This is a genomic window from Pseudomonas sp. C2.3V, from assembly GCF_058536325.1.
On the sequence record NZ_JBZUBN010000001.1, the window covers coordinates 224,241 to 336,057 of the forward strand.

A 111,817-nucleotide genomic window follows, 5' to 3' on the forward strand; every position below is an offset into this window, starting at 1 on the left:
GCTGCAGGCCAAGCTGGTACCGACCAAGGATGCGCTGTTCATCGAAAGCGCCGAGTCGCCCTACGCCAACTACCTGTACATCCGTGCGGAAAAAGCCAACGATCCAGCCATCCAGAAGCTGGCCAAGGCCCTGACCACGCCTGAAGTGAAGAAATTCATTCAGGAGAAATATCAGGGTGGCGTTGTTCCCGCGTTCTGATCGTAATGACCTGATCGGGTATGAGGAGAGGGGTTGAGGGGTAGACCTTGAACCCCCATCTCCTGGACTGATCCGCGTGTCGTTGACATGCTTTTGAATCTGCCGAGGAGTTTGACCATGAAGAAACTGATTGCCGCTGCTGCCCTGCTGGCTGCCGCCGTCACTGCCCATGCGGCAGAAAAGCTGAGCGTGGCGGCAACGCCTGTTCCGCATGCCGAGATTCTGGAATTCGTAAAGCCCCAGCTGGCGAAGGAAGGCGTGAACCTGGACGTCAAGATTTTCACTGACTACGTTCAGCCCAACCTGCAGGTGGCCCAGAAGCGTCTGGATGCCAACTTCTATCAGCACAAGCCTTACCTGGACGAATTCAACAAGAGCCGCGGAACCGATCTGGTGCCGGTCGCTCAAGTGCATGTGGAGCCGTTCGGTATCTACTCCCAGAAGGTCAAAAGCCTGGATGAGGTCAAGGAAGGCGCAACCGTTGCCATTCCCAGCGACGCCACCAATGGCGGCCGTGCCTTGCTGCTCCTGGAAAAAGCCGGTCTGATCACGCTCAAGGATAACTCCAATATCCTGGCGACCCCGCGTGACATCGCCACCAATCCCAAGAAGCTCAAGTTCAAGGAGCTTGAGGCCGCTACGCTGCCGCGTGTGCTGAACCAGGTGGACCTGGCGCTGATCAACACCAACTATGCGCTGGAAGCCAAGCTGAACCCGACCAAGGATGCGCTGCTGCTGGAAGGCAAGGAATCGCCTTATGCCAACCTGCTGGTTGCCCGCCCGGACAACAAGGACAGCGATGCCATGCAAAAGCTGGCCAAGGCCCTGACCAGCCCGGAAACCAAGAAATTCATCGAAGACAAGTACAACGGTGCGGTTGCTCCGGCGTTCTGATCGCTTCGATAACAAAAAGCCCGCCCTGAACCGGCGGGCTTTTTATGGGTACGATCCGGATTAGCCGGGCTGCATCAGCTCAACCACAACCCGATCGGGCCCGTGGATCGTCACGACTTGCCAGCCCTCACGGGGACCCTGGGTAATGATACGGGGCGCTGGTACCTCATACCCCGCCTTGCGAATGTGCACCAGTCGCGCCTCAAGGTCATGGACCTGAAACAGGAGGGGAATGACCGCAGGGATTTCAGGCTCCGGTAGCTGATGCACAGGAATAGGCTGCTCGATCAGCAGCACACGGTAATCATGAGCTTCCAGCTCGGCAACAGCGGTCGCCTGGAGGCTCGAAAGCGCTTCATCAGCAGCTGATTCGCTTCGGCGAGTGAGCGTGAAGCCAAGGGCAACCGCCCAGAAATTCAGCGACTCAGCCAGTGACGGAACAACAAGTCTGAGGTAATCGGAACGGCGTAAGACGGTAATAGGCTCGCTTGAAAACATCAAAAATATCCATGACTAGTCACCTAAGGGTATCTCGTTGAGCCTGCTAGGCTGAGGCCAGGTAGGTAAAGATTGAGTAAAGCCTGTCTCATTTTGAACCTTCGAAGGACTCAGCTTCGGTCACCGGTAAAGCGCCGCGAATCTGCACGATAATGATCATGACCAGCGCCCCCGCAGCCAGCAGCAAAGGCATGGCGTGGCCGGTCAGCCATTGGCTGGCGGCTCCGGTGGTTAAGGGGCCGAGCAGGCAGCCGAAGCCCCAGAGCTGGGCGATATGGGCATTGGCTTGGACCAGCTCGGCGTCCCGGTAACGCTCGCCAATCAGGATCAGGGCGAGGGTGAAAATACCACCGGCGCTGGCACCAAAGATCACCAGTAACGGCCAGATGTAGGTGGTGTGCAGCAGGAGCGGCATGGCGAGGCTGGTCAGCAGCAGTGTGACACCACATGCCTTGAACAGACCGGTGCGCGAAACACGGTCAGCCAGTGCGCCCAGCGGCAGTTGTAGCAGGGCGTCTCCGGTCACGACCGTGCTGGCCATGAGCAGGGCGGTACGCTGGTCAAAGCCTTGGTTCAATGCGTACACCGGCAGCAGTGTCAGCATCATGGCCTCGAAGGCGGCAAATAGCACAACTGCCCAGGCGATGGCGGGGAGTTGCCGGCAAAAGCGCAAAAGGCCGCGGCCAATGGAGCCATGATCGCTGGCTTTGGGCGCACCGCTGCGGCCTACAAGCGCAAGGGAGCCCATGATGAGCAGGGCGGTACTGATCCAGAAACCGCCGTTGCCTTCAGTGCCAATCAGGGTCAGAACCAGGGGGCCGGTCAGCTGGCTTAGCGCATAGGCGCTGCCATACAACGCCACCAGTTTGCCGCGCCACTGTTCAACGATGATCTGGTTGATCCAGCTTTCACCGAGCACGAAGATCATGGTCAGAATAACGCCCAGCAGTAACCGGAGCAGTACCCAGACGCTGTAATAGGGCAGGAGGGACAGCAGCAGTACGGACAGCGCACCCGCCAGAAGGCAGAGCTGCATCAGCCGCGGCGTACCGATACGAGCGGCCAGGCGTCCGGTTATACCGGCCCCCACGATGATGCCGATGGCCGGCGTGGCCGCCATGAACCCAATGGCGAACGGGCCGTAGCCCCAGTTTTCCAGCCTCAGTGATACCAGCGGCATGGTGATGCCCAATGCCAGACCCACACTGATGATGGCGCCCAGCACGGCAAAATAGGTCCCCCAGCGCATGAGCGCTCCTTGTGGTGCAGAGGGTAATAGGACAGCACGTGCCGGCGAGAGTTACGCCTTGTTCAGCTTGCCGAAATGTTCGCAGGCGGCATCGCAGAAACGCTCCAGCCGGTCGACGATATCCGGTGTCAGGCTGACCCAGCGCACCCGGCGGTCAACATCGCCATTGGTTTCAATCAGATAGCCCCGGTCGATCAGATGCTGGACATATTTGACGGCGGTGCGCCGGCTGATGCTAGGCATGAACGCATAGAGATCGGTTTTGCGCAGAGATTGATCCTGCCGCTGCCACATGTTGATGAACAGGTCGGAGTAGCTGAGATCGCTTAGCCCCAAATCGCCGAAATGAGCAATCCAGCTGTTGTCCATGGCCAGAATGGCGTGTGCAACAGCGCGGCGTTTGGTTTGACTGAAGCGACGGGTCATGTTCGTTACCGGTAAGTGCAGACAGGCAGGGCCTGTTTGTTGGCTTTCTTGTCTCGGTGGCTAGCGCTTGGCACCCACCGTTTACAGGGCAACACAGGTTAAGCGGCTCGCGGCAGCTGACGAGCATGCGCAGTGTAATGGCTGGACGATATCCGCCGGTAGCGTTTGTATACAGGCGCGCGCCTGTTGTGCACTAGTGGTCATGCGTGACACGCAGGACAGATGAACTAGAGGAGAAAATACGTTTCCGATAGGCTGAGAAGAACCGGTGACATGTGTGATGCCCAGAGCCTCACCGGATCACCAGCCCTGATGAGTTTTTAAGGACACGATAACGATGCGTAAGTGGCAATGTATTGTCTGCGGTTACATTTATGACGAAGCGGCAGGCTGGCCGGATGATGGTATTGCGCCTGGGACCCGTTGGGAGGATGTTCCGGAAGACTGGATGTGTCCGGATTGCGGCGTCGGCAAATCCGATTTTGAAATGATCGAGATCGCCTGATCCGCTCCTTCCCAAGCGGCCGACCGGTTGCTGTCTTCGTCCCGGGTCTGCGTTGATGACAGGCCCGGTGACACATTCAATAATGCGTGAACCTATCTGAGCGGGGCGCCCGGTGACGCCACGCCTGAACCAACGCAGAGAGAACGTTATGAGCGAAATTTTACCCCTGGTCATCATCGGCACAGGGTTGGCGGGCTACAACCTGGCCAAGGAATGGCGCAAGCTCGATAGCCAGACGCCTCTACTCATGATTACGGCCGATGACGGGCGTTCCTATTCCAAGCCCATGCTGTCCAACGGCTACGCCAAGAACAAGCAGCCGGATGAGCTAGTCATGGCGGAGCCGGGGGCAATGGCTGATCAGTTCAATGCCCGAATCTTTACCAATACCCGCGTCACGGCTATCGACCCTGGCCACAAGCGAATCTGGCTAGGTGAGGAAGAGGTTCGCTACGAAAACCTTGTCCTGGCCTGGGGCGCAGAACCTATTCAGGTGCCCGTTGCAGGAGGGTGCGAGGACGCTTTCTTCCCAATCAACGACCTGCAGGACTACGCCCGTTTTCGTCAGGCAGCTGAAGGCAAGCAGCGCGTGCTGATTCTGGGGGCCGGGTTGATTGGCTGTGAGTTTGCCAATGACCTGCGAAGCGGCGGCTATGACGTGGATGTGGTCGCACCGTGTGAGCAGGTCATGCCCAATCTTGTTCCTGCCCAGGTGGCAGCAGCCGTTCAGAGCGGGTTGGAAAGCATTGGCGCGCGGTTTCACCTGGGGCAGACGGTGACACGGCTGGAGCGCGAAGGGGATGGGTATCTGGCGCACCTTTCCGATGGTGCGACTCTACCCTGCGACGTAGTGGTGTCGGCTGTAGGTCTCAAACCACGGGTTGATCTGGCGCAGGCGGCAGGCCTTGAGGTCGAGCGCGGCATTGTGGTCAATCGCGAGCTGCGTACCTCCCATGAAAACATCTATGCCCTGGGAGACTGCGCCGAAGTGGAAGGGCAAAGCCTGATGTATGTGATGCCGCTGATGGCCTGTGCCCGTGCTCTGGCCCAGACGCTGGCTGGAAAGCCCACGGCAGTTACCTATGGTCCGATGCCAGTAACGGTAAAAACGCCAGCCTGCCCGCTGGTTGTCGCATTGGTCAACAAAGGGGCCAAGGGTGAATGGCGGGTTGAAGGAAGTGGAGCGGATATCAAGGCGTTGTGCGTTGATAGTGAAGGTAAATTGCTGGGTTATGCCTTGAGCGGAGCAGCCGTCAGCGAAAAATTGGCGTTAAACAAGCAATTACCACCCGTTCTGGCGTAATGACTGAAATACAACGTTACACTCAAGACGCGTCAGTCGTATGGAAAAAGCGCTGAATGCGACTGGCGCGCGGGTTTGGGCCGTGCCATGCTCAGAGTGCCTGCTTAAACGCGGCTGCTCCGTTCCAGACAAGGGGTGGAGAGTACGGATACAACAACAATAAACACCTACAAGAGGCATCTTTATGCGCAAACCGGAACTCGCCAGCGCCATCGCTGAAAAAGTCGGTCTTTCCAAGGAACAGGCCAATACCGTTCTCAATGCCGTGCTTGATGAAATTGCCAATGCATTGCACCGCAAGGATAACGTCACGTTGGTAGGCTTCGGTACTTTCCTTCCCCGCCATCGCGGAGCCCGTACAGGCAAGAACCCGCAAACCGGTGAACCGGTCAAGATTCGCGCTAGCAATACCGTGGCTTTCAAGCCCGGCAAGGCCTTGCGCGACAGCATCAGCTGATCCCTTGCGCACTGCCTGTATCGGCGTGCTGGGTATGAACTGTCTGGCCCTCTCCCGCCTTCCAGACCGCCATACCCGAACCTCACCGCTACAGGGCATCTGCGTCTAACTATCCGGCGGGCACCTCTGTACCCGCCGGACACACAGGTTAGGCGGCCGTCTGCACGGCGCCTGTCGAGGGTGATCCGCCCAGCGAAGCCGCTTTATGGTAGCGACCTTCCAGACGACGCTTGAGCGCGCGAGGCTCAATGATCAGCTTGACGCCATTGGACTCGTTGGTCCGTTCCCAATCCGCCAGCAGTTCCATGCAGGCATGATCGATATAGCTCACACGATCCAGTGGTACATGTAGGGTTGTACCCGGCTTAACGCCTTCCAGCACTTGAGTGATCTTGGGCACCTTCAGGAACGTGGCCGAGCCGCTCATGCGCAGTTCTGCCTGGGTCTCGTCTTCCTTGTCATAGACCAGAGCCACTTTAAGGCGTGAGGCCTTGAACGCCAGGGTGGCTACCGACAGGGCAAAGCCTAGAACGACACCCGTGAGCAGGTCGGTAAAGACAATGGTCAGCGCCGTCACGGCATAGATCAGGATAGGCGTACGTCCATACTGCTTCAGGCCTTGCAACGCCGAAGGACTGGCCAGTTTTACACCGGTATAGACCAGGACGCCTGCCAAGCTGGCAATCGGGATCTGCTTGAGCACGAAGGGGAGCGCGGCGACGAACGCCAGCAGCCACGCGCCATGCATAATGGCCGATGCACGTGTTTTAGCGCCAGCCTGAACATTGGCTGAGCTACGAACGATTACCCCGGTCATAGGTAGCGCACCGACGATACCGCACAGCAGGTTACCGACGCCCTGGGCTGACAGCTCACGATCGAACTGGGAACGGGGCCCCTGGTGCATCCGGTCAACCGCTGCGGCGGACAGCAGCGTTTCGGCACTGGCAATAAACGCCATGGCAACCGCTGCCATGAACAGTGTCGGATTGGTCAGCATGCCCAGGTCGGCAAAGGTGATCCAGTCAATGGCGTCGCCGAGGTTGTCCGGCACGTTGACCCGGTTGACGTCCAGATTCATCCACAGGCTGGCCATCGTAGCTGCCGTTACGGCGATCAGCGCGCCTGGCAAAAAGCGTAGCGAATATGGCCGTTTCTTCTCCCAAAGCCACATGATGGCGATGGTGGCGATACCCAGCATGGCCGCATAGGCACCGCTGCCCTCGTGTCCGCCCCATTCACCGGCTGCCTGTACGGCCGCCTTCGGAAAACCGACCAGGTTGGAAAGGCCCGACGCTTGCGGTGAGGCGTCGAGCATCACATGGACTTGGGACAAGACAATCAGAATACCGATACCGGCCAACATGCCGTACACCACGGCAGGCGAGGTGACGCGGAACCAGGCGCCCAGCCGGGCAAAGCCCGCTGCGACCTGAATGATCCCGGCCAGGATCAGCACCGGCCCGAGGGCCTTCATGCCATGCTGGTTGACCAGTTCGAATACCAGTACGGCAAGCCCTGCGGCCGGGCCGCTGACCTGCAAGGGGGAGCCGGCCAGAAAGCCGACGATGAGGCCACCAATGATGCCGGTCACCAAGCCCTTGGCTGGCGGCATTCCGGAGGCGATGGCGATGCCCATGCACAAAGGCAGGGCAACGAGAAAGACTACCAGCGAGGCCAAGGCATCGCGTGGAAAGGTCTGCTTGAGTGATGCTGCAGAAGTGTTTCCGAGCATGGTCCTATCCTCCGTAAAAACGCATAGCAACCTGTGCCAGAACCCTTCCTAACCGGCTCTGGCAGAGTCGTTTACCCACACGAAGACGGACAGCGCCCATGACTGCAGGCAGCCATGGGCCTCGTCTGAAAATGACCAGCTATGTTGTTTTTATTGAGGTGCTGGCGACTTCGGCGCGCAAGGCGCGCCGAAGGCTTGGATCAGTTTGAGTTCAAACGGGGACGTGGCGTGGCGATTGGCATCGGACCTTCTCCATCCAGGGGACGGAAGCGGCCTTCGATAGCGTCGTATGCCTTGATTTCACTGGTTTCGATCGAGTAGACCCAGCCGTGAATGAACAATTGTCCACTTGCCAGACGCGAAGCCACGGATGGATGCGTTTGCAGGTGAGTCAACTGCGCCACAACGTTTTCCTCAGTGAGGAAGTTCAGCTCTCCATCATGAGTGTGTTCACACATCTGGTGGTCGGCAACAACCGTTCTGGCAATTTCAGCATGGCGTAACCAAGCTCTAACGGTAGGCATTTTTTCCAGCGATGCCGGGTTCAACACCGCTTTCATGGCGCCGCAGTCGGAGTGACCGCAGACAATGATGTGCTGGACACCCAGTGCCGATACGGCGTATTCGATCGCCGTCGAAACACCGCCATTCATTTGCCCATAGGGCGGAACGACGTTTCCAACGTTACGGGTAACGAACAGATCGCCTGGGGAGCTCTGGGTGATCAGCTCAGGCACGATGCGCGAGTCGGCACACGTAATGAACATGGCGCGTGGCGATTGTGCATTGGCCAGCTTTTTAAATAACTCCTCCTGCTCTGGGAACACTTCCTTTCGGAAGCGCTTGAAGCCATCGACAATTTGTTGCAAGGCGTCATCCGCACAAGGGACGTTCATGTTTTTCTCGTTCATGGTCCAACCTCTTTACGTGGACGAAACAACTAACCATTGTCCGATCGGGTACTGCTTGAAGCAGACGTTGCCCACCAACGTCTGGTTACAGCTTAATCCCGAAACCCTCCGGACCACGTAGCGTTGGGCATATGCCCCAGGCTTGAAGCAAGCCTAGAGCGCGAAGCTTAATTCACCCTGAAGAAAAAGTAGTGAAAGGAACAGTTTGAAGATATTTCCAAATTTTATTGCGATCAAATAGCCATCATGTGGTGGCTAATTGCTTAAAAGAGGTTTTTGGAGCTATTGGATTTTTTAGGGCAGGATTTAAATCTGGAATAGTTCACAGATAGAACATTTTTATTCAATGCTGAAGTGAGCAAATGTCTATTGCGCCACATTGCACGGCTTGAAGTGAGATAAAGGTGTAATGGGTTATCAGGTAAAGCAGTACGTCAGTACCAGGATACCGGGCAGGTAGATCATCAACCTGCCCAGCGAAATCCGATCAGCGGACACCGATTCCGCGCATGGCCGCGTCCAGCGCGTTAGCACTCAGGTACTGATGATCGGCGCCCAGACCACTTTGCAGGGCCTCTTCCAATGCAGGGCGCAGCCGATTCCACTTGTGCTCATCCTCCATCCACTCGAACAGCTCTTGCCCCAGCGGCTTGATACCCCTGACCTCCGAATCTTTCTCGAACGGATAAGGCGCGTCGATAAAGCCGTTGCGGACCAGTTCATCCGCTGCCTTGAGAATGGCTTCGATGACCTGCGGATCGTCGGCCGATGTGTCCTGACGGCGTGCGACATCTACCGCAATAGTGCGTACCGAGACGCTATCCTCGCGGGTGCCTGCTCGTAATACGTCACGGGTGGTATCCCAATCAACCTTCAGCTTTTGCATGGTTCCTCCTGTAATTCAGGTAGTGGCTATAACTCCTGACCACAGAAAGAGGCCTTCGGCTCGTTCCAGCGATCGGCAGTCCACCATTAGACCGGCGGCATGGGCAGGGGTGAGTGTCAGGTGGAACGCAAGGTCCAACCGTTTACACGCCTGGTTTTTCTGGAGGCCCTATGCCGTTGCCTGACATCCAGCTGATCGAGTCGGCTGCCTTGCCATATCTGCTTTCCGTGCCCGAGGGCCTTCCACCCGCGGAAGGTTGGCCGGTGCTCTGTTTTCTGCATGGCTACGATGAGGGCGCGCCCATGGCGATCCATAAGGCGTTGACGGTGCATGGTCCGCTCAACCCAGGTAATCCGGGGCAGGTAAGGGAGACCTTTATCGTGGTGGCGCCACAGATGCCATCCAAGGGTGATCGCTGGCATCGCTTTGCTGATGAGGTCAGCCGCCTTGTGGCAGACGTACAGACAGTTCATCACGGCGACCGCAGGCGAACCTACCTGACCGGCTTTAGCTTTGGCGGAAACGGTGTATTCGATCTGGCGCTCTCCCAACCTGCTTTCTGGGCGGCGTTATGGTCGGTAGACCTGACGCGCGTGCCTCAATCCGATCCGCAACGACCGGTCTGGATCAGTGTTGGCGAGGTGACGCGCCGGGCAACGCCCGCCTTTATCAGCCGCCTGGGCCTGACCTCGGCTGAGACCTCCCAGGAGGGAGACCGCCTGTATCTGGATCAGGGGCAGGACCATGTAGGCGCTGCTCGCCTGGCTTATCGGGACATACGAATCTACCAGTGGCTGCTGGCCAGGCAGCTGTAACAGAATACATCCTGGCTTGCCGACAGGAAGGATGCTCAAGGCTGAACTACGCTGTGCAGAGGGCTTGATGTGCCCTTCAAGGAGAACCCGCAGTGAGATTTGCCCGACGTATCGCCCTTGCCCTTCCGGCTTGCCTGCTGGCCACACTAACCTTGGCGGCCGAGCCGTCACAGCCACCGTCCAGCCCTGAAAAGACCACGCAACCGATGCCTGCATCGTCACTAGCCTCGCCAGCCGATACCGGCGCGTCGGGGAGCACGGCTTCAGGCGTGCTGCTGACCATTATCCTGCGGCACGACCAGTCCAAGCCACTGACCGAAACCAAGCAGGAGCTCAGGCGTCAGGGCTTTTTTGACAATTTTCCGCCCCCGGGCACGGAGGTGGTGTCCTGGTATGTCGTGATGGGAATTGGTCAGATCGTGACCCTGCGCGTACCGCCGGACAAACTGCCGGACGTGAACATGGCGGTGGAAAAGGGCGCCTGGGGCTCCTTTCATACCGAGTTCTATCCGACCTATGACTACCGGGAGGCTGCCAAGAGCGAATACAAGTCGCTCAAGTAGACAGGGCGGGAGCCAGCGGGCTCCCGCTGTCACCCATTAGCCGGGATGCGGATGCAGGTCTTCTCCACGCTCCTGGGTGGGCAGGCCCAGCTCGGTAAACATACCTCGAGCAATCTCGCGCTCGCCCATGATGACAACGTTGGCGCCACTTTCCTGCAGGTGCTGCACCAACTCGTCGTAATGGGCGCGGGAAACGATATTGAGGGACGCATTCAGCTCTCGCGCACGCCTCGAGACCTCGCAGGCCTCAATCCCGTTCGGGATGGCGATCAGCAGCGTATGCGCCTGCTTGATATGAGCCTTTTGAAGCACGTTCGGCTGAGCAGCATTACCCAGCACGGCACTGATCTGCTCTGCCCGCAGCTCCTCGATATGATCGCGATCATTCTCGATCACCACGAACGGCATGTGTTCACGGCGCAGGCGAGCACTGACCAGCCTGCCAACTCGACCATGGCCGACCAGGACCACATGATCGGTTTCGGTAATCGGTGGCGGCTCTACCACTTCGGGCGCATGGGGCGCCTTGGCATTGGGAAGCGCCTGCCCTTCGCGTCGCTCGAGCCATGGCTGGAGACGGTCGATAATGCTGAACAGCGCAGGGTTTAGAATGATGGAAATGATCGCACCGCCCAGAATCAGGTCGCGGCCTTCCTCAGGCAGCAGCTCCAGGCTGACGCCCAGGCTCGCCAGGATGAATGAAAACTCACCAATCTGGGCAAGACTTGCTGAAATGGTCAGGGCTACGCTGAGTGGGCGCCGGGCCAGCAGTACGATGATCAGCGCCGCCAGGGACTTGCCAACGATGATGATCAGTACCGTGGCCAATAGGTGCAGCGGGTGCGAGAGCAGCACTTCCGGGTTGAACAGCATGCCGACAGAAAAGAAGAACAGCACGGCAAAGGCTTCACGCAATGGCAGGGAGTTGTCGGCTGCCTCGTGACTGAGTTCCGACTCGTTCAGGACCATGCCGGCAAAGAAGGCACCCAGCGCAAAGGACACGCCGAACAGGACCGATGAGCCAAAGGCAATCCCCATGGCCAGTGCCAGTACGGCGAGGGTAAACAACTCCCGTGATCCGGTGCGGGCGACACGCTTGAGTAGCCACGGGACTACTCTCCGGCCCACGATCAGCATCAGCGCTACGAAGGCGCTCACTTTCACCAGCGTCAGCAGAAGTTGCATGCTCAGGCTAGTGTCGCTTTCGGCGGCCTTGCCGCCCAGCATGCCGGAGAGTGCTGGCAGCAGAACCAGTGCCAGCACCATCATCAGGTCTTCCACAATCAGCCAGCCGACGGCGATGCGACCGCGGCGACTTTCCATCATCTGTCGTTCCTCCATGGCCCTGAGCAGCACCACGGTACTGGCGACCGAGAGTGATAGGCCAAAGACCAGCCCTGCACCCAACCCCCAGCCCAGGAGGTGCGCAAGGCCCATCCCCATAAGCGTGGCTACGGCAATTTGCCCAATGGCACCGGGAATGGCGATTTTGCGGACCGACATCAGGTCCTTGATGGAAAAATGCAGGCCTACGCCAAACATCAGCAGAATCACACCGATTTCGGACAGCTCATGGGCAATATCACTGTCGGCTACAAAGCCTGGCGTAAAGGGACCGGCCAGTACGCCGGCCAGAAGGTAGCCCGCCAGAGGAGGCAGGCGCAGGCGGTTGGCGAGGAGGCCTAGAAAAAAGGCCAGAACCAGGCCGGCAGCCAAGGTAGTAATCAGGGGCATTTCATGCATGCGGAGGCTCCATGTGGGGCTGGGGCAAAAAGAACCCGCAAGGCTTGGAGACCCAGCCTATGGACTGGCCTCACCATGGCGCTCAGATATTCAAGGCATCATGCACGCAGCGATAAAGTACGCACCGTATTGGAGTTATAGCTACAAAAATGCTGGCGCCAAACCTTATAAGGCCAGGCAGGGTGTAGTAAGGACAAGCGGTAAAGGCTGAAAGTTGCCGTTCTCTTTTCAGCGTGTCTGAATAAAGTGTTTTCAGGGTTATCTCAGATATTTCCCGATATTACGCACGCTTTACCAACAAAGGTCAGAACAGTGGCATCTGCTGACCGGGAGGGCTGAACTGGGTGCAGTCCAGCGAGATGCGTGCTTCGCGACGATTCAGGCCCAGGCGGCGCAGGGCGATACGAAATCGCTGCTCAAGCAGATCGGCAAATACCCCCTCGCCATGCATGCGCGTGGTAAAGCGACTGTCGTAGACCTCACCACCTCGACTCTGGCGAATCAGGCTCATGACGTGGGCCGCACGCTGCGGATAGTGAGCTCCGAGCCATTCCTCGAACAAGGGAGCCACTTCCCGCGGCAGGCGCAGCAGAACATACCCTGCCGAGCGAGCCCCGGCATCATGGGCTGCTTCAAGCAGATGCTCCAGTTCTCGGTCGTTAATCATTGGAATAATCGGGGCACACATGACGCCAACCGGAACCTCGGCCTCACGCAGGGTGCGAATAATCTTGAGCCGCGCGGACGGGGCCGCTGCCCTGGGCTCCAAGGTACGTTTCAGCTCATCGTCCAGTGTGGTCAGGCTGATTCCGACCTTGATCAGGCCACGGGCCGCCAGCTCGCTTAACAGGTCAAGGTCACGCAGGATAAGCGTACCCTTGGTAATAATCGTGGCCGGATGCCGATACCGGAGGAGTACCTCAAGCGCCTGGCGCGTCAGGCGCTGCTCGCGTTCGATGGGCTGATAGGGATCGGTATTACCCCCGATGGCGATGGGCTTGCAGATATAACCCGGTTTGGACAGCTCCCTCTCCAGAGTTTCGGCCAGATTGGTCTTGGCAATCAGCCGGGTCTCGAAGTCGAGGCCGGGCGAGAGGTCCCAATAGGCATGGGTTGGGCGGGCATAGCAGTAGATACAGCCATGTTCGCAGCCGCGATAGGGATTAAGAGACTGTTCGAAGGGAATGTCCGGCGAGGTATTACGCGAGATAACCGTCTTGGCCGTTTCCAGCCGAATCTCGGTTGCCTGGGTGGGAGGAATATCCTGGAACCAGCCATCGTCATAAGCTTCCGACCGGGTAGGGGCATAGCGGTTGTGCGGATTACTACCGGTCCCCCGACCGCGTGGAGGCTTTTGATGAGTCATGACCTTGTCTCAGAGATACACTGTTTGAATATACAGTATATCTTAAGCAGGCATTAAGCCAGAGGGTACGGCGGAAAAAGGCAGGACGGCGCGGAGCGCCGTCCTGGAAGTCTTACGCGACCGGCGTGAACTGGATGATTTCTACCCAGTAGCCATCGGGGTCCTTGATAAACGCGATGTCTTTCATGCTGCCGTCGGTCAGGCGCTTCTGGAAGGTAACGCCCAGCTCTTCGAAGCGCGCGCAAGCAGCGTGGATATCCGGTACGGCAACGCACAGGTGGCCAAAACCGCGCGGATCGCTGTTACCACTGTGGTAGCTGAAGTCCGCATCATCTTCGGTGCCGTGGTTGTGGGTCAGCTCCAGAATGCCTGGAATGGACTTGCGCCAGCGGTGACGCTCTTCCGGATCCGTCGGGATCTGGGACTTGTCGGCAATCAGCGCCAGGAAGTACAGGCTGAACTTGGCAGCCGGAAAGTCTTTCTTTTCCAGCATGGTGAAGCCTAGGACACGGGTATAGAAGTCCAGGGACTTCTCGATATCCTTTACCCGGACCATGGTGTGGTTGTAGACGTATTCGGCGGTGGCCGCGTCAGGCTGGGCCGTGACGCCCGGCAGGTTGTTCAGTTCATTCAAGGTCATCGTATTTCTCCAGACGATCAATCCAGACGTTACTTAGATAGCCAGCTTATCACTTTCGCGTGTCGTTTAGGCTGAGTAGACCCTGGCTGTGGCAAATGGCCACGAAGGCCGTTGAGGATCAGGACAATTCCAGCAGAGCCTGCTGCTTTGCCTGCCAGACGATCTCATAGGACCGCAGACGCTCCTTAAAGTCATAGGTCTCGGTATGAATCAGGAGTTCATCGGCTTGGGTGCTTTCCAGCAATTTCTGCAAACCTGCCCGCACCTCATCAGGGCCTCCAATGATGGCCGCTGCATACTGGTCTTCCACGGCCAGCCGCTCTTGAGGCGTCCACTCCATCGTTTCGGGCGGAGGCTTCAGCCGGCTGGAGCGGCCACGCCCGAGATCCAGTGCCTTTTGATACAGGGAGTGCATCAAACGCTTGGCTCTTGACCGGGTATCCGCCGCCATGACGGGAACAGCCACGATGACCCGCGGCCGCGGCTGGTGCAGAGAAGGTTTGAAATGCTCGCGATAGGCCGCTATCGCCTCATGCAGGCGGGCCGGCGAAAAATGCGCGGCAAACGCATAGGGCAGCCCAAGCTCAGCGGCCAAGCGAGCACTGATCAGGCTGGAGCCCAGCATCCAGATCGGAACGCTCAGCCCTTCGCCTGGGGCGCGGGTGAAGGGCTGCGTATTCAAGGCTGATTCCGTGCCTTCGTCGAATAGCGCAAGCAGTTCACGGACGCGCTCAGGAAATTCCCGGCTCGCCGTGATCATGTTGACCCGCAGCGCTTCCATGGTGGCGTAATCCCCGCCGGGAGAGCGACCTATGCCCAAATCGATGCGGCCTGGGTACAGGATTTCCAGCGTACCGAACTGCTCGGCCACGTATTGGGGTGTATGGTTCGGCAGCATGACACCGCCTGCCCCCACACGGATACGGTGGGTAACAGCGGCCACCTGCCCAATCAGCACGGCGGTGGCCGAGGCGGCTACACCGTCCATGTTGTGGTGTTCGGACAGCCAGTAACGGTGATAACCCCAGCGATCGGCCTGCTCGGCCAGGGTAAGGGTGTTGCGCAGGGCCTCGCCTACCGACTGGCCAGCCGTGACAGGGGCAAGATCAAGTATCGACAAGCGGGTCTTGGCTAATGTCCGCATGGGCCTCTCCTTGATGATCGGCAGCGCAACAGGCGCTTTCAGACAGAATCCGAGAGTCGCGTACGATGCGCTGCTCAGGCGGGAGAATCAAGGCGTGCAGGTGGTTGATGCCAAAAAGATCGCACACGTCTGGCATGTTCAGACCCGATGGAAACGGTTGGACTGAAGGCCCGGATCTGTCGAGCCTTCAGTTGGATCATACCTCGTCGAGTTCAGGATAATGACGGAAGATGCCGTTTTCGCTGAAGGGCAGGCGTCGATCAGAGGCTAGATAAGCCTTGATATTGGGACGCTGAGCAACTCGGGAGACCAGATCGACGACCTTGGGCATATCCGCCTCGATCCGCTGCATGGCCTTGGGCAGGGCATAACGCAGCCCGCTCACGACTTGAAAGAGCGACAGGTCGACATAGGAGAGCGAGTCTCCGACCAGATAACGATCTCCCTTGGGATTATCCTCTAGAACGTGCTCGAAATAGTCGAGAAACTTGGGGATACGTTCCTTGATGAACCCTTCTGCACGGCGCTTGGCTTCCGCCTTCTGGTCTTCGTAATACAGCGAAGAGCCTATGGGATGATGAATGTCGTGGGCTTCGGTTACAAGGTCAGCAATAGTCAGCTGCAGACCATGGGCCCACAGGCGTGAAGCCTCATCTTCTGGAGCCAGCCCGAGGCGGGGTCCCAGGAACTGCAGGATATTGGCAACATGGGAGACGATCAGATCGCCCGCCTTGAGAAACGGCAGGGCGAAGGGGGGGAAGGGCGTTGCCTCACCGTTCAGATAGGATTCCATGGCAGGCATGCCCAGGCCATCCTCTTCGGAGCCATTGCCCACATCCACGTAGTCAGCGCCGGCTTCTTCCAGCGCGAGGCGGATGAACTCGCCTCGTCCCTGAATGGTGGGCCAGTAATGCAGTTCGTAACGCATTGCTCGTCTCCTTTCAATGAGGGTCTCCCTGTGGGACAGACGATCCCTCCAGGAGTTGTTTGCCTCTTTTCACGAACGAACAGCCGTCACAGTATCGGATTGCTCGGCTTATGGCGGAAGGCGCGCGAACAGCCGTTTGATTCTTCTGCGGTGACATCTGCCGCTCAGTCCGGTCTACCCCCTACAAGGCTATGCCTTCACCTTTACAAACAGCCAAGTCCGGTTGCCTGTAGATAAAGTATGAGAGGAGATGGGGATGTTGGGATTCAGTCTTCGTGGGTTGGGCCCGCTGGACGTACTCAAGCGGGCAGTCAAGGAATTCAATGAAGACGATATGGCGACTTATGCTTCGGCATTGGCCTATCAGATGTTCTTTTCGATGTTTCCTTTCATTCTGTTCCTGATCTCGCTGGTGGGCTTTCTGCATCTGCCCGACTTCTTCAACTGGCTACGCGAGCAGGCCAACTATGTCCTGCCGGCGCAGGCACTGGAGCAAGTCAATCCAGTGATCGATCAGCTTCAGCAAAATCAGCAGGGCGGCTTGCTGTCGGTAGGGATCATCGTGGCGCTGTGGTCGGCTTCGGCGGCAGTGCGCTCGCTGATGACGGCCCTGAACATGGCCTATGATGTCGAGGAAGGACGACCCGTCTGGAAGCGGTTACCACTGTCGGTGTTTTATACTATCGGGCTGGCGCTGATGCTCATCAGCGCTGCCGCCCTGATGGTTACTGGCCCGCAGTTCCTGAATTGGCTGACCAGCTACATTGGCCTTGAACAGGTCTTTATCACGGTCTGGACCTGGATCCGCTGGCCCGTTGCTGTGATCCTCCTGATGCTGGCCGTGGCGATCATTTATTACGCAGCGCCCGATGTGGAGCAGGACTTTCGGTTCATTACACCCGGCTCGGTGCTCGCTGTAGTGGTTTGGATTGCCGCCTCCTTGGGCTTCGCCTTTTACGTCCAGAACTTTGGCAACTACAACGCCATGTATGGCGGGATCGGCACGATCATCATCATGCTCCTGTACCTGTACATCTCATCGGCGGTGCTGCTGTTTGGCGCAGAAATCAACGCGGTGATCGAGCATCACTCCAACGAGGGCAAAGAAAAGGGCGACAAGAAGCTGGACGAGTAAACCGCTTTAGGTCAGGCGGCGTTGCCAGTCCGTATGGGTGAGCCGGTACAGGCAGTGCCGGCGCAAGGGGTGGCCAGCAGGGACACGGGGATGATCGAAGTCTTCCTGGGTATTTCGCATTCCGAGCCGCTCCATCACGGCTCGAGAGCGGTGATTGCTCAAGGCTGTAAAGGCGACGATCTCGTCTAGCGCCAGTTGCTCGAACCCGATGCGCAAGGCTTCACGCGCGGCCTCTGAGGCATATCCCTTTCCCCAGTAGGCCCTGGCCAATCGCCAGCCAATTTCCATGCACGGCGAGCAGGGCAGACCTTCTGGAGCATTCAGGCCGGTAAAGCCGATGAATGCGCCTGTCTCTTTCAGTTCGACTGCCCAGAAGCCCCAGCCCTGCTGTTCAATCCTGGCCTGGATACGCTCACGCTCGGCCTCGCTGCCGGCAAAATCCAGTACACCCGGAAAGTATTCACGTACCTCTGGATCGGCGTTCAGCGCGGCATAAGGGAGACGGTCTTCGTCACGCCATGGGCGAAGCCGCAGGCGGACCGTTTCGTAAAGGGCAGGCTCCAGAGGCGGGTGCATATGGCTACCTTTGTTGCAAGGCCGCCACGGTCAGGCCGGACGTGATAAAGGCAATACCCGCACCCCAATTGAGACCGCCTACGACGCGTGGGCGATGCTTCAGCCAGCGGGCCAGCCGCGAGGCACAGGAGCCCATGATGGAAAAGCCGATAAAGGTCAGTAAGGCAAACCAGGCGCCGTAGACCAGCATCTGGATCGTCACGGAGCCGCGGGCAGGGCTTACGAACTGGGGTAGAAAGGCCAGGACAAACAGGCCCGGCTTGGGGTTGAGCACAGCCGACAGCAGCCCCGTAAGGAAGATGGTTTTCAGCGGCTGGTGAGCTGCCGGGGTGAAGGTGATCAGGTTGCGCGAGCGCAATACCTTGATCCCCAGCCACAGCAGGTAGGCGGCGCCCACCAGCTTGACGACCCAAAATGCCACGGCTGATGTTTTCATCAGTAGCGTCAGGCCGAAGGTGGCGGCTGTGACGTGAAACAGGATGCCAACGCCTGAAGACAGTCCGGAAACGATGGCGGCCCGGCTACCCTGGCTCAGGCCACGGCCAATGGCAAGCAGATTGTCCGGGCCGGGAGACAGGATCAACAACGCGCAGGCTGCGGTATAGGCGAGCCAGATATCGATTGGAAACATGATCAGTCCTTGGATATTTTTTTGTTCAGACCCAATAGTGATACAGGCGGATAAAGCCACGCCAGATCATACCCAGCCAACCGGGAAACAGGGTGGGCCAGATGAATGCTGCCAGCAAAAATAATCCCAGGCAGCCCCAGAAGTATCCTGTCCCGAGAAATACGCCCGTGAAAGCCAGCCCCTGATTGAGCGCAAGCCATAGCAGCGCCGCTGTTACCAGGGTAAACGGCAGGGCGACCAGGAGGCTGATAATGCGGGTTTCAAATGAGTGTCCGTCGTCCTTGCGGGCCATTGCAACTCCCTATCCATGAAAGGCACCTCCAGAGTATGGCAGTGTTCTGGTTGATCCAGCGTGCGGCAGTACCTGAATCGCGCCTATTCAGACGTTGCCCTTGTTGGCTTCGATCAGGCTAGACAATAGCTCGATGGCCCCTTCAGGATGCTCGACTTCGATGATCAGACGTTTGTACTGCTCATCTTCCAGGTCGATGATGATCGCCCGTTCCGCATGGCTGACATCCCAGAATACCTGCTCGCCCTCAAGGTAGAAGGTCCCGGCCGTCAGAATATTCGGAATCTTGGTGCCCGGTGCCTTCCAGCCTTTCCAGCCCTGCAGGACCGTATCGTCCTGGCGAGCCGCCAGGATATGCGATTGGGGGATCGTTAGCTGGCTCTTGAGTGCCCACAGCTTGTGAATGCCTTTGACGGTGAAGACGACGTTATTGCCTTCGATTTCGATCTCGACCATCCGCTGCTCCTCTCATCAGCCCGTTCTACAGTAGGGCTGGCTAATACGTTTCTTGAATAGATAAGGAACAGCGTAGCCGCGGATCGTTCGCCGGGTAGAAAAGTGTCTATGCCGTTTCAAAACAGACAGGCTGGCCAGAGTGCTCAAGCGTCCGGCCCAGGCGGCGTTGGTGCTGGGTCAGCTCCGCCTGGCGGCTGATACCGTGAAACCAGAAAGCGGCCATCCGGCTGTAACACAACGCGATGGATCTCATCGAACCCTTCCTCGAAGCGTGGCCGCTCCAACCGTTTAAGGGTTCCGAAGAGTCCGGCTGGCGGCACCTGGCGGGCGCGTGCCCGATTTCGCGCCTCGCAGCCGCGCGGGTCCGGCTCGAAAAAATAGCCGATCACGGTAAAGCCGGCCGCCCGAGCAGGCTCGATGTAGCGTGCCCGCTCGGTAGCAGTGGGATTGGTGTTATCGATAACCACCTTCTGTTGGCCTTCCAGGCAAGCCGTCAGCAGGAGCCGCTCTCGGTGGCGGGTGCGCAGCATGTCCCGGTTGATACGGACATGCGTGTCGAAAAAGCAGCGTTGGTAAAACGTCGACTTGCCCGCGGCCTGGATGCCTATGAACACGATCAATTCCATGGCGCAGCTCAGGCGATCCGGGCATATACGCGGGTGTTGCGTAGCGTGCCGTCCGGTGCCTTGCGCTCATGGTGCAGCGTTCCCTCAAGGCTGAAACCCGCCCGTTCACAGACCCGGCAGGAAGCAAGGTTTTCCTCATCCGTCAGGATCTGGATGCGCTCGGCCTTGAGGTCAGTGAACGCCAGGTGCGTCATGGCGCTGACCGCTTCGGTAATGTAGCCCTGTCGGCACTGGCTGTCCCGGCACCAATAACCGATCTCCATGCTGGGTACGTTCCAGTCGATATGGTGAAAGCTGGCGCAGCCCACCAGCATACCGGTGGTTTTGTCGATCAACAGAAACGGCAGATCCTTGCGTACGATAAAGCTTGATGCCGCAAGGCGGCAGTAGGCTTCGGACGTATCGACTGATGGCTCGGTCATCACCCACGGCAGCGAGGCTGGAAAGCGGCGCAGCGAGGCAAGCGACTCCACCACAGCCGCGTAGACTATGGCGCCATCACCGGCACGGGGAACCCGTAGTAGCAGACGTTCGGTTTCAAACTGTTCAGGAATGGTGCGCAGCAAGAGAGGAGTCATCGCAGTCCTTGGGGTATGTAATGGTTTAGACGCTGCTGGCCGGGTTGATCAAGGCGTTGAGGACGTGATCCTCCCAGACGCCATTGATCTTGAGATAGGCCCGTGCGTACCCCTCACGCTCGAAACCCAGACGCTTGAGCAGCCGCGCGCTGCGCTCGTTATGGGGAATGTAGTTGGCCATGATGCGATGCAGCCTGCGCTGCGTGAACATGTAGTCGATACCGGTCCTGGCCGCTTCGAACATGAACCCCTTGCCCTGATGGCTTTCAGCGATGGAATAACCCAGGTGGCAGGCCAGAAACGAGCCCCGGATGATATTGGAAAAGTTGCAGCAGCCAATGATCGCCTCGGTGCGCTTGTCGACAATGCTGAAACAGCAGGAGGCACCGGCCATGAAATCCTGCAGGTTCAGGCGAATCCGCTGGCGAACCGTCTCGGGTGTGTAGAAGGTTTCCTCCCGCAAGGGCTCCCAGATGCGCAGATGCTCGCGGTTTTCAAGCTCGAACCGCCGTCGCCGCACGACATCACGCTCGGTGGGGATGATCAGTCGGACCCGCTCTGCCTCTAACGTCAGGATGCTCATGGACTTTTATCTCTTATAAGCGCCTGAGCGTTATAACCGGAACATCACCCGGTTTTGTAGCGTTTTGGCAGATAAACCTCACCGGGCAAGCTCAAGGCGCATACGCTGTGGCTGATCTTCCCGTCCATCAGGCATGACGCGACCGGGCAGGTCGTGTTGCCACTCGAACCCGTGCGCTGCGTATACATGAATGGCCCGCCGATTGGATGTGTAGACATCAAGCTCAAGCGCGATAAAGCCGAATGCCCGGCTGCTTTCGATAAGTGTGCCCAGCAGGCGTGTGCCAAACCCCTGGTTACGAAAGGCTTTGTGAATCTGCATGCCCAGAAAACCCACTGAATCATCCCGGTCCGTCTGACCACAAACACTGGCCGGAAAGATTTCTCCCGAGCCGATAATCTGGCCCCCATGCTCGATGACTTGATTGGGCCAGCCATGCGCCAGAGCCTGAACCAAGCTTTCCAGAATACGCTCCCGGGCAGGCGGCAGCTGCCGATGAGTGTACAGCCCCTCCGCGCAGACGGAGGCGAAGAGGCTGTAAAAGCCATCAAGGTCGGCAAGCTCCGTCTGGCGTATCAGCATACGAGTCCTTTCAGACGCTGCCCTCGCGCTCCACCACCAGAATGCGCGCCTCGCCTTGAGGGTGTGCGACATGCTCGCAGCCGATTCCGGCAAAGAACACATCTCCTGTTTCCAGGCGTACGGATTTCTCCTCTCCGGCTTCGCGGTAATGCATGTCGACAACGCCGTCGAGAACAGCAAAGACTTCCTCGCCATCGTTGACATGCCATTTGTAGGGCTGATCCGTCCAATGCAGACGGGTAGTGATTCCGCCCATGTTGGCAATATCGAGCGCTCCCCAGGCTCGGCTGGCGGTAAAGTGCTTGCTGCGGATGATGTTCATGTAGACCTTGTATGCGGCTCAGGGGTGGAATTGGCCCAACGCGGCCATGAGTGACACGGCCAGCGCAGCGATAGCAGTGGCTCGAACGCAGTTGGCTTGCATCGTCTCGTCCAGACATTTCTGGCCATGAGGATAGCGACCCAAGGTCAGAACCTTGACGATGGGCCAGCCGATCCAGAACAGAATGGCCGCGAAAAGGGTGCCGAAAACGAACTCCAGAATGAAGTTGCCAATGACACTCAGAAGTCCATCCATGGTTCGCCTGCCTCCATCAATCAGTGGTCCTAGACAAAGACCGTTGCCTTGAACGCGTCGAGTGTTTCTGCCTGCGCCGACAGCTCGCGCAGGTGTGGAAAGCTGTCGGCAATAACGGCGTTGGGCGTCATGTGCTGGGTAAAGCGCCACGCTACAGCCGTGGTGATGCCAGCCTGATTGATGTCGTCTGCGCCTGCCTTGAGCGGGTGGTTCGCCACTTCGGCTTCCAGTGCACCGTAGGCGGCCAGCAACTGTCCGGTTACGCGGTCGATCCAGGGTTCATGCACCTTGTCAGCCGGACGTAGTTTGCGCTCGTAGACGATCTGGACGGTTTTTTCGCAGGCGGTCAGGGCGAGCCCGATGATACGCAGCGCATGCTGACGCTCGGCCAGATCGCGTGGCATGAGGGTGCGTCCCGACTCGGCCGCCAGCGCTTCCACGTAATCCAGGATCAATGTCGAGTCCATTAGCACCGTGCCGTCATCGCACACCAGTGACGGTGCCTTCACGACCGGGTTGATTGACCGGAACTCCTCGAAGGCGCTGAAGACCGAAACGGGGTTGTGCTCGAAGGGCTGGTCCAGCAGGTTCAGCGAGACGGCTACGCGACGGACGTAGGGCGAGTCGAACATTCCGATCAGTTGCATGGTGGCTCCTGTGAGGTAGAGGCAAATCCCTTTCCTTATAACGGCTGCCGAGGCGGACTGCACGCGTTGTGCTCGTGCCTTGGATGTCAGGTACAGGCCCTTGAAGCATGGAGACCGCACTGTGCGCTGGGACAGGCGTTCAGAACAGCCATGACCGTTCGTCGCCAGGACTAACTGGTCCATCTAAAGCACATCCGCTCTAGCCTGCGGTTGCCTGGTGGCCAACGGCTGCCATTGATCCCCAGCCCCTTCAAAACCGCTGAAAATGACCTTCAGGCCGCTTCAGTCGGCATGATGTCAAGCCGATAGCCTGGAAGTGAAAAGCTGGAATGCCTTCGATTCTGGCACCTCGCGCCGTGTTGTTGACCCCTGAATAATGACAAACGTACGGGTTACTGCTATGACCATCCTCCAACGTGTGATTGGTGGTTTTGCGTTGCTATTGGTATTGCTGCTGTCCATCGTGGGCATTAGTTACCAGAGCACGCACTCCATCAGTGACCGGCTTTCCATCATTACCGGGCAATCGGCGCCGCTCAGTCAGGCGGCCAGTGAGCTCAACGTGCATATCCTGCGCGCCAATCAGGCTGTACTGGCCGTTCTTATCAGCCGTGACGGCCAACAGATTGCCGAAGGCAAGAAGCCCTTCGATGAGAGCCTGGGGCGTTTCAATGAGCTCCTGGGAACCACGGCGCGTTACATTGACGATCGTCCCGAACTCAAGGAAAACCTGACTCAGCAGCGTGAGCTGAGCACGGCCTATGCCGAGCAGGCTGCCACGCTGATGAAGCTGCACGGCCAGCAGGTTGCCCTGAACATCCAGGCCCGTACGCTGCAAGGTTTTGCGACTCAGGAAGGCACGCGGCTGTCCAATATGCTGCGGGATTACATGGCCAGGCAGCGTGCCAATGGGTCCACTGACAGTGCAGCCGCTGCCGAGGCGCTGCTGCTGGAAATCGGTAAGACCTATGACCATTTCGCCGGGCATGCGGCTGTTTCTGATATAGAAAAACTCAAGCGTGGCTTGACGCTTCAGGATGAAGTCATTCGTGATCGACTCAAGGCTTTTGTCGCACAGGATGCTCGTACTGGCCGGATCGTGACGGTGATGGTGAACCATCTGTTAAGGGATCTGACCGCTAACGATGGCCTTTTCTACATCTACCAGCAGGACGCAGCGCTGGCAGGGCAGGTTGCAGCCCAGCGTCAGGCTGTAGACGGCAATCTGAAAGCCGTGCTGGGCAAGATCGCTGAGTTTGGCAGTCAGGCCGTTGCCGTGGCCAACAATGCCAAGGCCGGTGCCGACTCGACCATTTCCACCAGCCGCAGCCTGTTGCTGGTTGCTTGCGTCCTGGCTGTTTTGGCTGCCGTCCTGGTCGGTGGTTGGGTATCCCATAGCATCCGGCGTCCGCTGGCAACCTTCCGCGAGGTGCTCAAGCAGGTCACGAGCGGTGACATGCGCGTGCGCTTCGATGTTTCCCGCAAGGATGAGTTTGGCGAGCTGGGCGGCTATCTGAACGAGCTGACCGCCTCCCTGCAGGACACGCTGCGTGAGCTGACCCGCTCAGCCGACAGTCTGGCGCAGACGGCGGACAGCAATGCCGAGATCAGCGAGCGCACCACACGTGCCGTGGATGAGCAGCGCGACCGCCTCAACTCTGCCGCCTCGGCCATGACCGAGATGGAAAGTACCGTGCATGAAGTCGCCAGACGGGCCAACGACACCCGTCAGGCGGTAGACGACACCCATGAGCTGACCAGTAAGGTGCAGGAGCGCGTCGCCGAAACCATCAGCAGCATTCGTCTGCAGGCCGACCAGATCAACAAGGCCTCGCAGGAAACCGACGAGCTTCAGGGCTACGGCAAGCAGATCGATGGCATTGTGGATGCGATTCGCACCATCGCCGAGCAGACCAACCTGCTGGCCCTCAACGCGGCCATCGAGGCGGCGCGCGCCGGTGAGCAGGGGCGTGGGTTTGCCGTGGTGGCGGACGAGGTGCGCTCCCTGGCGAGTCGTACACAGACCTCCACCAGCGAGATCCAGAAGATGATCGAGCAGATGCAGGGCAGGATCCACTCGGTCGTGAAGGTCATGAACGAGAGCCAGACCCAGTCCAACGACTGTGTTCGCCTGGCCTCCGGCGCAGATGAGCTGCTGGGCTCCATGAGCAGCGCGGTGAACAGCATCCGTGACATGAACATCCAGATCGCGGCGGCCACTGAAGAGCAAAGCGCGACCGTGCAGGAAACCAGCCGCATGGTCACGTACATCAACGATGCGGCCCAGCTGGCCGCCGAGGGTGCCGAGCGTACCGCACAAAGCAGCCAGGACCTGTCCGAGATGGCTCAGGTGCAGCGTCGGCTACTTCATCATTTCAGCGTGTGAGGCGAACATGAAACACTGGATGACCTCTCTACTCGGTGCCGGCCTGCTCCTGAGCAGTCTGGCCCAGGCCGCCACGCCCCTGATCGGCGTGGGTGTCGCCAAGAACAACGACAACTTCCAGGTCCTGCTGCGCAATAACGTACAGCGCCACGCCAGCAGCCTGGAGGCCGATGTCTTTATGGAAGATGCACAGGACAACGGCACCTTGCAGATGCGCCAGATTCGCAACCTGATCGCCTCCAAGGTGGATGCCATCATCGTGACTGCGGTAGACATGAAGACCGCACCGGAAATGACCCGGCTCGCCAACGAGGCGAAGATTCCGCTGGTTTTCATCAACCGTAATCCCGAACCAGCCGCCTGGGCACCGCAGACTGCGTTCGTCGGTTCGAATGAGATCGAGTCAGGCACCTTGCAAATGGAAGAGCTGGCGCGCCGGGCCAACTACAAGGGCAACGTCGTTATTCTGGTTGGCGATCCAGGCAACAAGGCTTCGAAAATTCGTACCGAAGACGTAGAAAACGTTGTGGCCAAATACCCGAACATGAAGATCGTACAGAAGACCATTGCCCACTGGCAGCGTAGCGAGGCGGCGAGCACTGTCATGGACTGGCTCAAGCAAGGCGTGAGCTTTGATATCATCGCCGCAAATAACGATGAGATGGCCATCGGCGCTGTGATGGGGCTGGAAAAGGCAGGCAAGAATCCCAAGGACTACCTGATCGGCGGTATCGACGGCACACCCGATGCACTCAAGCTGATGGACGAGGGCAAGCTGACTGTCAGTGTACTTCAGGATGCGGTAGGGCAGGCCAACGGTGCCGTAGAGGTTGCGCTGCACATGATCCGGGGTGAGCGGGTCGAGCCTGTGAACTGGGTGCCTTTCAAGCTGATCACACCGGAAAACCGTAGTCAGTTCCAGTAACACAGACGAAAAAAGACCGGGCCAGGCCCGGTCTTTTGATATCAGTACCCTGCTGCCGCGCCGTTGCTACGGGGATCAAACGCGCCCTCGAACATACCGCTCGGATGGCGTACGGCCGCACCGGCATGGCCCATGGTCTCGCTGAAGGGGGGCAGGCTTTCCACGTCATGACCGCGCGCGCGCAGCGCTTCGAACACGTCTGCCGCAAAGCGGGACTCGAGCTTGAGCGTATCGGTGCTTTCGCCCCAGGTCCGACCCAGCAGCCAGCGGGGCGCAGTGACTGCCTGCTGGAGCGGCTGATTGAAGATGGCGTAGCGGCTGAAAACCGCTGCCTGGGTTTGCGGCTGGCCATCGCCACCCATGGTGCCGTACACCAGGGTTCTTCCATCCTTGAGCCGTGCCGCGGCGGGGTTGAGGGTGTGAAAGGGCTTCTTGCCAGGCATGAGGGCCAGCAGATGGTTGGGGTCCAGACTGAACGATGCGCCCCGGTTCTGCCAGTTGAGGCCACTGGCTGGCAAGACCACACCGCTGCCGAACTCATGGTAGATGCTTTGGATAAACGAAACGGCCAGCCCGTTCCCATCGATCACGCCCATCCAGATAGTATCGCCTGGCCCTTTGCCTTCGCCCCAGGGCGCCGCCTTTTGCGGGTCGATGGCCCTGGCCAGTTCTTCAAGATAGTCGGGGGTGAGGCACGACTGTGGGTCGATGGTCATATGCTCGGGGTCGGTAATGTGCTCATCGCGTACCCGGAAGGCCAGTTTGGTCGCCTCGACCAGCGTATGAATGTGCTCGGCGCTGTCGGCCGTGCAGCTGTCCAGCCCGGCGTGGTCGGCAATGCCAAGAATGAGCTGGGAGACCAGGCCCTGGGATGGAGGTGTCAAGTTGTAGACCATTCCGGCGCTATGCTGAAGCGCCAGTGGCTTTACCCGGCGGGCGCGATAGACGGCCAGATCATTGCGTGAAACAGGAGAGCCCAGCGCTTCCAGATCATGGGCGATACTGGCTGCCAGAGCGCCCCGGTAGAAGGTATCCAGTCCCTCTTCCGCCAGCTGATGCAGGGTAGCGGCCAGTCGTGGTTGTCTGAATAGGCTTCCGGCCACGGGTGCCTCGCCATTTTCCAGAAAGGTTTCGGCAAAGCCGGGAACAGACTCCAACTCGTGCCGCTTGCTGGTGGTCGCAAGATGCTGGGACAGCGTGACCGGAATACCGTCTGCAGCGTAATGGATGGCATCAGCCAGAAGGCGTGGTAATGGCATCTTACCGTCCAGCTCCCCGGAAACCGCCAACGCCTCCTGCCAGCCGCCAACTGTGCCCGCAACGGTAAGCGCGGCTTTCGGGCCGCGTGTTGGAATACGGTCCATCCCCGCGTAATGCTCGAGGGTGGCGTGGCTGCCTGCCGGGCCGCTGGCATCAATGGCAACCGGATCACCTTCAGGCGGAACGATCAGCCAGAAACCATCCCCTCCCAGGCTGTTCATATGGGGATATACAACGGCAATGCTGGCCGCCGCCGCGACCATGGCCTCGATGGCATTGCCACCTTCACGCAGCACGGCCAGGGCCGATTGAGCAGCAAGACTGTGAGGAGCGACGGCAATTCCGCGGGCAGCAACAGTGGTATTAAGCATTCTTCTTTTCCTTGACGAACAAAGGGTCCCGTCGGGAGAGCAGAGAAGGAGACCCCGATTATCTGGAGCCTCCCGGCCACTTCAGTTAAGCGACGCTGGCGTTCTTGGCGAGCCATTGACGGCGCATGCGTTTGAGCACGAACAGGGCCAGGGCCGCTGTAATCAGGTCAAAGCTGATGGCCACGGCGAACACCGGCATCCAGCTGTCTGTGGACTGGTGGAGCAGGGCGGCCATCGGACCGCCAAAGATGGAACCGATCCCTTGAGCCATGTACAGGAAACCGTAATTGGTCGTGGCGTTGCGGGTGCCAAAGGTGTCGGTCAGGGTGGAGGGAAACAGGGAGAAGATTTCGCCCCAGCCCAGGAAGACTACACCGGAGAGCAATACGAACAGCACAGGGTTATCGCTGGTCAGCAGCCACAGGGTCATAGCAATGCCTTCTGCGAAAAAGGCGAAAGCCATGGTGTTCTCACGGCCATATCGGTCCGAGATCCAGCCAAACAGCGGGCGGGTCAGGCCATTGCAGACACGGTCAATGGTCATTGCGAGCGGCAGTGCAGCCATGCCAAAGACCATGACACCGGTCATGCCAAAATCCTTGGCAAAGCTGGCCATCTGCGACGTTACCATGAGGCCCGAGGTCGACATCATCGCGAACATAGCAAACATGAGCCAGAACAGCGGCGTCTTGAGCATGGCCTTGGGTGCAACGTCCGGTGCGGTGCTGGAGGCAGGGCTGGTGTCGGCAATCCGCTCTGCCAACTCGGCTGGCGGTTGGCGCAGGAACTGTGCGGCGAGCAGGCCGACAATCCCCAGGATCAGACCAAAGGTGACCAGGGTATTTTCCATGCCAGCCGCTGCGAGGCTATTGCTGATGGGAAAGGTCGTGATCATCGCACCCATGCCGTAACCTGCGGCAACCGCACCGGCTGCCAGCCCCCGGTGATCAGGAAACCAGCGAACCATCAAGCCAACGATGCCCACATACACGATGCCGGTTCCCAAGCCCCCCATTAGGCCGTAGGTCAGGTAGATCATGGCGAGTGAATTGGCCTGACTTGCCAGAATCCAGGACAGCCCTGTGAGGGCACAACCAAAGGCGATCAGTTTGCGTAAGCCGAAACGGTCAATCAGAAAACCTTGTACTGGCGAGAAAAACGTTTGCAGGACGATCAGAATGGAAAAGGTAATCTGGATCTGAGCCAGTGAGACACCCAGCTTTTGGGTCAATGGTGCCGTAAACAATGTCCAGACATATTGCGGGCTTGAAATGGCCATCATGCAGACAACGCCTGCGGCCAGTTGAAACCAGCGAGTGCCCAGAGCGCTGCCTGGCGCGCGACTATCTACCAATATCTTCGTATTCATGGAAGTTTCCGAGGGCTATATAACGATATGAATACGAGAGCAATGGATATGCCAGCTTTATATATTCCTTATGTTTTAAGGCGTTGGCGTTAAAATATAAGGATATGTTCATCCATAAGTATAATTTGCTGCTCTAACTTGGTGCGCTTGGCACTTTTTTGAAGCTATTTAATATCTTTGTGAAATAAAAAAGCCCGCTTTAAGGGCGGGCTTTTTTGTTCGAAATCAATGGGATGCAGACTTAATAAGTGTGTAAGGTAAATTTGCTCTGCTTCAGGATAAGTTAAGCATTGCTTTGAATAATATATTCAAATAAATATTTAATGCATACATATTAAATATCACCGGTTAGAACTTAACCCGATTATGCTTTTCGGGATATCGCTAAAAAGCCAATGTATAGCGTGAAACGGACATCTTGCGGCTTGATGTTTTCCAGACGCATATAACCGCCCTGCCAATGGCGTTTTGCCCCGGCGTTCAACGAGCGAGCACAAGCCATTGGCTACGGCATGAGCTCACGATAAGGTGTCGACAGGGATTGGGTCTGATCTGAGTGGTCGACCAATGCCACTACCTGCTCGAATGGCAAGGGCACTGGCAGAAAACGTCTGGGTGGGCCTTGCCATCAGTTACCGATGCGCAATCGGCTACATGTATAACAATCCAAAAGAAAATCCCCTGTGAAGGCAGAGCGGACTCTTGAGTAAAGGGGTTGTCTAGCCGCTTGGCTGAACAAAGTACGGGCTTTTCCACGCGTTATTCAGAGCGCTCGTATGGGCAGCAAGACGAAGAGTCGCGCCAAGGCGACAAAATAACGGGCGGCTGTATCAAGCTGGCTTCTGCTCAGCCGATAGCACTGTTATCGCAAAAACCATAGGGCGGTTTTTGCTTACCAACCGCTACCGGAGAACACCAATGAATGCCCCCCAAGACTTCAACGCTGACGCCCAGGCGGCGGAGTTCAATTCACTCTGGTCAGCGATTGATCGCTCCCAAGCCGTCATCGAGTTCAACCTTGACGGCACCATCCTGCGCGCCAACCAGAATTTCCTCGACGCCTTGGGGTATCGGCTTGAGGAGATTGCCGGGCAGCATCATCGGATCTTCTGCGATGCCGAATACGCCAGCAGCATGTCCTATCGCCAGTTCTGGGAAAAGCTTGGCCGCGGCGAGTTCGATGCAGGGCAGTACAAGCGCCTGGGCAAGGGCGGCCGGGAAGTTTGGATCCAGGCGACCTACAACCCGATTTTCAATGCCGAAGGCAAACCGTACAAGGTGGTCAAGTTCGCGTCCGATGTGACCGAGGCTGTATTACGCAGCACCGACCACCAGGGCAAGGTCAATGCTATCGAACGCGCCCAGGCGGTTATCGAGTTCGATCTGACCGGCCACGTACTGCGGGCCAACGATAATTTCCTGTCTGTGCTGGGCTATCGCCTGGAAGAGATCGTCGGCAAGCACCACCGCATGTTCTGTGACGAAGAACATGCCAACTCCACTGCGTACCATCTGCTTTGGGAAAAGCTTGGCCGTGGTAAGTTCGACACCGGTGTCTACAAGCGCATCAGCAAGGAAGGGCGTGAAATCTGGATTCAAGCGACCTATAACCCGATCCTGGACGCCGAGGGCAAGCCTTACAAGATCGTGAAGTTCGCTACCGATATCACGGCCTTGCAGATCAAGAGTGCCGAGTATGAAGGCAAGATTGCGGCCATTGATCGTAGCCAGGCGGTCATCGAGTTCGATCTGCTGGGCAACATTCTCCATGCCAACCAGAACTTCCTGTCGACCCTGGGCTATCGCCTGGAAGAGATCGTCGGCAAGCACCACCGCATGTTCTGTGAGGAGCATTACGTCACTTCAGCCGCATATCGGGACTTCTGGCAGCGTCTGGGGCAGGGGCAGTTCTTCAGCGACCGTTACATGCGCCTGGGCAAGTTCGGACAGAAGATCTGGATCCAGGCGACCTATAACCCAATCTTCAATGCCGACGGCCAGCCATACAAGGTCATCAAGTTCGCGACGGACATTACCCAGCAGGTCGAAATGGAGCAGTTGGTCAAGGCCAAGACGCAAGCCATGAGCAGCTCCGTACAAAACCTGACGCAATCGATCAACCACATTGCCCAAAGCACCGGGGAGGCAAATGGGCTGGCGCGCATGACGCAGGAAGAGGCCGCCCAAGGCGCCGAGACGCTCAAGCGCTCCGTTGAAGCCATGGCCGTTATTGCCAAGTCTGCCGAAGACATTCAGGACATCATTCAGGTCATCAGCGACATCGCCAGCCAGACGAACATGCTGGCCTTCAACGCAGCCATCGAGGCGGCGCGGGCGGGCGAACATGGCCTGGGCTTCTCGGTCGTGGCGGACGAGGTGCGCAAGCTGGCCGAGAAATCGTCCCAGGCGACCAAGGAGATCAACAAGCTGATTCAGGAGTCCTCCAAGCGCATCACGGTGGGTAATGAAATCTCCCGAAGCGTAGGCGAAGCCTTCGAGCGTATCGCCAAGGGCGTAGTGCGTACCACGCGCTCCATCGATGCCATCAACGCTTCGACGGGCGACCAGCTGACGACGGCAGGTGAAGTGAACGAGCTGATTCGTGACCTCAATAACGTCACGTCCGGTGTTGGACCGCGTGGATGACCGCCATCATGACTGGCAGCGCATATGGAGTAGTCCGTGTCGGTGGCATCGAGATCGCCATTCCGGCATCGGCCCTGCAACAGGTGGTGCGCTGGCCTGACCAGGTACAGCCACGTCCGCCGGTAGCGCCTTACATGCGCGGTGTGTTCAGCCTACGGGGTCGCGCGGTCCCGCTGGTGGACCTGCACGTGCTGCTCGGTCTCACACCGGCTGGGGAGGGCGGAATGCCCAGCGAAGTGGCCCTCCTGCATCATCAGGAAGGACGTTTCGGGATTGGGATTGACGCCGTGGCGGATGTCATCCACATCGATGAAAGGCAACTCAGCGAGCTGGGCACCCACAAACGTGGACAGGGTTTGTTGCCGCGCCTTTTCATGGGCGGCAGCCAGGGCGAGCGCATCATCTACCTGCTTGATATCGAGGCGCTGGCGTCGCTGCCGGAGTTGTTCATGGCCTTCGATCATGCACAGGAGTTGCGTGAGCGCGGCCGTACGGCTCGCTTCAAGCTCAAGCATTACATACTGCTGGGCTGTGATGGTCGCCGGTTCTGCCTGGAGGCTACGGCAGTCAGTGAGCTGGTCGAACATCCCCGGATCGATACGACGTTCTTTCAGAGTGAGTATTGCCTGGGTGTCACGGAGCTGCGGGGCACCCCGATTCCAGTGCTCAATCTTTCCCGTATCCTAGGGCTTGAAGAGGTCTCCGGCGAGACCAAAAAACAGCTGTTGGTCATGACAGCCAACGGCCATGCTTTTGGTTTTGCCTTTACCGAACTCCTAGCCATGATGCGGCGCAACCCGGACGATCTTGTACCTATGCCGCGTTTCGGCCTGCAGCACCCCGCCATGTTTTCCGGGGTCATGAGCGGCGAAGATGGCCATGATGCATTGCTGCTCAACCATACGGCGCTGCTGCGTCGCAAGGATATCCAGGCGTTTTCCAAGATCTTTGAAAACGCCAAGGGCCGCAGCAGCGAGGCCTCCAGTATTGTGCCCAAGGCGCGATCCCGGCAGGCTTGTCTGGTGTACGAGGCCGGTATCCAGTTTGCATCGCCGCTGCATCAGGTGGATGAGATCCTTCATATCCCCACGCAGTTCATGCGTCTCAAGCAAGCTCAGGGACATCTGATTGGGATGATCAACGTCCGGGGGCAACAGGTCTCGCTGATCTGCCTGAGCAGCCTGATCAACTCGTCGCCGCGCGAGGCAACCGAAAGCTCGCGTATTCTTCTGGTGACTGGCGAGGCAATGACCTTTGGCTTTGCGGTCTGCCAGATCGATGCAATCGAGACGTTCAACGATTTCGATCCCGGCATGCTCGAAAAGGGTTGGCAAACCCCGACGGGTGACTCCCTCTCCGTTGGGCAGCGGGCGCGAACGCTGGTAAGCATCGGCTCCGGCCTCAATCGCTGGCGCGCTACATTGCTGGACCTGAAGGCTGTGGCACGCGAACTGGAGGCAGAATTAGCCAGCCAGGAAATGCTGCCGGCATAGGACTGGTGCCTGAGGACAAGGTGATCGACAATGCGGCGATTACCTTGTCCGGGAGTTGCACATGTCCATTCGCTGGATCGCCACACCACAAACCGATCTCACCGTTCAGACCCTATACGCCATTCTTGCGCTACGTACCGAGGTCTTCGTGGTAGAGCAGAAGTGTCCTTATCAGGAGGTGGACGGCCAGGACCTGACCGGCAATACCTATCACCTCATGGGCTGGGAAGGCGATACGCTGGTGGCTTATCTGCGAGTACTGGATCCGGTACTGCATGACGGGCAGGTAGTGATTGGCCGCGTCGTAACCGCGCCCGCCGCACGGGGTCGCGGGCTGGGGCATGAGCTGATGAAGCAGGGCCTGACCTTTTGCGAGGCGCACTGGGTCGATCTTCCCATTTATCTCTCTGCCCAGGCGCACCTGCAGGATTACTACGGCCGCTACGGCTTCGAGCCGGTTACAGACATCTACCTTGAAGATGACATCCCGCATATCGGGATGCGTCGTACGGCAACCTCTGAGATGCTCACCGGCCTGAATCATCTCACCCTGGCCGTGAGCGACCTGGACCGCAGCGTTACCTTTTACCAGGCGCTGCTGGGTGCTCGGCTGGTTGCCCGATGGGCGCAAGGTGCTTATCTGGAGCTGGGATCGCTATGGTTGTGCCTTTCTCTAGACGCTATCGTGAAAGGACCGCGAGCAGACTACACGCACTATGCGTTTTCTATCTCCCAGCCTGACTTCGGGCCTTTCATGGATCGGCTCAAGACGCACGACGTTGACGTCTGGAAAGACAACCGCAGCGAGGGCGACTCGTTCTATTTTCTCGATCCGGATGGGCACAAGCTGGAGCTGCATGTCGGCACCCTGGCAACACGCCTGGCGCAGTGCCGTGTCAAACCCTATGCGGGAATGCAATTCTTCGATTAAGGCTCTATTGCTGCGCAAAGAGTATGAGATTCGCGCTCCCGGCAGGAGCGGCCCGGAAAGGGGGGCTTATTTAGCCGGAGGCTGTGCCTTATCCAGTGCAATGAGTTGCTGTTTCCCGTCCGCAATGATTTTATTGAGTTCGGGCGCTATGTTCATCGTGCTGGCCTGGATAGCCTGCATGCTGTTTTGCATGGCAATGGGCATCTTGTTCACCACCGAGCGCTCTTCTTCAGACTGGTAGAGCTTCAGCATGGCATCGATTTCGCGCTGGTTGAATGACTTCTTATAGATATCCGTCATCACAGGCTTCATGTTCCTCCATGACAGCGCCTTCTAGATAACGGCTAGGCTCTTGCGCTGCATATTGTCGACGATCTTCTGCTGTTCGGCAGTCAGCGTCTTGCCCTGCAGGCCCTGCTCAAGAGCGGCCTTGAAATAACTGTCCATCTGGTTCATCGATGAGTCGATCAACTGTGAGGTGTTGGCCACCTTCAGCAGCTCACGGACAGAGCTGTCGCTTGGCGCCGAGTCTGCCGCAAACGCATGTGCAGCTGAAAGCAGGGCAAGGGAAGCGAGGGTCTTTTCATTTCAATTCCCTCTGTACGAGTTACGTCCTTATAGGACAGCAAGCGCGCGTCTCAACACGTCGTGCGCGTAACCATAACGTGCTTAAAACGATTTAGAAATCGAATCCGATCTGAGTCCGATTCGGTTCGGCCTTTCTATGGGGTTTCCGGTGGGGGGTAGTCACGTTGTTTTGGGCCTTGGGCGCCTTGAAGACAAGCGTGGTGAGGCGGATTGTTCGCATCGGGTCATCAGGCAGGCGGAGCGTTACCTCGCTACCGTGCTCAGGCTGTCCCTCCGGCGCCTCTTGATAAGCGGGATGAGCCTGGTTTTGTGCACGGACATCGTTGATCGTTCGGGTCAGCCGTTGACCTCTATGAAAAACCAGCAGGATAAGCCGGGCTTCCCGGCTCAACGGATGGGCCAGCAGGTAGTCAAGTTGCTCCCGATACGCCTCGGCATTCTTCCAAAACAGGCAGTCGGCCAGACAGGCGATCCGCTCTCCATGACGCAGGCCAAGTGCGCTATAGCCGACAGGCACAAAGGGCTCGATTGTTTCCGGGCGCTCGAACTGGCCGTTCAGTGCAATACCCAGGTAGTTTCTTAACGGCGCCTCATTCCATGTGGCGAACAGTGATGGGCTGTAGGCCAGCAACGTAATGGCGCTTTGCAAGGTTTCCACGATCTGCTCATGCTGATCACGGCTCAGCGTTGGCTCCGGCAAGTCGGGCCCATGGCCCATGGGCGGAAGCTCAGAGAACAGTTGCTTCCGTGAAACAGGCGTAAGCCGTGCCAGTGGGCCGTCGGAGCGCTTGTGCAGTGGAATACCCAACGTTTGCGCCAGGGCCTGATGGGAGAGTAGCCGCGTGCGGCGGGTGTTGATGACTGTTTCCACGATAGCCGAGAGGCTGTCGTTATAGGCCGCCACCTCCTGTCGAATCCAGGCGAGCGCTTTTTCGATCTCGTTGACTTCACGGTCGATCAGCGTGCGTGCGGCCTGCTCCGCGCCGCGCTTGATCTCGAAGGTCAGAATCAGGGATTGCCCGCTGATCCGTACGGCACCTGACGTACCCGCCCAGGGACCGGCCTGTGCGCCAAACCACTCCGCGTCGCCATCGAAGGGTATATCGATATCGAGTCGATGGCTGGCCGCATTGCCCTCGAAGTCCGCATGGTCATCGGTTTCAGCCTGCCACTCATGGCGACGCAGCGCCGGCGGCTCGATCCGATAGGCCGCGATGAAGTAGTCGATCAGCGCCTTTGGTGCCGTGTTGAGCAGGCGGTGTTCATCCAGCGTGGCCAATGCCTCGTCTAGGCGGCTCCGCTGGTTATCGAGTCGCTCCCTGGGGTCGAAAGTGGAAAACAGCTCGTCCTGCAACACGTGTGCACTCATTCGCCTGTCCCGGTGACTACCCGTCAACATCGTCTTTTATTGGAGCCGGAGAAGGCAAGGGAATATCCCGGACCGACCGTCAATAAAAGGGGCCATATAGGCCCCTTGCGAACCTTTCGTATCAGGCCTTCTTGAACTCCTCTTCAATGGCTTCCAGCGTCTTGTTCCGGGTCTCGGGTAAATAACGGACCACGAACGCAATGGCCAGCAGGCCGAACGCGAAGAACATGAAGAACGTCGTGGAGATACTGAACCATGCCACCAGCTGCAGGAAGAAAAAGCCTACTAGGAACGTGGTCAGCCATAGCACGCCGCCGGTAAAGCCCAGCGCCAGGCCGCGGATACGCATGGGAAAGATCTCAGACAGCATCAACCAGGTCACTGGTGAGATGGCCCCTTGCTGGAAGGCCAGAAAGCTGACCGTAAGGCCCAGGATAATAAACGCGCGCTCCGTGCCTGGCGCCATGTTCATCGAGACCAGACCAATCAACAGCAAACACGTGGTGGTGCCGATCAGACCGGTGATCAGCATGGGGCGACGACCGACCCGGCCCAGTAGCCAGATGCCTAGAAAAGTAGCCAGTACGGAGATCACACCGTTGGCGATGTTGGCTGTGAGCGCCGCCTGCGTATCAAAGCCGGACTCCTTCAGGATCTGGGTGCCGTAATACATGATCGAGTTGACGCCGGTGATCTGCTGCACGACGGCGATACCTATACCAATCAGAAAGATCTTGCGAATCCAGGGCGTTTTCAGGTCTTCCCAGCTACCCTCTTTGGCCTTGGAGTCCTCCTGCGCGGCTTGGCGTACTTCCTTGGCCTCCTTATGTGCCTGATGCTCGGCGCGAACCTCTTTAAGCGTACGCAGCATTTCGCCGAAGCGGCCTTTGGACGCGAGCCAACGGGGACTTTCCGGCATGACCAGCATGCCCAGCCAGAGCACCACGGCTGGAAGCGTGGCAATGACCAGCATCCAGCGCCAGATATGGCTACCCTCGAAAAAGTGCGCAATCGCAGCGTTGCAGGTAAAGGCCAGTAACTGGCCCGACACGATCATCAATTCATTGCGCGTCACCATCTGCCCGCGCTTGTGCGCAGGCGACATTTCCGCCAGGTAGACCGGAACGGTGACCGAGGCACCACCAACGGCAAGCCCCAGGATGAAGCGGGCCAGCACCATGATCTCGGCGTTGGGCGCAAGGGTGCTGCCCAATGTGCCAAGGATGAAAATGATCGACAGCAAGAGGATGATCTTGCGTCGGCCACGGGCGTCGGAGAGGCGGCCGCTGATAGCGGCACCGATGGCACCGCCAAAGACTAGGGAAGACGCCACCAGACTTTCAGAAAAAGGCGTGAGGCCAAAGTCTTCCTTGATGAAGGGAAGCGCGCCGTTGATGACGCCAGTGTCATACCCAAACAGCAAGCCGCCAAAGGTTGAGATCGTGGTGATGATCTGCATCTTGCGCTTGTGGTTGGTAGGCGAGGAGTCTGTTGTCGAAGGCTCTGCATTTGCAGGCGAGGCGAGGGATGATGGGTTTTTTATCATAGATTTCTCTTTGCACGTTAAGCCGTGACGCTCATCCATCCCTGGTTGATCACGAGGCAGTCCAAGGTGCCTTGATACTGGGCGGGTCCGCTAAATGCACGTGCTGCTGCCGGGAGATTGATTGCCCGTGCGACGCTATCGATGCGTTTGGAACCCACGTTATCGAGCGTATGGGGCTCATAGGAATAGACTGGCGTGCTTGGAGAGTGGTTTCAAAAAAAGCCACTGAGGAGTATCTGCATCACAGAATTCTGAGTGAAAGGCTGACGAACTCCCAGGCGCTGGGCGTCAGTGATGGCTGCCAGAGCGCGGCCTGAAGAAAGTCAATAGCCGGTAGGGTAAACATCGTCGAAAAGAGGCGATTACTTGATACCGAGTCGGTATCGGACTAGGCAGGTTAGCCAGGCGGCAAAACCGCCTGGCTGGCTTGACTCAGTTAAGGCTGACCATTTCCGCCGGAGGCGCCAAAGACTTGACCTGTGACATAGCTGGCCTCGGTGGAAGCCAACTGCACGTAAAGCGGTGCGATTTCCACAGGCTGGCCGGGACGCTTGAGCGGGGTGTCGCCCCCAAAGCTCTTGAGCTTTTCCATCGTCTGGCCACCACAGATTTGCAAGGGTGTCCAGAACGGGCCGGGCGCTACGGCATTGACGCGGATACCCTTGTCTGCCAGCTGTTTGGCCAATCCCTTGCTGAAGTTGGCAATGCCGGCCTTGGTCAACGCGTAATCGACCAGATTGGCCGAAGGATCGTAGGCATTGACCGATGATGTGTTGATGATCGAAGCGCCTTCCGGCAGATGCGGAATGGCAGCCTTGGTAATCCAGAACATGGCGTACAGATTGGTTTTGAGCGTCCAGTCGAACTGCTCATTGCTCAGGTCAAGAATCGAATCGTGGCTCTGCTGGCGCGCAGCATTGTTGACCAGGATATCCAGTCCACCCAGTTCCTTTACGGCGCGGTCCACCAGCTCGCGGCAGAATGCCTCGTCGCGAATGTCACCGGGAATGGCTACCGCCTTGCGGCCGGCCTGCTGGATCAGCTGAACCACTTCCTTGGCATCGGGTTCCTCATCCGGCAGGTAATTAATGGCAACGTCCGCGCCTTCGCGGGCAAAGGCGATGGCTGCGGCACGGCCGATACCCGAGTCGCCCCCGGTGATCAGGGCCTTGCGGCCGGCGAGGCGGTTATTGCCTTTGTAGCTTTCTTCACCGTGATCTGGCCGAGGCGTCATCTTGCTGGCCAGCCCTGGCCAGGGTTGGGTTTGCTCCTGAAACGGAGGGCGGGGATGGCCGCTCTTGGGATCGCTCAACGGGGCTGGGTCGGCTGCAGCCTTGCCATTGGCCGTCTGAGCAAAGGCGGGGGCAGCTGCGGCGGCGGCAATCGTGACAGCCGCACCCTGCATGAGTTTACGGCGGGACGTGGAGAGGTCGTTCGGATTCATGGCTGGCTCCTGAGAATGGGAATAAGCGGTGATCGAAACGGCAAGGCAGCAGTGCCCGTCGGGGCATCTGCCGGGTAAGCACCTGATGCGATGCTTGAATCGTTGTGACCGGGATAGACGTACAGACCGTACGCATCGTTCCCCAACCAAGGCAATAATGGGCGAATGGTCTGTTAGGTAAGAGCCTGGAGCTAGAGCAGATGACAGTCGACGCGGACAGGGCAGGGGCTTTGCAGATAGGGCCCGTTCATGACTAAGGGCTGAACAACAGACAGGCAAGCCTGCCTCGCGCCTGAAAGGCGCAAGCCAGGGTGCAGGGAGGCTTACAGCGTTGGGTCTACTTCACGTACCAGCACATAATGGCGACCGGTTTCGTCTTCACAGTAGTCGTACACATAGAACATCTCGACCACTCCGGCTCCTGGCATGGCAGCCACGAGGTCACCCGGCTCAGGTGTAAAAAAACCTGCCGTGCCCGGCTCGGCTTCGCTCTCGATGCGAGCAGTGGAAAACAATTCGGGATCCATGTCGCCAAAAAAATCGTCGCGTGTTTCCTGGTCCCAGTCCTCGGGTACCTTGAATTCACCCGTAAACAGAATCTTGGCGTCACCCAGGTCGTCGGTATCGACCTCAGGATCTTCGTCCGGGCGGTAGACCGTGCAGTCCAGAACGTTGCTGTCGCTCAGGATGGTCTCCCGAGCAGCAAGGCGCTTGTTCGAGCCAAACGAGCCGGTGGTAGTCGTATAGGATACGGAATCTGGGCCGTTGGTTATGCGATCGTTGGGACTCATAGCACTCTCCATGGTCATGGTTCTGCCTTCATAGCAGATAAGGCGAAAATTACCGTGTTTTCCAGTCATTTTGGCGCTTTGCTGTACCGTAGAACCATCTTTTTTATGTAAGCGTCTGTCTTATGACTGCATATCAATAGGGTTTACGCCTGAGGGTCCTTTAATGACCGTTCAGGCACCGGAGCGGCAAGGGGATGACAAGGGTTGGGATACAAACGCGAACCGGCGCAGTCCAAGTTACAAACTCACCTTTCAGGGTCCGATATGACAGCGCCAGACACAGAAGAACAGGTAAACGCGCCCGATCCAGAATACGTTCAATGGTTAGTCAACCAGTCGATGCTCTACAAGGCTCGTCAACGTGCCAAGGCGTATGGCGGTCAGGCGCGGCTCTGGATGCATCCCTACGCCGAAACGCGTCCACGCCGGGCAACGGCCATTGCCTCCGTCTGGTTTACGGCCTATCCCAGCTCAGTGATCACCGGATCAGGTGATTCCGTCATCAAGACGCTGGGAAGCGCTCCGCTATGGAATGCGTTGTCTTCCATTGGCGTGCAGGCGATCCATACAGGGCCGACCAAGCTGTCCGGCGGTCTCAAGGGGCGTGAGATTACGCCGACCATCGACGGTAACTTCGACCGGATCAGCCTCGATATCGACCCGCTCTACGGAACGGAAGAGGAATTCATCGCCCTGAGCCGCATGGCCTCTGCCCACAACGCCGTAGTCGTGGATGACATCATCCCAGCCCACACTGGCAAGGGCGCCGATTTCCGACTGGCCGAGCTGGGCTATGAAGATTACCCGGGCCTTTATCACATGGTGGAGATCAAGCCGGAGGATTGGGAGTTACTGCCCGAGGTGCCGGAAGGTCGTGATGCAGTCAACCTGCCGCCCGAGGTCGTCGATGCCCTGAAAGAAAGGTGCTATATCGTCGGCCAGCTCCAGCGCGTCATCTTTTTCGAACCCGGTGTGAAAGAGACTGACTGGAGTGTTACGCCGGTCATTACCGGTGTGGATGGCAAAGATCGACGCTGGGTGTATTTGCACTACTTTAAGGAAGGTCAACCCTCTCTGAATTGGCTCGACCCCAGTTTTGCCGCGCAGCAACTGATCATTGGCGATGCGCTGCATTCGCTGGATGTGCTCGGTGCACGCGGGCTGCGTCTGGATGCCAATGGCTTCCTAGGCGTTGAGCGGCGCGCCAATGACAAGGCATGGTCCGAAGGTCATCCCCTGTCCATCGTCGGCAACCAACTGATTGGCGGCATGGTGCGCAAGGCCGGCGGCTTCAGCTTTCAGGAGCTCAACCTGACCGTGGACGATATCGCGGCCATGGGGCAGGGCGGGGCAGATCTCTCTTACGACTTCATCACCCGTCCGGCCTACCATCACGCCGTGCTGACGGGCGATACCGAATTCCTGCGCCTGATGCTGCGTACCATGCATCAATTCAACATCGACCCGGCGTCACTCATCCATGCCTTGCAGAACCACGATGAGCTAACCCTGGAACTGGTGCACTTCTGGACCCTGCATGCCGACACCAATTTCGTCTACCAGGGCCAGACCTGGCGCGGCAGCATCTTGCGCGAGCATATTCGTGAGGTCATGTACGAGCGTCTTAGCGGTGAGCATGCGCCCTACAACCTGCGGTTTGTTACCAACGGCGTAGCCTGTACCACGGCGAGCGTGATTGCAGCAGCCTTGGGCATCCGCGAACTGGACAGCATGACCGACGAGGACAAAGAACGGGTCAAGCGGGTTCATTTGCTTCTTGCCATGTACAACGCCTTGCAACCTGGCGTATTCGCCCTGTCCGGGTGGGATCTGGTAGGGGCGTTGCCCTTGCCGTTCGGTCTGGTGGAAGACCGCATGCGCGATGGCGATACACGATGGATTCAGCGCGGTGCCTATGATCTGGCAGACGCCAATAACGAGGCGACCCATTCCGGCGAAGGTCTGCCCAAGGCCGTCAACCTTTATGGCAGCCTGACCGAGCAGCTGGCCGACCCGGACTCCTTTGCCAACAAGCTCAAGCGCATCCTCTCGGTACGCCAGGCCTATGGCATTGCGTCCAGCCACCAGATTGCGGTGCCGGATGTCACCTCGCCGGGGCTTCTGATCATGGTGCACGAGCTGCCCGCCGGGCGTGGCACCCAGATTACCGCGCTCAACTTTGGCGCCACCTCGATCCAGGAAACCATCACCCTGACTAACGTTACGCCGGGGCCGGTCGTGGATATGATCAACGAGACGGTTGAAGGTGATCTCACCGACAACGGTGAGCTGACGATCAATTTGGAAGGGTATGAGGGGCTGAGCCTGCGGATCGTAGGTGCCTTGCCCAACACGCCGTTCGACGTGTAAGGGCTGAAAAGGGCTGCGAGGCAAAATGTATTTGCTCGCAGCCCTTTATAGATTCAATCGTCCCGGGTGAGGACTTCCAGCAGCTCGATCTCGAAGATCAGGTTCGAGTTCGGTTTGATATGTGCGCCAATCTGGCGCTCACCATAGGCCAGATGCGCCGGCACAACCAGCCTGCGTTTGCCGCCCACCTTCATCCCCATTAACCCGATATCCCAGCCCTTGATGACCCGGCCTGTGCCAATGACACACTGGAACGGCCGACCCTTTTCGTATGAAGAGTCGAATACGGTGCCATCTTCCAGAGTGCCTCGGTACTGGGTCGTGATCAGGGCACCTTTGACAGCTTCCTTGCCTTCGCCCAGTTGGATATCTTCAATTGTCAGTTCGTCGCTCATGGGGTGTTCTCTGTGTTCGTTGGATTCTGCGGCTTTTCAGGCGTAACCGCAGGTTTGGGCGCTGCGTCCGGCAGGGGAGCGCCTTTTGGCCAAAGCATCCAGATTCGGCCGTCCTGCTTCATATGGCCAGCCAGCTCGCCGGCATCATCACCTGTGCCCCAGAAAAGATCGGCCCGGACCTCTCCCGTAATGGCGCCACCGGTATCCTGTGCGGCCACCGGGCGAATCACGGGGCTGCCATCCGGGCGGGTGGTGGACAGCCAGAGCAGGCTGCCCAGCGGAATCACCTTGCGATCAATGGCTACGCTGTAGCCAGGCGTCAATGGAACGTTCAACGAGCCGCGGGGTGCTTCGTTGCTGTCCGGGCGTTGGCTGAAAAACACATAGCTCGGGTTACTGCCCAAGAGCTCTGGCACACGATCCGGGTTGGCCGTGGCCCACTCGCGAATCTTGCTCATGCTGACCTCTTCCTTTTGCAGCAGCCCCTGTTCCACCAGCCAGCGGCCGATAGGCTTGTAGGGATACCCGTTCTGATTTGCGTACCCGATACGCAACTGGCGACCATCTTCCAGTTCAACACGGCCCGAGCCCTGGATCTGTAAGAATTGCAGGTCCATCGGATCACGCAGCCAGGCCAGTACAGGGGCATCTACACCCTGCTGCATGATGGTGGCGGCGTCATCATAGGGTTTGAGCGTCTGGCCTTCGAGTCGGCCTCGCAGGCGTTTCCCCTTGAGTTCAGGGTAAATGCTGGCCAGATCGACGGTAATCAGGTCGGTAGGTGTGCCATAGACCGGCACGGGATGGGCCTCATCCTGCACAAGGCTGCCGTGGTAGACCGGCTCGTAATAGCCCGTGATAAGGCCATGCTCGCCCTTCAAAGAGCGCAGGCTGTAGACCTGTAGCTGGCTTTTGAGAAAGTCCCGTACGGCGCGTGGATCATACGGGACCTGCGCGGCTGCCTGACACGGTCCACTCCAAGCCTCGTTGTTCTTGAGCTTCTCGCAGCCTGCCTGCCAGGCCTTGAAGCCTGCCATAAGGTCGGCGTCACTGGTGACAGGAAGATCCTCCCAGCGGACAGGAGTGTAGGTGGCAACTTCCGGCGGTTTGGGCGGCGGCTTTTGCTTGAACTTGGAGCCGTCGTCACAACCGGCCAGCAAGGCTAATAGAGATACGGCGGCACAGGCCATGAGCCGCCAGGGGTAACGATAGGCAAGCACGTCAACTGTTCTTGTCGATGAGTGAGCCGGTAGCTTGGTGAAATCAGACCGTGACGTCAAATGCCGATCCTGACTTTCCCACCTACTGAATCATGTTGCAAAACAGTAAGGTAGGCCTGCCGAGGCTGGTTAAATTATAACCAACTCTATGCGGAAGATCATGGCGTTACAGTGCTTGGAATGCGTTCCAGCGGCATGCGCTGATGTTCTTTCCAGACGCCATTTTCCAGGGCGATACGGCCAGTGACATCCAGTGTCGGACAGCAGGACGCATCGGCTGCCTTGAAGGTGAGCCCCTGATACCAGAGGTCATCGTTTCGGATGAAAAGGCTGCTGATGTGCTTGGGAAGCTCTGTTGAGCTCTGCTTGGGCATCGAGTAATCGGCATCGATGAAATAGTCGCCGCCCGGGCTCTGGCGCAGGATGGCCATGAGCGGCCGAGTGGCGGTAGGTGTGCCGCTGCAGCCGACATCCAGCTCGTACACCGCCAGGAAAACCGATTTTCCCTCCAGCTGGTAGGGGATGATATTGCGTGGGTCCATCGAGAAGGAGCAGCCCAGCGACTTGCCGAATTGCTCAATGATAGGCGGCAACTTGGCTAACGTCTCGGTCCGCTTGGGTTCCGAGGCCTGCACGATGTAATCGGTCAGGTCAACCTTGATATCTGCCAGGCAGCTCAAGGGCAAAAGTGACAAAGCCATCCAAAGGGCCATAAAACGCATTGGGCTTCCTCTCCGTGGAACAGAACGCAAGGATCATTTCAATTGGTCGATATTGACGCGCATAAAGGGCATCGGTTCGCCGGTTGTACAACTATTGTTCAATTGATCGGCAGATTCGCCTTTTGAGAGCGCCCTGCCTATTGTTTGATCTGTCGACAAGGGTTTCTAAAACGCTCAAGCGTATATAACACCGCGCATACAGGCCTACATACAGCAGAGGGGAGCGCTAATTAGCCTATCCATCAGGGTGTGCTCTGGTTATCAGAAAGCGTTGCGCTCTTCCAGGCAATCGTCCCCACCCATCTCGAATTCGCGGCAGATCAAGGGGCGATTCTCATAGATGCTGCATCGCATGGTTTCTCGATCCAGCGCGGCGCACCAGCCGTCGTCCAGGCGCGCCATGGTCATCGAGCCCCATTGGTCCTCCTCGATAAAGCGCATGGGAACGCCGGTATCCGTAATCAGCATGACTTCCAGACGGCAGCACTTGGCCGCACAGGTGTCACAGGTGACACTGGGTTCGGGCTTGGTGGGCGGCGCAGAGGCAGGCAGGTTATGGAGCGGAATCACGTGATCACCGGGGTAAAGGCAGGCTGCAAGGTTACCGGCAGTTAAGGCCTGCTCAAAACGAAGAATGATCCATCAGGAGGAAAACTGACGGACCGCAGGCCTCTCATGTCTGCCTGCGTTCCGTCAGCGACCGATTACCGGGGCGTCGGATTCTGCTCCGGCTGATTGCCATACGCCGTTTGCCCGATGTCATCGCCCGAGGTGGTGCGATTATCGCTGTTGCGCAGTTTGGCGACGGCATCGGCATCCACCGGACCGCCCTTGTTGCCCCAACTGGTCCGGATAAAGGTCACCACATCCGCTACCTGCTGATCGCTCAACCGCCAGCCGAAGGCAGGCATGACGATGGTCGAGGGCGCACTCTTGAGACCCGGCAGCTTGCCCCCTTCCAGCACAATGTGGATAAGGGACGTCGGGTCTTCCGTCTGCACCACGGTGTTACCGGCCAGTGCCGGGAACGCCCGGGTGTAGCCCAGGCCATCCGAGCGGTGACAGGCGTTGCAGTTGTCGATGTAGACCGCTGCGCCGCGCTTGCTTTCATCCCCTTTTACCAGCATTTCCGAAACGGCATTGTTGCGCTGATAGGGTGGGGCGTCCGGATGGACCGGCGAAAGCGTCTTCAGGTAACGGACGATTGCGGTCAGATCCTCGTCGCTCATGTACTGCAGGCTGTGCTCGACCACCTGCGTCATACCGCCAAAGACGGCCATGTCATCCGAGCGGCCTGTCTTGAGGAATTCCACCAGCTGCGCCTCGTCCCACCGGGCAATGCCTTCCTTGTGGTCATTGCGCAGGCTTTTGGCAACCCAGCCTTCCAGCGGGGCGCTACCCGCAAGGAAGTCCTTGCCGTCGGCATCGCTGAGGGCTTTTTCCTGCATGGCAATGCCGCGGGGTGTGTGGCAGGCACCGCAATGGCCCAGGCCCTCCACCAGATAGGCGCCACGGGCAACCACCGGGTCCATGCCCTGCGCCGGTTTGAAGTCGGCAACCTCCGGCGCGAACAGCTTGCGCCAGACAGCCAGGGGCCAGCGCATCGACAGCGGCCAGGGAATGGCCACGTCCTGGTTGGGCTGAGTCACCGGCTGAACGCCGTGCATGAAGTAGGCGTACAGGGCCCGCATGTCCTCTTCGGTGACGCGTGCATAAGAGGGATACGGCATGGCCGGATAGAGCGAATGCCCTTCCTTGGCGATGCCGTGGCGTACCGCCTTGTCGAAATCCTCGAAACTGTAATTGCCGATGCCGGTTTCCTTATCCGGCGTGATGTTGGTCGAGTAAATGGTGCCAATGGGCGTGCCCATCGGCAGGCCGCCGGCGAAGGGTTTGCCACCGGCTGCCGTGTGGCAGGCCACACAGTCACCAGCGCGGGCCAGGTATTCGCCTTTCTTGATCAATTCCTGATCAGGTCCGGCCTCTTGAGCAAAAGCAGGCAGAGCGATGAACCCCAGGGCCAGTGCAGAGATGAGTGCTTTCATGGTCGACGTCCTCATGCCTGCACCAGTGGGCCAGGGTTTTTCAGGTACTGCTCGCGGATGGCGCGTGCCGACCAGTAGGTGAGGGCTGCCACAAGGCCTGTCGGGTTGTAGCCCAGCCCCTGTGGGAAGGCCGAGGCGCCCGGAACGAACACGTTGTGCACATCCCAGCTCTGCAGGTAACGGTTGAGGGCGCTGGTCTTGGGGTCGGTTCCCATGATGGCGCCGCCGTTCAGGTGGGTGGTCTGGTAGCTGACCGTATTGAAATGCGTTCCCGGCGCCTTGACCTGTACGTTGATGGCCTTGGGATTCATGGCTTCGGCGATGCGCTTCATCTTGTCGACCATGAAGTGCGTCATCTTGATGTCGTTTTCCTTCCAGTCGAAAGTCATGCGCAGGAGCGGCATTCCATACGCATCCTTGTAGGTCGGATCGAGGTCCAGGTAGTTATCGCGGTAAGACTGGTGCGCTCCGTGGGCATCCATGGACAGCTGATGGTTGTAGTAATCGGCCGCCGCCGCCTTCCACTGGCTGCCCCAATTGGGCGTGCCCGGAGGATTGCTTACACCGGCGATGGGGCGTGTGCCCGCCTGGTTCACCCAGAACGGCGAGCCACCTACAAAGCCGTGAGGGCCGTGGTCGAAGTTATCGGCATTGAAGTCATCCACCGCCACGCCATTACCGCCCGCACCGATAAAGGGGTTGGTGAAGTGCTGGTCCTTGTCGAAGTAGGCCTTGATGGTCGCCATGTTCTGGTAGGCGAAGTTTCTGCCGACCACGCCTTCACCGGTTTTCGGATCATAGGGCTTGCCGATGCCTGAAAGCAGCATCAGCCGCACGTTGTTGAACTGGAAAGCGCCGAGAATGACGATATCGGCCGGCTGCTCAATCTCGTTGCCCTGGGCGTCTACATAGGTCACGCCAGTGGCGAGCTTCTTGTCGTCGGTCAAGTTGACCTTCAGCACGTGGGCATCGGCGCGCAGTTCGAACTTGGGTTCCTGGCGCAGCGCCGGCAGGATGTTCAAGTTAGGCGAAGACTTGGAGTACATGTAGCAGACGTACCCGCTGCAATATCCGCAGAAATTGCACGGCCCCATCTGGCAGCCGTAGGGATTGGTGTAAGGGCCGGACGTGTTGGCCGAGGGCAGGTCATAAGGGTGGTAGCCCACATCCCAGGCGGCCTTCTGGAACAGCTGCGCTGACACCGTGTTCTTTTGCGGCGTGAGCGGAAAGTGATCGGAGCGGTCCGGTGCAAAGGGGTTACCGCCCTTGCCTTTGCCAACCAGCTCGCCCTTTACCGTCCAGGCCTGACCGGAGGTGCCGAAGACTTTTTCGGCAAAATCGAAATACGGCTCCAGCTCCTCGTAGGTCACGCCAAAGTCCTGGATGGTCATGCCATCCGGGATGAAGTTCTTGCCGTACCGCTCCTCATAGTGACTGCGCAGGCGCAGCTCTACCGGGTCGACCCGCAGATGCACGCCGGACCAGTGCAGACCCGCACCGCCTACGCCATCGCCGGGCAGAAAGGCGCCAAGCTGACGATAGGGCAGTGCCGTCTGGCTCACGTTGTGGCGAATGGTGACGGTCTCCTTGGACGTGTCCACGAACAGCTTGCGACGGATGCTGTAGGTCAGCTCGTCGATCACCTGTGGGTAGGAACCATCCGGGTAGGTGTCGCGCATCGGGCCACGCTCCAGCGCGACCACGGAAAGGCCCGCCTCGGTCAGTTCCTTGGCCATGATGGCCCCGGTCCAGCCAAAGCCCACGATCACCGCATCGGCTTTCTGCATCACTTTTGCCATGGATCAAGCCCTCTCGCCGCGGATGGAAACCGGCGGGAAGGGGTACGCCACATCGCGTTCCACCCAATCCATGAAGTCGGCACGGGCGCCGGGAAAGCCCACCAGCTTCCAGCCCACCATATCCTTGTTGCCACCATGAATCGGGTCGCAGAAAAAGCCCTCTTTAGTGCTTTGCAGCAGGGCGGCAAAGAAGGTCTTGGCAGGAAGCGGGGCGAACTCGGCCTCACCGGCTTCAAACTGACGAAGTGCGGCATCCTGGGTGCCGGTATCCAGCTCGGCAAACGGCTTGCCGTGTTGCTGGCGCGACCAGTCATCCGCGGCCTTGATGCCCAGGTGGAAAACCTGTTGCGGATTGAGCTTGAGCTGGTACCCCATCTCCGAAGGTGCATCGGGTTGGAAAGGCCCCTGCATGTACCACTTCGCCCCTTGGGCATAGGGGGTATTCATCTGCCGGTCGATGTACTCCGGTACACCAGCCTCCACCGCACCGGGGCCGCGATCATCAGCGGGAATCAGCCGGGCGACGGCGGCGTGGATAAACGTCCATTCTTCCGGCGTGAAAAAGGTAGGCTGATAGGCGTCTGCGCGGGCGCTCTGGCCCGGCTTGTCCTCGTCACGCTGTCGCTCCTTCGTCTCGGCCAGAGCCAGGCTGGCGCCGCCTGTAGTGGCAAGTGTCACCACGGGGATCAGGGTTAAAGACTTGCGTAGAAAGTCGCGGCGGGCGTTAGACGTATCATCAACAGACATGAGGGTTCCCATCAGCCATCAGGCTTTAAATGTTAGTAAGCTAATCATTTAAGTGTAACAATTTGTGCGGATCTGCGACAGATTGCCTCACCATCGACCGGCGCGCCGCGGGCAGGTTCCTGATGACCCTTTAAAAGGTAGGGATAAGAACGTATAGCCCATCAAGCCTGGGTATGCTCAAGCGCTTCCAGAAACCGCTGTAGGATCAGGTTGGGGCGGCGGCCCTTGCGCATCGCGGCACAGAGCGGAATGGAGTAGAAGAAACGCTCCGGCTTGAGCGGCCGCAGGACGCCCTGCATCACCCAGCTGGCGGCATAATGATCTGGCAGATACCCGATGTAACTGCCGGTATGCAGCAGAAAGGCAATCCCTTCGCGGTCTGACGCGGTGGCCGTACAGTTGAGCGTCTGGTGTCGCTCCAACGCCTCGGCCGTCAATCGATAGTTCGGCGCCACAGCATCGGCCATGCGTAGCGCCTCATCCGGAATCTCCTCATCGGGCCGGTGGAACAAAGGGTGCTCATGGCTGCAATACAGTTGCGAGCGTTCCTCATAAAGCGCTGTGTATTCCAGGCCGGACAGCGGGTTGATCAGCGGGACCACGCCAATATGCAGCCGTCCGTCCAGCACCCCACGTTCGATTTCGCCCGGCGTCATCATGCCAATGTTTACCCGCACACCCGGCCCCAATGCCTTCAGTTTGCGCAGCGCATGGGTCACACGCATTTGTGGCAAGGTGACGAGGTTGTTGATGATGCCGATGTTTAGCTCGCCCCGCAGTTGCTGGTGCAGGGCATTCACTTCACTGCGAAAGCCTTCCAGCGCGGCCAGTAGGCTCTGGCTGGCCCGCAGCACTTCCCGGCCTTCATCCGTGAGTGCAAACCCGGCGCGGCCGCGCTGGCACAAGCGCATCCCCAACCGTTTTTCCAGGTCGCCCATGTGCAGGCTAATAGCCGAGCGGGTGATGCCCAGTGCACTTTCCGCCGCGGCAAAGCTTCCGCATTCCGCCACCGTTTTGAACAGACGCAGGAGGCGGATATCAAAATCGCTGACTTGGCCAAGCGGGGCTTTGCGAGGTGCGCTCATTAGGTAAGTTTTTTCTTGAGTAAACGTAAGAAGAATACGCTTTAACTCATCCAAGGTCAGGCTCAAGCTGAGGCTTTCGTCGGGACGATTCCTATCGCCCCGTCCAGCTCATGTCTTGTACCCCGAGGCCCTGCATGAACCAGCCCCTGACCGTATCGCCACCGCTTGCCAGCGAACTCGACCTGACCCACCACTGGATGCCCTATACCGCCAACCGCGCGTTCAAGAAGGACCCACGCATTCTGGTGGCGGCAGAGGGTGCGTATCTGACCGACGATCAGGGCCGCAAGCTGTACGACAGCCTGTCTGCCTTGTGGTGTGTGGGTGCGGGGCATGGTCGCAAGGAAATTGCCGAGGCGGTAGGTAAGCAAGCGCTGCAACTCGATTATTCACCGGGCTTTCAGTACGGCCATCCGCTGTCCTTCAAGCTGGCTGAAAAGATCGCCAGCCTGACGCCGGGCGACCTGAACCACGTGTTCTTCGTTAATTCCGGCTCCGAATGCGCTGACACGGCCGTGAAGATGGCCCGTGCCTACTGGCGCCTGAAAGGGCAGGCCACCAAGACCAAAATGATCGGCCGCGCTCGGGGGTATCACGGCGTAAACATTGCCGGCACCAGCCTGGGCGGCATTGGGGCCAATCGTAAGATGTACGGCCAGCTGATGGATGCCGATCACCTGCCGCATACCCTGCTGCCGGGTAACGAATTTACCAAAGGCATGCCCAAGACCGGCGTTGAGCTGGCAAACGAAATGCTCAAGCTGATCGAACTGCACGATGCGTCCAACATCGCGGCGGTCATCGTTGAGCCTATGTCCGGCTCGGCCGGGGTAATCGTGCCGCCGGAAGGCTATCTGCAACGCCTGCGCGAGATCTGCACCCAGCACAACATCCTGCTGATCTTTGACGAGGTCATTACTGGCTTTGGCCGCACCGGCTCCATGTTTGGTGCGGACAGCTTTGGCGTTACGCCCGATATCATGAACCTTGCCAAGCAGATCACCAATGGCGTGATCCCCATGGGCGCGGTGGTAGCGACCAAGGAAATCCACGACACCTTTATGAACCAGGGCACGCCGGATTATGCCGTCGAGTTTGGTCATGGCTACACCTACTCCGCGCATCCAGTCGCCTGTGCGGCAGGTCTGGCTGCGCTGGAAATCCTGGAGCGGGACAACCTCGTTCAGCGTGTGGCTGAACTGGCCCCGCATTTTGAGCAGCGTATCCACGGCGTGCGCGGTGCCAAGCACATCGTCGATATCCGTAACTACGGCTTGGCCGGTGCGATCCAGCTCGCCCCGCGTGATGGCGATGCGATCGTCCGCCCCTACGAGGCCTCTCTGAAACTGTGGAAAGCCGGTTTCTATGTCCGCTTCGGCGGCGATACCCTGCAATTCGGCCCGCCCTTTATCAGCACGCCGGAAGAACTGGATCGCCTGTTCGACGCCGTGGGCGAAGCCCTCAACGCCACAGCCTGATTATTTTCGTACAGCGGCGCGCCACCGTTACCCGACGCGCCGCCTTTACAGGGAATCGATATGACCACCTTGAATCACCTCATCAACGGCGAAGCCTTTGCCGAGAACGGCCGCACGGCAGATGTCTACAACCCTTCAACTGGCGACGTCATTCATCAGGTGCCATTGGCTAGCCGCGACACGGTGCAAAAGGCCATCGACGCGGCCAAGGCAGCCTTCCCTGCTTGGCGCAACACCCCGCCGGCCAAGCGCGCCCAGGTCCTGTTCCGCTTCAAGCAACTGCTGGAGCAGAACGAGCAGCGCATCGTGCAGCTGATCAGCGAAGAGCATGGCAAGACGCTGGAAGACGCCTCCGGTGAACTCAAGCGCGGTATCGAGAACGTCGAGTACGCCACCGCCGCACCCGAGCTGCTCAAGGGCGAGTACAGCCGCAACGCCGGTCCCGCCATCGACAGCTGGTCCGACTTCCAGCCGCTGGGCGTGGTTGCCGGTATCACGCCGTTCAACTTTCCGGCCATGGTGCCGCTGTGGATGTACCCGCTGGCGATTGCCTGCGGCAACTGCTTTATCCTCAAGCCTTCCGAGCGCGACCCCAGTTCTACACTGCTGATTGCCGAACTCCTATATGAAGCCGGTCTGCCCAAGGGCGTGCTCAATGTGGTGCATGGCGACAAGGATGCCGTGGATGCACTGATCCAGGCACCTGAGGTCAAGGCGCTGAGCTTTGTTGGCTCTACCCCGATTGCCGAATACATCTATAAGGAAGGCGCCGCCCGCGGCAAGCGCGTCCAGGCCCTGGGCGGTGCGAAGAACCATGCGGTGCTGATGCCTGACGCCGACCTGGACAACGCCGTGAGCGCACTGATGGGCGCTGCCTACGGCTCCTGCGGCGAGCGCTGCATGGCCATCTCCGTGGCGGTGTGCGTGGGCGACCAGATTGCCGATGCGCTGATCGAGCGCCTGACGCCACAAATCCAGAGCCTCAAGGTTGGCCCCGGCACCTGCAAGGGGCTCGACATGGGCCCGCTGGTCACCAAGGCCGCGCTGGAAAAAGTCACCGGCTATGTACAAGACGGCGAAGCGGCGGGTGCCAAGCTGGTCGTCGACGGTCGCAGCCTCAAGGTTGCTGATCACAGCGACGGTTTCTTCCTCGGCGGCTGCCTGTTCGACCATGTCACGCCGGAGATGCGTATCTATAAAGAAGAGATCTTTGGCCCGGTACTGTGCGTGGTGCGTGTCAACAGCCTGGAAGACGCCATCGCGCTGATCAACGCCCATGAATACGGAAACGGCACCTGTATCTTCACCCGCGACGGCGAGTCTGCACGACTCTTCAGCGACGAGATCGAAGTGGGCATGGTCGGCATCAACGTCCCACTACCCGTTCCGGTGGCCTACCACAGCTTTGGCGGCTGGAAGCGCTCCATCTTCGGTGACCTCGCTGCCTACGGCCCGGACGGCGTACGTTTCTACACCCGCCGCAAAACCATCACCCAACGCTGGCCGCAACGCGCCAGTCACGAAGCGGCGCAGTTTGCGTTTCCTAGTAATGGGTGAGTAAGCGGTAAGGGCCAGTTGAAAGACTGGCCTTATAGGTTAATTAGTAATTAATAATGATTTTTGACAGTCTCTATTTGATTTATTTTCATGAAGTTTTGCCATATATTTTAAGTCTTGTAGAAAGTCTTTTAATGAGTCCGAATATTTAGATGCGCGTACAGGGCACATATTTATTAAGAAATAAACTCCATCTTTAGTTTTTTGATATTCAGGCCAATATTTTTTTATTGCTCTCTCTGCAGGGTGTTCTATATGATCAACTTTCCTCAAGAGCTTCTGGTTTAAGGCTGAATTAGTTCTTTTTATTTTTGAAAGCTCTTCTGCGTCCCCTAAAATCCAATTTTCCATACTTCTATGGGCAACACCAAGTACAATGTTGTCGGCGTTTCCTGCAGCCTTCTTTAAATCATCTCTGAATTTACTCAGTTCGACGTCTCTTGACTCAAGGTCAATAATGCAGGCTATATATTCAATGTCTTCCAGCGTGCTCATGGCAATTATTTTTTTTAAGTCTTTTCCCAGCTTTGTAGCAGGTATTGTATGGCTGTTTTGAATTCTTTTTGTCTTTTCCTTTACTTGAAATGGAAGTTTTTCTTTCGCTACTATGTTTTTTATGAAGGATGGCAGTCCTTTTTCTTCCATTTCTCCTTCTACAACTAACAAGAGGCGTGGTGGTGCATCGATATTTTTTGATCTTGGTGACTTGAAATTGCGTGGCTGCCTTTTCATATTAAATTCCTGCCAACCACGCTTCATCTATACTGATGCCGTTGTCATATAAAACTGCTTTAAGTTTTTCAGGGTCTTCTGAGAACTCTGATATTATTGATTGGTTATTAAATCTTTCTACAACCTTTATCTCTTGAGGCTCACAGTGCTTTACTATGAAGGGGCTCTGTGTAGTAATTATTATTTGGGAAAGAGGATGTTCTTTATCTAGTAAACATTCACGATAAATCTTCATGAGCTCAGAAATAGCATGTGGGTGGAGATGCGTTTCTGGTTCATCAATGACTAATATTTTTCCTCCAGTCTCTAGAATCGCTAACCTTCCAATAAGCATTAGCGTGCCATCGCTTAAGTCCCAAGGGTGAAAAATTGATCCATTTTGCTCAATTACATATATCTTAGATGTTCCTGCAAGATCTTTTTCAGCTTTAAGATCTATGATCCAAGGGATAAATCTTTGTATATTTTTTAATAATCTGCTTTTGCGCTTTATACTCCTTTTGTCTTTTGATTTAACAATATTGAATATAAAATTCCAAAGCTGGAGCCCGTCTGATTCTTGCCAGCCTCGAATGTTTCCATCATCTCTAAAGTAATTTGGACTAGATGGATCTATTCTAAATGTTTTGCCTTCAGTGCCGTACGACGAAAAAAAAGGTGGTGAGTAGCGAAGTGATAGCCATTTTAAGCAAGGAAGGTCTATGCTTGAGCTTCGCGCACTTTCAGCCGGTGTGTCTATGACAAGCCCATCTTTTTCTATCTTTCCTTTTACTTTGAAGAAGCCATTAGTTTGTCTTATTGACTCAGCATAAGCATATAAATCTAAATTTTCATAGAAAATATTAATTTCTTCTTTGATTGTTCTATAGCCATGTATGCTTTTTTTGCTTTTTAATAAGGTTGCGTGGTGTTCAATATGATAAGTTTTTTTTGTCTCTTTAGAAAAAGCTTTGGTGGCCAATGTTATTTTTGAACGATTAGCGTCTTTATGAAATATTCCTGAGCCGCCGCCTATTTGTTCCATAGCCATTCTTAAGTTTTCATAGGATGCAGCGGTTGGGATGAGTAATAATGCTTTTAAAATAGAAGATTTCCCGCAGCCATTCTTTCCTACAAAAACTGTTAGTGGCTCCAGTTCGGTTTGCGCGTTTTTAAACAGCCTGAAGCCTTCAAGGCTGATTCCAGTTAATAAATAGCTGTCAGATTCCGTTTTCATTTACTTAATCCATATCCGTTGCATAAATGGCATATAAAATTCTATAAAATTCTATAAAATCGATAGGTATCGCTTCGTTCAGTACTAGCCTACGGTACGGTGAGCTTTGTAAGGTGAAGCAGGCCGCGTAGGCTGAGCGTGCGATACCCATCGAAAGAGATGAACACGTGCCTATTTCTCGCCTTTCTTCCCCTGTCGATTCCGCACATATAACGTCCGGCGGCTGCTGGTCCCGTCTTCCTGTACCTCGAAACGGCGTTGCTGGGCCTTGAGCAGCTCGCTGAGTTTCTTGAAGCCGTACAAGCGCGGGTCAAAGGCAGGGCGGAGTTTGGTGATGTTCTGGCCGAGCACGCCCAGGCTGGCCCAGCCGTCTTCGTCGGAAAGGTCGTCAATAACCTTGGCGATAAAGTCCACCGGGACTTTCTGCGGTTTGGGTTTTGCGGCAGGTTTGGGTTCTTCGCCTGCGGGTTGCCCTGGCGTACCCGCCTTGTCGGACGGGGTAGACTCGGGGGCTGGCTCGGCGTCGGCGCGCAGGATTTCGGTGTAGATGAACTTGTCGCAGGCGGCAACGAAGGGCTTAGGCGTCTTTTCCTCGCCAAAACCGTAAACCGTCAGGCCCTCTTCACGTAGGCGCATGGCCAGACGCGTGAAGTCGCTGTCGCTGGAGACTAGGCAGAATCCATCGAAGCGCCGGGTGTAGAGCAAGTCCATGGCGTCGATGATGAGGGAGCTATCAGTCGAGTTCTTGCCCTTGGTATAGGCGAACTGCTGCATGGGCTGGATGGAGTGATCGAGCAGGACCTGCTTCCACTTGCCCAGCTGCGGGCCGGTCCAGTCACCATAGATACGCCGCACACTGGCGACGCCGTATTTGGCGATCTCTTCGAACAGCCCTTCGACGATAGCCGCCGGAGCGTTATCGGCATCGATGAGGACGGCGAGGTGTTTCTGTTGAGGCGACGCACTTCCTTTGCTTGGCATGGCTCGATCCGTGAGAGCAGGATTTTGCTAACATACGCCTAATTTAAAGTGTGTGCTATGTCTCGTTTGTCGGATTTTCAGCCAGCCTCCACAGAGATTTGCGTGCGTCTGGCAGCCTCTTCTGGGAGGCAAAGCCATAACCCTTTCAGCTGCTACAAAAAACCGCCTCTAAGGGCGGTTTTGTTTTTCCGTTAACACTGGGCAACGGTGGATATGTTCAAGCCTGAGGAGTCGGTTTGGTCACGGCCAGAAACTTGGCTTGCAGGTCATTGATCTGTGCGTGTGACACCGAGTACTGAACATTGCAGAGCTGAACGTTCAAGGTGTCATTACCTGCCAGATGCTGCATCTGAGCGTTGCTCAGCGTCACGTCGTACGTGACGTTGTAGTCCGACTTGGTGTACTGCTGGCGTTGCACAACATCGGCCTGGAACTGGTCCGTGCCGGAGGTGATCAGCGCAGTGCTGCAATCCGAGTAGGAGGGGTGCTGCGCTGTTGTCGAGAGGCTCAGGACGTATTGTCCGGCAGCGGGCTCGATGCGATTGACGGTCAGCGATCCGCCCTGGGTTCTAGCCGGTGCCTGAGCTGTGTTGCTTTCAGGGGCTGCGTTAAAGGGGGCACTGATTGCACAGCCTGCCAGTAACAGGGGCGCGATCAGCAAGGCTGCCTTACCGTGTTGGATAAGCGTGTTCATGGTTGCCTCAGCAAGAAGATTCGATACGTTCATTATCGAATCAATCGCTTGATGCTAGAAATGAAGCGCAGAGATAACGACCATTGCGGAAATTGATGTTTCAGGGAAGGCGGTCGATGTGTGGCCAAGGTGTTTCAGCGCGCTAACACATCCTGCAACGAGCCGGCGTCCAATGTTGGCATAATGACGGTTCGATGACTGCTTTGATCGTTTCGCCTTCACTATGACCAAGCATTACTACGGCCTTGAATGGCTTCGTTTTCTGATGGCCCTTTACATGGTGGTCTACCACCTGGGCGGCCTGTACGGTGACGCACCGTGGCTTTTTCAAAAGCTCGTCGGCATGGGCTTTTACGCAACTAGCACTTTCTTCCTGTTGTCCGGCTTTCTGCTGGCGCATGTCTGCCTGGATGATCAGGGCAAAATGAAGGGCAGCCAGGCCGGCTTTATCGCGCGGCGATTGTGCAATCTCTATCCCATCCACCTGATGACGTTGGCCATCGCGCTGGGTGTACTGGCGATGAATGCCCCCTCGGCAGACGGTGTGCCCGTGTATTACAACCAGCATCCCTACGCGTCGCTGGAGGATGGCGAGGGGCTGGAGGAATTGCTGCCCATCTCCTGGCTCATGGCAGGTGTTCATATCTTGATGCAGATCCTGCTGCTTCAGTCCTGGGAGCCGCGCTTTCTCTGGCTCAACGGTGCGACCTGGTCCATTTCTGCCCTGCTGTTCTTCTATATCCTGTTCCCCTTGCTTGCGCCACGCCTGATGGCGGCGCGCCGCTGGATACTGATAGGGTTCGCATTATGGGGCGCTTACCTGCTGGTGCCTTTGTTGGCGACCTGGCTGCATGCCTATGACTATGTGACCGTAGGCGTTATCCATCGCAACCCGGTGATTCGCCTGCCAGAGTTTTTGATTGGCATCATTCTTTATCGCGCCTTGCAGGAGCCTTCTCTGGCCCAACTGGCAGAGCGCTACCGGTACTGCCTGATTGCCGTTGGCTTGAGTGGCCTTTTCATCGGGGCATGGCTCTTGCAACAGGACGGCCGCCGTTGGTTCTATCTGGTTCATAACGGTCTGCTAACGCCTTTTCAGGGCTTGCTACTGCTGGCGTGCGCTACCTTCCGCGCACCGGAAAGCGCCTCCCTGCAACAACTGGCCCGGCGGCTGGGTGAGGCATCGCTGTGCATCTTTGCCATCCACACACCCATGATCAGCCTGATCGACCCGTGGACGCGGCATCTGTTGGCCTTCTTTACCCAGGCGCATGAGGCCGCTAGCGACGCGATCAGTGATGCCGTCAGCGATGTGTTGGGCGATGTGGTCACCATTCCCCTGTGGAGCCTCATCCCCCACCTGATCGTAGTCATTGGCCTGGGGCTGTTGATTCAACGTTTTCTAATCGGCCCCCTGCGCCGTTGGCTGGAGGCGCACCTGCCTCAGAAGTACAGGAAAGGTCGGGGCGCTTAGACGCACTCTGGATTAGCTATAAAAAAACCGCCCTTAGAGGCGGTTTTTTATAGAGGCTATCGCGCATCTGGCGGAGAGCCGGGCGGGGCGCCGTCTTTGGGTGGCGGTGGCATATGCTCAGGCATGGCGGCGAGCCGGCCTTGGAAGTCCTTGCAGACGCCTTTGAGTGCCTTGCCGTCAGGCAGAGTAAGCATGACTGGCGCGCCGACAGGCTTACCTTCGCACACTTCAAACGCCGCGGGCGGCGGCATACGGTCATGCTGGCCGCGGGGCGGCGGCTCCTGATCGGCCAGCGCAACGCTGCCAAACAGGCCCAACGCCAGTGCAGCTGTAGAAAGAAGGGGTGCTTGTTTCATACCCGGTCCTTGTCGTGTTGTTGAGCTATCTAAGCACAGCCCTCCCGGCTGTCGTGCCGACTTTACCCAGGCGATACACAGCCGCATAGCAGGCGAAATGGCCGAAAGTCTACTGTAGAGCGGTTTTTACGCCTATTCAGAACGAAAGTAGCCGCGTGAGGCAGATCGCTTCTGTATCAGCGCCTTTACATGGCTTTTACCTACTCAAAACCTTAAATGGCGAGGGCCTCTGCTAGCCTTTTCGCCTTTTCAGCCATGTGTATCTACGGATGGCTTTGCGCAAAATTCAGGCGGTACAAACAGGTATGTTGCAGCGGTATCTATGGAAGCTTATCCCCAAGGCGCAGCGAAGCTTTCTGCTGGGTCGTCTTTCAGTGGTCGATCGGCAAGTGGTGAACAAGGTCATGTCCGGGAATGTGATTTTTCCCAGGCCGTTTGCCGATCAAAACTGCCTATTCATCCATGTACCCAAGTGCGCCGGAAGCAGCCTGTGCAAGGCCTTGTTTGATGGCTGGCGACCGGGGCATCTGCCGCTGTATTGGTATGAGCAGCAGTTTCCTGAGGCCTTCGAACAGAGTTTCAAATTTACCTTTGTGCGCCATCCGCTGGAGCGAGCGTATTCGGCATTTGCCTTTTTAAAGGGAAATGAGCCCATCGCGCGTGATCTTTCCGCATGGCGGTTGATGTCGCGCTATGACAATTTCAATACGTTCGTCGCACAGTGGCTGCATGAGGACAACATCCGGAGGCAGATTCACTTCGCGCCGCAGACCGACTTTCTGACAGATTCCCTGGGGCGACTGGCAATGGATTTCATTGGGCGCCAGGAGTCGCTTGAGGAAGACTTCGCTCGACTGACGGATATCTTGGACCTGTCGGCGACGTTGCCACATATCAATCCGTCGCGGCAGCGGGAGGCGGGGCCCGCGCATGCCTTTTGTACGGCGCGCACACGGCGGCTGATTCGCCGGGTGTATGCACGTGATTTCGAATTATTAGGTTATGCGTGAGGACACCGATGGGAAGCTGTATCCGGCCTTATGATCTGACCCTGCCCGCCTCGGCGCGTGCACAGGCGTTGGGGCAAAAGCCTTATTGCCTGTGGCTGACCGGGCTTTCCGGTGCGGGCAAGTCTACCCTGGCGAACAGTCTTGATCTGGCACTGCACCAGCGCGGGCTGCATGCCTACGTGCTGGACGGCGATAACCTGCGCAATGGGCTATGCCGTGACCTGGGGATGTCGGCGGCGGAGCGGAGCGAAAATATCCGGCGAATAGCCGAGGTGGCGAAGCTGATGGTAGAGGCGGGAATTGGTGGTGATCGTCTCGGCGATTTCACCGTTCCAGGCCGATCGTGATGCCGCGCGGGCCTTGTTCGAGCCGGGCCAGTTTCGTTGCGTGTACGTCAGCACATCATTTGAGGAGTGTGCACGGCGTGATCCCAAGGGGCTGTACCGCGCCGCGCGGGAGGGAAGAATCCACAATTTTACCGGGTTCGATAGTCCCTACGAGCCACCTTATGATGCTGATTGCGAAATCGACACAGCGCGCCTGTCTATTCCCGAGGCAACGCAGGCATTGATCGAATTGCTGACGCCAGAGGCCTGAGCTGAACGGGTAAGTAAGACAGCCGAAAGGGTTGAGCGGAGGATGCGTTTCCGAAGTACTTAGAGGTAAGCGGATGGGTAGGGCACGCAATACCCATCCACTGTCCGCCCTGTTACTGACTTCTGTCGTTCCGGTAGCATGCCTGCTTTTTCCAGGCAGAGCGGACGATGGAACAGCGCGGGACGTTGAAGAGCTGGAATGACGAAAAGGGCTTTGGGTTCATCCGGCCGGAGCAGGGCGGGGATGAGGTGTTCGCTCATATTTCAGCGGTACGGGGTGATCGGCGGCCGGTAGCCGGTGAAAAGGTCCTGTATGTCGCGGGGCCTGACGGCAAAGGGCGTCTGCGGGCGGAGCATATTCGTCTGAATGCAGGCATGACGCTGGACAAACCGTCCATCCGTCAACGATCCACGCCTGCCAGAACGGCTTCCCGGTCTGCCCAGACACCACGTCCGCGTCAACAGCGCCATGGCGGTATCCAGGACCTGCCGGTCAAGCTCGTCCTCTTCGCGGTACTTTGCGTGTTGCCTGTTTGGGGAAGTTTGCATGTTCTGTCTACACGATACAGCCTCTTCCCGCTGGCCCTCTATGGTAGCGCAAGCCTGGTGGCCTTCCTGTTCTATCGGCATGACAAGCAGAGCGCACTGAAGGCGCAGCGGCGTATTCCTGAGAAAACCCTGCACATACTTGAGTTGGCCGGCGGTTGGCCGGGTGGTCTTGTGGCGCAACAGGTCTTTCGCCACAAGACCCGCAAGGTGAGCTATCAGGCTGTCTTCTGGATCATCGTGCTGCTGCATGAGGCGTTGTGGGCAGATGAGCTATTTTTCCACCGCTTGCATCTGTTTGACCGCGTGCCTCTGTTCTTTTAAACGAAATGAAACAGCCCGGCATAAAAGCCGGGCTGCAAGGATGGGCACAGTAAGCGATCAGCTCATGCCCAGCCAGTTAGGCAACGCCAGCGAGATCGCCGGGATGTAAGTGATGATCAGCAGGAAGCTGATCAGCAGCATCAGCCACGGCCAGGCCGCGCGGATAACATTCGCCAGCGGCATACCTGTCACAGCGGATGTTACGAACAGGTTCAACCCGACCGGCGGCGTGATCAGGCCGATCTCCATGTTTACGACCATGATGATACCCAGGTGGATCGGGTCTATTCCCAGTTGAACGGCGATGGGGAAGAGGATCGGCGCCAGGATCAGGATGATCGCCGACGGCTCCATGAACGCACCGGCAACCAGCAGCAGGATATTGACCACCAGTAGGAACTGCCAGGGTTGCAGGCCCATTTCAACCACCCAGGCGGTGATCTGCTGAGGTATCTGTTCCGTAGTCAGTACATGGGCAAAGAGCATGGCGTTGGCAATGATGAACATCAGCATGATGCTCAGCTTGCCGGACTCCAGCAGCACCTTCGGGCAGTCGCGGAGGGTCATGTCCTTGTACACGAACAGGGCCACGAATCCGGCATAGACCGCGGCGACAGCTGCGGCTTCGGTCGGAGTGAACATGCCCGAATAGATCCCGCCGAGGATGATCACCATCAGCAGCAAGCCCCAGATCGCCTTGCGCGCCGTGGTAAGAAGCTCACGCAGCGACGCACGAGGCAAGGCGGGCAGGTTCATCTTTCGGGCGACGATATAGATCGCCACCATCAACACCACGCCCAGCAGCAGACCGGGGATCACGCCGGCCATGAACAGTTTGCCCACCGACTGCTCGGTAGCCGCCGCATAAACCACCATCACAATGGACGGTGGAATCAGAATGCCCAGGGTGCCCGCATTACAAACGATTCCCGCACCAAAAGCCTGTGGGTAGCCGGAGCGGACCATCCCGGCAATGGCAATGGAACCTACCGCCGCCACCGTGGCCGGAGACGAGCCGGACAGGGCCGCAAACAGCATGCACGCCAGTACGGCCGAGATGGCCAGACCGCCGCGGATGTGGCCTACGCAGGCGTTAGCGAAATCGATCAGCCGCTTTGCCACACCGCCCGTTGTCATGAACGCGCCAGACAGCAGGAAGAACGGAATCGCCAGCAGGGTGTAATGCTCGGACGTCTCGAACAGCTTGATCGCCAGTGAACGAACCGAGTCGGGGCTGAACAGCATGATGGTGACCGAGCCGGCCAGACCCAGCGACACGGCAATCGGAACGCCGATAAACATCAGTGCAAACAGCACGACGAAGAGAAAGATGACGGTCATGGTTTCTCTCCCTCATGCTCTTTGAGTTTCAAGGCATCGGCGGCCTCGTCGGCCAGCCCAAGGCCGGTCTGCTGGTTGCGTATGATCCTGACCAGAATTTCCAGGAAGCGAATGAATACCATGGCATAGCCGAACGGCACGATCAGGGTGATATGCCATTGTTTGATCCCGAAATGGCCCAGGTCCTCTGCGCCAATGCTGGCGCCTAGCAGAGTCTGGACCCAATCGAAGCTGGCAACGGCGATGAGGCCCGCATAACCCAGGCAGCACAGACAGGCGATCAGGCCAATGATGCGCTGAACCGGCTTGCTGGCCAGCTTGACCAGTGCGTCGACACCAATATGGCCTGCCGTGCGCACGCCATAGGCCAGACCGAAAAAGATCAGCCAGGCGAACAGGGCTTTGGTCAGGGCGCTGCTCCAGGTCATGGACTGCGCCATGTCGAGGATTTTGTCACCAATGGCCAGCACCGTTTCGTTGCCGCCCAGGTAGTCGCCCAGGGTATAGAAAGGCGTATAGAAGTTATTGAGGATTACGTAGGTAAAGGTCACAAGCGTCATGGCCGCCAGGAGAAAGGCAATGAAACCTTCCTCGAAGTGATCCCAGATACGTCGTAGGGCGCTCATCGATTGATCTCCCGCCAAGCAGGGCAGACGTGGGATGGGCCAGCCGAGGGCCGCCCATCCGTCACTGCGCAGGCGGCACTGGGCTCGCCTGCGCTACAGGGGTGTGCTTAGATCTGGTTGGACGCGTCAGCAGCCTTGATCAAGTCAGCACCGATCTCGCCTTCGAACTTCTGCCAAACCGGCTTCATGGCATCGCGCCACTTGGCCCGCTCTTCAGGCGTCAGGGTGATGATCTCGGTGGTCTTGGCATCCAGGATGCGCTGCTTGTCGCCCTGGTTCAGGGCATCAGCCTGCTTGTTCACTTCAGCCGTGACTTCCACAACGATCTTGTCCAGCTCGCTGCGCACGTCGGCAGGCAGACCATTCCAGAACTTGGTATTGGTGATCAGCATGTAGTCCAGAAGGCCGTGGTTGGACTCGGTGATGTACTTCTGCACTTCATACATCTTCTGGCTGTAGATGTTGGAGTAAGGGTTTTCAGCACCATTGACCACACCGGTCTGCAGGCCCTGATATACTTCGGCAAAGCTCATCTTGCGCGGGTTAGCGCGCACTGCCTTGAACTGCTCTTCAAGCACGGCAGACGCCTGGACACGGAACTTCAATCCACGGGCATCCTTGGGTTCGCGTAAAGGCTTGTTGGCAGACAGCTGCTTCAGCCCGTTATGCCAGTACCCCAGCCCGGTGATGTTCTTGTCTTCCATGGACTTGAGCAGGTTCTGCCCCGCGGGGCTCTGCTGGAAGCGGTCCACGGCGGCCATGTCATTGAACAGGAAGGGCAGGTCAAATACCTGTATCTGCTTGGTGTAATGCTCGAACTTGGCCAGTGACGGCGCAATGATCTGCACATCACCCAGCAACAGCGCTTCCATTTCCTTGCCGTCGCCGAACAGGGACGAGTTCGGATAGACCTCGACCTTTACCTTGCCGGGTAGTCGCTCTTCCGCCAGCTTCTTGAACAGAATGGCGCCTTGCCCTTTGGGTGTGTGCTCGGCTACGACATGGGAGAACTTGATTACGATGGGATCTGCAGCATTAGCCAATCCGGCAGCACCAAGCGCGAGTGCGCAGGCCAGAGCCTTGAGCGTCATCTTGAACATACCTGTATTCCTTTGTTGTGATTATTGGTGAGGCAGTGAGGGCAGCATGTATATCAGAATTCGTTAATCATTAACGACCTTAGACGGCACACGCAGAGTTCGCCTCTACAAATCATAGGGCAAGCAATATGCCGAGAAACGGTAGGGATCGCTGGTGTGCAATACCATGTCACAATGATTTCAAGACAGGCGCTCTAGAGCACCGCCTGGAAGTCTCTTGGGTACCATCGGTCTAGCCCTCTTAACGAGGCGGCAGAGCTTTTGCTAAGCGTTGGCGGTAATCCGCCACTAATGTCGCTGGTTGGCGGTTTTTCGCCACTGCTGGATTGCCTAATTGCGACATATTTTGCTCAGTTGTGTCGTAATTGGCATTTTTTGCTAACTGTTTGAGTTGAAAACCGTGCGTCGATTAAACGCAGCATTTGCGAATCAGCACTTTTAAGGGCCGATCTTTATTTCCTAGGGGTATCGCACAGCATCAGGTGAGCGCATCGTTTTTACTGTCCGGCTGAACTGGCCTACCTTGCGCGGGACTAAGCGTCCGGGCAGTAATTGACGAAAGCCGATGATCTCTGTGTTTCCCTGTTTTTTTCCGCTCGCTGCGCTGATCCGACGCGTACGGCTGTACCGTCCTTGCTACACAATGCTGCTGGTGGTTTCCCTGCTCTTCACGTTGGGGGGCTGCGGGCAACTCAGCCATTCCGACATCATGAACAAGGATGATTCGGCTGATGCCGGCGAGTTCTTCCAGACCAATGTGGACCGTATGGCCACGCTGGCGATGCGTGACAACCTCAACAGCCTCTATCGACTGCTGGATAAGCTGTACCGCCGCAATCCGGCCGAGTGGCGCAAGACGGGTCAGCCAACGATCGAGGCGGCAGAAAAGCTCATCCAGACGGCTATCGAGCAGAACCGTGACCTGCCTTCGCTCAATGGCCTGAGGGATATCCAGGCGCTCAGCTATGCCTTGAGTCCCGAGTTTCAGGGCGACCGGGCCGGTGCGTTCATCTATGCCATTGGCACCATGCTGATCACTGCCCACGGCGGTCGGATGGAGTTCTATATCACCGATACGATCAGCGCCGAGTTTATCAACAATGCTGCCCGCAATATCGAAAAGGCAACCTGGATGCTGGGGCAACGCAAGGACTTGCAGGGTAAGCGTTTACTGCTGGCCAATCAGTTGTCCAAGGATGGACGCAACCTGAGCTTTGCGGTGGAGTTTGGCAAGATTGTGGCGCGGCTCGATCTTATCAGCGAGGTGCTGGACGAGCGTTATCGGCGCTTGGGGGTGAGCTACGCACAAAGCCTGCTATTCATGAACTTCCTGCCGGTTCAGTAATGCGGCGTGGCTGCCCTGTCTATTCACAGGGCACGCTAACCAAGGACGGCAGGATCAGCGAGGTATCAGACCTTTCTCACGAATTCCGACTTGAGCTTCATCGCGCCAATGCCGTCGATCTTACAATCGATATCGTGATCGCCTTTAACCAGACGAATATTCTTGACCTTGGTGCCGACCTTCACGACCAGGGATGAGCCTTTCACTTTCAAATCCTTGATGACCGTAACGGTATCGCCGTCCTGCAGCGTATTGCCTACTGAATCCTTGATGACCTTGCCGCCCTCGGAGGCTTCCGCAGTTTCGGTGGCAGACCACTCGTGTCCGCACTCTGGGCAAACGAGCTGGGTACCGTCTTCGTAGGTGAATTCGGAATTGCATTGAGGGCAGGGCGGCAATGTGCTCACTGGACTTCCTTGGTGGGCGATAAAAGCCTGACATTATATAGGGTTTTATCGCATTCCGCTGATGCAGCGGTTAGCGCCTAATCATGATGCTCAACGCATCGACCGGCGCAATCAGCCTTGTACCAAAGAACCGCGTGATGTGCGGTAACGCTATTCAAGTGCATGGTTCGACGCTCCTGATTTGGCAAGACCGCGCCAGGCAGGAGCATGAGGGCATGAAGGAGACTGCCTATGCCAGTCTCCTTCCAGAGCGGTCAGCTTATTTCATTAGCGCACGGGTGCGCTCGGCTGCCTTGGTAAAGCCTTTGAGTGACAGCGGGCCGTGGGCCTCGCCGCCGGTGGCGATGGCCGCCGTTACATTAAGCGCCTTGCCCTTGCGCAGGGCCTTGAGCTGGTTGTTGTCAAAGTCCAGTGGAGCGATGCAGCCCACTGGCAGACAGGTATGGAAATCCACCGTGCGGGTGTCCTGGTCGTCTACCTGCAAGCGCACGCCTTTGGTTACGGCAACGCCAAAGGGCAACACCATGAAGCCGCCCAGACCATCCTTTTCGGGACGCAGCTCGATGGCCAGCATGCGCTGCCCATCCTTGTTGTTGATAACCTGAGACATGGCGCAAACCTTGCCTTCTTCAGGAACGTTCCGGCAGATCACCGACCAGTCACCGTAGGTCTCTGTCGCGGTAGGCTTGCCCTGTGCATCGCCAGGCGCGGTTTGTGCCTGTACCGTAGTGGACAGGCCGGCTCCCGTCAGCAGCATGGTCGAAAAGGCCAGCGCCGGGAGAAAGCCGTTCTGTTTCATGTTTCTTCCTTGCAGTTGTGAAGAGTGATGACGTACAGCATAGGTCATTTGACCCGATTGATGCTGCCCTTATGACGACACAGGAAGATCAGCGTGCCCTTAACTGATCGCCCGACATGTGAGAGCTAAGCTCAAGATTTCTCTTTTACAGGCAGATTAAAGATGAATATTGTCGGACCGGAACTCGATGCTGCGGATCAATGCGAACAGCTATTGCGTAGTCTTCCACGCTGGTTTGGAATCGAGTCGGCCTTGCTGGAGTATGTCAAGGATACTCGTACGTTACCTACCTTTGCAGCTTATGAGCTGGACTTAATGCTGGGCTTCATTTCCTTGAAGGAGCATTGTCCCGGTGCCTGGGAGATAAGTTGCATAGCGGTTCATCCTGATAGTCATGGACAGGGTGTTGGAAGAAGGCTTCATGAGCAGGCTGAAGTTTGGCTGCGTAATCGGGGCACCCACTTTCTGCAGGTAAAAACTCTGGCTGCCAGTCATCCGAGCCCTGAATATGCTCGGACACGCGGTTTTTATGAACGCATGGGCTATCACCCTTTGGAGGTATTTACTGATCTATGGGGCTCAAGGTTGCCCGTTCTGCAGTTGATCAAATGTATATATCACTCCTGAAGAGGCATCCGAATGCCCCTCTACCGTGAAGCGACACCCGATGACATCGCTGACATTTCCAGGCTGGGGCAGCTGCTCAATGACATGCACCACCAGGCTTGGCCGCAGATCTTTGCGTCGGCCGAAGACGTGCGACGTGACGAGGCGAATTGGCGGCGCGCGATTGGGGCGGCGAATGCCACAACCTTTGTGGCGCAAGAGGACAGTGAACTGATCGGGTTCATCAGCGTTTACCTCATCAGTGAAACGCATTCCTTTTTCAATCCAATGCGTTATGCCCACGTAGGCTCGATCTGTGTGGACGAAACGCGCCGGGGAGAGGGCGTTGGCCGTACGTTGATGGTTCTAGCCGAGCAATGGGCCCAGGAGAAAGGTGCAGTGGATATGCGCCTCACCGTGTGGGCCTTCAATGAGGACGCGCAGCGGCTGTACGAGGAGCTGGGCTACGGGGTACGGTCGGTTTCGATGGGAAAGCAGCTGTCGTCACGTTAGGCAGCTATATTCTTTAAGATAATGCCTCTCTGCCCGAGACCGTTAATGAGCAGATGACTCAACCCGTTTCATCTAGCAAGGCCATGAAGGCCATCCCTTTGATGGATGATGAGTCTGCATTGAGTGAAGTGGAGCGCACCTTGAATCTACACACGCTCCGGTAGTCTGGCATTTTGAAATCAGCCGAACCCTCCTGCGAGGCTCCTGTCAGGACTATAGATACCTTTCTGACAGGAGATGAACATGGCGAAGCTACCTCTCAAGCCTCTCAGCCAACAGGTGATAGTGATTACCGGGGCGTCCAGCGGCATTGGGCTGGTCACAGCCCGCATGGCTGGGCGTGCCGGTGCCAAGGTCGTTGTAGCGGCGCGGAATGAAGAGGCGCTCCAGCAATTGTGCGCCGAGATTCAGCAGCAGGGCGGTCAGGCGGCCTATGTGGTGGCGGATGTTGGCAAGGAAGAGGATGTTTCCCGCATTGCTGAGCAGGCTATCGAGACGTTTGGCGATATCGATACCTGGGTCAATAACGCTGGCGTTTCCATTTTTGGCGATTGCCTGGAAGTGACCATCGAAGACATGAAGCGCATGTTCGACACTAATTTCTGGGGTGTCGTCTACGGTTCGCGTCTGGCGGCCAGTTATTTCATCAAGCGTGGCGGCCCGGGTGCGATCATCAATGTGGGCAGCTTTTTCGGTGATCGGGCAACGCCGGTCCAGTCGACCTATTCGACCAGCAAGCATGCCCTGCACGGTTGGACCGATGCCCTGCGCATGGAGCTGGAACACAAGCAGTACCCCATCTCGGTCACGCTGGTGCATCCGGCGCGAATCGATACGCCCTATAACGAGCACGCCCGTAGCTATATGCCCAACCAGCCGGCACACCGGGGCATGATCTATCCCCCGGAGGCGGTGGCCGAGGCTATTTTGTTCGCTGCGGAAAATCCCAAACGGGATATGTTCGTGGGCAGCGAGGCCAAGGTTCTGGCATGGCTGTCGGCGCTGTCGCCGCGGCTGACCGACAAGCTGATGAACAAGATCATGTACCACTCCCAGTATGCCGACCGGCCCTCCCGTAGCCGGAAGGACAATGCCTTGTACGAGCCGGGTTACGGGTTGCATGAGCGTGGTACGCATCAGGGCTGCTCGTATCGCTCGCGCAGCTATTACGTGAAAATGTCCAAACACCCGGTGGTGTCATCGGTGGCGATTGCAGGATTGGGACTGATGGCGCTGAGGCTGATGAAGCGCTCGTAAAACTTTCCGGCAGAGGTTCAAGGCTTCTGCCGGGTATTAAGCACCAACGCGATACCGCCCAGCACAGCCAGGGCGGTGAGCAACAGGCGTAACGTCAGGGCTTCGCCCAACAGCAGCGCGCCAGCCAGGGCCGTCAGTACCGGTACGCTGAGCTGTACCGTAGCGGCTTGCAATGAGCCCAGCCCTCGCAGGGCGGTATACCAGAGCGCATATCCCAGTCCCGAGGTAACGGCACCCGAGAGTATGGCGTAGAGCACTCCCATCAGATCCGAATGGCTATAGGCAATCGAGGCCAGGCTGATGAGCAGCGCCGGAACAGACGCCAGCAGGAAGTTGCCCGCCGTAGCGGCCAGCGGGCTGGTAACCCCTCGGCCCTTGAGGGAGTAGAGCCCCCAGGCTACGCCGGATGCCAGCATCAACAGTGCACCCGTCAACGAAGGCGCGGTCGCACCGGGTAGGAGCAGGACGACTAGCCCACCCAACGCAAGAAGCAGCCCTGCCGTCGCCCAACGGTTCAGCCGCTCGCCACGTAACAGCCCGAGGCTGATCATGGTGACCTGCACTGCCCCAAAGAGCAGCAGTGCACCCGTACCTGCTTCCAGGTGCGTATAGGCAAAGGAAAAGGCCGCCGCGTAGATAAAGAGATAGATTGCCGAAGGCCAGTTGCCGGCCGGTTTGCCGTTCTGCTGGCGTAGTAGAAGCCACAGCACGAGTGCGCCTGAAAAAATGCGTAGCGTTGTAAAACTGGCCGGGTCGATTTCAGCGTGCTTGAGCGCCAGACGGCAAAGCAGGGAGTTGCCCGCAAAGGCCAGCATGGCCAGCGCGGTGAAAGTCAGTGTGCGTATTGTTGTAGGCATGCGTGTTCTGCATCAGAAGACGTGCCCAGAGTGTAGGCTGAATTGGCAGGTGTGAAAGCGGATTGTGCGATTAAGGTTTGAGCAGTAGCGGAGCAGCCTGAGCTGCCCCGCCTCAGCATCAGGCCTGTGCCGCCTTCAGTGTCGCCATGTCGATGACGAAGCGGTATTTCACATCGCCCTTAATCATGCGTTCGTAGGCGTCGTTGATGTTACGGATATCCAGCATCTCGATATCGCAGGTAATGCCGTGCTCGGCGCAGAAATTCAGTACCTCCTGAGTTTCTGCTATGCCGCCGATGAGCGAGCCGGCAATCACGCGACGCTTCATGACAAGGTTGCCTGCATGAACGGCGGGCTCGATGGGCTCGATCAGGCCGACCAGGATATGCACACCGTCAAAGCGCAGGGTTTCGAGGTAGGGATTCAAGTCATGCTGCACGGGGATGGTGTCGAGCAGGAAGTCGAAACGACCGGCTGCAGCTTTCATCTGAGCGTCATCGGTAGAGACGATCACATGGTCCGCGCCCTGACGCTTGGCCTCGTCCACCTTGGACAGTGAGCGGGTAAACACGGTGACTTCCGCGCCCATGGCCTTGGCGAACTTGATGCCCATGTGGCCCAGGCCACCCATGCCCAGTACGCCTACCTTGTCGCCTGCCTTTACACCGTAGTGCTTGAGCGGCGAATAAGTGGTGATACCGGCGCACAGGATAGGTGCTGCGGAAGCCAGATCCAGCTTTTCAGGAATGCTCACAACGAAGCGATCGCTGACCACGATGCTGTCGGAGTAGCCACCCATGGTATTGCTGCCATCCACGCGATCCGGGGAAGCGTAGGTCATGGTAGGACCTTCCAGGCAATACTGCTCAAGATCCTTCTGGCATGCTTCGCAATGACGGCAGGAGTCGACCATACAGCCTACGCCAACCAGATCGCCTACCTTGTAGCGGCTGACATCAGCGCCCACAGCGGTCACCTTGCCTACGATTTCGTGGCCGGGCATCAGCGGATATACCGCAATTCCCCATTCGTTACGGGCCTGATGGATATCGGAGTGGCACACACCACAGTACAGGATCTCAATGGCTACATCGTCGTTGCGCGGAGCACGGCGCACAAAGGTGTGCGGGGCAAGAGGGGTGGTAGGCGACAGGGCGGCATAGCCGAATGCTTTGGTCATATAGAGCCTCACAAGACAAAAGATAGCGCTTCGAATCTGGCGACTGCCTGGCATAGGCAACGCACATCACCGTTGGGTGATGGCAGGCGCCGCATCAGACTCATCGAAAAGGGGGGAGGCCTATTGTGAGGAATCGGCGAGGACAGGTCATGACGATTCCTCCTGAGCTTATGCCTATTTCTCCAGCATGTAGGTGTTATAGGCTCTTTACCTTTCTGTTTTTGCGATTATGGTAATGCCTGTTTCTCTTGCCGATGCCGTTTCCATGCAGCTGACCCGCCATCTCGATGCCAATGCCACCCTGGTTTCCCTGATCCAGCCACTTGCCACACGCGAAGGGTTTTTGCCAACGCCTATGGAACAGGTCCAAATCGTGACGGCGCGCAGCAATGTGTCGCGATCGCCTCAGATCTACGAGCCCAGCCTGATGGTGGTGGCGCAAGGCAGCAAGCTGGCCTATCTCGGCGAGCGAACCCTGGAATACGGTGCCGGCCATTACCTCGTCCAGGCGCTGCCCGTGCCGTTCGAGTGTGAGACGTTCGCAACACCTGAGGCCCCCTTACTGGGAGTGTCCATTGGCATTGACCGAAGCGTATTGGGCGAGCTGGTGCTGGCGATGGGACCGGAAGAGGTTCAGCCGGCCCGTGTGCAGACGCCAGAGTCCATGGTGTCTTCCCCACTCGACACCGCCATGCGGGAGGCGGTGGAGCGACTGCTGCGGTGCCTGCACGATCCGCTGGAATGCCGGATCTTGGGCGCGATGCGCCTGCGCGAGGTCTTGTTCGTGGCGTTGCGAGGGCCGCAGGGCGGGGCACTGAAGGCACTGGTCGAGCAGCGGGGGCAGTTTGCCCGGATCGCGGCCTCGTTGACGTATCTGCATCACCACTACGCCGAGCCGCTGAACGTCGATCAGCTGGCCCGCTGCGCCAACATGAGCACGTCGGCGTTTCATGAGCACTTCAAACGCAGCACCCTGGTGTCACCTGTGCAGTACCTGAAGCGGCTGCGGCTTATCAAGGCACAGCAACTGCTCGTGGCTCAGCGGTTCAACGTCTCCCAGGTAGCGCTCCAGGTTGGCTACCAGAGTGCGTCCCAGTTCAGCCGCGAGTACAAACGTTACTTCGACCACAGTCCGGCGGCCGAGCGCCATGAGCATCCATCTGCCGAGGCCACCTCGTAAGGCCTGTCAGCTGACGGGGCGGCGAGCGGTAAACAACGCCACCTTGCCTTCTACAGTGATATTTACCTGCTCGAAATGAGTGCCTAAGGCGTGCTTCAATCCTGGCACGTCGTCATGACGGTTGGAAAAGATGCCCTTGCGGTTATAGACATTCATCAGTGTGCGTCCAAACCCGTTATGCCCGGCTCGGTCGCCCAGGATGGTTGCTCCAAACAAGACGCCCTCAGACTTCAGGTGTGGCTTCAGGTTGGCAAAAACGTGCGCCTTGTCAGTCAGGGTGCCTGGAAGGCAATGCAACAGATAGAAAAGTGAGATGGAATCGAACTGAGCGGGCACAGGCCAGGGCTGCATGACGTCATGCCGCACGGTTCGTGTCGATACGCGGCTCACCCTGCGCTTGGCAGCAGCAAGGCTGCTGGTATTGAGGTCCATCAGCGTGATATCAGCGGTGTCTGGCAGATCTGCCTTTGCCAGATAAAAACCGGTCCCCACGCCAACGTCCAGATGCTGCGTACCGACATGACGCTTGAAGAACGGTAATAGAACATCCCGTGTACCGCATTGCCAGGCAAAGCGGTTGGAAATTCCCAGCACCCAGACGTCATACAGGGCCAGGGTCAAGGGAGAATAGACTGCAGCGCCAGACTCTGTATCGATGTTCATCGGTACGGCTCGCCTTGAAGAAGAGCCTGATCCTAGCTACGGTCTGGCAGAACGACAACTCCAGCTATTCGGCAGCGGAACCTGGTTCCGTTTCGTTTGTGATGGGGCCTGTCGTGTGGTTGACCGACCCGTTTTCCAGCAAACGCTCTGGTAGCGCCGTCTGTACCTACCAGGTGCCGGCCCCTGTCGATTCAGGCAGCGTCAACTCGCCCTTGTCCTTGAACCGTACTGTTCCCAAAAGACCCCCTGCCAGCTTGCCGTGGATGGTATAGGGCACGCTTTTGGTAGGGGTATGCTCGGCAAAGCCCCAGAACTGGCGTACAGCCGAGAAAGCCGAGACGGTAACCGGAACGGTCAGTACCGTCTCGCCATATCGAGGTACGCTGCCACTCTGGCTGCTGACACCGCTGGCTAGCGGCTGGCCGTTGATATCCATGTCCAGCGCCAGGCCGTTGTAGTCGATGGCTGTATCGTTTGGGTTCTGCACACGCAGCTTCACATTGAAGCGCATTTCCAGCCCTTGTCCTGGCAGCGGTTCGATGCCTGCCACGGCAATTCGCAACGGATCCCGCTGGCCCAAGGTGCTACAGGCTGCAAGACCCAGTAGAAACAAGGCGCCGATCAGCAGGCGAGCGCAAGTGCGGTAGGCAGATAACAACATGAAAAGGCTCCGGTCGGCGGTGGATCACGATACAAGTGGGACCGGTCATTGGTCGCTTCTACTCCTCGCTCACAGGGCGATATCGCAAAAGCGTGAACCAGCAAGCCTCGAGCCTTTGTGCAGACTTGAGGCGTGCCGGGCTAAAGGGCAGCCGGTAAAGCGTTCTGACGGGCACGAAGGTTTTGCGCCACGCAGGCACCGATTACGAGTATCACCAGAGCGGCGCCCAGGATGGCGGAGGATCCGACCGTACCCAAATCCAGACCACCCTTGTCATGCGCCTTGGTCAGGAAGTCGCCCAGCGTGGCGCCAAACGGACGGGTGAGAATAAACGCCATCCAGAACAGCAGAATGGTCGAGAGGCGTGTGAAAAAGTGGGCCAGTACGATCACACCGATAATGCTGCCAATCAGCAGCGCTCCCCCCGCAAAACCCAGGCCCGAGTCGTCGGCCAGGTAATCACCCAGGGCGGTACCCAGCGTGTTGGAGAGCAGAATCGTAACCCAGTAGAACAGCTCGGCTTTGAAGGTATGGATCCTGTCGACCGAGAACGATGTACCGCTCAGGCGCCACAGCACGAAAATTGCGATTAGGATCATGATCAGCACGGCCGAACCGGTGGCGTAGCCCAGCTCCAGGGTTCGATCCATAAAGTCGGACATGGTTGTACCCGCCGTGCTGGTCGACAGGATCACCGCCCAGTACAGCGGGGGGATGTAGCGTTTGACTGATAGCTGGGCAACCAGGGTGACCAGAAACGCACTGATCAGAATCAGGGAACTCAAGGCATAGCCTATATCCAGGGTCATTGACAGCAGGTCACCGGCCGTCTCGCCTAATGTCGTGGCGCAGATTTTCATGACCCAGAATGCAAGGGTAATCTGAGGAAGTTTGTTCATTGTTGTTCCCTGCTCAAGGGCTCGATGGGGAGAGAAAGCTGAGCGCATGGATGGCACTTCAGTGGCCCTAAGGTGCAGGGGAGCAGGTCAAAAATCGGTCAAAAGCACATCAACGATTCGTGTAACAGAATATTTCGGCGTCAACTCAGTCGTATTCTGCCGGTTCATGCTCGCCGAGTAGGCGTCGCTGTCGGGGCGTACAGGCATCCAGCACCGCCGGATTGAACTGCCAGGCGAGGTAAGGTGAGAACTTCTGAGCCACCATGCGCCGGCCATAATGAATCTGGAGAAGATAGCGGGTCCGGTCACGGGTGCGGTTGCGGCTGCCGGCATGCCACAGCTCGCTGCGCAGAAACAGCACGTCGCCCGGCTGGCAGAGCACCGGCTGCGCCTCCCGGCCTTGCCAGTTTGTCTCGCCTTCCAGTGGTTTACGACCTGCGCGGTGGCTGCCTGGAATGACCAGCGTCGGGCACAGGTCCTCGGTGATCTCATCCAGATAGACCTGGGCGGTACAGATCTGCATGGGCAGTTCAAATGTCGGGTCTGCCAGCAGGGACCGGGGCAGTGTCATCGCCAGGTAATCCACGTGCAGGTCTGCGCCGATAAAGCCGGGGTGGCAGCGCCAGGCTGTCTGCCCAATGATATGGCAATCTTCGCCTAGGGACGCTTCGACCAGCTCGATCACGCCGGGCAGATCCAGGTAAGGCAGCCATACGGGATCGCGATTGAAAACGCATTTGTAATGGTCAACGAGACCGGTGTAGTCCCAGTGGATGGCCTCCAGCTGATCAATGGCCGCGCGGACTTCGTCGACCAGAGCGGGACTCAGCACACCATGCAGCAAGACGAAACCCTGTTCGTGCATGGCCTGCAGGCGATGATCAGTAGCCGTATGGGCAGGAAGCGGATTCATGGCGATGTTTCATGGACGGTGCTTCATTAGAACCTGCTACGTGGCTCGGGTTGCACCTGAAGGCAATGCTTCATGGTGTCGCAGGCCTGTTGAATAAGTCATATATGCGACATTTTTGTGACTGATTCCTCGCTAGAGCCAGGGAAACGTCGTTTATAGAGTTGAAAAGCCGTCCAAGTATCGCTGATATGGCAGGGTTACTTAGCCTTGCGCTAAATCATTTCAGCAAGTGACAGGCATTATTATGACAATAACGAAACAGTCTTCTTCGGATGGAACCTCCCTTTCTCCGGCGCTGAAACCGCGCCACGTCACCATGCTTTCCATTGCCGGTGTTATCGGTGCCGGGCTCTTTGTGGGCTCAGGTCATGCCATTGCCGCGGCAGGGCCTGCCGTACTGCTGGCCTATGCCCTGGCTGGAACCCTTGTGGTGCTGGTGATGCGAATGCTCGGTGAAATGGCCGTGGCCTCGCCAGATACCGGCTCCTTTTCGTCCTATGCCCATCAGGCCATCGGACGCTGGGCCGGCTTTACCATCGGCTGGTTGTACTGGTGGTTCTGGGTATTGGTGATTCCGCTCGAAGCGGTGGCGGCTGCGGCCATCCTCAATGCCTGGTTTCCGGCAATTGCCACCTGGCAGTTCGCGCTGGCGATTACAGCCTTTCTGACGGTGACCAACCTCTTCAGCGTCGCCAAGTATGGTGAGTTTGAATTCTGGTTCGCGCTGCTCAAGGTACTCGCGATCATCGCATTCATCGTACTGGGCGCCGTGGCCATGGTCGGAGCACTGCCAGGGCGCGAAGTCAGCGGCCTGGGTACGCTGATGGCTGCCCATGGCGGCTTCATGCCCAACGGCTTCAATGCCGTCATCGGGGCACTGTTGACCACCATGTTCAGCTTCATGGGCACCGAGATCGTAACCATTGCTGCGGCCGAGTCGAAAAACCCTTCCAAGCAGATCGGCAAGGCGACCAACTCGGTCATCTGGCGTATCGGTCTGTTTTATATCGTCTCGATCTTCCTGGTCATCTCCGTCGTGCCCTGGCAGGATCCGCAACTTCCGGTGGTAGGCTCCTACCAGCGTGCGCTGGAGTTTCTGTCTATTCCCCACGCCAAGCTGATCGTTGATCTGGTGGTGCTGGTTGCGGTGGCGAGCTGCCTGAACTCGGCGCTTTATACGGCATCGCGCATGCTGTTCTCCCTGAGCCGCCGGGGTGATGCACCGGCTGCCTTTGGCCGGACGGCTGCTGGCGGCGTGCCGCGTGCCGCCGTTTTGGCGAGCACTGCTGTGGGCTTTGCAACGACGATCGCTAACTTCACCATGCCGGAGGCCGTGTTCAGCTTCCTGTTGGCAACCTCTGGTGCAGTGGCCCTGCTGGTTTATCTGGTGATTGCCGTGTCGCAGCTGCGCATGCGTCGCAAGCTGAACGCAAGTGGTCAGCCCATCGAGTGCCGCATGTGGTTGTTCCCTTGGCTGACCTGGCTGGTGATCGGCTTCATCATCATGGCGCTGGGTATCATGCTAATGACAGAAGCGCACCGCATGGAAATCCTGGCCACCGGCCTGCTGGCCTTGGTTGTGGTTGCCATCGGTTCCTGGCTAGGCGCCAGGGATCGTAGCAACGCTACCCTGATGACGGCCTCGCAAAGCCGTTGATCCTCCAGGACCGGTAACGAGGGCTCGTTACCGGTCTTCCCTTCCTGGTTTCTTCATTAATAGCTGCTCCCTTTTTGTAACGCCGGCACGTCTGATCTACACCGTACGAGACTGCCTGCTCTGTTCAGTTGTTCTCGGCATAGTGGCAAGTCCTGTCAGAAAGAACTACGCACCGTTTCAGGGCTTTTTTCTGAGACGAAGCGGCAAAAAGGTAGACATTTCTGCGGCGCTTGGGTAAAAAAGGATTATCTCTCGGCGCCAAACGCGCCATGCTGTTATGAAAACGCAGGTCTTGTTTCCATCGGTAACGCAAAAATGCCTATTTATGGTGCGTTGCGTTACAGATTGACCCAATTTGGACCATAACAGTTTCCATTTTCTCGCTTCTGCTCCTGCACAATTCTTCCTGACTGTTTATGGCGGTAACACTTCCGCGGCACGACAATGTGCGCATCTTAAATAGTTAGCTACCTGTCATAAGCAGGAAGGAAAGCATCATGGAACACACCCTACGTTCCAACTCATTCACCGCTTCAAACGCTTCTAAATCCAATACTTCGCTGGTGCTGCGCGTTCTGACAACGCTGTCGGTCTGGCATCGTCGTATCGTCAGCCGCAACGAGCTGGCCCGCCTGGATGCCCGTATGCTGGCCGACGCCGGTATCACTGAAGCCCAGCGTTACGAAGAACTGCACAAGCCGTTCTGGCGTTAAGTGTTACGGTTACGCACACCGTAACCGGCAAGACCTGTCGGGAGCCGTCATCGATAGCGGCTCCCATGACACCCCTCCCGCGTTTTTCTTCTCTTTCCTCTCTTTAACCGGCCCCTTGCCTTGCCGGATTTTCCTGTGCGTGCGTTTTTCAGCACCGTGCCCGGGCTTCTATTGAATTGCCGGAACCTTGCCTGAGGCTTAAAGTCAGTCGCCTATAACCAGAACAACCCCTGCGCAGCAGACCTTGATGGACGACTCGCGGGTAAATCGCCACGTCGACTGCTGGCATGCATATGGACTGTGAGGGAGGTTAATTGGCAATGCTTTTCTTTTCGCGGCGCGCTAGACCCCTGTTTCAGCGCACTTCCGCGTTGTTTCTGCTAGGGACGGCCCTGACCGGTATGGCAGGCTGCTCGGACGATTCACAACCGGCCCCCAATCCTCCTCATGTAAAAGTCCAGCGTGTAGCTCTGGAAGAGGTAGCGACTACCACCACCCTGACAGGCGATGTGCAGGCGCGTATCCAGACCACACTATCATTTCGTATCAACGGCAAGATCAATGAGCGTCTGGTCGATGTGGGTGATCACGTCAAGCAGGGTCAGGTTCTTGCCCGTCTCGATCCGCAGGATCAGCGCAACAACGTAGCCGCCGCCGAAGCGCAGGTGTTTTCCCAGCAGTCCAGGGCGAATCTTGCCCGCGTGCAGTTCGAACGGCAAAAGGCGTTGATGCCCAAGGGCTACACCACCCAAAGCCAATATGACGAGGCCCTGGCTGCCCTGAAGGGTGCAGAAAGTGCCTTGAGTGCTGCGCGTGCTCAGCTGGACGATGCACGCAAGCAGCTCAGTTATGCCAATCTGGTATCGGCCGCCAGCGGCGTGATCACCGAGCGGCAGGCCGAGGTCGGGCAGGTCGTTCAGGCATCCATGCCGATCTTTACCCTGGCGCAGGAGGGCGACCGCGATGCCGTCTTCAATGTGCAGGAATCGCTACTTGCCCGCGATCCGGGCAACCAGCCTATCGAGGTCGCCCTGTTGAATGATCCGACGGTGCGCACTACCGGCCATGTGCGCGAGGTTTCGCCGGTCATTTCCCAGCAGAGCGGCACCGTGCGTGTGAAGGTGCTGCTCGACAAGGTCCCGCCGCAGATGGCGCTGGGGACAACCGTTACGGCGTCATTGGGTACGCCAGACAAGCAGCGCGTCGTGCTGCCCTGGACAGCACTCAATGGCACCGTGGAAAAGCCCGCCGTGTGGGTACTGGACGCTGACAACCGCGCCCACCTCAAACCGGTGACAGTTGCCCGGTACATCACCGGACAGGTCATGATCGATGATGGATTGGCACCTGATGATCGCGTCGTGACGGCTGGTGGTCAGCTGCTTTATGACGGACTCAAGGTCGAAGTCGTCGAGGTCACGGATCATGCGCCCCCTGTTCAGCCTGCTGCCATCCACCCTGGTGATAACGCTAAGGTTCCACAGGGAGCGTCGTCATGAGCAGGATACGTGTTCTTCTACTGAGCCTCGTGGCGCTGCTGGCCGCGTGCTCCGACAAGCAGGAGCCGCCGCCTCCGGTCCGCCCGGTACTGTTCGTTGAGGCCAAACCCCAGCAGGCCCGCGCGCTCGGTGCTTTTACCGGGAATATTCAGGCACGGTATGAATCAACCTTGAGTTTTCGCGTAGGCGGGCGCATTGCCCAGCGCAAGGCTGATGTGGGCGATGTGGTGAAGAAAGGCACCTTGCTGGCTGCGCTGGACCCGACCGATCAGCAGAATGCTTACCGCAGCAGCGAAGGTGATCTGGCCCAGGCTCAGGCACAGTGGATGGACGCCGAGGCCGATGCCAAGCGGCAGCAGGCCTTGTATGCCAAAGGTGTCGGGTCCAAGGCGCAGCTGGATCAGGTCATGGCCCAGTTGCATACGGCTCGCGCTGCACGTGATCGTGCCCAGGCCGCCCGGGATCAGGCCCGCAACCAGCTCTCATACAGTGAGCTGTATACCGATTTCGATGGTGTGATCACGGCCTGGCATGCCGAAACCGGGCAGGTGGTATCCCCTGGTCAGCAGGTAGTCACCCTGGCGCGTCCCGAAGTAAAGGAGGCGGTTGTAGACCTGCCGGCAGGGCTGGCAGAGACACTGCCGGCCGACACGACGTTTACCATCACCTCGCAGTTGGAGCCTTCGGTCTCTACCACCGGCCGCATCCGTGAGCTGGCGCCTCAGGCCGACGCCATGACGCGAACCCGAAGGGTACGACTCACGCTGGCCGAACTGCCCCCAACGTTCCGCCTGGGCTCGCTGGTAACGGTAACGCTGACCAATGATGCGCCCCGTGAGCTTACCGAGCTGCCAGCCAGTGCATTGCTCGAGCGGGATGGCAAAACGTGCGTCTGGATCGTCGACCCTGATACCAAAACCGTTTCACTGCGCGAGGTCCATGTGCTGACCCGAGATGAGCGGAGCATTACGGTCGATAACGGCCTGAACGCGGGCGAGCGGGTCGTGACGGCCGGCGTACACAGCCTCAAACCTGGACAAGACGTGAAAATGGATGTGGAACAGCGCTGATGAAATCCTTCAACCTTTCTGACTGGGCGCTGCGTCACCAGTCCTTTATCTGGTACATCATGTTTGTCGCGCTGTTGATGGGAACCTATTCCTACTTCAACCTTGGCCGCGAAGAGGACCCCTCGTTCACCATCAAGACCATGGTGATCCAGACCCAGTGGCCGGGCGCGACCACCCAGGAAACCCTGGAGCAGGTCACCGACCGGATCGAAAAGAAACTCGAAGAGCTGGATTCGCTGGATTACACCAAGAGCTTTACCCGGCCGGGCTTGAGCACGGTGTTTGTGTACCTGCGCGATACTACCAGCGACAAGGAAATCCCCAATATCTGGTATCAGGTCCGCAAGAAGATTTCCGATATCCAGGGGCAGTTTCCGCAAGGGATACAGGGACCGGCCTTCAATGACGAGTTCGGCGATGTATTCGGCAGTATTTATGCCTTTACTGGCGACGGTATCTCGTACCGGCAGTTGCGTGATTACGTAGAGCGGGTGCGCCTGGACATCCGCGCAGTGCCGGACCTGGGTAAGGTTGAGCTCATGGGGGCGCAGAACGAGGTCATCTATCTCGACTTCTCGACGCGCAAACTGGCAGCACTGGGGCTCGATCAGCGACAGATCATGCAGAGCCTGCAGGCACAGAATGCCGTGACGCCCTCCGGCGTAATCGAGGCCGGTCCAGAACGCGTTTCGGTACGTACCTCCGGTGAATTCAAGTCAGAGAAAGATCTGGAGGCTGTCAACCTTCGGATCAATGACCGCTTCTACCGTCTGGCTGATCTGGCCACCATCCACCGGGATTACGCCGATCCGCCTACATCCCTGTTCCGCTTCAACGGCGAGCCGGCTCTGGGCCTGGCGATTGCCATGCGCAAGGGCGGCAACGTGCAGACCTTTGGTGCGGCGCTGTCCGAACGGATGAAGGCGATTACCGGTGAGCTACCGGTCGGGGTGGGCGTGCATCAGGTGTCCAACCAAGCCGAGGTGGTAGAGAAGGCGTCCAGCAGCTTTACCCATGCGCTGTTCGAGGCGGTCATCATCGTGTTGGTGGTGAGCTTTATCAGCCTGGGTCTGCGTGCCGGGCTGGTGGTGGCCTGCTCAATCCCTCTCGTGCTCGCCATGGTGTTTCTGTTCATGGAATACAGCGGTATCACCATGCAGCGGATCTCCCTGGGTGCCTTGATCATTGCCTTGGGCCTTCTGGTGGATGACGCCATGATCACCGTCGAGATGATGGTGACCCGGCTGGAAGAGGGCGACTCGCTCCACAAGGCGGCCACCTACGCTTATGACCACACGGCCTTTCCGATGCTGACCGGCACGCTGGTCACCGTGGCGGGATTCGTGCCTATCGGCCTCAACAAGAGTACCGCCGGCCAATATACCTTTACGTTGTTTGCCGTAATTGCCGTGGCGCTGATCCTGTCGTGGATCGTGGCGGTGCTGTTCTCACCGGTGATGGGCGTGCACCTGCTACCCAAGTCGCTCAAGCATAAAAAGGAAAAGGGGCCGGGACGACTGGCGCGCTGGTCCCAGAGCTCGCTGGTCTGGTCCATGCGGCACCGCTGGCTGACCATCATCATGACGGTGTTGCTCTTTGCGGCCGCGCTGTTCTGCATGCGTTTCGTGCAGAACCAGTTCTTCCCGTCCTCGGATCGGCCGGAAATTCTGGTGGACTTGAACCTGCCGCAGAACAGCTCCGTGCTGGAAACCCGTGCGCAAATGGATCGTTTCGAGGCATCCCTCAAGGGAGACCCAGACATTGCCCGCTGGAGCTCGTATGTAGGACAGGGCGCGGTGCGCTTCTACCTGCCGCTGGATCAGCAGCTCAATAACCCGTTTTATGGACAGGTCGTTATTGTCAGCAAGGACCTGGAAGCCCGTAATCGGCTGATTCCCAAACTCAAAGAGCGACTCAAGAACGAATTTGTCGGGCTCGATGGATATGTACAGCCTCTGGAGATGGGGCCGCCAGTAGGACGGCCGATCCAGTATCGCGTCAGTGGTCCAAGCATTTCCGAGGTGCGTAAGCAGGCGCTGGCATTGGCCAGCGCCATCAGTACCAACCCGCATATCAGCGATATCCTTTTCGACTGGAACGAGCCGGGGCGGATGCTGAAAATCGATGTGAACCAGGACCGTGCCCGCCAGCTGGGGCTATCGTCCCAGGACGTGGCCCAAATCATGAACGGCGTGGTGAGTGGTACGCCCATTACCCAGGTGCGTGACAGCATCTACCTCGTCAACGTGGTAGGACGCTCTGAAGATGCCGAGCGCAGCTCTATCGAGACCGTGGAAAACCTGCAGATCGTGACGCCCTCGGGCACCTCGATTCCGCTCAAATCCTTTGCCACGGTGGGGTACGAGATGGAGCAGCCGCTGGTATGGCGGCGTAACCGCCAGCCAACCATTACGCTTAAGGCCACTATCGAGGGTTCTATCCAGGCGCCGGATCTGATCAAGGCTCTTCAGCCCAAGATCGATGAGTTCAAAGGTAACCTGCCACTCAACTATCAGGTCAACGTAGGCGGTACCGTAGAGGAAAGCGGCAAGGCGCAAAAGCCTATTGCAAGCGTGATCCCGCTCATGCTGTTCCTGATGGCCACGTTCCTGATGATCCAGCTCCAAAGCGTTCAGAAGATGTTCCTGGTCGCCAGTGTGGCGCCGCTGGGGCTGATCGGGGTCGTACTGGCGCTGGTGCCCACGGGGACGCCGCTGGGCTTCGTGGCCATTCTGGGGGTGCTGGCGTTGATTGGGATCATCATCCGCAACTCGGTCATCCTGGTAACCCAGATCGATGAGTTCGAGCAGGATGGTCGTCATCCCTGGGATGCGGTCATCGAGGCGACCAATCATCGACGTCGGCCGATTCTGCTGACAGCCGCCGCCGCCAGTCTGGGCATGATTCCCATCGCCCGTGAGGTCTTCTGGGGGCCGATGGCCTATGCGATGATCGGTGGCATTGTGGCAGCAACCCTGCTCACGCTGCTGTTCCTGCCAGCGCTATACGTGACTTGGTATCGCATCCGCGAACCAAGCAAAGCGCAATGAGAAAAGAAGGAAAAAACGGCAGCTGAACCGCCCCGGAGGGGTCGGGCGGTTCCAGCATGCCACAAGGAGCTATCTCCGGAGCTGCAGCAGGGTACGGGAGGGAGAAACCCAGTGCTAAAAGATTCTCGTCAGGGCTAACGAGAAGAGCACCGGCAGTGCTGCAGCTCACATGGACAAGAATAAAAGCGTAACATCTGGAAATAAATAGGCTGCTAAGCGAAACAGCGTTACGGAGCAGGCAACAATAATGGATACGTTACAAGGCATGCGGATTTTTACCCGGGTGGTCGACGCGGGCAGTTTTACGGCCGCTGCGGCCTTGCTGGACTTATCGACGGCGCAGGTTTCCCGGGTGATTTCCGACCTGGAGACGCATTTACAAACACGGTTGTTGCACCGTACTACCCGCCGGCTGGCGCTAACGGAGGCTGGGGAGCGCTATCTGGAGCGCTGCCGGGGCATTCTCGATTCGGTAGCCGAAGCTGAGGCTGAGGCCAGTGGTGCACACCTTAAGCCTTCCGGCCGGTTGCGCGTACACTCCCTAACTGGGCTAGGAACCGAACACCTGGCGCCTCTGGCGGCGCTCTATGCCGAGCGCTATCCAGATGTCACGCTGGATTTCACCCTGTCCCAGAATCGTCCTGACCTGATCGAAGAAGGCTACGACGTTGCGATTACCATGGATCGGCATCTGCCTGACTCCGAACTGGTCGCCCAACGGCTTGGTGAGGTCTATAGCGTCGTCTGTGCCTCGCCCGATTACTTGGCCAAGTGGGGCACGCCCCATCATCCGCGCGATCTGGACCAGCACACGTGCCTGTTGCTTCAGGACCCGACGTTTCCCGAGGAGTGGGTATTTACCAAGCCGGACGAAGAAACGTCGATTAAGCCTCGCTCTATCTATCAGGTAAATGTTGCGGATGCACTGGCCAATACGGCCAAGGCCGGACTCGGCCTGTGCCTGTTGCCCAGCTTTATTGCTGCACCGGCCTTGCGGGAAGGCGGACTCGTGCGGGTATTGCCCGAGTATCGCCTGCGTGAGCGCAATGTCTATGCGCTGTATCCGTCCCGACGCTTCCTGGATGCCAAGATCAAGGCGTGGGTGGATATCCTCAAGGAAGAGCTACCCAGACGTTTCAGCAACGACGATGACATCGTAGCCATGCATTCCTACTGGGCCATCTGAGCCTGCCTCGCCTGGAATACTTGCGCAATTGGTAAATCTCTATGTACCCAGGCGATATTTTTCAATAATTGTTACGCGTTATCCTAGTGATGAACCCAATCCAAGGGTGTCAGGAGTTCATCATGTTACGTTTGTTTACTGCCTCGATTCTTGCTGTATCTGCTGTTGCTTTTACCCAGGTGAGCTTTGCCCGTGATTCCTACGAGCAGAACTACAAGCTCGTCAACCAGAACCACGCTGTCATAGAGCGCTTCCAGCAGGCGCAACAGACTCAGAAAGCCCAGCAAGACCAGCAGGTTTCCCAGCGTTAATCCCGTTTGGCCCAAGCGCCCGCCGCGCCAAACGTCGTCTTCAGGACCTGCTCGTTTTCGGAGCGTTTCCGCCACTGCCAGAAGTTTCCCCCTTATGGACCATGCTCACGGTGTGAGGATGTGCATTTCCATTGCCTTCAGGCGTGACGCAACTGCTTGTCGATAGCGCAGGTTCTCAAGGAAAAACCATTCTGCTCCTTTGGTTTTTCATGTTTTAGCCGCATCCCTTGATGCGGCTTTTTTATATCTGCGGTATTTATTGCAGGACTGCTTCAACTGCATCCCTTGCCTACCGGAGAGTACATGTCCCATCAAGACCTCGTTTCCATTCCTGATCGTCTGGCCGCCTTGCGTCAGGTCATGCATGAAGAGGGCGTCGATGCCTGCCTGATTCCGTCCGCCGATCCGCATTTGTCGGAGTACCTGCCCGAGCGTTGGCAAGGGCGGTCATGGCTATCGGGTTTCACGGGCTCGGCCGGTACGCTGATCGTGGCAAAGGATTTTGCTGGCGTCTGGACGGACAGCCGCTACTGGGAACAGGCCCAGGCTGAGCTGGCAGGTTCGGGCGTGGAACTGATGAAGCTGGTGGCTGGCGGCATGCAGGCCCACATCGACTGGATGGCCGAGCATGTACCGACGGGTGGCACCGTGGCGGTGGATGGGGCTGTGCTGTCGCTGGGTGCCGCCGAGGCGCTGCGCAAGGCTTTTGCCGATAAGAACATTTCGTTACGCACCACCATCGACCTGATCGACCGTATCTGGCCCGAGCGGCCCGCACTGCCTGCGTCGCCGGTATACGCTCACGAGGCGCCATACGCACCGGTATCCCGCACTGAAAAGCTGGAGCAGGTACGCAAGGCCATGGCCGAGCAGGGAGCTGACTGGCATTTCATTTCCAGCCTGGATGATATTGCCTGGCTGTTCAACCTGCGTGGTGCCGATGTGTCTTACAACCCGGTCTTTCTGGCCCATGCGTTGATCGGGCCGGGTCAGGTGCAGCTGTTCGTGGGTGCCGGAAAAATTCCGGCGGCTCTTGAGCGCACCCTGAACGAAGCCGGTATCCAGCTGGCCGCCTATGGCGCAGCCCATGGTGCTCTGGCGGCGCTGCCTGCCGGGTCAAGTCTGCTGGTCGATCCGGCGCGCGTCACCTACGGCCTGGTGGAAGGCGTGCCCTCCAGCGTCAAGCGCATCGAAGCGATCAACCCTTCCACCCTGTTCAAGTCCCGCAAGACGGCAGCCGAAGCACAGCATGTGCGTGAGGCCATGGAGCAGGATGGCGCGGCCTTGTGCGAATTCTTCGCCCAGTTCGAGGCGGCACTTGAGGCGGGAGAGCGGGTGACCGAGCTGACGGTGGATGAATGGCTGACCGCTGCCCGTGCACGCCGCCCCAATTTTGTCTCCCTGAGTTTCTCTACTATTGCAGGCTATAACGCAGGGGGCGCGCTGCCCCATTACCATGCAACAGAAGAGGCACATTCTGTTATCGAGGGCGACGGCCTCCTGCTGATCGACTCCGGCGGTCAGTACCTGGGAGGCACGACGGATATCACCCGCGTTGTGCCCATTGGCACGCCCAACGACGAGCAGAAGCGTGACTTCACCCGTGTACTCAAGGGCATGATCGCATTGTCCAGAGCACGTTTTCCGGCAGGCATCGCGTCACAGATGCTCGATGCGATTGCCCGTGCGCCCATCTGGGAAGCGGGCATCGATTACGGTCATGGAACCGGGCATGGGGTAGGATACTTCCTGAACGTACACGAGGGGCCGCAATCCATCACGTTCTATGGTCAACCATCCCCCAACAGTGCCATGCGGGAAGGTATGATCACGTCCAACGAACCCGGTATCTACCGGCCCGGGCAGTGGGGCGTGCGGATCGAGAACCTGCTGCTCAACGTGGCCGAGCCTGAAACCGAGTTCGGCCAGTTCATGCGTTTCGAAACCTTGACGCTGTGCCCGATCGATACCCGCTGTATCGACCGTACGCTCATGCGTGAAGATGAGATCGCCTGGCTGAACGCCTACCACGCCGAGGTGCGTGAGCGTGTCCGTCCGCTGGTCAGCGGTGCGGCGCGCGATTGGTTGGATACTCGAACCCGGCCGCTATAAGCGTCCGTTTATTTACCGCCATGGAAGTCGGCCACAAGCGGGCTTCCTCGGGTGGTTCTCAAGGAATACCCATGAACGACCATAGTCAGCAATTCGCCAGCGACAACTACTCAGGGATCTGCCCGGAAGCTTGGGCGGCCATGGCCGAAGCCAATCACGGGCACGATACCGCCTATGGTAATGATGCCTGGACGGCCCGCGCCGCAGATCATTTCCGCGAATTGTTCGAAACCGATTGCGAAGTCTTCTTTGCCTTCAATGGTACTGCTGCAAACTCCCTGGCCCTGGCGGCCCTGTGCCAGTCCTATCATAGCGTGATCTGCGCCGAGACGGCCCATGTGGAGACGGACGAATGCGGTGCCCCGGAGTTCTTTTCCAACGGCTCCAAACTCCTGTTGGCCCCGACCACCCAAGGCAAGCTGACGCCTGATGCCATTCGCCAGATTGCCACCAAGCGCAAGGATATTCATTTTCCCAAGCCCCGAGCGGTCAGCATTACCCAGGTCACAGAAGTCGGCACGCTGTATAGCCTCGACGAGCTGAATGCAGTAGCCGATACCTGCCGCGACCTCGGCTTGCGTCTGCATATGGACGGCTCGCGCTTTTCCAACGCGGTGGCAAGCCTTGGCTGCACACCGGCCGAGGTGACGTGGAAGGCCGGCGTTGATGTACTCTGCTTTGGTGGAACCAAAAACGGCATGGCGGTGGGCGAGGCGATCCTGTTCTTCAACCGTGAGCTGGCCGAAGACTTTGAGTACCGCTGCAAGCAGGCCGGTCAGCTGGCGTCGAAGATGCGTTTTCTCTCCGCGCCGTGGGTCGGCATTCTCGAAAACAATGCCTGGCTGCGTTATGCCGAACACGCCAACCACTGCGCCCAGCTCCTGGCTGATCTGGTGAAAGACGTGCCCGGGCTGAGCCTGATGTTTCCGGTGCAGGCCAACTCGGTGTTCCTGCAGCTTTCCGAGCCGGCACTGGAGCGGTTGCGTGCCCGTGGCTGGCGCTTCTATACCTTTATCGGCAGCGGTGGTGCCCGTTTCATGTGTTCCTGGGACACTCAGGAGTCCCGCGTACGTGAGCTGGCTCGGGATATCCGCGACGCCATGCAGTCCTGATCAGGCCTGCGCTCTTGAAAACGCCGTACAGCGATCCTGTACGGCGTTTTTGTTAGTGCGCGATATCTTCCAGTGCCAGGTTGCGAGTCTTGGGTCCGAAGCCGCCAATGGTGATCATCACGATCAGCATGCTGGTTACGATAAACGTGATCACGCCCGGCGTACCGAAGTGTTGGAGAAAGAGGCCGATCAGTACACTGCTGAAGACCGTGGAAAGGCGACTGAAGGAATAGCAGAACCCGACAGCTCGGGCACGAATGGGCGTGGGAAACAGCTCGCTCTGGTAGGAGTGGAAGCTAAAGGTCAGCCAGGCGTTGCACAGGGTGATCATCGCCCCACATGCGATCAGACCAGTGGCTGAGCTTTGAAACGCGAACAGGGTGCCGAACAGCATGGTGCCGATTGATGAACCCACGATCTGCCATTTGTTCTCGAAACGGTTGGCGATCTTTACGAACAACAAAGGCCCCAACGGGTAGGCCAGACTGATCACGAAGGCATAGGTCAGACTGTGGGTAACGCTGACGCCCTGGCCAGACAGCAAGGCTGGAAGCCAGTTGCCAAAACCGAAGAATCCAATAGCCTGGAAGATGTTGAAGACGATCAGCATGAGGGCGCGCCGGCGGTAGGGCGGCTGCCAGATTTCGGTAAAGCGCCCCTGGGTCTCGAACGTAACCGCTTCAACGTGTGGCTCGGGAAGCGGGGCCTTGATGTCCCTGGCACAGCGGGCTTCCAGGGTCGACAAAACCTGATCCGCCTCGTCCAGACGGCCACGTTGCGCGAGCCAGCGGGGCGACTCGGGCAGGCGTGAGCGCAGCCACCAGATAAACAAGGCGAATACTGCACTGGCCAGTACAACCCAGCGCCAGCCGGAAATTCCGAAGGGGTTCTGCGGCACCAGCCAAGCCGACATCAGGGCGACCGCGGGTACGGACAGGAACTGGACGAAAAAGGCAAAGGCGAAGGCTGACGTACGGATGCGCTTGGGCACCAGCTCGGATAGATAGGCGTCAATAGTGACCAGCTCGATTCCCAGCCCGATACCAACGAAGAATCGCATCGTGATAATGCCTAGTGCTGTGCTTTGCAGACCCATGAGCACCGTAGCCGCGGTGTACCAGATAAGCGCAAAGGTAAAGATGCGCCGGCGGCCGAAGCGGTCTGCGATGGGACTCAGCAGACTTGCCCCTACGAACAGGCCCAGAAAGGTTGCCGAAGCGAACGCGGCCTGGTCGGCGATACCGAATACACCGGCGCTGCCAGTGGCAAATAGCCCGGCGCGTATCAAGCCAGGGCTGATATAGGCGGTCTGAAACAGGTCGTACAGTTCGAAGAAACCGCCGATGGAAAGCAGGGCGATTAGTCGCCAGAGCGTTGCCGTGGCGGGTAGCCGGTCGATACGTGCCGAAATTTCGGCGGCACGCCGGTTGGAGAAAGCGGACGCTTCGGTGTCGGCAACCGATGAACCTGTCGTGAGCGAAGAAGAGGACATGCGCGAGCATCCACAAAAGGGCGATACGCTCATCCTAGGAGAGTAGTGCTGATCTTAGGTTGCTAAAGATAAGGTTGAAAAGGGTATTTGCGACACCTAAGCATAGGTTTTCAGCGGAAATTGGTGAATTCTGCTTTTCCTGAGCATCTTGTTGGCAATAATAAAAAAGAGCAGAGCCCCTGGAGTCATTCCGAACCAGGGGCCTGTCTGTTACTTCAGATGCTTGCGCAATTCATCACCCGCCTGGGCGATGGCGCTCTGTACCGCAGGAACGTCGTGGAAGACGTTAAGCAAGCCGTAGTCATGGATAAGGCCGTTGTAGCGGACCTGCACCACATCCACCCCGGCTGCATTAAGCTTGCGGGCGTATGCCTCACCCTCATCGCGCAGCACATCGTACTCTGCGGTCTGTACCAGTGCGGGCGGCAAGCCCTTGAGCTGCTCAGTCGTGGCCTGCAGCGGCGAGGCGTGAATCTCCTGGCGCTGCTTGGGATCGGTGGTGTAGTTATCCCAAAACCACTTCATCATGTTGCGGGTCAGGAAGTGCCCTTCGGCATAGGTGTCATACGAGCCGGTGTCGAAGTTGGCATCGGTGACAGGCCAGAGCAGCACCTGATAGCGGAGCTTGGGCGTGCCTTGCTCTTTCGCCATCAAGCTGACAACTGCCGCCATATTGCCGCCTACGCTGTTGCCTGCGACAGCCAGGCGAGAGCCATCTACGTTGATTTCTTTGCCATGCTCGGCGACCCAGCGGGTAGCGGCATAGGCCTGATTGATGGCTACCGGATAATGCGCCTCAGGCGAAGGCGTGTAATTCACGAAAACGGCCACCGCACCCGAGTCGACCACCAGATCCCGCACCAGACGCTGGTGAGTGGGGAAGTCACCCAGCACCCAGCCGCCACCGTGGAAGAACATGAACGCCGGCAGTGCCTTGGTGACACCGGCAGGTCGGACGATGGTCAGCGAAATCCTCTGCCCATCAGCGGTAATAGTCGTCTCGCTCACCTCTACGTTGGACAGATCGACCTTCACGCCTGATTGGGCACCCGTCAGGACAGCACGGGCATCCTTGGGCGAAAGTTGCTCGAGAGGCTTACCCCCGCTCTGGTTCAAGGTGTTCAGAAAACCTTGGGTGGTACGTTCAAGGCCGGCGTCATCTGCGGCCAGGGCATGACCAGCGACCAGGGAAAGGGCAGAGACAGTGAACAGCTGAGCAAGCATTTTCATGATCCGGTTCTCCAGGGACGCCGCGCTGGGGCGTCCCGCGTCAGGCTTAGACGAGGGTCAGGCGTACATCCACGTTGCCGCGGGTGGCATTTGAGTATGGGCAGACCTGATGGGCCTTCTCGATGATGTCCTGGGCTTTGGCACGATCCAGGCCCGGCACGCTGACGCGCAGTTCGATGTCCAGGGCAAAGCCGGTGGGGATCGGACCGATACCGACTTCTGCCGTCACGCTGAGATCACTGGGCAGCGCCACTTTTTCCTTAGCCGCTACAAACTTCATGGCGCCGATAAAGCAGGCCGAGTAACCCGCTGCAAACAGCTGCTCAGGGTTGGTTGCTTCGCCGCCTTGTCCGCCCAGCGCTTTTGGGGTAGCCAGTTTTACATCGAGAATACCGTCGGCGCTGATGGAACGACCGTCACGGCCACCGGTGCTGGTTGCGGAAGTCTTGTACAGAATGTTCATGTGCATCGTCCTCGGATTAATTTGATTATTGCGATAATCATTTGGTTTTAAAAAAACGACGTGGAAGTCGTTGCTCGTTACCGCGTTGTCTACAGGAATTAAGTTATTCCGATATTGATTATCGCGCAAACTATTTATTTATGAGTCCGACGAACGGTTATTCCATGGGTTGGAGGGCGCGTCAGTGCTGCGGCCGCTTAGGCATGCCTCTATTGATTCAGGCTGTCGCGTAGCTTGATCAGGCTGGACCGAAGCTGCCCCATGTCATCATTACCCAGGCCACAGGCCAGTTGTACTGAGCCGTTGATTTCTTCGGCTTTCTTACGCAAGGTCTTCCCGGCCGCCGTCAGCTCGATCGAGAGGTTGCGTTCGTCCTGAAGGCTGCGCTTGCGGGTGACATAGCCTTCCGCTTCGAGCCGCTTGAGTACCGGTGTCAGCGCGCCGGAGTCCTGATGCAGGCGTTTGGCCAACTCCTTGAGCGTGAGACCGTCGCTTTCCCAGAGCACCAGCATCATCAGGTATTGCGGATAGGTCAGGCCGACGGCTTCCAGAAGCGGCTTGTAGACCTTGGTCATGGCGAGGGAGGTGGAGTACAGGGCAAAGCAGAGCTGCTGATCAAGTTTCAAACGGTCTTCGTCTTTCATAGGATGGAGGTCTCGCAGGACGGCCCGGCTAATAGAAAAGAGCCATCATTCTAGCGTAGACGCTTCGCCAGGCGGAGCAACAATAAATACAAGGAATTCTGGGGTTGGGTGCCCATGGGGAAGTGGCATCCGGTACGATACGGGCTTGCCCTTGGCTATACCTGTTCGAGACCCCGCCCACCCCATGCGAATCCACGTCAGTTTTATCGACCGTGTCGGCATTACCCAGGAAGTGCTGGCGCTTCTGGGGGCGCGCAACCTCAATCTTGATGCAGTCGAGATGGTGCCGCCCAATGTCTATATCGATGCGCCGACCCTAAGTGCCGAGGTGCTGGAAGAGCTGCGTGGTGCACTGCTCACGGTGCGTGGGGTACAGGCTGTCCGAGTGGTGGATATCCTGCCAGGGCAGCGTCGTACGCTGCATCTGGATGCCTTGCTTGCCGCCATGGCCGACCCGGTTCTGGCCGTGGACCGCGAAGGTAGCATTCTGTTGGCCAACCCGGCCTTTGCCGCCATGGTGGACGACCCGTCGCCCCAGGGCGCGACGGTGGCTACGCTGTTCGATGATCCAGCTCTACAGCGGGAACTGCTGGAGCAGGCCTTTCGGATTCCCATGCGTGAGGTCACCTTGCGCGGGCAGGCACTCCTGCTGGATTCGACCCCAATCAGCGAGGCTGCCGAAGGCAACGCCCAGCGGCTAGCCGGTGGGCTGCTGACGCTTTACGCCCCCAGCCGGATCGGAGCCCGTCTTTCAGCGCTGCGCCATGACCCGGCCGAAGGCTTCGAATCGATCCTGGGCGACTCGGCACCGATACGTGCGCTCAAGGCCCGCGCCCAGCGAGTCGCGGCGCTAGATGCACCGCTGCTGATTCAGGGTGAGACAGGGACTGGTAAGGAGCTGGTAGCGCGGGCCTGTCATACGGTCAGCCCTCGTCGCAATGCGCCGTTTCTGGCACTCAACTGTGCGGCTCTGCCGGAAAGCCTCGCGGAAAGCGAGCTGTTTGGCTATGCGCCAGGCGCGTTCACCGGTGCCCAGCGCGGCGGCAAGCCCGGTCTTCTCGAGCTGGCCGACAAGGGCACGGTGTTTCTCGACGAAATTGGGGAGATGTCCCCGTATCTTCAGGCCAAGTTACTGCGGTTTTTGTCCGACGGTACGTTTCGCCGGGTGGGCGGTGAGCGCGAACTGAAGGTCAATGTACGTATTTTGAGTGCCACGCACCGGGATCTGGAAAAGCGCGTTGCCGAAGGGACCTTTCGGGAGGATCTGTTCTACCGACTCAACGTCCTGAATCTCGACGTGCCGCCGCTGCGTGAGCGTGGGCAGGATATTCTGGTGCTGGCCCGGCATTTCATGCAGCAGGCCTGCGCCCAGATCCAGCGGCCCCCTTGCCGATTGGCGCCGGGAACGTATCCGGCGCTTCTGAGCAATCGATGGCCCGGCAATGTGCGGCAGTTACAGAACGTCATTTTCCGGGCGGCGGCCATCAGCGAAAGTACTGTGGTGGATATTGGCGATCTGGATATTGCCGGCACGGAAGTCGCACGGCAGGTAGATGGCGAGGTAGACAGCCTGGATGAGGCAGTCTCAAGCTATGAGAAAGCCCTGCTCGAAAAACTCTACCCACATTACCCGTCCAGTCGTCAACTGGCGGCCCGTCTCAAGACCTCTCACACCGCCATTGCCCACCGGCTGCGCAAGTATGGCATTCCCGGCAAGAGCTGAGTGTTTTTCTACAAGGACACTGTTTGAAGACCTGGGCGAATTCGTCCGCGTCTTGCTGGTCTATGAGCCATAGACCGTTCGCGACGGACCTCCATGGAGGGGCTGTCATTAGTTTCTCAAGGATGAGCGGTGCTTATGCCCCCAAACACGACCCAGTTGTACATGACCAACGCTCACCAAGACCCCGAGCAGCCACCTGCTGCGCTACAGGATGCGCTTGAACGCTACGGCCTGTTAGCCCATCCACGTTTGCCCGAACTTGCCGGTATTGCCCGGCGAGCTCAGGAGACCTATTCCGTTTCGCAAGCCGTCATCCACTTATGTGATGCAGAAGGGCTCTGGCTGGCCGCAGAGCAGGGCGGCTGCCCTGCGGCCGAGGCCTATGCGCCCTGGGAGGAAGCATTAACGGCGACCGATATTCTGGAGTTCAGCGAGCCGAGGAGCGATCTGAGCTTTACTCCGCCATCGGCCCTGAATGCCAGTACCGGTTCGTCCTACTATGCAGGGGTTGCGCTGAAAACGGCTGCGGGTGTGCCTGTTGGCGTGCTCAGTCTCATGGACACGGTGCCACGCCGGCTGGATGCTACGCAGCGCCTGTTGTTTCAGGAGCTGGCCCGTTCAACCGTGGCGCAACTGGAGATTCACGGCCTTACCGTCGAGCGAAACAGGGCCCGCCAGGCTGAAGAGCAGCAGTATGCAGAACACGCGGCTTCCCAGCGCGAACAGATTCTCGACAGCGCAGTGGATTACGCCATTTTCTGCATGGACCTTGAGGGCCACATCACCACGTGGAATGAAGGTGCTTGTCGCACGCTTGGCTGGACAGAGGCGGAAGTGCTGGGCAAGCCTGCTGCGATCATCTTCACACCTGAAGACCGCGCTGCCCATATCCCTGAAAAGGAGCGCCATACAGCTCTGGAGCAGGGGCGCTGCATGGATGAGCGCTGGCATGTACTCAAAAGCGGGCAGCGCTTCTGGGCAAGTGGCGAACTCATGCTGCTCAGGAATGCATCCGATCAGGTCGACGGATTCATCAAGATTCTCCGTGACCGTACCGAGCAGCGTCTGGCCGCACAGGAGCTTCGCGCCAGCCGCGACAGTTATCGCCTGCTGCTGGATTCGATTTCTGAAGGATTCTATTCAATCGACCAGCACGGCGTGGTTACCCTGTGCAACGTCGCTTTCGTCAGGCTGTTCGGCGCCGAAAGTGAAAAGGATATTGTCGGGTGGCGCCTGGAAGAGCTGATTGATCCGGCTCATGCGAAGGCCCGCCAGGTGATGGCGGATCATCCCATTTATCGCACGGCCCGCGAGGGGACTGCTGAATACGTGGCGGACGGTGCCTTCTACCGGCGTGACGGTATTTGTATCCCTGTAGAGTATCGGGCCCAGGCCATTTTTCAGGATGGCAAGCCGCAGGGCGCCATCTGCACGATCGTGGATAACAGCGAGCAGGTCCGTGCCTATGAGGGTTGGCGCCGGGCAATGATGATCGTTGAGCAGTCGGATGACTTCATTGGTATCGCTGCGCCGGACGGCCAGGCCTATTTTGTCAACAAGGCCGGACGTCGGATGGTCGGGCTGGCCAATGAAGAGGCGGTCAGGCAGAGCCATGTGCTGGATTATTTCCTGCCTGAGGATCGTGCCTTTGCCGAGTCGACCATTCTTCCGACCGTTTTGAACGAGGGCAAGTGGGTAGGCGAATTTCGGTTCCGCCATCATCACACCGGAGCGGCCATCCCGGTCCACTATTCCGTCTTCTCGATACGGGACGAACAAGACGAGGTCATGGGGATTGCTGCCATTGCGCGCGATCTGTCCGAGCAGCGGCGGACCTTACGGCGGCTGGAAGTCAGCGAGACGCGACTAAGGCAAATGACAGACCTGTCACCTGCCATCGTCTGGTTCGGCAATCCTGATGGCTCGCTCAGCTACCTGAACAGTTACTGGTACGACTACACCGGCCAGACACCAGAAGAAGCGCTGCCGATGGGCTGGGCGCAAGTCATTCATCCTGATGACACCCAGCGGCTCCTGGATGTCTGGCTCGATGCCCGCAGCCGAGGCGTGTTCTATCAGCTTGAAGCACGGCTACGGCGCAAGGACGGAGCCTATCGCTGGTTCGATATCCGTGCGGAGGTCTTGCGTGATGAGGCCGGAAACGTCACCGGCTGGATGGGCAATAACAGTGACATCCATGACCGCAAGGAGGCCGAGGAAGCGTCCCGGCGTCTGACGGAGACCCTGGAGCAGCGGGTGGCCGAGCGTACCGCAGACCTTGACCGCATGTGGCGCCTGACCACCGATGTGATGCTGGTCGCGCGCTTTGACGGCGTCGTGATGGCCGCCAATCCGGCCTGGAAGCACCTGTTGGGCTGGCAGGAAGATGAACTGCTGGGCAAGGTACTGCTGGATTTCGTTCACCCCGACGATGTGGAAAGCACCCTGGCTGAAGTGGGCAAACTTTCCCTAGGACATACCACACTGCGGTTCGAGAACCGCTATCGGCACAAGGATGGTAGCTACCGGTGGCTTTCGTGGACCGCAGTGCCCGATGCGCGCTACATCCATGCGGTTGGCCGTGATATCGAGTCGGAAAAAGTGGCAGCAGCCGAGCTGGCCCAGGCGCAGGAGCAACTCCGCCAGAGCCAGAAAATGGAAGCGGTTGGCCAGCTCACAGGCGGTATTGCCCATGACTTCAACAACCTGCTGACCGGGATCATCGGCTCGCTCGACCTGATCCGCATGCGAATCCAGCAGGGCAAATTGGCGGATCTTGACCGCTTCGCCAGCACGGCCATGTCCTCGGCCAGTCGAGCGGCCGCTCTGACGCACCGGCTACTGGCCTTTTCCCGCCGGCAGCCGCTGGTGCCCAAAGTCGTCAATGCCAATGACCTGATCACCGGTATGGATGATCTATTGCACCGCACCATGGGGGAATCGGTGCAGCTGGAAATCGTCAAGACGGGGGCGCTCTGGCTGACGCTGTGTGATCCTCATCAGCTGGAAAACGCCATCCTCAATCTGGCCATCAATGCCCGCGCTGCCATGCCGGACGGGGGCAGGCTGACCATCGAGACCAGCAACACTCATCTGGACGAGGCCTATGCGTCCCGTGATCGGGACATCAAGCCTGGCCAGTACATCTGCATCAGCGTGACCGACACCGGAACCGGGATGACTCCAGATGTTATTGCCAAGGCGTTCGACCCGTTCTTTACGACCAAGCCGCTGGGCGAGGGGACCGGGCTTGGGCTGTCGATGATCTATGGCTTTGCCCGGCAATCGGAAGGGGCAGCCAAGATCTACTCGGAGGTTGGTCGGGGTACGACCATCAAGCTGTACCTGCCGCGCTACTACGGTGAGCGCAGGGAAGAACCTCAGGTCCGGCAGCCGGTATCGTTGAGTCGGCAGTCCGAGGCCAGTGAAGTCGTGCTGGTGGTTGAAGACGAGCATGCTGTCCGCAGCCTGGTGGTAGAGGTCTTGAGTGAGTTGGGTTACTGGGTGCTGGAGGCTGTCGACGGCCCTTCCGGTTTGGAGATACTCAAGTCCGATCTGCGCATCGACCTGCTGGTAACCGACGTTGGTCTACCGGGCATCAATGGGCGGCAGATGGCTGATGCGGCCCGGGTCACGCGGCCAGACCTCAAGGTCCTGTTCATGACCGGATATGCGGAAAATGCGGTGATTGCCAATGGTTTCCTGGAGCCAAACATGGCCATGATCACCAAGCCTTTCCCGATCGAGATGCTGGCAGCCCGCGTGCAGGACATGGTCCACCGTAGCAAGGGGGAGTGACCAGCGGAGCGGCTGGCGGATAGAGAGCATGGATGAACGGGCGCGAAGTTGCGAAAATGCGCGCCCCCGGCAGGTGCCTTAGCCTGCCGGCTCATTCGTGACAAGGAGTGTCCCATGCTTGCCAGCGTGCTTGACTACCTCAGTGGTCTGCCGGCGTTCGCCATTTATTTCATTCTCTCGCTCGCGCTTCTGGGCGCGTTTGCCTTCACTTTCAGCTGGCTTACTCCACACCGTGAGTGGCAGCTGATTCGCAACAACGTGCCAGCGGCGGCCCTGGCGTTCGGTGGCACGCTGTTGGGGTTCGTTCTGCCGTTGGCCAGCGCGATGCGGGTATCAGTCAGTGCGCTGGACTATCTGCTCTGGGCCCTGATCGCGGCAGTCGCTCAGCTGGTTACATTTGTCGTGCTGCGCCTTCTCGTGCCGGGACTGCCCCAACGGCTCAGCAATAACGAAATGGCCAGCGGTATTCTCGTGGCGACGATGTCTGTATCGATTGGCGTGCTCAATGCCGCTGCCATCAGCGGGTGAGGGCAGGGCATGAAACGCAGCCGAGCTATCCAGCTGGTACTGGTTGGAGTCACACCCCTCATGCTGGCCGGGTGTGATCAACCCAAGCCGGGTTATCTGTACCGATCCGTTGCCGAGTGCATCCGCGACGGCACCTTCACGCCCAGTCTCTGCTCCTCGGAGTATGAATCTTCCCGCGCGGTCCATCACCGCAGTGCGCCGCGTTACGCCTCCCTGGGTGAATGCGAGATCGACTTTGGTACCAATGGCTGCGAGCTGCTGGAGCCCCGGTCTTCGTTCTACGTTCCGCTCATGACCGGCTTTCTGCTGGGCCAGCGCCCGCCGCGGGAGAGCGAATCGTCGTCCTCGGGCGGTGCCTCTTATGGTTATTCCAGTAGCGTCAGAGGAGGACAACGCCAGCGCGAGTACACGCGTACCTTTCCCAGCCAGCCGCTGTACCAGTCACGGGACGACCTGGCGCATTACCGCACTGCCAATAACGAGGTGGTCGGTTCACGGCCGGGTATCGCTTATCTGAACAAGAGCGCCTATGCCTCCAGCGAGTCTAGGGTCGTCAGCCGGGGCGGCTTTGGTGCACGGGCAGCCTCCTACTCGTCACGGTCGAGCGGATCATGAAGCGGATCGATATGACCGAGCGCTCGGATTGGCGCGAACAGGCGGAGCAGCTTGGCTTTCTGTTCCACACCTTTGATGGCGAACCCTACTGGGATGAGCGGGCCGCGTACCAGTTCAGCCTGAAGCAGATCGAAAACGATCTGGAAGCCCCTACGGCCGAGTTGCATCAGATGTGCATGGCACTGGTCGACGAGATCGTTGGCAGCGAGGCACTGCTCTCGCGTCTGGCTGTACCGGAGTACTTCTGGGCGTGTGCGGCTGCCAGCTGGCGGCGTCGGGACCGCCATCTGTATGGCCGTATGGATCTGGCCTATAGCGGTCAGGGACCGGCCAAGCTGTTTGAGCTGAATTACGACACGCCGACCTCTTTGTACGAGGCAGCCTTTTTCCAGTGGCTATGGCTGGAGCAGATGCAGCAGGCGGGCAGGCTTCCCGCCGGGGCGGATCAGTACAACAGCATTCAGGAGCAGCTGATCCAGACGATTCGCGCCTTGCGACCGCATCAGCCCCTGTATCTGGCCTCGGTCAGAGAGTCGCTGGAGGACCGCGGCACGGTCGAATATCTGCGGGACTGTGCCACCCAGGCGGGTATTCAGACGCGTTATATCGCTGTGGAGGATATCGGGCTGGACAGGTCACAGGGGTTTGTGGACCTGAACGATGAATTCATCCCGTCACTGTTCAAGCTCTACCCCTGGGAGTTCATGCTGGACGAGGCGTTTGGATATTCTATTCCCAGCTCCTTTACGCAGTTCTATGAGCCGCCGTGGAAGGCGCTGCTCAGCAACAAAGGTATTCTGGCCTTGCTGTGGGAGCGACATGAAGGGCATCCCAATCTGCTTCCAGCCTTTTTCGATAAAGAGGCCGGTAGTCCGGTCGCGCCAGGCTGGGTGCGCAAGCCGCTGTTCTCACGGGAGGGTGCCAATATCGAATTGCACAGTCTGGACGGCACGCGTCTGGACGTGCCGGGCCCGTACGCGGGGCCCTGCATCGTACAGCAATGTCACCCGTTGCCTTGTTTTTCCGGTAACTACCCTGTTATTGGCAGTTGGGTGGTAGGTGACACGGCCTGTGGGGTGGGTATCCGTGAGGATGCAACATTGATTACCCAAGACAGCTCGCGCTTCCTGCCCCACTTCATTCTGGAGTAAGCTTGTATCGAATTCATTGCGCTGTAATGAATTCGATACGATCGCTAAAAAAGCCTTGTCCATTCTGGGTTCGCAAGGGCTCTGGCAGACTTCTTTCCATAGGGTGTAGCACTTTCGTTACAGCACCTTTTATTACCTCATTTTCCTGTAGGCCGCGTGTGCTCTGGCATTGCGCCATCGGTAAGACCTTGGCATCTGCCTTGCTATGAAGGAGGTCAGCTAGTGCCCAGCTGGGTTACCCTATTCAGGAGTCTGCAATGGTTATGCGCTTTACCGAAGAACACGAATGGCTGCGTCTGGAAGCCGATGGCACTGTAACCGTAGGCATTACAGACTATGCTCAGGATGCGCTGGGCGACTTGGTCTTCGTGCAATTGCCGGAGCTGCGCACCTACACCAAGGGCGAAGAGGTGGCGGTACTGGAGTCGGTCAAGGCTGCCAGCAACATTGCCATGCCGATCGATGGCGAGATCCTGGAAATCAACGAAGCGCTTGGCGATGCCCCTGAGAAAGTCAATCAGGATCCTCTCGACGCCGGCTGGTTCTTCCGCATGCGTCCTGCCGATCCAGAAGCACTCGGCACGCTGCTCACCGAAGACGGCTACGCTCAATTGATCAAGGCTTGAGGAGGTGACCATGACCGATTTTCGCGACTCATTCAGCACCGCTGACGAATTCATTTCGCGCCACATCGGCCCGCGCGAGCTGGACATCGTGTCCATGCTCGACCTGCTGGGCTACGATTCGCTGGATGCCATGACAGCCAAGGTCATCCCGGATAGCATCAAGGGCACCAGCGTATTGGATTTGCCTCAGGGGCTGTCCGAAGCCGACGCCCTGGCCGAATTGCGTGGCATCGCCCGCAAGAACAAGCTGTTCAAATCCTTTATCGGACAGGGCTATTACAACTGCCATACTCCGGCGCCCATCCTGCGCAACCTGCTGGAAAATCCCGCCTGGTACACGGCCTATACGCCTTACCAGCCGGAAATCTCCCAGGGTCGTCTGGAGGCACTGCTGAACTTCCAGACGCTGATCGGTGATCTGACCGGGCTTCCTGTAGCTAATGCGTCCCTATTGGACGAGGCCACGGCTGCCGCCGAGGCCATGACATTCTGCCGTCGTCTGTCCAAAAGCAAGGCCGAGGCCTTCTTCGTTTCCCTGCATTGCCACCCGCAGACCATCGATGTGATCCGCACCCGCGCCGAGCCGCTGGGTATTGAAATCGTAGTGGGTGTGGAAACGGACATCGATGATCACGGACGTTTCTTTGGCGCCCTGTTCCAGTACCCGATGACCACGGGCGAAATCCGCGATTACCGTGAAGTCATCGAGGCCTTCCATCAGGCGGGTGCCCTGGTCGCCGTCGCGGCTGACCTGATGGCCCTGACATTGTTGACCCCACCCGGCGAGTTTGGCGCGGATGTCGCTATCGGCACGGCCCAGCGCTTTGGCGTACCGCTCGGCTTTGGCGGCCCGCACGCTGCGTATTTTGCCACTCAGGACAAATACAAGCGTGACATGCCCGGCCGTGTGGTGGGCGTATCCATTGACCGTCATGGCAACCCGGCCTATCGGCTGGCGCTTCAGACCCGTGAGCAGCACATCCGTCGTGAGAAGGCGACGAGCAACATCTGCACAGCTCAGGTCCTGCTGGCCAACATTGCCAGCATGTATGCCGTCTACCACGGTCCGGAAGGTCTCAAGCACATCGCTACGCGCATTCATCGCCTGACTGCCCTGCTGGCGACCGGTCTGCATGCACTAGGCCATCGCACCCAGGAAACCTTTTTCGATACGCTGACGCTGGTATTTGGCGACAAAACCAATGCGATTCACGAAGCGGCTCGCGCCAAAGGCTTCAACCTGCGCGTAATTCGTGATACCGACCTGGGGATTTCGCTGGACGAGACCACCACGGTCGAAGACGTTATGGCTCTGCTGGAGCTTTTCAGCGATGGCCAGCCGGTACCCTCCCTGGATAGCCTCCTGGCACAGGCCGAGGAGCATTTGCCGGCAACGCTGCGTCGTCAGTCCGCCTTCCTGACGCACCCTGTTTTCTCTCAATACCGCTCCGAAACCCAGCTGATGCGCTACCTGCGCACCCTGGCGGATAAGGATCTGGCGCTGGATCGCACCATGATCCCGCTGGGTTCCTGCACCATGAAGCTCAACGCGGCCAGCGAGATGATCCCGATCACCTGGGCCGAATTTGGCAATCTGCATCCCTTCGCACCAGCCGACCAGACCGAGGGCTATGCCCAGATGACCGCCGAGCTGGAGCAGATGCTATGCGCCGCTACGGGCTACGACGCCATCTCCCTGCAGCCCAACGCCGGCTCCCAGGGTGAATACGCGGGCCTGTTGGCCATTCGCGCTTATCATGAAAGCCGCGGCGATACCCAGCGCGACATCTGCCTGATTCCGTCGTCTGCCCACGGCACCAACCCGGCAACCGCCTCGATGGCCGGTATGCGCGTGGTCGTAGTGGCCTGTGACAGCCGCGGCAATGTGGATGTGGGTGATCTGCGTGCCAAGGCCCAGCAGCACGCTGCCAATCTGGCCGCGCTGATGATTACCTATCCTTCCACTCACGGCGTGTTCGAAGAGGCGATCCGTGAGATCTGCAGCATCGTTCACGAGCATGGTGGTCAGGTCTACATCGATGGCGCCAACATGAACGCCATGGTGGGCCTGTGCGCGCCGGGCAAGTTTGGCGGCGATGTGTCTCACCTGAACCTGCACAAGACCTTTTGCATCCCGCACGGTGGTGGCGGTCCGGGTGTCGGCCCGATTGGTGTGAAGTCCCATCTAGCGCCGTTCATGCCGGGTCATGCCGGGCTCGAGCGCAAGGAAGGTGCAGTATCGGCGGCGCCCTACGGCAGCGCGAGTATCCTGCCCATCTCCTGGATGTACATGAAGATGATGGGCGGCGAGGGGCTTACCCGTGCCTCGCAGATTGCGATCCTAAATGCCAATTATATCGCCCGTCGTCTGGAAACCCATTACCCGGTGCTGTACTCGGGCGAGGGCGGTCTGGTGGCACACGAGTGCATTCTCGATCTGCGTCCGCTCAAGGATACCAGTGGCGTGACCGTGGACGATGTGGCCAAGCGCCTGATCGACTTTGGCTTCCATGCGCCTACCATGTCCTTCCCGGTAGCCGGTACGCTGATGATCGAGCCGACCGAGAGCGAGTCCAAGGCCGAGCTGGATCGCTTCTGCGACGCTATGATCGCCATTCGCGAAGAGATTCGCGCCATCGAGGCCGGTACGCTGGATGCCAATGACAATCCGCTCAAGAACGCGCCGCATACCGCACGCGAGCTGACCGGCGAATGGACGCATCCTTACAGCCGCGAGCAGGCGGTGTACCCGTTGCCATCGTTGGTAAACGGCAAGTACTTCCCGCCCGTGGCACGGATCGACAACGTATACGGTGACCGCAACCTGATCTGCTCCTGCCCGCCGATCGAGGCGTATCAGGACGCGTGATCCACAGCGGATGCGTATCACCTTGCACATCTCCTCCTGCCTATTCCGCAGGAGGAGATGGAGCGCCGTGATGCCCGTCAACTGGCCGGGCGCATGGCCTCAACGCGGTTTCACCGTTACGGCTTTACTGTAAGGCACGTCCATGCTTGGCGCGGTGTGCCGTTAGTCATGCCTGACCGGCCCTTTTGCTCGCCTTGAACGCGACTGCACGACTCATGAAGGAGTCCCCATGACCGAATCACTGCTCAAAACCCCACTCCATACCCTGCACCTTGAACTGGGCGCACGCATGGTGCCGTTCGCCGGTTATGACATGCCGGTGCAATACCCCCTTGGCGTGCTCAAGGAGCATCAGCACACCCGCGCCCAGGCTGGATTGTTCGACGTTTCCCACATGGGCCAGATCCTGCTGACGGGCGACAGTACCGCCGCTGCGCTGGAAGGGCTCGTTCCGGTCGATATCGTAGGCCTGCCGGTAGGCATGCAGCGGTACGCCTTGTTCACCAACGAGCAGGGCGGCATTCTCGACGACCTCATGGTCGCGAACCTGGGCGATTGCCTGTATCTGGTCGTGAATGCCGCGTGCAAGCACCAGGATCTGGCGCATCTCAAAGAGCACATCGGCTCGCGCTGCCATGTCGAACCTCTGTTCGAAGAGCGGGCACTCCTGGCCTTGCAAGGACCGGCAGCCGTGGCCGTGCTGGCGCGACTGGCGCCGCAGGTGTCCGGCATGACGTTCATGAACATTGCCCGCGTCACGCTGCTGGATTACGACTGCATCGTCAGCCGCAGTGGGTATACCGGCGAAGACGGCTTCGAGATTTCCGTGCCGGTAGAAGGCGCCGAAGCACTGGCCCGAGCCCTGCTGGCCGAGCCGGAAGTACAAGCCATTGGCCTGGGCGCGCGTGACTCCCTGCGTCTGGAGGCAGGCCTGTGCCTGTACGGCCATGATATGGATACGCAGACAACGCCGGTTGAAGCCAGTCTGGTCTGGGCGCTATCCAAGCCGCGTCGCGCAGACGGTGCGAGGGCCGGTGGTTTTCCTGGCGCCGAGACCATCTTTGCCCAGCAACAGAATGGTGTGGCGCGTAAGCGTGTCGGTCTGCTGGTACAGGAGCGGGTGCCGGTCCGTGAGGGTGCGGAACTGGTGGACGCAAACGGTGCGGTGATCGGAAGGGTGACCAGTGGCGGCTTTGGCCCAACCCTGGGTGCGCCGGTTGCGATGGGTTATGTCGACAACGCCTATGCAGCGCTGGACACCGAGCTGTTTGCCATGGTGCGCAACAAACCGGTTGCCGTTAAGGTCGCCAGGATGCCTTTCGTACCGCAGCGCTATTACCGAGGATAAGCCTTCCGGTTGTGGCGTTCAGAAAGGCAGGTACAAAAAAGCCGTGCGCGGTCAAACCGGCACGGCTTTCTTACATCCATTGCTTCAGCGATTCAGCAGTTTACGACGGCCATCGGGCCAAACTTCCCACAACTGATCGTTGATCCGCTGGACCTGACTGGTCACGCGGTTGCGCTGTACATTGATAGCGGCCTGGATCGACTGGCTGACAGAACGATCGGCTTGCTGATAGCCCACCCCTTGCATGGCAGGCTGACCCAAAGTGTACTCTCTCATACGCATGTCCTGCTCGTTAAGGGATTGACCGGCGCGCATAGTACGCGCTGTCGCTAGAGACAGGCTAGAGAGGGATTTGCTCACACCGTTAGTCAGAAGCGTGATCGGCAAAGCAAATCAGGCCTTATTAATTCGCTTCGCCATAGGTTTCCACCCTGAACAGGTACGCGCCAGCAGCAACGATGACGCAAAACTACCCTTATAGGAGCGCTGGGGCTGGGCTGGTAAGAGTACTGCGCTACGCTCAATTGCGGCAGGGCAATGATAAGCGCAGCGCAGAAAAGGTCGATCGGCTTATAGCTTGATCCAGGTCGCTTTAATCTCGGTGTACTTGTCGAAGGCATGCAACGATTTGTCCCGCCCATTGCCCGACTGCTTGAAGCCACCGAAGGGGGCTGTCATGTCACCACCATCATATTGGTTGACCCATACGCTGCCAGCCCGTAGCGCCTTGGCTGTCAGATGCGCCTTGGAGATGTCACGCGTCCAGACCGCCGCGGCCAATCCGTACTGGGTGTCGTTGGCGATCTTGATCGCTTCCTCAGCCGTGTCAAAGGTAATGACAGACAATACCGGTCCGAAGATTTCTTCCTGAGCAATCTTCATGGCATTGGAAACGCCATCAAAAATGGTCGGCTCCACATACACACCACCGGTTTCCTCCAGGGTGCGCTTGCCCCCAGCTACCAGCTGAGCACCGTCAGCGTGACCGGCTTCGATGTAGCCGAGCACGGTATTGAGCTGCTGCGTATCCACCAGGGCGCCGACATTGGTTTCCGGGTCCAGCGGGTGGCCCGGTTTCCAGGTTTTCAACGCCTCGATCACCAACGGCAAGAACTGATCCTTGATCGAGCGCTCGACCAGCAGGCGTGATCCGGCTGTACAGACTTCGCCCTGGTTGAAGGCGATGCCACTGGCTGCTGCCTTGGCGGCTTCCTCCAGGTCTGGTGCATCGGCAAACACGATGTTCGGGCTCTTGCCGCCCGCTTCCAGCCAAACGCGCTTCATGTTGGATTCGCCCGCGTAGATCATCAGTTGCTTGGCGGTGCGGGTCGACCCGGTGAATACAAGGGTGTCTACGTCCATGTGCAGGCCCAGCGCCTTGCCTACGGTATGACCATAGCCTGGCAGCACGTTGAGTACGCCTGCCGGAATGCCAGCCTCGATGGCCAGCTGAGCAATGCGGATAGCGGTCAGCGGGGACTTCTCGGAAGGCTTGAGCACGACCGAGTTACCGGTCGCCAGGGCCGGGCCGAGCTTCCAGCAGGCCATCATCAGCGGGAAATTCCATGGCACGATAGCGGCAACGACACCCACTGGCTCACGCGTGACGAGGCCCAGCTCGTCGTGGGCAGTGGCTGCGACTTCATCGTAGATCTTGTCGATGGCTTCGCCATTCCAGCGCAGGGCGCGGGCGGAGAGTGGAATGTCGATGTGATAGGAGTCGCTGATGGGCTTGCCCATATCCAGCGTTTCCAGAAGGCCAAGCTCTGCAGCGTGCTGCTCGAGCAGATCGGCGAAACGGATGATAATCGCTTTGCGCTTGACGGGCGCCATGCGCGACCAGACGCCGGATTCGAATGTGGCACGGGCGCTGGCAACTGCCCGGTCGGCGTCGGCAACATCACAGCTTGCTACCTTGGCCAGAAAGCGGCCGTCGACGGGGCTGATGCAGTCAAAGGTCTCACCGGAGGCGGCATCACAGTATTCGCCCTGGATGAAGGCGCGGCCTTCAATGGTCAGGCTCTGGAAGCGCTGCTCCCATTCGGCGCGGGTTGGCGTGCTCATGCTGGTTTCCTCTCAAACAGGGTAGAAGAGGCGGTGGCCGTGAAGCCTGGCGCATCCGCAAAGCTGTCAGCCACCCTAAACCAGCCCAAGGGTGTTAGCAATATTTAACAAAGCCTTTGTTACAAGGCTGATATGTTCAAATTATTGAACACTTTTCGATCCTAGCGGGTGGCCTCCAGCGTGACCTCGAAGACCAGCGGCGAATAAGGCGGGATCAGATCTCCGGCACCTTCATCGCCATAGGCCTGTGACGAGGGCACCACGATGCGCCATTGCGAGCCAACCGGCATCTGGGTAAGGGCTGTGCGCCAGCCGGGAATGACGCTGGACAGCTTGAACCATTGAGGAGTTTGCTGTTCATCGAAAGTGCTGCCATCAGGCAGTTTACCGATATAGCGGACCTGCACCTGGCCATCGGCTTTGGGCTGCGGCCCGGTGCCCTGGCGGATAACGGTTACCAGCACGCCGCCTGGCAATTCCTTCACACCATAACGGGTCTTCTCATTGACCAGAAAGCGGGTTTCCGCCTGCTTGGCGGCTTCCACATTGCTGGATTCCTCCTGCTGGTCGATCGCTTCCTCATGTTGGGCCACCAGCTCATCGATCTTTTTCTGATCCATTGCCAGCGGCTCGCCCTTGTAGGACTGGTTCAGGCCCTTGATCAGGTCGTCGATTTGCAAATCCGGCAGCTCGCTTTTCAAGCGGTTGCCGATTTCGGTCCCCAGGCTATAGGCCAGCTCGTCCTTGACCTTGTCCTCGGCGTGCGCCGCCAGAGGAAGGAGCAGACACAGGCTTAACAGCGAAAGGCGTAACATCTACAACATCCTCATGCATGAAGAGCGGCCTGGATAAGCGTATCCAGGGCGCCAGGTTCAGCCGTACCCGCCGGGCCAGCCAGTGCGGTCAGCCAGCCAGCCGGGTCAGGCTGGGAAGTAAGGGGCCAGCCTACACTGGCCTGCTCCAGACGTGTAAGCAGTTCGTGCTCGGCGTCCAGCTCCAATTGTTTCAAGCGTTCACGCAGCGCGGCGAGTGCAGTATCGGTTTGCGCGGCTGGCTTCCAGTAAGTGCGTAGCACGCGCAGGGGCTCCACAACAGTCGACCGCCAGGGGGCCGCCATGATCTCCAATAGCCGCTGGCGCTCAATCATTGGTGTCACGCCTCGGTTGCCCAGCCAGGCACCGGTCAGCAGCAGGCAGACATCCGCGCCGGCGCTCTGTAACGTCAGGCAGGCCTGGGTGACATCGGGTCTGGCATACAGCGCAAGTGCATAGGGCCAGAGCATTTTTTCCATGATAAGAGTCCTGTAGGCAAGGCGGTCCTGTTGACGATGGGCATGACGGTCAGCGAAGAGTGCTTGCCAGCGGGCGCGAAACCGCCTTTACTCGCCAGTTTCCAAAGGCACCGGTGCTGTCCGGCTCGCCTCACCAGGTCAATAGGCTCTACACTCGCCGCCATGATTCGAATACATAACCTTACCTTACAACGTGGCCCACAGCGTTTGCTGGAAGGTGCCGAACTGACGCTGCACCCAGGCCAGAAGGCCGGTCTTGTGGGTGCCAACGGAGCGGGCAAGTCCAGTCTCTTCGCCCTGCTGCGGGGGCAGCTCGTGCCGGATGCCGGTGATTGCCAGCTACCGGCGGCCTGGCGAATTGCCCACATGCGCCAGGAAGTCGATACCCTCGATCGGCTGGCGGTCGACTATGTCCTAGACGGGGACATTCACCTGCGTGATATTCAGACCGGGCTGGTAGCGGCAGAAGCCGCGCACGACGGCAATGCTCTGGCGCGCCTGCATGCCGAGCTGGAAGCGGCCGATGGGTATACTGCGGACGCCCGAGCCCGCAAATTGCTGGCTGGGCTTGGTTTCATGCCGGAGCAGATGGAGCGCCGTGTAGGCGACTTCTCAGGCGGCTGGCGGATGCGTCTGAACCTTGCACAGGCACTGATGTGTCCTTCCGACCTGCTGCTGCTCGATGAGCCCACCAACCACCTTGATCTCGACGCCATCCTCTGGCTGGAAGACTGGCTCAAGGGCTATCCCGGTACGTTGCTGCTGATCTCCCACGACCGCGACTTCCTCGATGCCGTGGTCGATCAGATCGTTCACCTCGAACAGCAAAAGCTGACGCTCTACCGCGGCGGTTACTCTGCTTTCGAGCGTACCCGCGTCGAGCGGCTGGCCCAACAGCAGCAAGCGTACGAAAAGCAGCAGGCGCAGCGCGCGCACATGGAAAAATTTATTGCGCGCTTCAAGGCACAGGCCACCAAGGCACGCCAGGCCCAGAGCCGGATCAAGGCCCTGGAGCGGCTGGAAGAACTGGCGCCTGCCCATGTGGACTCGCCGTTCGATTTCAGTTTTCGTGAGTCCGACAAGCTGTCCAATCCGCTGCTGGACCTGAGCGAAGGCCGTCTCGGCTATGGCGACAAGACCATTCTGCACCCGGTCAAGCTGCAGCTGGCGCCCGGTGCCCGTATCGGCCTGCTGGGGCCGAACGGGGCGGGTAAGTCCACTCTGATCAAGACCCTGGCTGGCGAACTGCAACCGCTGGGCGGCCGCCTGACCTGCGGTGAGAATCTGGCCATCGGCTACTTTGCCCAGCATCAGCTGGACTCGCTTGACCCCAAGGCCAGCCCGCTGTTGCACCTGCAGCGTATCGCTCCGGGTGAGCGTGAGCAGACGCTACGGGATTTCCTCGGAGGATTCGACTTCCGTGGCAATCGCTGCGATGAGGCTGTCCTGAATTTTTCCGGCGGTGAAAAGGCGCGTCTGGCCCTGGCATTGATCGCCTGGCAAAAGCCCAACCTTCTGTTGCTCGACGAACCGACCAACCACCTGGACCTTGATATGCGCCTGGCGCTGACCATGGCCCTGCAGGAGTTTTCCGGCGCGGTGCTGGTGGTCTCCCACGACCGTCATCTGCTCAAGAGCACGACGGATGAGTTTCTCTTGGTCGCCGATGGCCGCGTACAGGCTTTTGACGGCGACCTGGACGATTATGCGCGGTGGCTGGTGGAGTTTCGCGCCCGCCAGCAACCTGTGTCCGCCCCGGATGCCAATGCCGACAAGGTCGACAAGCGTGCCCAGCGCCAGGCGGCGGCTGCGCTGCGCCAGCAGCTCGCCCCGCTCAAGCGCGAGGCAGACAAGCTCGAAAAGGAGCTGGGCAAGGTCCAGGAAAAGCTGGCCGCACTCGAAACACGTCTGGGCGACAGTGGTCTGTATGAAGCATCACGTAAAGAGGAGCTTCGAGTGGCCTTGGCGGAACAGGCACAACTGAAATCACGCGAGAGCGAACTGGAAGAAGGCTGGCTGGAAGCCCTCGAGCGGCTGGAAAGCCTGCAGCTGGAACTGGAGAACGCCTCGTGATCGAAGAACTTCATTCTCTTATTCCGGCAGGTTGGGAGCGCGGCGTCATTCTGGGCGTGCAGGTCCTGGCTATCCTGCTTGCCGGGTATATCCTGCAACGCTTCATCGCACGGGCCATTACCCGCATCGGCGAGCGTTATCACTTGCCGCCGCAATTCGTACTGGTCATGCGGGGCTTGCTGCGCTGGCTGATCATGGGCAGTGCACTGCTCATGGTTCTAGAGCGCTTCGGTGTGTCCGGCTCGGTGCTCTGGGCGGCACTTTCCGGCTTTATCGCGGTGGCTGCAGTTGCGTTCTTTGCTATCTGGAGCGTCCTGTCCAACCTGTTCTGTGCGCTGCTCATCTTTACGGTGGGGCCGTTTCGGCTGGGCGATCGGGTCGAGATCATCGATGCGGCGGACAAGCCTGGCGTGAAAGGACGTGTCGTGGCGATCAACATGCTGTATACCACGCTGGAAGACATGACCGAAGGCGTCAACAGCGAGGAAGCTGCGCTGTTGCAGATTCCCAATTCGCTGTTTTTCCAGAAGGCTGTTCGCCGCTGGCGTGGTACAGACGTACCCTTCACCTTCCTGGATCGCTGATAAAGGAGTTACCAATGGCGCTGCATACATGGCTGGCCTTTCTGCTGGCCTGCTGGGTGATCAGTCTTTCCCCTGGCGCAGGCGCCATTGCTTCCATGTCGGCGGGGTTGCGTCATGGTTTCTGGCATGGTTACTGGAACGCTATTGGCCTGCAGTTGGGGCTTGCTCTGCAGATTGCGATCGTGGCCGCCGGGGTAGGGGCTCTGCTCGCAACCTCGCAACTGGCGTTCGCGGTGATCAAATGGTTCGGCGTGCTGTACCTGGTCTACCTCGCCATCCGGCAGTGGAAAGCCGCGCCCATGGACTTTTCTAATGCACCCAAACCCGGCGCTACCGCCAGCGCCTCTTCGCTAGTCTTTCGTGGTTTCCTGGTGAATGCCAGCAATCCCAAGGCTGTTGTGTTCATGCTGGCGGTATTGCCTCAGTTCATCAATCCCAGTCAGCCGTTGCTGGCTCAGTACCTGATCATTGGCGCTACCATGGTCACGGTCGACCTGATCGTTATGGCCGGGTATACCGGTCTTGCCGCCAGGGTGTTGCGCGTATTGCGCACGCCACGTCAGCAGCGGCTCACCAACCGCGTCTTCTCTGGATTATTCATGGGCGCTGCCGGGCTGCTGGCCACGGTTCGGCAAGCTGTCAGCTGAGTCTGCTACACCGCTAATCCTTTCATGCCAGCCGATCCGCTTGCTAGAGCGGTTTGGCTGAGCGCCCCCGCCTGTTGATATCTCGTTGCGCGCCCTTGCGCCAATCCCGTCTCCCGACGAAAACCTGAAAACAGCGACTCGGCAGGCTTGTAACAAAGCATTACAAGTAGAACACTATGGCTAATGCCATCCATTCTTGTTTG

The 111,817-nt window shown here is 58.2% G+C and carries 107 protein-coding genes and 3 pseudogenes (1 of these 110 running past the window's edge); 47 read left to right on the plus strand and 63 right to left on the minus strand.

The genetic code is table 11. The features are described from left to right. Positions 1-199 carry the 3' end of a MetQ/NlpA family ABC transporter substrate-binding protein gene (locus AC4LF3_RS01115; RefSeq protein WP_491836230.1) on the plus strand. 581 nt of this gene lie to the left of the window's left edge, so only the last 199 of its 780 coding nucleotides appear in the window; its start codon lies off the left edge, out of view; the stop codon is at positions 197-199. Positions 200-316: 117 nt separating this feature from the next. Continuing rightward, positions 317-1,093, plus strand: coding sequence for a MetQ/NlpA family ABC transporter substrate-binding protein (locus AC4LF3_RS01120; protein ID WP_491834636.1), 777 nt, complete (start codon positions 317-319; stop codon positions 1,091-1,093). 60 nt (positions 1,094-1,153) lie between these two features. Here the strand turns inward: AC4LF3_RS01120 and AC4LF3_RS01125 are convergent, their stop codons facing one another. The 3 genes from AC4LF3_RS01125 to AC4LF3_RS01135 form a co-directional block, all read right to left on the minus strand. Next, entirely contained in the window at positions 1,154-1,591 is a 438-nt protein-coding gene (locus tag AC4LF3_RS01125) for a VOC family protein (RefSeq protein ID WP_491834637.1), read from the minus strand. Between the two features lie 88 nt (positions 1,592-1,679). Then, a complete protein-coding gene (locus AC4LF3_RS01130) occupies positions 1,680-2,840 on the minus strand; it encodes an MFS transporter (RefSeq protein WP_491834638.1) in 1,161 nt (386 codons plus the stop codon). A 51-nt stretch (positions 2,841-2,891) separates the two neighbouring features. Next, on the minus strand, positions 2,892-3,266 hold the full coding sequence (locus AC4LF3_RS01135; protein ID WP_239382354.1) for a hypothetical protein: 375 nt from the start codon (positions 3,264-3,266) through the stop codon (positions 2,892-2,894). Between the two features lie 337 nt (positions 3,267-3,603). Between AC4LF3_RS01135 and AC4LF3_RS01140 the strand changes: the two genes are divergently transcribed. The 3 genes from AC4LF3_RS01140 to AC4LF3_RS01150 all read left to right on the plus strand — a co-directional run bounded on the left by AC4LF3_RS01140 (position 3,604) and on the right by AC4LF3_RS01150 (position 5,531). After that, positions 3,604-3,771 carry a rubredoxin gene (locus tag AC4LF3_RS01140; RefSeq protein WP_010796583.1) on the plus strand — a complete coding sequence of 56 codons (168 nt, stop codon included), beginning with the start codon at positions 3,604-3,606 and terminating at the stop codon, positions 3,769-3,771. A gap of 148 nt (positions 3,772-3,919) precedes the next feature. Beyond that, on the plus strand, positions 3,920-5,074 hold the full coding sequence (locus tag AC4LF3_RS01145) for an NAD(P)/FAD-dependent oxidoreductase (RefSeq protein ID WP_491834639.1): 1,155 nt from the start codon (positions 3,920-3,922) through the stop codon (positions 5,072-5,074). 184 nt (positions 5,075-5,258) lie between these two features. Next, positions 5,259-5,531, plus strand: a complete 273-nt coding sequence (locus AC4LF3_RS01150; protein ID WP_010796585.1) for an HU family DNA-binding protein — start codon at positions 5,259-5,261, stop codon at positions 5,529-5,531. 148 nt (positions 5,532-5,679) lie between these two features. Here the strand turns inward: AC4LF3_RS01150 and AC4LF3_RS01155 are convergent, their stop codons facing one another. The 3 genes from AC4LF3_RS01155 to AC4LF3_RS01165 form a co-directional block, all read right to left on the minus strand. Next, complete coding sequence (locus AC4LF3_RS01155) at positions 5,680-7,266, minus strand: SulP family inorganic anion transporter (RefSeq protein WP_125888153.1); 1,587 nt, start codon at positions 7,264-7,266, stop codon at positions 5,680-5,682. A gap of 200 nt (positions 7,267-7,466) precedes the next feature. Further along, positions 7,467-8,162, minus strand: coding sequence for a carbonic anhydrase (locus tag AC4LF3_RS01160; protein WP_491834640.1), 696 nt, complete (start codon positions 8,160-8,162; stop codon positions 7,467-7,469). Between the two features lie 502 nt (positions 8,163-8,664). Next, positions 8,665-9,063 carry a hypothetical protein gene (locus tag AC4LF3_RS01165; protein ID WP_010796588.1) on the minus strand — a complete coding sequence of 133 codons (399 nt, stop codon included), beginning with the start codon at positions 9,061-9,063 and terminating at the stop codon, positions 8,665-8,667. 170 nt (positions 9,064-9,233) lie between these two features. On the opposite strand from AC4LF3_RS01165, the gene AC4LF3_RS01170 reads away from it, so the two are divergent. Both AC4LF3_RS01170 and AC4LF3_RS01175 read left to right on the plus strand, forming a co-directional pair. After that, positions 9,234-9,878: a hypothetical protein gene (locus AC4LF3_RS01170; RefSeq protein WP_491834641.1), complete on the plus strand. Its 645-nt coding sequence runs from the start codon at positions 9,234-9,236 to the stop codon at positions 9,876-9,878. Positions 9,879-9,970: 92 nt separating this feature from the next. Beyond that, the gene (locus tag AC4LF3_RS01175) at positions 9,971-10,441 is read left to right on the plus strand and encodes a hypothetical protein (protein WP_434140307.1); all 471 of its coding nucleotides are present in this window, start codon (positions 9,971-9,973) and stop codon (positions 10,439-10,441) included. A gap of 36 nt (positions 10,442-10,477) precedes the next feature. Here the strand turns inward: AC4LF3_RS01175 and ybaL are convergent, their stop codons facing one another. The 6 genes from ybaL to AC4LF3_RS01205 all read right to left on the minus strand — a co-directional run bounded on the left by ybaL (position 10,478) and on the right by AC4LF3_RS01205 (position 16,262). After that, a complete protein-coding gene (gene ybaL / locus AC4LF3_RS01180; protein WP_312271299.1) occupies positions 10,478-12,184 on the minus strand; it encodes a YbaL family putative K(+) efflux transporter in 1,707 nt (568 codons plus the stop codon). A gap of 304 nt (positions 12,185-12,488) precedes the next feature. After that, on the minus strand, positions 12,489-13,550 hold the full coding sequence (locus AC4LF3_RS01185; RefSeq protein WP_010796592.1) for a PA0069 family radical SAM protein: 1,062 nt from the start codon (positions 13,548-13,550) through the stop codon (positions 12,489-12,491). Between the two features lie 112 nt (positions 13,551-13,662). Further along, positions 13,663-14,190, minus strand: a complete 528-nt coding sequence (gloA, locus tag AC4LF3_RS01190) for a lactoylglutathione lyase (RefSeq protein ID WP_122041061.1) — start codon at positions 14,188-14,190, stop codon at positions 13,663-13,665. A gap of 118 nt (positions 14,191-14,308) precedes the next feature. Then, positions 14,309-15,334, minus strand: a complete 1,026-nt coding sequence (locus AC4LF3_RS01195) for an LLM class flavin-dependent oxidoreductase (RefSeq protein WP_491834642.1) — start codon at positions 15,332-15,334, stop codon at positions 14,309-14,311. Beyond that, the gene (locus AC4LF3_RS01200) at positions 15,297-15,470 is read right to left on the minus strand and encodes a hypothetical protein (protein ID WP_491834643.1); all 174 of its coding nucleotides are present in this window, start codon (positions 15,468-15,470) and stop codon (positions 15,297-15,299) included. Before AC4LF3_RS01200 ends, AC4LF3_RS01195 begins: the two co-directional genes overlap by 38 nt. A gap of 60 nt (positions 15,471-15,530) precedes the next feature. Next, positions 15,531-16,262, minus strand: coding sequence for a glutathione S-transferase (locus AC4LF3_RS01205; RefSeq protein WP_289925303.1), 732 nt, complete (start codon positions 16,260-16,262; stop codon positions 15,531-15,533). A 256-nt stretch (positions 16,263-16,518) separates the two neighbouring features. Between AC4LF3_RS01205 and AC4LF3_RS01210 the strand changes: the two genes are divergently transcribed. Further along, positions 16,519-17,397, plus strand: coding sequence for a YihY/virulence factor BrkB family protein (locus AC4LF3_RS01210; protein WP_010796596.1), 879 nt, complete (start codon positions 16,519-16,521; stop codon positions 17,395-17,397). Between the two features lie 6 nt (positions 17,398-17,403). Here the strand turns inward: AC4LF3_RS01210 and AC4LF3_RS01215 are convergent, their stop codons facing one another. The 11 genes from AC4LF3_RS01215 to AC4LF3_RS01265 all read right to left on the minus strand — a co-directional run bounded on the left by AC4LF3_RS01215 (position 17,404) and on the right by AC4LF3_RS01265 (position 22,945). After that, positions 17,404-17,961, minus strand: a complete 558-nt coding sequence (locus AC4LF3_RS01215; protein WP_491836231.1) for a GNAT family N-acetyltransferase — start codon at positions 17,959-17,961, stop codon at positions 17,404-17,406. A gap of 16 nt (positions 17,962-17,977) precedes the next feature. Beyond that, on the minus strand, positions 17,978-18,604 hold the full coding sequence (locus AC4LF3_RS01220; protein WP_010796598.1) for a LysE family translocator: 627 nt from the start codon (positions 18,602-18,604) through the stop codon (positions 17,978-17,980). 25 nt (positions 18,605-18,629) lie between these two features. Continuing rightward, entirely contained in the window at positions 18,630-18,896 is a 267-nt protein-coding gene (locus AC4LF3_RS01225) for a hypothetical protein (RefSeq protein ID WP_491834644.1), read from the minus strand. A gap of 87 nt (positions 18,897-18,983) precedes the next feature. Continuing rightward, complete coding sequence (locus AC4LF3_RS01230; RefSeq protein WP_010796600.1) at positions 18,984-19,352, minus strand: hypothetical protein; 369 nt, start codon at positions 19,350-19,352, stop codon at positions 18,984-18,986. A 143-nt stretch (positions 19,353-19,495) separates the two neighbouring features. Continuing rightward, on the minus strand, positions 19,496-19,978 hold the full coding sequence (locus AC4LF3_RS01235; protein ID WP_491834645.1) for an AAA family ATPase: 483 nt from the start codon (positions 19,976-19,978) through the stop codon (positions 19,496-19,498). 8 nt (positions 19,979-19,986) lie between these two features. Then, positions 19,987-20,556: a GNAT family N-acetyltransferase gene (locus AC4LF3_RS01240; protein WP_491834646.1), complete on the minus strand. Its 570-nt coding sequence runs from the start codon at positions 20,554-20,556 to the stop codon at positions 19,987-19,989. A gap of 25 nt (positions 20,557-20,581) precedes the next feature. Further along, on the minus strand, positions 20,582-21,139 hold the full coding sequence (gene rimJ / locus AC4LF3_RS01245; protein WP_010796603.1) for a ribosomal protein S5-alanine N-acetyltransferase: 558 nt from the start codon (positions 21,137-21,139) through the stop codon (positions 20,582-20,584). A gap of 78 nt (positions 21,140-21,217) precedes the next feature. Next, a complete protein-coding gene (locus AC4LF3_RS01250) occupies positions 21,218-21,721 on the minus strand; it encodes a GNAT family N-acetyltransferase (RefSeq protein ID WP_491834647.1) in 504 nt (167 codons plus the stop codon). A 10-nt stretch (positions 21,722-21,731) separates the two neighbouring features. Continuing rightward, positions 21,732-22,043 (minus strand): cupin domain-containing protein, encoded by a 312-nt coding sequence (locus AC4LF3_RS01255; RefSeq protein ID WP_197872971.1) that lies wholly within the window; start codon positions 22,041-22,043, stop codon positions 21,732-21,734. A gap of 18 nt (positions 22,044-22,061) precedes the next feature. Beyond that, positions 22,062-22,298, minus strand: coding sequence for a hypothetical protein (locus AC4LF3_RS01260; RefSeq protein ID WP_010796606.1), 237 nt, complete (start codon positions 22,296-22,298; stop codon positions 22,062-22,064). A 29-nt stretch (positions 22,299-22,327) separates the two neighbouring features. Then, entirely contained in the window at positions 22,328-22,945 is a 618-nt protein-coding gene (locus AC4LF3_RS01265) for a glutathione S-transferase (protein ID WP_491834648.1), read from the minus strand. A 1,108-nt stretch (positions 22,946-24,053) separates the two neighbouring features. On the opposite strand from AC4LF3_RS01265, the pseudogene AC4LF3_RS01270 reads away from it, so the two are divergent. The 3 genes and pseudogenes from AC4LF3_RS01270 to AC4LF3_RS01280 form a co-directional block, all read left to right on the plus strand. Then, positions 24,054-24,476 (plus strand): annotated as a pseudogene (locus tag AC4LF3_RS01270) (HAMP domain-containing protein); the annotation flags it as partial. Between the two features lie 99 nt (positions 24,477-24,575). Next, positions 24,576-25,331, plus strand: a complete 756-nt coding sequence (locus tag AC4LF3_RS01275) for a methyl-accepting chemotaxis protein (RefSeq protein WP_475257488.1) — start codon at positions 24,576-24,578, stop codon at positions 25,329-25,331. 7 nt (positions 25,332-25,338) lie between these two features. Then, on the plus strand, positions 25,339-26,256 hold the full coding sequence (locus tag AC4LF3_RS01280) for a substrate-binding domain-containing protein (protein ID WP_475254394.1): 918 nt from the start codon (positions 25,339-25,341) through the stop codon (positions 26,254-26,256). A 41-nt stretch (positions 26,257-26,297) separates the two neighbouring features. On the opposite strand, the gene AC4LF3_RS01285 is transcribed toward AC4LF3_RS01280, so the two are convergent. Both AC4LF3_RS01285 and oxlT read right to left on the minus strand, forming a co-directional pair. Continuing rightward, a complete protein-coding gene (locus AC4LF3_RS01285; protein ID WP_491834649.1) occupies positions 26,298-27,887 on the minus strand; it encodes a gamma-glutamyltransferase family protein in 1,590 nt (529 codons plus the stop codon). A gap of 85 nt (positions 27,888-27,972) precedes the next feature. Further along, on the minus strand, positions 27,973-29,256 hold the full coding sequence (gene oxlT, locus AC4LF3_RS01290) for an oxalate/formate MFS antiporter (RefSeq protein WP_150348241.1): 1,284 nt from the start codon (positions 29,254-29,256) through the stop codon (positions 27,973-27,975). A gap of 918 nt (positions 29,257-30,174) precedes the next feature. Here oxlT and AC4LF3_RS01295 point away from each other — a divergent pair. The 4 genes and pseudogenes from AC4LF3_RS01295 (at position 30,175) to fos (ending at position 34,326) form a co-directional block, all read left to right on the plus strand. Continuing rightward, entirely contained in the window at positions 30,175-31,902 is a 1,728-nt protein-coding gene (locus AC4LF3_RS01295; RefSeq protein ID WP_491834650.1) for a methyl-accepting chemotaxis protein, read from the plus strand. A gap of 8 nt (positions 31,903-31,910) precedes the next feature. After that, a complete protein-coding gene (locus AC4LF3_RS01300; protein ID WP_491834651.1) occupies positions 31,911-33,395 on the plus strand; it encodes a chemotaxis protein CheW in 1,485 nt (494 codons plus the stop codon). A gap of 61 nt (positions 33,396-33,456) precedes the next feature. Continuing rightward, positions 33,457-33,903 (plus strand): annotated as a pseudogene (locus AC4LF3_RS01305) (GNAT family N-acetyltransferase); the annotation flags it as partial. 15 nt (positions 33,904-33,918) lie between these two features. After that, entirely contained in the window at positions 33,919-34,326 is a 408-nt protein-coding gene (fos, locus tag AC4LF3_RS01310; RefSeq protein ID WP_197872979.1) for a fosfomycin resistance glutathione transferase, read from the plus strand. 66 nt (positions 34,327-34,392) lie between these two features. Here the strand turns inward: fos and AC4LF3_RS01315 are convergent, their stop codons facing one another. The 6 genes from AC4LF3_RS01315 to AC4LF3_RS01340 form a co-directional block, all read right to left on the minus strand. Further along, a complete protein-coding gene (locus tag AC4LF3_RS01315) occupies positions 34,393-34,638 on the minus strand; it encodes a DUF2059 domain-containing protein (RefSeq protein ID WP_491834652.1) in 246 nt (81 codons plus the stop codon). A 21-nt stretch (positions 34,639-34,659) separates the two neighbouring features. Beyond that, entirely contained in the window at positions 34,660-34,815 is a 156-nt protein-coding gene (locus AC4LF3_RS01320; protein ID WP_162997557.1) for a hypothetical protein, read from the minus strand. 190 nt (positions 34,816-35,005) lie between these two features. Continuing rightward, positions 35,006-36,283, minus strand: a complete 1,278-nt coding sequence (locus tag AC4LF3_RS01325; RefSeq protein WP_491834653.1) for a hypothetical protein — start codon at positions 36,281-36,283, stop codon at positions 35,006-35,008. Positions 36,284-36,404: 121 nt separating this feature from the next. After that, positions 36,405-37,868: a sugar porter family MFS transporter gene (locus AC4LF3_RS01330; RefSeq protein ID WP_269151946.1), complete on the minus strand. Its 1,464-nt coding sequence runs from the start codon at positions 37,866-37,868 to the stop codon at positions 36,405-36,407. Positions 37,869-38,265: 397 nt separating this feature from the next. Continuing rightward, positions 38,266-39,273, minus strand: coding sequence for an SDR family oxidoreductase (locus AC4LF3_RS01335; RefSeq protein WP_491834654.1), 1,008 nt, complete (start codon positions 39,271-39,273; stop codon positions 38,266-38,268). Positions 39,274-39,596: 323 nt separating this feature from the next. Then, the gene (locus AC4LF3_RS01340; protein WP_258019838.1) at positions 39,597-40,064 is read right to left on the minus strand and encodes a hypothetical protein; all 468 of its coding nucleotides are present in this window, start codon (positions 40,062-40,064) and stop codon (positions 39,597-39,599) included. A 264-nt stretch (positions 40,065-40,328) separates the two neighbouring features. Between AC4LF3_RS01340 and treS the strand changes: the two genes are divergently transcribed. Next, the gene (treS, locus tag AC4LF3_RS01345; protein WP_491834655.1) at positions 40,329-42,434 is read left to right on the plus strand and encodes a maltose alpha-D-glucosyltransferase; all 2,106 of its coding nucleotides are present in this window, start codon (positions 40,329-40,331) and stop codon (positions 42,432-42,434) included. Between the two features lie 53 nt (positions 42,435-42,487). Here treS and AC4LF3_RS01350 read toward each other — a convergent pair whose 3' ends face one another. From AC4LF3_RS01350 to AC4LF3_RS01385, 8 genes are all read right to left on the minus strand, one after another. Next, on the minus strand, positions 42,488-42,829 hold the full coding sequence (locus AC4LF3_RS01350) for an FKBP-type peptidyl-prolyl cis-trans isomerase (protein ID WP_491834656.1): 342 nt from the start codon (positions 42,827-42,829) through the stop codon (positions 42,488-42,490). Further along, on the minus strand, positions 42,826-44,019 hold the full coding sequence (gene mltA, locus AC4LF3_RS01355; protein ID WP_010796624.1) for a murein transglycosylase A: 1,194 nt from the start codon (positions 44,017-44,019) through the stop codon (positions 42,826-42,828). Before mltA ends, AC4LF3_RS01350 begins: the two co-directional genes overlap by 4 nt. A gap of 188 nt (positions 44,020-44,207) precedes the next feature. Beyond that, complete coding sequence (locus AC4LF3_RS01360; protein ID WP_491834657.1) at positions 44,208-44,750, minus strand: hypothetical protein; 543 nt, start codon at positions 44,748-44,750, stop codon at positions 44,208-44,210. A gap of 282 nt (positions 44,751-45,032) precedes the next feature. Continuing rightward, complete coding sequence (locus AC4LF3_RS01365) at positions 45,033-45,341, minus strand: YkgJ family cysteine cluster protein (RefSeq protein WP_434140311.1); 309 nt, start codon at positions 45,339-45,341, stop codon at positions 45,033-45,035. A gap of 134 nt (positions 45,342-45,475) precedes the next feature. Then, positions 45,476-46,816 (minus strand): c-type cytochrome, encoded by a 1,341-nt coding sequence (locus AC4LF3_RS01370; RefSeq protein ID WP_074821437.1) that lies wholly within the window; start codon positions 46,814-46,816, stop codon positions 45,476-45,478. A gap of 11 nt (positions 46,817-46,827) precedes the next feature. After that, positions 46,828-48,615: a GMC family oxidoreductase gene (locus tag AC4LF3_RS01375; protein WP_239382300.1), complete on the minus strand. Its 1,788-nt coding sequence runs from the start codon at positions 48,613-48,615 to the stop codon at positions 46,828-46,830. Positions 48,616-48,618: 3 nt separating this feature from the next. Beyond that, positions 48,619-49,362 (minus strand): gluconate 2-dehydrogenase subunit 3 family protein, encoded by a 744-nt coding sequence (locus AC4LF3_RS01380; RefSeq protein ID WP_491834658.1) that lies wholly within the window; start codon positions 49,360-49,362, stop codon positions 48,619-48,621. Positions 49,363-49,523: 161 nt separating this feature from the next. Beyond that, entirely contained in the window at positions 49,524-50,447 is a 924-nt protein-coding gene (locus AC4LF3_RS01385) for a LysR family transcriptional regulator (RefSeq protein ID WP_404626655.1), read from the minus strand. 134 nt (positions 50,448-50,581) lie between these two features. Here AC4LF3_RS01385 and aptA point away from each other — a divergent pair, with 134 nt between their 5' ends. Then, positions 50,582-51,925, plus strand: coding sequence for an omega-aminotransferase AptA (aptA, locus tag AC4LF3_RS01390; RefSeq protein ID WP_197872988.1), 1,344 nt, complete (start codon positions 50,582-50,584; stop codon positions 51,923-51,925). 60 nt (positions 51,926-51,985) lie between these two features. Continuing rightward, entirely contained in the window at positions 51,986-53,482 is a 1,497-nt protein-coding gene (locus tag AC4LF3_RS01395; protein ID WP_491834659.1) for a CoA-acylating methylmalonate-semialdehyde dehydrogenase, read from the plus strand. 39 nt (positions 53,483-53,521) lie between these two features. Here AC4LF3_RS01395 and AC4LF3_RS01400 read toward each other — a convergent pair whose 3' ends face one another. From AC4LF3_RS01400 to AC4LF3_RS01415, 4 genes are all read right to left on the minus strand, one after another. Continuing rightward, positions 53,522-54,214, minus strand: coding sequence for a DUF4276 family protein (locus tag AC4LF3_RS01400; protein ID WP_491834660.1), 693 nt, complete (start codon positions 54,212-54,214; stop codon positions 53,522-53,524). Between the two features lies 1 nt (position 54,215). Continuing rightward, on the minus strand, positions 54,216-55,430 hold the full coding sequence (locus AC4LF3_RS01405) for an AAA family ATPase (protein WP_491834661.1): 1,215 nt from the start codon (positions 55,428-55,430) through the stop codon (positions 54,216-54,218). Positions 55,431-55,601: 171 nt separating this feature from the next. Next, positions 55,602-56,411 carry an NYN domain-containing protein gene (locus tag AC4LF3_RS01410; protein ID WP_491834662.1) on the minus strand — a complete coding sequence of 270 codons (810 nt, stop codon included), beginning with the start codon at positions 56,409-56,411 and terminating at the stop codon, positions 55,602-55,604. Positions 56,412-56,628: 217 nt separating this feature from the next. Further along, positions 56,629-57,105, minus strand: coding sequence for a hypothetical protein (locus AC4LF3_RS01415; protein ID WP_475254432.1), 477 nt, complete (start codon positions 57,103-57,105; stop codon positions 56,629-56,631). 223 nt (positions 57,106-57,328) lie between these two features. Here AC4LF3_RS01415 and AC4LF3_RS01420 point away from each other — a divergent pair, with 223 nt between their 5' ends. Continuing rightward, on the plus strand, positions 57,329-58,579 hold the full coding sequence (locus AC4LF3_RS01420; protein WP_239382290.1) for an acyltransferase family protein: 1,251 nt from the start codon (positions 57,329-57,331) through the stop codon (positions 58,577-58,579). Positions 58,580-58,635: 56 nt separating this feature from the next. On the opposite strand, the gene AC4LF3_RS01425 is transcribed toward AC4LF3_RS01420, so the two are convergent. After that, positions 58,636-58,935, minus strand: coding sequence for a hypothetical protein (locus AC4LF3_RS01425; RefSeq protein WP_181123629.1), 300 nt, complete (start codon positions 58,933-58,935; stop codon positions 58,636-58,638). Positions 58,936-59,240: 305 nt separating this feature from the next. On the opposite strand from AC4LF3_RS01425, the gene AC4LF3_RS01430 reads away from it, so the two are divergent. From AC4LF3_RS01430 to AC4LF3_RS01440, 3 genes and pseudogenes are all read left to right on the plus strand, one after another. Further along, a complete protein-coding gene (locus AC4LF3_RS01430) occupies positions 59,241-59,945 on the plus strand; it encodes a sulfotransferase family 2 domain-containing protein (RefSeq protein ID WP_416614029.1) in 705 nt (234 codons plus the stop codon). Positions 59,946-59,953: 8 nt separating this feature from the next. Beyond that, positions 59,954-60,542, plus strand: a pseudogene (gene cysC, locus AC4LF3_RS01435) (adenylyl-sulfate kinase). Positions 60,543-60,709: 167 nt separating this feature from the next. Next, positions 60,710-61,411 (plus strand): DUF1294 domain-containing protein, encoded by a 702-nt coding sequence (locus tag AC4LF3_RS01440; protein ID WP_491834663.1) that lies wholly within the window; start codon positions 60,710-60,712, stop codon positions 61,409-61,411. Positions 61,412-61,468: 57 nt separating this feature from the next. On the opposite strand, the gene dctM is transcribed toward AC4LF3_RS01440, so the two are convergent. The 3 genes from dctM to dctP form a co-directional block, all read right to left on the minus strand. Next, the gene (gene dctM / locus AC4LF3_RS01445) at positions 61,469-62,752 is read right to left on the minus strand and encodes a C4-dicarboxylate TRAP transporter large permease protein DctM (protein WP_150348221.1); all 1,284 of its coding nucleotides are present in this window, start codon (positions 62,750-62,752) and stop codon (positions 61,469-61,471) included. Continuing rightward, complete coding sequence (locus tag AC4LF3_RS01450; protein WP_010796642.1) at positions 62,749-63,378, minus strand: TRAP transporter small permease; 630 nt, start codon at positions 63,376-63,378, stop codon at positions 62,749-62,751. Before AC4LF3_RS01450 ends, dctM begins: the two co-directional genes overlap by 4 nt. 107 nt (positions 63,379-63,485) lie before the next feature. Next, the gene (gene dctP, locus AC4LF3_RS01455) at positions 63,486-64,478 is read right to left on the minus strand and encodes a C4-dicarboxylate TRAP substrate-binding protein DctP (RefSeq protein ID WP_010796643.1); all 993 of its coding nucleotides are present in this window, start codon (positions 64,476-64,478) and stop codon (positions 63,486-63,488) included. 565 nt (positions 64,479-65,043) lie between these two features. Here dctP and AC4LF3_RS01460 point away from each other — a divergent pair. After that, a complete protein-coding gene (locus AC4LF3_RS01460; protein ID WP_407362720.1) occupies positions 65,044-65,823 on the plus strand; it encodes a hypothetical protein in 780 nt (259 codons plus the stop codon). 65 nt (positions 65,824-65,888) lie between these two features. On the opposite strand, the gene AC4LF3_RS01465 is transcribed toward AC4LF3_RS01460, so the two are convergent. Both AC4LF3_RS01465 and AC4LF3_RS01470 read right to left on the minus strand, forming a co-directional pair. Further along, the gene (locus AC4LF3_RS01465; protein ID WP_312272214.1) at positions 65,889-66,230 is read right to left on the minus strand and encodes a zinc ribbon domain-containing protein YjdM; all 342 of its coding nucleotides are present in this window, start codon (positions 66,228-66,230) and stop codon (positions 65,889-65,891) included. A 259-nt stretch (positions 66,231-66,489) separates the two neighbouring features. Then, positions 66,490-67,029, minus strand: coding sequence for an invasion associated locus B family protein (locus AC4LF3_RS01470; protein ID WP_185749705.1), 540 nt, complete (start codon positions 67,027-67,029; stop codon positions 66,490-66,492). A 162-nt stretch (positions 67,030-67,191) separates the two neighbouring features. Between AC4LF3_RS01470 and AC4LF3_RS01475 the strand changes: the two genes are divergently transcribed. The 3 genes from AC4LF3_RS01475 to AC4LF3_RS01485 all read left to right on the plus strand — a co-directional run bounded on the left by AC4LF3_RS01475 (position 67,192) and on the right by AC4LF3_RS01485 (position 69,405). After that, positions 67,192-67,656 carry a GNAT family N-acetyltransferase gene (locus AC4LF3_RS01475; RefSeq protein ID WP_313550113.1) on the plus strand — a complete coding sequence of 155 codons (465 nt, stop codon included), beginning with the start codon at positions 67,192-67,194 and terminating at the stop codon, positions 67,654-67,656. Positions 67,657-67,668: 12 nt separating this feature from the next. Then, complete coding sequence (locus tag AC4LF3_RS01480) at positions 67,669-68,148, plus strand: GNAT family N-acetyltransferase (protein ID WP_312272216.1); 480 nt, start codon at positions 67,669-67,671, stop codon at positions 68,146-68,148. A gap of 243 nt (positions 68,149-68,391) precedes the next feature. Continuing rightward, positions 68,392-69,405 (plus strand): SDR family oxidoreductase, encoded by a 1,014-nt coding sequence (locus AC4LF3_RS01485; protein WP_491834664.1) that lies wholly within the window; start codon positions 68,392-68,394, stop codon positions 69,403-69,405. 17 nt (positions 69,406-69,422) lie between these two features. On the opposite strand, the gene AC4LF3_RS01490 is transcribed toward AC4LF3_RS01485, so the two are convergent. Both AC4LF3_RS01490 and AC4LF3_RS01495 read right to left on the minus strand, forming a co-directional pair. Then, entirely contained in the window at positions 69,423-70,262 is an 840-nt protein-coding gene (locus AC4LF3_RS01490; RefSeq protein ID WP_475254446.1) for a DMT family transporter, read from the minus strand. Positions 70,263-70,380: 118 nt separating this feature from the next. Next, positions 70,381-71,442: an NAD(P)-dependent alcohol dehydrogenase gene (locus tag AC4LF3_RS01495; protein WP_491834665.1), complete on the minus strand. Its 1,062-nt coding sequence runs from the start codon at positions 71,440-71,442 to the stop codon at positions 70,381-70,383. 265 nt (positions 71,443-71,707) lie between these two features. On the opposite strand from AC4LF3_RS01495, the gene AC4LF3_RS01500 reads away from it, so the two are divergent. Further along, complete coding sequence (locus AC4LF3_RS01500; protein WP_491836232.1) at positions 71,708-72,622, plus strand: AraC family transcriptional regulator; 915 nt, start codon at positions 71,708-71,710, stop codon at positions 72,620-72,622. Positions 72,623-72,628: 6 nt separating this feature from the next. On the opposite strand, the gene AC4LF3_RS01505 is transcribed toward AC4LF3_RS01500, so the two are convergent. The 4 genes from AC4LF3_RS01505 to AC4LF3_RS01520 form a co-directional block, all read right to left on the minus strand. Then, positions 72,629-73,285 (minus strand): class I SAM-dependent methyltransferase, encoded by a 657-nt coding sequence (locus tag AC4LF3_RS01505; protein WP_491834666.1) that lies wholly within the window; start codon positions 73,283-73,285, stop codon positions 72,629-72,631. Positions 73,286-73,451: 166 nt separating this feature from the next. Continuing rightward, positions 73,452-73,946: an LEA/WHy family protein gene (locus AC4LF3_RS01510; RefSeq protein ID WP_010796655.1), complete on the minus strand. Its 495-nt coding sequence runs from the start codon at positions 73,944-73,946 to the stop codon at positions 73,452-73,454. Positions 73,947-74,086: 140 nt separating this feature from the next. Next, positions 74,087-74,845: a COG4705 family protein gene (locus AC4LF3_RS01515; protein WP_074821488.1), complete on the minus strand. Its 759-nt coding sequence runs from the start codon at positions 74,843-74,845 to the stop codon at positions 74,087-74,089. 145 nt (positions 74,846-74,990) lie between these two features. Further along, the gene (locus AC4LF3_RS01520; RefSeq protein ID WP_416613907.1) at positions 74,991-75,758 is read right to left on the minus strand and encodes a phytanoyl-CoA dioxygenase family protein; all 768 of its coding nucleotides are present in this window, start codon (positions 75,756-75,758) and stop codon (positions 74,991-74,993) included. 244 nt (positions 75,759-76,002) lie between these two features. Here AC4LF3_RS01520 and gabP point away from each other — a divergent pair, with 244 nt between their 5' ends. The 9 genes from gabP to AC4LF3_RS01565 all read left to right on the plus strand — a co-directional run bounded on the left by gabP (position 76,003) and on the right by AC4LF3_RS01565 (position 88,468). Further along, entirely contained in the window at positions 76,003-77,415 is a 1,413-nt protein-coding gene (gene gabP / locus AC4LF3_RS01525; RefSeq protein ID WP_491834667.1) for a GABA permease, read from the plus strand. A 497-nt stretch (positions 77,416-77,912) separates the two neighbouring features. Continuing rightward, a complete protein-coding gene (locus AC4LF3_RS01530) occupies positions 77,913-78,128 on the plus strand; it encodes a DUF1127 domain-containing protein (protein WP_010796659.1) in 216 nt (71 codons plus the stop codon). Positions 78,129-78,529: 401 nt separating this feature from the next. Further along, on the plus strand, positions 78,530-79,627 hold the full coding sequence (locus tag AC4LF3_RS01535; protein ID WP_491836233.1) for an efflux RND transporter periplasmic adaptor subunit: 1,098 nt from the start codon (positions 78,530-78,532) through the stop codon (positions 79,625-79,627). After that, positions 79,624-80,697, plus strand: a complete 1,074-nt coding sequence (locus AC4LF3_RS01540) for an efflux RND transporter periplasmic adaptor subunit (protein ID WP_491834668.1) — start codon at positions 79,624-79,626, stop codon at positions 80,695-80,697. Before AC4LF3_RS01535 ends, AC4LF3_RS01540 begins: the two co-directional genes overlap by 4 nt. Next, positions 80,694-83,747, plus strand: a complete 3,054-nt coding sequence (locus AC4LF3_RS01545) for an efflux RND transporter permease subunit (protein ID WP_112297945.1) — start codon at positions 80,694-80,696, stop codon at positions 83,745-83,747. Before AC4LF3_RS01540 ends, AC4LF3_RS01545 begins: the two co-directional genes overlap by 4 nt. A 247-nt stretch (positions 83,748-83,994) precedes the next feature. After that, on the plus strand, positions 83,995-84,933 hold the full coding sequence (locus AC4LF3_RS01550; RefSeq protein ID WP_312509635.1) for a LysR family transcriptional regulator: 939 nt from the start codon (positions 83,995-83,997) through the stop codon (positions 84,931-84,933). Positions 84,934-85,055: 122 nt separating this feature from the next. Beyond that, positions 85,056-85,244 (plus strand): hypothetical protein, encoded by a 189-nt coding sequence (locus tag AC4LF3_RS01555; protein WP_122041005.1) that lies wholly within the window; start codon positions 85,056-85,058, stop codon positions 85,242-85,244. A 303-nt stretch (positions 85,245-85,547) separates the two neighbouring features. Next, the gene (locus tag AC4LF3_RS01560) at positions 85,548-87,356 is read left to right on the plus strand and encodes an aminopeptidase P family protein (protein ID WP_491834669.1); all 1,809 of its coding nucleotides are present in this window, start codon (positions 85,548-85,550) and stop codon (positions 87,354-87,356) included. A 71-nt stretch (positions 87,357-87,427) separates the two neighbouring features. Then, on the plus strand, positions 87,428-88,468 hold the full coding sequence (locus AC4LF3_RS01565; RefSeq protein WP_010796666.1) for a threonine aldolase family protein: 1,041 nt from the start codon (positions 87,428-87,430) through the stop codon (positions 88,466-88,468). A gap of 52 nt (positions 88,469-88,520) precedes the next feature. Here the strand turns inward: AC4LF3_RS01565 and AC4LF3_RS01570 are convergent, their stop codons facing one another. The 4 genes from AC4LF3_RS01570 to AC4LF3_RS01585 form a co-directional block, all read right to left on the minus strand. Then, entirely contained in the window at positions 88,521-89,960 is a 1,440-nt protein-coding gene (locus AC4LF3_RS01570) for an MFS transporter (protein WP_491834670.1), read from the minus strand. Between the two features lie 210 nt (positions 89,961-90,170). Next, on the minus strand, positions 90,171-91,190 hold the full coding sequence (locus AC4LF3_RS01575; protein ID WP_491834671.1) for an alpha/beta hydrolase: 1,020 nt from the start codon (positions 91,188-91,190) through the stop codon (positions 90,171-90,173). A 46-nt stretch (positions 91,191-91,236) separates the two neighbouring features. After that, a complete protein-coding gene (locus AC4LF3_RS01580) occupies positions 91,237-91,653 on the minus strand; it encodes an organic hydroperoxide resistance protein (protein ID WP_010796669.1) in 417 nt (138 codons plus the stop codon). Positions 91,654-91,862: 209 nt separating this feature from the next. Next, positions 91,863-92,297 (minus strand): MarR family winged helix-turn-helix transcriptional regulator, encoded by a 435-nt coding sequence (locus AC4LF3_RS01585; RefSeq protein WP_010796670.1) that lies wholly within the window; start codon positions 92,295-92,297, stop codon positions 91,863-91,865. A 184-nt stretch (positions 92,298-92,481) separates the two neighbouring features. Here AC4LF3_RS01585 and gcsR point away from each other — a divergent pair, with 184 nt between their 5' ends. From gcsR to gcvT, 8 genes are all read left to right on the plus strand, one after another. After that, entirely contained in the window at positions 92,482-94,020 is a 1,539-nt protein-coding gene (gcsR, locus tag AC4LF3_RS01590) for a transcriptional regulator GcsR (protein WP_074821513.1), read from the plus strand. Positions 94,021-94,155: 135 nt separating this feature from the next. Beyond that, positions 94,156-97,818, plus strand: a complete 3,663-nt coding sequence (locus AC4LF3_RS01595; RefSeq protein WP_434136290.1) for a hybrid sensor histidine kinase/response regulator — start codon at positions 94,156-94,158, stop codon at positions 97,816-97,818. Positions 97,819-97,932: 114 nt separating this feature from the next. Beyond that, entirely contained in the window at positions 97,933-98,346 is a 414-nt protein-coding gene (locus tag AC4LF3_RS01600) for a DUF350 domain-containing protein (protein WP_010796673.1), read from the plus strand. Positions 98,347-98,355: 9 nt separating this feature from the next. Then, on the plus strand, positions 98,356-98,961 hold the full coding sequence (locus AC4LF3_RS01605) for a DUF1190 domain-containing protein (RefSeq protein ID WP_491834672.1): 606 nt from the start codon (positions 98,356-98,358) through the stop codon (positions 98,959-98,961). After that, the gene (locus AC4LF3_RS01610; RefSeq protein WP_491834673.1) at positions 98,958-100,112 is read left to right on the plus strand and encodes a glutathionylspermidine synthase family protein; all 1,155 of its coding nucleotides are present in this window, start codon (positions 98,958-98,960) and stop codon (positions 100,110-100,112) included. Before AC4LF3_RS01605 ends, AC4LF3_RS01610 begins: the two co-directional genes overlap by 4 nt. Positions 100,113-100,369: 257 nt before the next feature. Further along, positions 100,370-100,738, plus strand: coding sequence for a glycine cleavage system protein GcvH (gene gcvH, locus AC4LF3_RS01615; RefSeq protein ID WP_491834674.1), 369 nt, complete (start codon positions 100,370-100,372; stop codon positions 100,736-100,738). A gap of 10 nt (positions 100,739-100,748) precedes the next feature. Then, positions 100,749-103,607: an aminomethyl-transferring glycine dehydrogenase gene (gene gcvP / locus AC4LF3_RS01620; protein WP_434135436.1), complete on the plus strand. Its 2,859-nt coding sequence runs from the start codon at positions 100,749-100,751 to the stop codon at positions 103,605-103,607. 229 nt (positions 103,608-103,836) lie between these two features. Then, positions 103,837-104,955: a glycine cleavage system aminomethyltransferase GcvT gene (gcvT, locus tag AC4LF3_RS01625; RefSeq protein ID WP_491834675.1), complete on the plus strand. Its 1,119-nt coding sequence runs from the start codon at positions 103,837-103,839 to the stop codon at positions 104,953-104,955. A gap of 84 nt (positions 104,956-105,039) precedes the next feature. On the opposite strand, the gene AC4LF3_RS01630 is transcribed toward gcvT, so the two are convergent. The 4 genes from AC4LF3_RS01630 to AC4LF3_RS01645 form a co-directional block, all read right to left on the minus strand. Continuing rightward, on the minus strand, positions 105,040-105,231 hold the full coding sequence (locus AC4LF3_RS01630; protein WP_074821529.1) for a hypothetical protein: 192 nt from the start codon (positions 105,229-105,231) through the stop codon (positions 105,040-105,042). Between the two features lie 294 nt (positions 105,232-105,525). Next, complete coding sequence (locus tag AC4LF3_RS01635; protein WP_313550067.1) at positions 105,526-107,019, minus strand: aldehyde dehydrogenase; 1,494 nt, start codon at positions 107,017-107,019, stop codon at positions 105,526-105,528. A 161-nt stretch (positions 107,020-107,180) separates the two neighbouring features. Then, entirely contained in the window at positions 107,181-107,834 is a 654-nt protein-coding gene (locus AC4LF3_RS01640) for an FKBP-type peptidyl-prolyl cis-trans isomerase (protein WP_197873019.1), read from the minus strand. Between the two features lie 11 nt (positions 107,835-107,845). Next, entirely contained in the window at positions 107,846-108,310 is a 465-nt protein-coding gene (locus AC4LF3_RS01645; RefSeq protein ID WP_434140335.1) for a TIGR02444 family protein, read from the minus strand. 162 nt (positions 108,311-108,472) lie between these two features. Between AC4LF3_RS01645 and AC4LF3_RS01650 the strand changes: the two genes are divergently transcribed. The 3 genes from AC4LF3_RS01650 to rhtB are packed head-to-tail and all read left to right on the plus strand — an operon-like array spanning position 108,473 to position 111,614. Next, a complete protein-coding gene (locus AC4LF3_RS01650; protein WP_197873021.1) occupies positions 108,473-110,383 on the plus strand; it encodes an ATP-binding cassette domain-containing protein in 1,911 nt (636 codons plus the stop codon). Beyond that, positions 110,383-110,967, plus strand: coding sequence for a mechanosensitive ion channel family protein (locus AC4LF3_RS01655; protein WP_233432108.1), 585 nt, complete (start codon positions 110,383-110,385; stop codon positions 110,965-110,967). The genes AC4LF3_RS01650 and AC4LF3_RS01655 overlap by 1 nt, the downstream gene beginning before the upstream one ends. A 14-nt stretch (positions 110,968-110,981) precedes the next feature. Beyond that, the gene (rhtB, locus tag AC4LF3_RS01660; protein WP_010796685.1) at positions 110,982-111,614 is read left to right on the plus strand and encodes a homoserine/homoserine lactone efflux protein; all 633 of its coding nucleotides are present in this window, start codon (positions 110,982-110,984) and stop codon (positions 111,612-111,614) included. The last annotated feature ends 203 nt before the right edge of the window (positions 111,615-111,817 follow it).

What these genes read in the sequence shown, in the direction of transcription:
- AC4LF3_RS01120 (WP_491834636.1), top strand. Translation starts at nt 317, where the DNA reads ATGAAGAAACTGATTGCCGCTGCTGCCCTGCTGGCTGCCGCCGTCACT.
- AC4LF3_RS01125 (WP_491834637.1), bottom strand. Translation starts at nt 1,591, where the DNA reads ATGTTTTCAAGCGAGCCTATTACCGTCTTACGCCGTTCCGATTACCTC.
- AC4LF3_RS01130 (WP_491834638.1), bottom strand. Translation starts at nt 2,840, where the DNA reads ATGCGCTGGGGGACCTATTTTGCCGTGCTGGGCGCCATCATCAGTGTG.
- AC4LF3_RS01135 (WP_239382354.1), bottom strand. Translation starts at nt 3,266, where the DNA reads ATGACCCGTCGCTTCAGTCAAACCAAACGCCGCGCTGTTGCACACGCC.
- AC4LF3_RS01140 (WP_010796583.1), top strand. Translation starts at nt 3,604, where the DNA reads ATGCGTAAGTGGCAATGTATTGTCTGCGGTTACATTTATGACGAAGCG.
- AC4LF3_RS01145 (WP_491834639.1), top strand. Translation starts at nt 3,920, where the DNA reads ATGAGCGAAATTTTACCCCTGGTCATCATCGGCACAGGGTTGGCGGGC.
- AC4LF3_RS01150 (WP_010796585.1), top strand. Translation starts at nt 5,259, where the DNA reads ATGCGCAAACCGGAACTCGCCAGCGCCATCGCTGAAAAAGTCGGTCTT.
- AC4LF3_RS01155 (WP_125888153.1), bottom strand. Translation starts at nt 7,266, where the DNA reads ATGCTCGGAAACACTTCTGCAGCATCACTCAAGCAGACCTTTCCACGC.
- AC4LF3_RS01160 (WP_491834640.1), bottom strand. Translation starts at nt 8,162, where the DNA reads ATGAACGTCCCTTGTGCGGATGACGCCTTGCAACAAATTGTCGATGGC.
- AC4LF3_RS01165 (WP_010796588.1), bottom strand. Translation starts at nt 9,063, where the DNA reads ATGCAAAAGCTGAAGGTTGATTGGGATACCACCCGTGACGTATTACGA.
- AC4LF3_RS01170 (WP_491834641.1), top strand. Translation starts at nt 9,234, where the DNA reads ATGCCGTTGCCTGACATCCAGCTGATCGAGTCGGCTGCCTTGCCATAT.
- ybaL (WP_312271299.1), bottom strand. Translation starts at nt 12,184, where the DNA reads ATGCATGAAATGCCCCTGATTACTACCTTGGCTGCCGGCCTGGTTCTG.
- AC4LF3_RS01185 (WP_010796592.1), bottom strand. Translation starts at nt 13,550, where the DNA reads ATGACTCATCAAAAGCCTCCACGCGGTCGGGGGACCGGTAGTAATCCG.
- gloA (WP_122041061.1), bottom strand. Translation starts at nt 14,190, where the DNA reads ATGACCTTGAATGAACTGAACAACCTGCCGGGCGTCACGGCCCAGCCT.
- AC4LF3_RS01195 (WP_491834642.1), bottom strand. Translation starts at nt 15,334, where the DNA reads ATGCGGACATTAGCCAAGACCCGCTTGTCGATACTTGATCTTGCCCCT.
- AC4LF3_RS01200 (WP_491834643.1), bottom strand. Translation starts at nt 15,470, where the DNA reads ATGCCAGACGTGTGCGATCTTTTTGGCATCAACCACCTGCACGCCTTG.
- AC4LF3_RS01205 (WP_289925303.1), bottom strand. Translation starts at nt 16,262, where the DNA reads ATGCGTTACGAACTGCATTACTGGCCCACCATTCAGGGACGAGGCGAG.
- AC4LF3_RS01210 (WP_010796596.1), top strand. Translation starts at nt 16,519, where the DNA reads ATGTTGGGATTCAGTCTTCGTGGGTTGGGCCCGCTGGACGTACTCAAG.
- AC4LF3_RS01220 (WP_010796598.1), bottom strand. Translation starts at nt 18,604, where the DNA reads ATGTTTCCAATCGATATCTGGCTCGCCTATACCGCAGCCTGCGCGTTG.
- AC4LF3_RS01225 (WP_491834644.1), bottom strand. Translation starts at nt 18,896, where the DNA reads ATGGCCCGCAAGGACGACGGACACTCATTTGAAACCCGCATTATCAGC.
- AC4LF3_RS01230 (WP_010796600.1), bottom strand. Translation starts at nt 19,352, where the DNA reads ATGGTCGAGATCGAAATCGAAGGCAATAACGTCGTCTTCACCGTCAAA.
- AC4LF3_RS01235 (WP_491834645.1), bottom strand. Translation starts at nt 19,978, where the DNA reads ATGGAATTGATCGTGTTCATAGGCATCCAGGCCGCGGGCAAGTCGACG.
- AC4LF3_RS01240 (WP_491834646.1), bottom strand. Translation starts at nt 20,556, where the DNA reads ATGACTCCTCTCTTGCTGCGCACCATTCCTGAACAGTTTGAAACCGAA.
- rimJ (WP_010796603.1), bottom strand. Translation starts at nt 21,139, where the DNA reads ATGAGCATCCTGACGTTAGAGGCAGAGCGGGTCCGACTGATCATCCCC.
- AC4LF3_RS01250 (WP_491834647.1), bottom strand. Translation starts at nt 21,721, where the DNA reads ATGCTGATACGCCAGACGGAGCTTGCCGACCTTGATGGCTTTTACAGC.
- AC4LF3_RS01255 (WP_197872971.1), bottom strand. Translation starts at nt 22,043, where the DNA reads ATGAACATCATCCGCAGCAAGCACTTTACCGCCAGCCGAGCCTGGGGA.
- AC4LF3_RS01260 (WP_010796606.1), bottom strand. Translation starts at nt 22,298, where the DNA reads ATGGATGGACTTCTGAGTGTCATTGGCAACTTCATTCTGGAGTTCGTT.
- AC4LF3_RS01265 (WP_491834648.1), bottom strand. Translation starts at nt 22,945, where the DNA reads ATGCAACTGATCGGAATGTTCGACTCGCCCTACGTCCGTCGCGTAGCC.
- AC4LF3_RS01280 (WP_475254394.1), top strand. Translation starts at nt 25,339, where the DNA reads ATGAAACACTGGATGACCTCTCTACTCGGTGCCGGCCTGCTCCTGAGC.
- AC4LF3_RS01285 (WP_491834649.1), bottom strand. Translation starts at nt 27,887, where the DNA reads ATGCTTAATACCACTGTTGCTGCCCGCGGAATTGCCGTCGCTCCTCAC.
- oxlT (WP_150348241.1), bottom strand. Translation starts at nt 29,256, where the DNA reads ATGAATACGAAGATATTGGTAGATAGTCGCGCGCCAGGCAGCGCTCTG.
- AC4LF3_RS01295 (WP_491834650.1), top strand. Translation starts at nt 30,175, where the DNA reads ATGAATGCCCCCCAAGACTTCAACGCTGACGCCCAGGCGGCGGAGTTC.
- AC4LF3_RS01300 (WP_491834651.1), top strand. Translation starts at nt 31,911, where the DNA reads ATGACTGGCAGCGCATATGGAGTAGTCCGTGTCGGTGGCATCGAGATC.
- fos (WP_197872979.1), top strand. Translation starts at nt 33,919, where the DNA reads ATGCTCACCGGCCTGAATCATCTCACCCTGGCCGTGAGCGACCTGGAC.
- AC4LF3_RS01315 (WP_491834652.1), bottom strand. Translation starts at nt 34,638, where the DNA reads ATGAAGCCTGTGATGACGGATATCTATAAGAAGTCATTCAACCAGCGC.
- AC4LF3_RS01325 (WP_491834653.1), bottom strand. Translation starts at nt 36,283, where the DNA reads ATGAGTGCACACGTGTTGCAGGACGAGCTGTTTTCCACTTTCGACCCC.
- AC4LF3_RS01330 (WP_269151946.1), bottom strand. Translation starts at nt 37,868, where the DNA reads ATGGATGAGCGTCACGGCTTAACGTGCAAAGAGAAATCTATGATAAAA.
- AC4LF3_RS01335 (WP_491834654.1), bottom strand. Translation starts at nt 39,273, where the DNA reads ATGAATCCGAACGACCTCTCCACGTCCCGCCGTAAACTCATGCAGGGT.
- AC4LF3_RS01340 (WP_258019838.1), bottom strand. Translation starts at nt 40,064, where the DNA reads ATGAGTCCCAACGATCGCATAACCAACGGCCCAGATTCCGTATCCTAT.
- treS (WP_491834655.1), top strand. Translation starts at nt 40,329, where the DNA reads ATGACAGCGCCAGACACAGAAGAACAGGTAAACGCGCCCGATCCAGAA.
- AC4LF3_RS01350 (WP_491834656.1), bottom strand. Translation starts at nt 42,829, where the DNA reads ATGAGCGACGAACTGACAATTGAAGATATCCAACTGGGCGAAGGCAAG.
- mltA (WP_010796624.1), bottom strand. Translation starts at nt 44,019, where the DNA reads ATGGCCTGTGCCGCCGTATCTCTATTAGCCTTGCTGGCCGGTTGTGAC.
- AC4LF3_RS01360 (WP_491834657.1), bottom strand. Translation starts at nt 44,750, where the DNA reads ATGGCTTTGTCACTTTTGCCCTTGAGCTGCCTGGCAGATATCAAGGTT.
- AC4LF3_RS01370 (WP_074821437.1), bottom strand. Translation starts at nt 46,816, where the DNA reads ATGAAAGCACTCATCTCTGCACTGGCCCTGGGGTTCATCGCTCTGCCT.
- AC4LF3_RS01375 (WP_239382300.1), bottom strand. Translation starts at nt 48,615, where the DNA reads ATGGCAAAAGTGATGCAGAAAGCCGATGCGGTGATCGTGGGCTTTGGC.
- AC4LF3_RS01380 (WP_491834658.1), bottom strand. Translation starts at nt 49,362, where the DNA reads ATGTCTGTTGATGATACGTCTAACGCCCGCCGCGACTTTCTACGCAAG.
- AC4LF3_RS01385 (WP_404626655.1), bottom strand. Translation starts at nt 50,447, where the DNA reads ATGAGCGCACCTCGCAAAGCCCCGCTTGGCCAAGTCAGCGATTTTGAT.
- aptA (WP_197872988.1), top strand. Translation starts at nt 50,582, where the DNA reads ATGAACCAGCCCCTGACCGTATCGCCACCGCTTGCCAGCGAACTCGAC.
- AC4LF3_RS01395 (WP_491834659.1), top strand. Translation starts at nt 51,986, where the DNA reads ATGACCACCTTGAATCACCTCATCAACGGCGAAGCCTTTGCCGAGAAC.
- AC4LF3_RS01400 (WP_491834660.1), bottom strand. Translation starts at nt 54,214, where the DNA reads ATGAAAAGGCAGCCACGCAATTTCAAGTCACCAAGATCAAAAAATATC.
- AC4LF3_RS01405 (WP_491834661.1), bottom strand. Translation starts at nt 55,430, where the DNA reads ATGAAAACGGAATCTGACAGCTATTTATTAACTGGAATCAGCCTTGAA.
- AC4LF3_RS01410 (WP_491834662.1), bottom strand. Translation starts at nt 56,411, where the DNA reads ATGCCAAGCAAAGGAAGTGCGTCGCCTCAACAGAAACACCTCGCCGTC.
- AC4LF3_RS01415 (WP_475254432.1), bottom strand. Translation starts at nt 57,105, where the DNA reads ATGAACACGCTTATCCAACACGGTAAGGCAGCCTTGCTGATCGCGCCC.
- AC4LF3_RS01420 (WP_239382290.1), top strand. Translation starts at nt 57,329, where the DNA reads ATGACCAAGCATTACTACGGCCTTGAATGGCTTCGTTTTCTGATGGCC.
- AC4LF3_RS01425 (WP_181123629.1), bottom strand. Translation starts at nt 58,935, where the DNA reads ATGAAACAAGCACCCCTTCTTTCTACAGCTGCACTGGCGTTGGGCCTG.
- AC4LF3_RS01430 (WP_416614029.1), top strand. Translation starts at nt 59,241, where the DNA reads ATGTTGCAGCGGTATCTATGGAAGCTTATCCCCAAGGCGCAGCGAAGC.
- AC4LF3_RS01440 (WP_491834663.1), top strand. Translation starts at nt 60,710, where the DNA reads ATGGAACAGCGCGGGACGTTGAAGAGCTGGAATGACGAAAAGGGCTTT.
- dctM (WP_150348221.1), bottom strand. Translation starts at nt 62,752, where the DNA reads ATGACCGTCATCTTTCTCTTCGTCGTGCTGTTTGCACTGATGTTTATC.
- AC4LF3_RS01450 (WP_010796642.1), bottom strand. Translation starts at nt 63,378, where the DNA reads ATGAGCGCCCTACGACGTATCTGGGATCACTTCGAGGAAGGTTTCATT.
- dctP (WP_010796643.1), bottom strand. Translation starts at nt 64,478, where the DNA reads ATGTTCAAGATGACGCTCAAGGCTCTGGCCTGCGCACTCGCGCTTGGT.
- AC4LF3_RS01460 (WP_407362720.1), top strand. Translation starts at nt 65,044, where the DNA reads ATGATCTCTGTGTTTCCCTGTTTTTTTCCGCTCGCTGCGCTGATCCGA.
- AC4LF3_RS01470 (WP_185749705.1), bottom strand. Translation starts at nt 67,029, where the DNA reads ATGAAACAGAACGGCTTTCTCCCGGCGCTGGCCTTTTCGACCATGCTG.
- AC4LF3_RS01475 (WP_313550113.1), top strand. Translation starts at nt 67,192, where the DNA reads ATGAATATTGTCGGACCGGAACTCGATGCTGCGGATCAATGCGAACAG.
- AC4LF3_RS01480 (WP_312272216.1), top strand. Translation starts at nt 67,669, where the DNA reads ATGCCCCTCTACCGTGAAGCGACACCCGATGACATCGCTGACATTTCC.
- AC4LF3_RS01485 (WP_491834664.1), top strand. Translation starts at nt 68,392, where the DNA reads ATGGCGAAGCTACCTCTCAAGCCTCTCAGCCAACAGGTGATAGTGATT.
- AC4LF3_RS01490 (WP_475254446.1), bottom strand. Translation starts at nt 70,262, where the DNA reads ATGCCTACAACAATACGCACACTGACTTTCACCGCGCTGGCCATGCTG.
- AC4LF3_RS01495 (WP_491834665.1), bottom strand. Translation starts at nt 71,442, where the DNA reads ATGACCAAAGCATTCGGCTATGCCGCCCTGTCGCCTACCACCCCTCTT.
- AC4LF3_RS01500 (WP_491836232.1), top strand. Translation starts at nt 71,708, where the DNA reads ATGCAGCTGACCCGCCATCTCGATGCCAATGCCACCCTGGTTTCCCTG.
- AC4LF3_RS01505 (WP_491834666.1), bottom strand. Translation starts at nt 73,285, where the DNA reads ATGAACATCGATACAGAGTCTGGCGCTGCAGTCTATTCTCCCTTGACC.
- AC4LF3_RS01510 (WP_010796655.1), bottom strand. Translation starts at nt 73,946, where the DNA reads ATGTTGTTATCTGCCTACCGCACTTGCGCTCGCCTGCTGATCGGCGCC.
- AC4LF3_RS01515 (WP_074821488.1), bottom strand. Translation starts at nt 74,845, where the DNA reads ATGAACAAACTTCCTCAGATTACCCTTGCATTCTGGGTCATGAAAATC.
- AC4LF3_RS01520 (WP_416613907.1), bottom strand. Translation starts at nt 75,758, where the DNA reads ATGAATCCGCTTCCTGCCCATACGGCTACTGATCATCGCCTGCAGGCC.
- gabP (WP_491834667.1), top strand. Translation starts at nt 76,003, where the DNA reads ATGACAATAACGAAACAGTCTTCTTCGGATGGAACCTCCCTTTCTCCG.
- AC4LF3_RS01530 (WP_010796659.1), top strand. Translation starts at nt 77,913, where the DNA reads ATGGAACACACCCTACGTTCCAACTCATTCACCGCTTCAAACGCTTCT.
- AC4LF3_RS01535 (WP_491836233.1), top strand. Translation starts at nt 78,530, where the DNA reads ATGGCAGGCTGCTCGGACGATTCACAACCGGCCCCCAATCCTCCTCAT.
- AC4LF3_RS01540 (WP_491834668.1), top strand. Translation starts at nt 79,624, where the DNA reads ATGAGCAGGATACGTGTTCTTCTACTGAGCCTCGTGGCGCTGCTGGCC.
- AC4LF3_RS01550 (WP_312509635.1), top strand. Translation starts at nt 83,995, where the DNA reads ATGGATACGTTACAAGGCATGCGGATTTTTACCCGGGTGGTCGACGCG.
- AC4LF3_RS01555 (WP_122041005.1), top strand. Translation starts at nt 85,056, where the DNA reads ATGTTACGTTTGTTTACTGCCTCGATTCTTGCTGTATCTGCTGTTGCT.
- AC4LF3_RS01560 (WP_491834669.1), top strand. Translation starts at nt 85,548, where the DNA reads ATGTCCCATCAAGACCTCGTTTCCATTCCTGATCGTCTGGCCGCCTTG.
- AC4LF3_RS01565 (WP_010796666.1), top strand. Translation starts at nt 87,428, where the DNA reads ATGAACGACCATAGTCAGCAATTCGCCAGCGACAACTACTCAGGGATC.
- AC4LF3_RS01570 (WP_491834670.1), bottom strand. Translation starts at nt 89,960, where the DNA reads ATGTCCTCTTCTTCGCTCACGACAGGTTCATCGGTTGCCGACACCGAA.
- AC4LF3_RS01575 (WP_491834671.1), bottom strand. Translation starts at nt 91,190, where the DNA reads ATGAAAATGCTTGCTCAGCTGTTCACTGTCTCTGCCCTTTCCCTGGTC.
- AC4LF3_RS01580 (WP_010796669.1), bottom strand. Translation starts at nt 91,653, where the DNA reads ATGAACATTCTGTACAAGACTTCCGCAACCAGCACCGGTGGCCGTGAC.
- AC4LF3_RS01585 (WP_010796670.1), bottom strand. Translation starts at nt 92,297, where the DNA reads ATGAAAGACGAAGACCGTTTGAAACTTGATCAGCAGCTCTGCTTTGCC.
- gcsR (WP_074821513.1), top strand. Translation starts at nt 92,482, where the DNA reads ATGCGAATCCACGTCAGTTTTATCGACCGTGTCGGCATTACCCAGGAA.
- AC4LF3_RS01595 (WP_434136290.1), top strand. Translation starts at nt 94,156, where the DNA reads ATGCCCCCAAACACGACCCAGTTGTACATGACCAACGCTCACCAAGAC.
- AC4LF3_RS01600 (WP_010796673.1), top strand. Translation starts at nt 97,933, where the DNA reads ATGCTTGCCAGCGTGCTTGACTACCTCAGTGGTCTGCCGGCGTTCGCC.
- AC4LF3_RS01605 (WP_491834672.1), top strand. Translation starts at nt 98,356, where the DNA reads ATGAAACGCAGCCGAGCTATCCAGCTGGTACTGGTTGGAGTCACACCC.
- AC4LF3_RS01610 (WP_491834673.1), top strand. Translation starts at nt 98,958, where the DNA reads ATGAAGCGGATCGATATGACCGAGCGCTCGGATTGGCGCGAACAGGCG.
- gcvH (WP_491834674.1), top strand. Translation starts at nt 100,370, where the DNA reads ATGGTTATGCGCTTTACCGAAGAACACGAATGGCTGCGTCTGGAAGCC.
- gcvP (WP_434135436.1), top strand. Translation starts at nt 100,749, where the DNA reads ATGACCGATTTTCGCGACTCATTCAGCACCGCTGACGAATTCATTTCG.
- gcvT (WP_491834675.1), top strand. Translation starts at nt 103,837, where the DNA reads ATGACCGAATCACTGCTCAAAACCCCACTCCATACCCTGCACCTTGAA.
- AC4LF3_RS01630 (WP_074821529.1), bottom strand. Translation starts at nt 105,231, where the DNA reads ATGAGAGAGTACACTTTGGGTCAGCCTGCCATGCAAGGGGTGGGCTAT.
- AC4LF3_RS01635 (WP_313550067.1), bottom strand. Translation starts at nt 107,019, where the DNA reads ATGAGCACGCCAACCCGCGCCGAATGGGAGCAGCGCTTCCAGAGCCTG.
- AC4LF3_RS01640 (WP_197873019.1), bottom strand. Translation starts at nt 107,834, where the DNA reads ATGTTACGCCTTTCGCTGTTAAGCCTGTGTCTGCTCCTTCCTCTGGCG.
- AC4LF3_RS01645 (WP_434140335.1), bottom strand. Translation starts at nt 108,310, where the DNA reads ATGGAAAAAATGCTCTGGCCCTATGCACTTGCGCTGTATGCCAGACCC.
- AC4LF3_RS01650 (WP_197873021.1), top strand. Translation starts at nt 108,473, where the DNA reads ATGATTCGAATACATAACCTTACCTTACAACGTGGCCCACAGCGTTTG.
- rhtB (WP_010796685.1), top strand. Translation starts at nt 110,982, where the DNA reads ATGGCGCTGCATACATGGCTGGCCTTTCTGCTGGCCTGCTGGGTGATC.